A 95,505-nucleotide genomic window follows, 5' to 3' on the forward strand; every position below is an offset into this window, starting at 1 on the left:
GTTGGACCAGATGAATCTAAATCAGAGTTACTACTTTTAGGAAAAAATATGTCAAAATGTATTGACTTGGAGGTTAGTCAATTGCCTAATAATATAAAATTAGTTGGGATTCGATTTAAATTCAAAAGAGGTAACAAATTATTGTGGGGTTACCGAAGTCGCGGCAAACGCTTTAAGGTTATATTATTAGGCTATCATATAGATAAAAGGCACAAAAAACTAACTTCACTACTTGACAAAGATATTGTCATCAAAATTCCGAATAAAGTACCAGAGTGGGTAGAAATTGACCTAAGTGAAAAACAAATTAGCCATGAGGTTTACAATTATTTAGTTTTTGGTATTGAAACCATAGATGGAGGAATTGGAATAAAGACCTATGAGCGCACTAAAGAGGAAATTAAAGAGAATCCTATGACTCATTTTGACATGAGAAATCCTATTGGAAAAAGCTATAACACAAAAAGGGAAAAATTTTATAAGGTTAAATTACCAAACTTTCAGCTAATTTTTGAGGTTTTGGAAGAAGAATAAAAGTACCCAACAATCACTTAAAAAATGGAATAAATTTTAAAACCTAAATATCATCATAATCAACCACAACCTTTTGAGTTAGTGGCTGGGCTTGGCAAGTCAAGACCAAACCTTCTTCGAGCTCCTCGTCGGTTAAGATTTGATTTTTGCGCATTTCTACTTTGCCTTCTTTGATTTTCGCTACGCAAGAACTGCAAATGCCGCCTTGACAAGAATATGGCGCGTCGATATCTTCTGCCAAAACCGCATCCAAAATCACGTCTTTTTGATCCATCACCAAATCGAATTCTTCGTCATCCACTACCACTGTCAAATTGGTTTTACCTTCAGCCGTTGCCTCAATGTTGCCTTCCGAACTTGAGAAAAACAATTCAAATTTGATCTTGCTTTCATCAATGCCATTTTCTGCTAAAGTCGCTTTTATTTGATCTATCATCGGCTCTGGTCCACAAAGATAAAAAGCAGAAAAATCGAATCCACTGAATTTATTTTTGATGGTATAATTCACAGTAGATTTGTCAATTCTACCAAATTTAGCTTCGTCTTCTTGAGTTTCACTATAAATAAATTCAACAAAAAAGCGTTTTGGAAAATCTTTTTGAAGACTCAAAATTTCTTGTAAAAAAATAGTTTGTTTTGGTGATTTGTTGCCGTAAACCAAAACAAATTTTGAAGTTTCTGAATTTTTCAAAATTGTCTTAATCATCGACATGATTGGTGTAATCCCACTACCAGCAGCAAAAGCACAAAAAGATTGATCTGCAATCTGCTCTGGCAAAATAAATTTGCCTTCCGCTGGATGAACTTTCAAAGTATCGCCTACTTTCAGCGAAGTATTGGCGTAATTTGAAAATACACCGCCAGTAATCGCTTTCACCACAACACTCAAATCTTCATCTGCTGATGAGCAAATAGAATAAGAGCGACGCAAATCTTCTCCATCGATTTCAGTTTCTAAAGTCAAATACTGACCAGGTTTATAGGTGAATTCTGAAGCCAAATTCTCTGGAACGTCAAACACAATTTGTACGGCATTTTCGGTTTGTCTGATGATTTTTTTTATCGCTAAAGTATAGAAATCGTTCATGTCTATTTTTTGAGCAAAAATACAATCTCAAATAAATTCTAGTCTTTATTCTGCAATAATTTAATGTCGTTTTAAGTTTTATAAGCAGAATCCACTTTTTAAATTTAAATTTGTGTCTAACAATTAAGAAATGACAATGTATAGAACTGCCTCATATTTAATATTATATTCTATTTTTTTTATATCAACAACAAACGGTCAAACGAAACCAGAACCTTCCAAAAACTGGAATGTTGATAAAGTTGAATTTCATAGAATTATGAATGACTCGATGCAGATCGTTCTTGAGGATTACCAAAGAACAATCATTCTGGATTCGGTATGGCGGCAAGAATTGGCTAACGACGAACTTTCTGAACATTTTGAAGAAATCATTAAGGACAGTTTACCAGAACAAGAAATTATCCGTGAAATTCCTACCGAAGTTTTAAAAGAACGTCTTGCCAAGCTAAACGCCAAGACGCCATTCAATATAGAATATAACGAAAGTTTAGAAAGCGTAATTGGTTATTTCTTGAGACGCGAAAAAGAAAGTACCGAACGCTTAATGGCATTAAGTAAATTTTATTTCCCCATGTTTGAATCTACTTTCGACAGGTATAATGTACCATTAGAAATGAAATATTTAGCCTTGGTAGAATCGGCTCTAAACCCAAGAGCTAAATCTAGAGTTGGTGCAACTGGCCTTTGGCAGTTTATGTATAACACTGGCAAAGCCTATGATTTGGATGTCAATAGTTATGTTGACGAACGAATGGATCCGCTGGCTTCTACAGAGGCAGCAGCGAAATATCTAAAAAGATTGCATGAAATGTTTGACGATTGGGATTTGGCGTTGGCCGCTTATAATTCTGGTATGGGAAATGTTTCAAAAGCCATTAGAAGAAGTGGTGGAAATACTAATTTCTGGGAAATCAGAAAATTTCTTCCACGTGAAACTGCTGGTTATGTACCGTCTTTTCAAGCAATTATGTATATTTTTGAATATGCTGAAGAACACGGTTTTGTGTCTCAAAAACCAAAAATCGCATATATTGGTACTGACACAATTCGAACCAAGAAAAAAATTAAACTCGAACATATTGCTGAAGCCATCAATATAGATTTGGAGTTTTTGGAATTCCTGAATCCGAGTTACAAACTTGGCGTCATTCCTTATGAAACTGAAAAGAAATATTATTTAAGACTGCCTTATATTGAATCTGGCGTTTTTGTAGCTAACGAGGATAAAATTTACAACTTCACAGATGAAAAGTTAGCTAAATCCGAAGAAGAATCTGAAAATGAAAAAGTTGAAAATAAAATTGATTATTATGTGAAATCAGGCGACTATTTAGGCAGAATTGCCACTAAATTTGGCGTTGGAGTTAGTCAAATTAAATCTTGGAACAATTTGTACAGTAACAATTTGAGTGTTGGTCAAAAGCTTGTAATCTTTTCTCAAAAACAATCGGCTGTTGCCAGTTCAAATTCTGAAAATAGCAAAACTGACTCATCAACATCTAGAGAATTTTACAAAGTAAAATCTGGAGATTCTTTATGGACAATTTCCAGAAAATTCCCTAATCTTAGCGTTGAAGATCTTAAAAATTTGAATGATTTGTCCAGCAGTAAATTAAAGCCTGGCATGAAACTAAAAGTAAACAAGGGCTAAAAAATTAACCACATGTTCAAAAACGTGTGTTTTTAAAAATATTTACACGTGTGATTAAACAAATTAGTATCTTTGTTGGACAATCATTACATTTTTAAAAATGAATACAAAACTCACTTTGACGATAGAACAAGATATTATCCAAAAGGCTAAAAAATATGCCAAGGATAAAAACAGAAGTTTATCAGATATAATCGAAAATTATCTAAAGGTTCTTACAAAAGAAGACAAAGCAAAATCCAGTCAAAACAACAATAACACATTAAATCCAGTTGTAAAATCTTTAAAAGGTTCTTTTAAAATGCCGAAGCAAATGGATTATAAAAAAGACCTTAGAAGCCGATTAGAAGAAAAGTATTTATAATGGACAAAGTTCTAATCGACATCGATGTAATACTGGATTTCTTTTTTGATCGTAAACCTTTTTCAGAATTTGCTGCTGAAATTTTGAATCGCTGTGAAGAGAAAACAATTATAGGATTTACCACACCAGTTATAATCTGCAATGTTTATTACTTATTACGAAAAACTGCAAGACATGAATTGGTTATAGAGAAAATCAAACAGCTTTTAAGCATAATTGAAATCACAGAAATAAATAAAATAGTTGTTTTAGATGCACTCAATTCTGAATTTAAAGATTTTGAAGATGCAATACAAAATTTTTCTGCAATTCAAAATGGAGAAATTGATGTTATTCTCACCAGAAATATAAAAGACTTTAAAAAAAGTGGTTTAGCAGTTTTGACACCAGAAACATATTTGAAAGGAAAAAACAACCACTAAAACTATAACTTTCTTTTTAAAAATAAGCTCTTAATTGTACACTTCCTGTATGAATTGTACTGGTTTCTTCACTTTTTCTACCAAAATAAGTCAGATTCAAGTCTAGAAAAGACGTAATTCTTTGTTGCAAAAAAAGCGACCAAGTGAAATTGTCATTCGGTTGCAAACCCTCCAGCATTTGGTAAGCTACCGGAGAAAGCGTGCTGCCTTCAAAATCATTTTTAATATAGTTTGCTTCACCAGAAATACTATATTTTTCGCCATTATTCAATGTAAAAGACAAGCCGAGTTTTTGCTGAGCCAAAGATTCCATATCGCCCAACTGGTTGTCTTGTGTGGACAGATTGTAAAATACATCAAAACGTTTATTATTCATCAAATATGAAATTTTAGGGTTGAAATTGACACCTTCAATCTCAAAATTTCTGTTTTCAAATTGGTCTGAAAAACTTTCTGAAGTGTTGAAGTCTTGCGTCAATGTAACCAACCAACTTTCCTTGAATTTATGTATAAATTTCAGCTCATGAAGTTGCGATTTGCTCTCTTGAATGCCCAAAACCGACAAATTTCGAGCTGAATTGGTAGTAAAATTATAAGAAGTTGTGAATTTCTGTAAACTTCTATTGAAAAAAATCACATTTCTAAAAGTATTATTTTCACCCAAAACTTCATTTTCATTACCACCAAAAGGATTCAAGTTCAATTCGTTACCATCTTTTCTGATTTTACGATCTATAGAAACAGAGGTTTGATTGTAAAACTTAGACATAAATTTCTTTAAACCTTCTTCATTTTGCCAAGATTGAAAGCTAAGCGTCATTTGCTGACTGAATCGAGTTTGATTGGTTCTGACAAAAATTTGATTCGGCAATAAAGTTCTGAGAAAAGTGGCTTCATCTTGAAATTGCGCAACTTCAAACTCATTCAACTCTTGAATTCCATTATCGTTATAATCAATCCAGGTGAATTGACCTTGCCCAGGTTCTACTTCTATATAGGTGAATTCTTGTTGCGCAATGCTACCACTGTTGGTTTCGTAAGTCGTGTTCAAATTGACAATTCTATCAAACAAATTTTGTGTATAAACCACTCTGGAATTCAAGGTAAATTCATCTGAACGATCGTCAGAATCAGGAAATTTTAGATTTCGTAAATTCGCAAAAAGCTTAATTCTGCTTTGTTTCGTATTCAAAATCTGAGAACGCACAAAGTAATTATTCGAGGTATTTACAGACTTCAATTGATTGTTTCTTAAACTGTCATTTTCACGATATCGGAAACCAACTTCAGCATAGACGTCTGTTGAATCGCCTACGCCAGTAAATACTTCATAACTAGAAAAACGCTGTGTTTTTTGAGTGAATTCTTCTGTATCGACTTGAAACTCTTCATTGTCTTCCATATTGTATTTCAAACCAGTCCAAAACGAGCTAAAATCATAGATTCCAGAAATTTGAGCTCTTGCAAATTCTGAGTTGTAAATATTGGATTCACTTTTCAAATAACTAGCATTAGCATCTATTCTGAATTTACTATAAATTTGTCTCAAGCTCACATTATGCTTTTCACCAATAAAATCTTCTGTAAATTCCAATCTTTGGAATCTGTATTCACTATTACTTTCAACATTATTTTGAAAATTAAATCCGCCATCCAAAAGAATTTGATCACCAGTAGGATTGAACAAATTCCAATCTCTGGTGAATTCAACATTGTAGAGGCGTTCTATACTGGTGAAAGAATCTTCAATAAAATCTAAGTTGCCAAATACAGTAAGTTTTCGAAATTCATTGTCAGACTGAAAAATTCTTTGGCTCAAATTCAACCTTGTTGCTAAACCTTGGTCATCACCTTGATCAATGTCCGAGAATAGGTTTTCATCATTGTCACTAGCAGCAATTTCAAACTGAATATCTGTGCTTTGCGAAGGCTGAAATTTTCCATTTAGCATTGCAATTTGGAGTTTTGTTGGCGCAAAAAGTCGAACTACTGGCGCAAAATTTCCTTGTGGTTGCCCGTTGATTGGCGGGATATATTCATAAATATTGGCAATTGCATTTTGGCTGGAAAGCACATAATTACCCTGATTTGCGCCTAAATTGGTAAATCTGACATTGAACAATTCATCTTCAGGATCATTCGAAAAGACGAAAATCTCTTCGCCCTGAAAGTTTTCTTTTTTATAAAGAATTCTATTTTCAGAATAATCTGCGGGAATGGCACTTTGTGCGAACATTTCTGCTTGATTATCACCAGCTTCTTCCAAAACCTGAACCTGTTCTTCCGATAAACTTTGCTGAAGTGGTTGGTTTTTCAAATCGTTTTCATTGTATAAAAATCCATTCAATTGTAGATTTTCAGAAATAAAACGAGAGCCAGCGGTGGCGACAATTCGGGAAAAATTTCGGTCAGAAACTTGATATTCTACAACAATTCGCATTTCTGAAGTAATCGGAAAAGTAGAGTTGAAAATAATTTCGCCCGCATTGTAATCGATGATGTAATCTTCATTTTCGCCTCGACTCAAACGTCTGCCATTGACAAACACAGATTCACTTCCAGAGACGATAAGTACAAATAATTCGCCATTTTGTCCACGCAATTTGTAAGGTCCTTGATTGCCTTCTTGCGCGGTCAATTCGCTTCTGGTAAATACGCCACGAACCAAAGCGCCAGCAGTATAGATTTCTGTTTGTCGCTCTGCGTTGCCAACATTTGCAGACAAAAATAATCCTTGTACGCGTTTGGTATAAGACGCAAAAAACGATTGGTTTTCTACTAAATCGATATCACCGGCACGGATTCGCCATTTTTCAGACTCCAGTTCAATAAAAATTTGATCAAATTCATCCAATTGTTGAGTGTATCCACCAGATTGCGACGGTGCGTTGTCATCTTGAATAGAGGCTTTCAGTGTAACATTTTCTGAAATTTTACCCGAAATCTGCAAATCCAATTCAGACCTGACCACGGCATTTTGATTATTTCCCACGCTGACTGCTCTAGAAATACTTCCGCTAGTATTCAGACCTTCAAACGGTGTGAATGCTTGGATTTGCTCTTTTTGCTGTAATTGATACAAATTGTCAACATTGCTATTGGAATTCATAATCAATTTTTCATCTAAGCCGCGATAAGTTTTAGTTAGAAATTCTGGATATTTCCTATAACTAACCTTCAAACTGTCGTGTTCAGCAATTAATTTTGAGTCTAGAATTAATATACTTTTGGCAAAATCGATTTCATATAAGGTAGAATTAATTGTAGTATTTTGAAGAGTTTCAATTTTGAAATTGAGTGGTACAATGCTCACTGAGTCTAGCTGAATGCTGTCTTGAGTTTTGATTTTTTTGGAAACAAGATTATCTTGTCCAAATATTAAATTTGTACAGAATAAAAATACAATACACAAGAAAAGACTTCTCATGGTTGTAAAACTAATGCATTAAACAAATATTTTAACTGGAAATAAAAAACTTGAATAAAGTTATAATGAAATATTAAGAAGTTTATAAAAACACAAAGCCTCAGATATTGAATCTGAGGCTTTGCTAATTAACCAATCTATTATGAAAAACTTCATCCTGACACAAATATAAAACTTATATCGAGTTTACAAAACACTTTTAATATTAATTTTTTACTAAATTTAAAAGTTTAAATTATTTCACTGATTCACAGCAGGTTCCCAAAGATGATTTTTGAAATTGATAATTTTGTCATCTATTATTTTCAAACCTTCTTCTTCCAAAAGTCTTTGCATGGTATTATTTCCAGGAAAATGATGTTTTCCAGTAAGAATACCATTTCTGTTAACTACGCGATGAGCAGGCAAATCGTTTTCCATTTTTACACACGCATTCATAGCATAACCGACAGTTCTAGCACTCTTTGGTGCACCAATAGATTTAGCAATCGCACCGTAAGTTGTGACTTTTCCTTTTGGAATTTCTTCAACAATTTTATAGACTCGACTAAAAAAATCTTGCTCTTCTGACATTTAATTTATTCTAAACAAAGCTATTATAATAAGTACAAGCATCAGTAATGCCATAAAATAATTGGAATATTTTTTAAAAACCGCAGTTTTGGTTTGTATTCGCATAAAAAATAGAACGTACAAATATAAGGTCATAAATGTGCCAAGTGCAGCAGAAATAGCAAAACAAACATCATGAACTAATGAAAAACTAAGTTGATATTTTGTACTTAATAATGTGCTAATCAATACAAAATAAGGAATTGGAAATACATTGAGTGCTGAAATTAGCATACCACTAAAAAAGCTCTTAGCTGAAGTTTTCTTTTTAATTGTTTTGTGAGTTTGCTTCCGATGAGCAGAAAGAAGAAAATATATCATTAGTAATAGCAAAATCACCACACCAGTCCGCAATAACATTGTCTTGACGTAAGGATGTGAAAAAATATATTTTGCCAACAAAACAGCTAGGAATGCTTGCAAGAAAACGATAATAGTCGCACCAACAGCCATCATTAAACCGTTTTTACGACCTTTTTCAATACAAGCTTTCGCCACGCTCATATTGACTAGACCAGGTGGAATGACACCTGCAAAAGCTGCAGCAAAAGTTAGCAGATATATTTGTGCTTCATCCAAATCTTATATTTTTAGTCTAAATTTTGTATAAGTAATTGACTTTCCTTCTTTCAAATATTGTGATTCATAAAAGGTTTGAATATTTACCACAACTTCTGGCGCTTGGTGATTTACATAAATATCATGATGTGCATAGATGATCTCGTAGCCTAAACCTTCCAAAATCCCGAGGGTGTAACCATGCATAAACTCACTATCAGTTTTGAGATGAATCAAGCCATCTGGTTTTAAGACTTGCTTGTATTTCTTAAGAAATTCGGGATTGGTCATTCTGTGTTTGGTTCGTTTCCATTTTATTTGCGGATCGGGAAAAGTAATCCAAATCTCATCTACTTCTCCTTCACCAAAAATTTGATCTACAAGTTCAATTTGTGTCCTTAGAAATGCTGCGTTAGTAATGTTTTCTTCCAAAGCAGTTTTTGCGCCACGCCAAAATCTAGCACCTTTGATATCTATTCCTAAGAAATTAGAATCAGGATATCTTTTTGCCAAACCAACGGTGTATTCACCTTTCCCACAGCCTAATTCTAAAATTAGCGGTTTTTCATTTTTAAAAAAATCTTGCTTCCAACGATTTTTATATTTAAATGTATCGTCAACGATTTCGGCCCGTTCTGGTTGAACAACATTTGGGAAATCTTCGTTTTCTTTAAATCTTTTGAGTTTATTCTTACTACCCACAGCAATTATAATATTTAAATAAAATTAACTAAAATTTGCGTTCAAGCAAAGACGCAACACTAATCTAAAGCTTGGTAACCATTAAAACATAGTGTAAGATCTATTTTACCTTTTTGAAAATCAAAGTCTGAATTTCGTTAATATCTTCATCCATATATTCTACAGAAAAGTCTCCATTCGGATTGAAATAGGCTGCACCATCAAAGCTTCTTGAATTGAATATAAAAGTGCCTTTGTCAGCATTTTTAAGTTCTGCATAATTGGTTTTTCCTTCGTCGGCTAGAAGTTTAAAACCAGATTTGGTTTTAATTAACCAATACTCTTCTCCTCCAAATTTATAAATTATTTTATTGGGATATAAATTTTCAGATTTTTCTGAAGAATCCGAATTCATCTTTAGTGCTTTATCAAATTTATAATTCAATTTTGAGAATGAATTAAAGGCATCTTTCAAAGCTTCTTGATAGGCTTCTTTAAAAGATTTTTTTCTACTAACTCCTTCTTCAGTTTCAAATACAACTTTACCAAAGCAATCTTTAAGTTTTACAATTACTTTTTTACTGAGAAAGGAATTCATTTCGTTTACCTCAGCAGTCAATGCTTGACAAGGGTTTCTTTGTAGCTGAAGTGGCTTATCTTCAACATCCATAAACACTTCAAAACCTTCATCTTGAAGTAAAACGCGAGTTAACACATTGAGTTGAAATTGATTTTGCTCCGATTGAAAATCATATTTCATCGGTACGATTACATATTTATATTCATTGACTTCTTGAGCCATGATTGACATTGAAGCTAAAATAATAAATATTGATAGTGCTTTTTTCATGTTATAATATTGTTTTTAAATCTTTGAGATTCTGTACTTGCCAACCTTGGTAATTTTCATCTTTTCCAAAGAAAATCGCTTCCATGCCAAAAGATTTTGCACCTTGAACATCAGCTTCTAAATTGTCTCCTATCATTATGCTATTGTTTTTAGAAACTTGTGCTGAATTCAAAGCAAATTCGAAAATAATTTTGTCAGGCTTTTTGACGCCAGCATCTTCAGATGTTGTTATGGTTTTGAAAAATGTATTGATTTTAGAATTACGAAGTTTTTTGTGTTGCACTTCTTGAAATCCGTTGGTAATAATGTGTAATTTATATTTATTTGAAAGATAAGCCAAAGTTAATTCTGCATCTGGAAACAGAAAATTATGATCTGGCAAATGCTTGATGTAAGCTTCAGATAGAGCTTCTACTAAATTTGAATCTGCTGAAAATTTAAGCACTTCAAAAGCTTCATTTAGCCTACTGAATCGCAAATCTTCTTTTAGAATTTTATTTTCACGAAATAGTTTCCAATATTTTGCATTTATAGGTTCGTAAACTCTTAAAAATTCGTCGAGTGGCAGATCTACAGCGTGTTTCTTAAAAATAGTTTCAAAAGTGAGTCCTGAATTTTTATCGAAATCCCACAATGTGTGGTCCAAATCAAAAAAGACATCCGTGATGTGTTTCATTATATCATTTCTTTTATCATGGCAAATATCGCGTTTTTACTGTATTTATCAGCAAAATCTGAATTTTCAAATACAAAATTCATACGACCATCTACAGATTTAACTGTTTTCTTCAAAGACTTCATTTCTTCAATCATCTTGTAGATATCTCTACCTTTCAACGCATTTCCATTGAGCACATAAGGTTGAATAATCAATCCTGAAACTTGTTCTAAGTTAAGATCGTAGAACTGAAATGAGGAACAGGTTCCAGCCCTAAACCCTATATTTTGTTGGTATCCCATGGAAAAATCTTTTGAAATTTCAAGTTTATTGAAATTCAAATAACCTTCAGGAAAATTCAACGGATAGTTTTTCACCAATACTTTCTCTAGATTACGATTGACTATACTTTCCCATCGGATTTTTTCTTTGGTTAAAATATTGAAACTAGACAAAGCTTCAAAACCTGGCAATAAGCCTAAATCACCGTAATCACCCATGGATTTGATGAGTTTATGATAGATTCTTTTATTGTAACTTATGCTTTTGCTATAGCGAGAATAATTACTTAATTGAAAGAAAAAATCAAGTTTCAATTTATTAGATTTTGCAAAATCTATCAGTTCATCATAAATATCGTACGGGTCTTTTTGAATGCGCGTTAAAGTTTTAAACCTGTCATAAATCGATTTCAATTTGAATTGAAAAAAATCACGAAATGAAGCTCCTATAAATCTTACAACACCACGATGTCTGTGAGCAAAACTTTCTGAAACCCCAATCAAAAATTCACTTTTAAAACGTCGTTTAGGAAATTTAATATCAGGGAATTTTTCTTCTAAAATCGCTTTCAATCTATAGGCCCACAAATCGACAACAGGTTGATTCAAAAAATCATTTTCATGTGCTAAACTCTCTTCAACTGGGTAAGAATCGACGTCATTTTTGACATGTGGTTGGTATTCTTCGTAGCGGGTGAGCAAATAAAATGAAGCTGAAAAAATATCGAATGGCAAATCACTTTCAGCCGAAATCCTAAAAAAAGCAGGCAAACCATTCCAATCTCCAACACTAAAATTCAGGTCATTGATCCCTTGTTCATCAAGAAGCCCAAATTTCTGAACGAAAACTTCGTTACCCAATCGCTTTTTTGCATATGAAAATTTAACACCATCGAAAGCGATAAAGTCTTCTACTTTGGTGCAAAATCTAACTTTGAAACCCAAAATTCTACCACAAATCTGTCTGAAAATATAGTTAATTCTTGGGGTTTGTTTTGGGATGTAAACTAAAATCTCCATAAGTTAAATTAAGCCTTCGTCTGCAAAGCTAAAGTAAGTTTTTTCTGTCACAATAATATGATCCAAAACTTTTATGTCTAGCAACTCGCCTCCATTTTTAATTTTCTGAGTGATTTGTAGGTCAGCTTGACTTGGCTTTAGAGTTCCAGATGGATGATTGTGCGCAAGTATGAGAGAAGTCGCTCCATGCTCCAAAGCATTTTTATAAACCAAACGCGCATCAACCATAGTTGCAGTTATTCCCCCTTTACTCAAAGGATATTTATGAATCACTTTATTAGAATTATTGAGCATCAAAACCCAAAACTGCTCGTGATTGAGGTCACCAATCAGGGGTTGCATAATCGTAAAAACATCTTTGCTAGAACTGATTTTTTTTAAGATCAAAACCTCTTCAGCTCCACGCCTGCGACCAATCTCTAAAGCGGCAACAATACTAATAGCTTTAGCTTCTCCAATACCTTTGAATTTTTGAAGTTGAGTAACATTCAGTTTAGCTATTTGGTTTAGACTATTTTTATAAAAATGTAAGATTCGTTTACATAAATCCACTGCACTTTCTTCTCGGTTTCCTGACCCGATCAAAATAGCTAATAATTCTGCATTACTTAAATTTTCTTTGCCCTTTAGCAATAATTTTTCTCTAGGTCGATCTCCTTCAGACCATTTTTTTATGGAGAAGGATTCTGAAGATTTTGTCATAATAGAAATTTGTCTAAATATATAGACAATCAAAATAATAAGCAAAGTGTGAAATTTAACAGACTGTAAATGTGAAAAAAACCTCTGAAAATTGAATATCTTACTGAAAGTGTTTTATTTTTCTGAATTAAGTGTATTTTTTTGCTAAATATTTGTTTTTAATATAAATTCATTTCAATTATTGTATACTGCTAACAGAAAAGTTTGTAAATTTGAAATGAAATATGAGATAATTAAATTTTTTTAAGATGAAACAAGAATGGAAAAAAATTGACACTGAAGGGCTTACCTTAAAAGGATACTACAAAGTATCCAACAAAGGTGGAGTAATCAGAGGTTACAAAGATGATTCTGAAATCAGAATTAATCCAAAATTGGTAAATGGCTACGAATGCATTTCCCTAAGAAAAAAAGAAAAGGACGACAAAGGCCGAAACCGGTCTAAGTTGGTTTACGTTCACAGAGCGGTGGCAGAATTGTTTATTGACAACCCAAATGACAAACCCTATGTGATTCACAAGGATTTCGATGTTCTTAACAATGATATTGAAAACTTGGCATGGGCAACCAATGAAGAGCGGGCGGCCAATAACTCAAAAAACCCTAAGATTCAAGCCTCTATCAAAAATGCTAGAAAACACATCAAGTACAAACTGGATGAGGCAAAGGTTAAAATCATAAAGAAAAAAATCTTAGATCCTAAGCGTAGAACGAGAATGCGAATTATCGCTAAACAGCACGGAATCTCTATGAGTCAGTTGTACCGAATCAAAAATGGTCAAAACTGGGCACATGTCAAAATTGACGAGTAATCGCAAATGACTTATTTGTCTAAAGATTTTATTAATAAGGATTGGCAAACTATTAGAAAGTTTATAAACATCTTTCCTTTAGCTAATTTGATAACGAATCATAATGACAAAATTTTCGTTGCTCACGTTCCTTTAGTTTTTAAGAAGGACGAGTTAATCGGACATATAGATAAAAGAAATCCGCAATTTCAACACCTTAATGATAAATCAGTTGAATTAATATTTAATGGAGGTGAAACTTATGTTTCACCTTCATATTTTAAAACTGAAGAATTACCCACTTATAATTTTGCTAAAGTTCACGTTTCTGGTCATGCGCATTTCATCAGTGAAAAGGCAATGGTTGAGAGTTTGATAGCAATGACATATCAGCTAGATCATAATTTTCATTTAGAAAGTTCCCATCCTAAAATCCCAATTTTGAAAAACTATATTCAGGGTTTCAAAATTCAAATCAATGATTTTCATGGTCGATTCAAAATGAGTCAAGACAAATCTAATGAACATTTTGAAATTGCTAAGTCTTTGATGGAAAAGCAACAAAAAGAGAATATGAATAAGTTTTTGGATTTAATTGTAAAAACCTAAGCTATTCCAACCAATTTTTGATTTCATCGAAATCTAATCCGCCATAATTTCCACTACTCATCAACAACAACACATGATTTTGAAAGTTTTTAGCTTTTAAAAATTCCTGAAAACTTTCAGGTTCGGTGAAAATTTTCAAATCATTTCTTCCGAAAGCCTCGAATATTTGTGTTTCTGTTAAAGATTCAAGTTGTTTTATTTCCAATGCTTTTGGAGAGTAAAAAACCACAGCTTCATCAGCTGCATTGAGTGCAGATTCGTATTCTTTAAGAAATTCAGCAGTCAAACTGCTATATGTGTGAAGTTCCAAACATGCGAGCAAAGTTTTATTTGGAAATTGTGTTTTCACTGCTTCTGTAGTAGCTTTTACCTTAGATGGTGAATGCGCATAATCTTTGTAAACAAAGGCTTTTTCAGTTTCAACGATAGGTTCTAAACGCTTGGAAGCACCCTTGAAAGTTGCAATAGCTTCATAGAAATCATCTTCATCTACGCCCATGTGTTGACAAATCCATTTAGCACCTGCAATATTTTGTAAATTGTGTTCGCCAAAAACTTCAATTGGCATTGGTCCTTCTGGCGTGTTCAAATAGGTTACGCCATCCTCAAGATGGTAATCTGGCGTCTTGTAAGGGTGTTTTCGTGTTGGCTTGTTGGTATTTTTAGCCAAATTTGACAGAATTTCATCTTCTTCGTTATAAACCAAAGTACTTCCGTTGGTCATACTTTCAAGGAAAATTTCAAATTGCTCAACATAATTTTCAAATGTTGGAAATACATTGATGTGATCCCAAGCAATTCCGCTCAATAAAGCAATATTAGGTTGATACAGATGAAATTTTGGCCTGCGGTCTATCGGTGAACTCAAATATTCATCGCCCTCTAGTAAAATAAAATCGTTTTCTTTTGTGAGATGCACCATATTATCGAATCCTTCCAGCTGTGCACCTACCATAAAATCCACTTCTTTATCATGGTAATGCAACACATGCAAAATCATAGAGGTAATAGTCGTTTTACCATGAGAACCACCAATAACTACGCGGGTTTTACGTTTAGCATGTTCAAATAAAAATTCTGGATAAGAGTAAATCTTCAAGCCTAATTCTTGTGCTTTTTTGAGCTCAGGATTATCAGGTTTGGCATGCATACCTAAAATTACAGCATCGATTTTATCATCGATTTTGTCTGGAAACCAACCAAAATTTTCTGGTAATAAACCTTTATTTTCTAACCTTGACTTCGATGGTTCAAAAATTTCATCATCACTTCCAGAGACTGCATCGCCTTTGTCATGAAGTGCTAAAGCCAGGTTATGCATGGCACTACCACCAATTGCTATAAAATGTACACGCATGAATTTGATTTTTTACAAAGATAATTTTTTTAGATAGCAAAAACCCTTATTTTATTTGAGTTTCTGTTGAAATATATTCTGGCTTATAAATCGAAATTCATTTTTTTCAATTGCTCTGCAGATTTTGAATTCGGATTTTCAGGTTGAAAAGAATCTAATAGTCTATTTGCCTTTTCAATATTCTTTCTGTTTTTTTTAGCTAAATCAATATATTTCAATAAAATTTTAGCTGAATTCAAATTTTTGAAACCCGTTTCTAATATTTCAAATTGCTTTTCTATTTGTTCTGTTTCAGCATAAAATTCGGAAAAATTCAGATAGACTTTTTCAGATTTCTGGATATCTAAAGCGGTTTCATAGTAAGCTTCAGCTTTGTTGAAATCTTCAGATTTCTGATAAATATGTGCCCAAGCTAATTTGCCATCAGCAGCATCTATATTTTGGATTTCTCGTGCAAATTGTTTCGCTTTAGATTCGCTACCACCAGCAATTCCGGGTAATTCTAAATACATTTCTAACATTGCTCTTCGTGACTGAATATGATTTTCATCCAATTCTGCAGCTTTATGCAAGTGGGTTTTTACTTCATCGAGTAAACTCATCGCTTTGAATGGGTTGGAATTTTTCGCTACCAAGCCCAAAGCACCACCATACTTAAAGTGATAATCTGCATTTTCAGGAAATTCTTCAACTAAAGTTTTGGCAATGTCTGCAGATTCTTGCCACTTTTCTAATTCGGCATAACTAGCACTTAAATATTCTCTGGCTTCTACAGATTTTGGATTTTGTGTGAGATAATTTTTAAAATAATCAACTGCTTCTTTATAGTATTCATTTTCATAAGCAGTTTTTGCTTTTTCTAAAGTAGGTTGTGCAAATAAAATTGTAGGCAAGCTAAGTATTAGTAAGAAAAAATGCTTCATTATTTCAGTTTTGATTTATAGTAGCTTCTATGGATAAAAATAGAAAAATATGATTGAAGATATTGCAATATTAGAAATAAAAAAGGATAGCTAAAATTTAAAGCTATCCTAAATAAGAAATAGAATTTAAAGTAATAATTATACGTCTAAGTAATAAGCTTTGAAACTGTTCCATTCATATTTACTTAAAACTCCGTTATCATCTACATCCCAATTATTAAAGACATATTCAGCAAGCTCATATTCACTTATATAATTATCGCTATCTAAATCAACATCTGTAAAATATTGGGTATCGTATATCACTTCATAATATTCGTCATAATCTATTAAACCATCTTCATCGGTGTCAATAAAACCAATTTTTTCGTTAACTAGATAATCGTCATAAAAATAATTATAACCGATTAACCATTCTTCATCAGACAGAAAGCCATCATTATCTGTATCCAATCCTGCAAAAGACTCCTTGAAAAAACCTTCTTCAATTATACCATCAGGTTCAGCGCCCTCTGCCCAAACTGGATAATACTCTTTGATAAAATTATCTGTAAATTCTTCTTTTTCTATTAAATAATCGTCGTCCTCATCCCATTCATCAAAATCCTGTTGTGCAAATATCAGAGAAGAACATAAAATGAAAAAACTACTAAGCGTTAATTTGAATAAATTCATAATTTATTTTTTTTGATTAAACATATCTTAAATTTATAAAAACTGTTCAATTATTTAATCAAATTATTACTGTTTAACTGTGTTTTAACCAGTCTTGTTAATCAATTTTAAATTTTTTAATTAAGCATTAGCTCGGTATAAGATTTGATGAAAATTTCATAAAAACACACCTATTGTTAAATCGAAATATAAAAACTTATACACTTGAAATATCAAAAAAATTTCAATACCAAAAATTCTTCAAGATTCGTATTTAAAGTTTAAGCCTAAAAAAACCAAGCCATTCAGACTTGGTTTTATCTAAGTTTTATAATAAATATTCTGTTGAACTTAACTTCAATAAAATATTTTTAAACAGAAATTAATATCTATAGTATTCTGGTTTGAAAGGACCTTCCACCTTAACGCCAATATAGTCGGCTTGGTCAGATTTCAACTCTGTTAATTCTACACCGATACGTTCCAAATGAAGTTTTGCGACTTTTTCATCCAAATGTTTTGGCAGCATATAAACTTCATTTTTATATTCGTCAGTGTTCTTCCAAAGTTCAAGTTGTGCTAAAGTTTGATTGGTGAAGGAGTTACTCATTACAAAACTTGGATGACCTGTAGCACAACCTAGATTGACCAAACGACCTTCAGCTAGGATAAGTATATCTTTTCCGTCTATGGTATATTTGTCAACCTGAGGCTTAATTTCAACTTTAGTGCTGCCGTGGTTTTTCTTTAACCATGCCATGTCTATCTCATTATCGAAATGACCGATATTACAAACAATTGTTTTGTCTTTGAACATTTCGAAATGCTCGCCTCTAATAATGTCTTTATTTCCGGTAGTTGTGATAACGATATCCGCTTTTTCAGCAACGGTTTCAAGTTTTTTCACTTCAAAACCATCCATAGCAGCTTGTAATGCACAAATTGGATCAATTTCTGTAATGGTGACAATGGAGCCTGCACCACGGAAAGAAGCTGCTGTTCCTTTACCAACATCGCCATAACCACAAACCACCACTCTTTTGCCAGCCAACATCACATCGGTGGCACGTCTAATAGCGTCAACGGCGCTTTCTCTACAGCCGTATTTATTGTCAAATTTAGATTTCGTCACACTGTCGTTAACATTGATTGCTGGCATTGGCAAAGTTCCGTTTTTCATTCTTTCATAAAGTCTGTGAACACCAGTAGTGGTTTCTTCAGACAATCCTTTGATGCCTTCGGCTAGTTGAGGATAATCGTCTAAAACCATATTGGTTAGATCTCCTCCATCGTCCAAAATCATGTTTAGCGGTTTGCGATCTTCACCGAAAAATAAAGTTTGCTCGATGCACCAGTTGAATTCTTCTTCGGTCATGCCTTTCCAAGCGTAAACTGGTATGCCTGCTTGAGCGATAGCTGCAGCCGCGTGATCTTGTGTAGAAAAAATATTGCAAGAACTCCAAGTCACTTCAGCACCAAGTTCAACTAAAGTTTCGATAAGCACAGCCGTTTGGATAGTCATGTGCAAACATCCTGCGATTCTAGCACCTTTCAGTGGTTTATCTTTTCCAAATTCTTCTCTCAACGCCATTAATCCTGGCATTTCAGATTGGGCTAGTTCGATTTCTCTTCTACCCCATTCAGCTAGTGAAATATCTTTAACTTTATAAGGTGTATAAGGTACTGCTTCTGTGCTCATAAGTAAAATTATTATATTTTTGAAGGACAAAAATAAACAAACTCAAAATAGTTTTATGCCGATTTACAAAACAATAACAGTAGATGAACAAACAACCGCAGTAATTTGGAAAATTAATGAATCTTTAGAAACCTTGAGTGAAGGCATTCAATTAACAGATTATTGCCAATCACGGTTTGATGTCATGCAATCTGAAGTTCATAGAAAAGGATTTATGAGCATTCGTCATCTACTGAGATTTTTTGGTTATACTGATTTAGATTTGATTTACGACGAAAAAGGCAAACCTCATCTTAATGACGGCAAATACATATCTATCACACATTCTTTTGAATTTACAGCTGTTATTGTTTCTAACAAACGTGTTGGTATTGATATTGAAAAGCAGCGAGAAAAAATTAAAAAAATAGCGCCCAAATTCACACCTATTGAAGAATATAAAGCCTTGGGTAATGGTGAGGATTTGATTCGAAAACTAACGATTGTTTGGGGTGCTAAAGAATCGCTTTACAAATTATACGGCAAACGCGGCTTGCTTTTTCTCCATGATATTTTTGTTTACGATTTTGACATTTCAGCTTCAGAAACAAAAGCTAAAGTAATGCATCAAAACCGAGTGACGTTTTATATTTTACACTTCCTGGAGTTTGAAGGTTTTACTTGCGTGTATGCTATTGCAGATTCCTAATATATTTTTGAACAAATAACATTTAGTCTATTATGAAACTAATCACTGACACTTTTAGGACTATTCCCAATTTTAGGGATGCTTCTCACCTTTATTATCATATTTTATTTTTTAAGAGTTTGTTATTTGCTAATTAAATTTTTAAAGTTGAAAATCAAAAAATTAGAAAATCAACCTTGATTATTATACAATAAAACGGCCCTAAACACTAAGAGATTAAAGCCGTTTTGAAAATTAAATTTGTATTTTAATTAATTCAGATTATCTGGGTTGTAGCCCAAATATTCACGTTCTCGTTCTTCAAATTTTATATTGAAATTTTCTAATTCTTTTAAAATTGGATTGTAAACTTCAGGATGAATTGGTCTTAAAACACCTTTTTTGGTGATTTCGCCATTCAGAATTTTCAGGGTGGCAATACCAACAGGCAAACCAACCGTTTTAGCCATTGCTGTATAGGTTTGATCTTCACCAATGCTAACCATGGTAGAATCGATTTGTTTTTTTTCTCCATTGAGTTCGTAACCAAATTTATGATACATCACAATCATATCTTTGTCATCTGGTTTCAGCGTCCATTTTTCTTCTAAAATTTTCTGTAAAGCTTGCGCCGGTGTGGCATCTTTCAAGCCGATTTTCTTTTTCGGATTGAAAATATCTAGTTCTTCCAATTTATCCCAAATCAAATCATCTTGGTCTATCTTCATGCTTTGTCTCAACTTCAACTCTACAGAATCTGTCGGTGAATACGGCAAAAATGAATTGATAAATTCACGATAACTCATATTTTCTGTGTCTTGCATTGTGTAAGTATCATCTGTAACACCTAACTGAACAAAAACGTTCCAGGCTTTACTGAATCCTACGCGACGTAAAGTTCCACGGTAAATTGTAGGAATGTCTTCCAAACCATAAATGCTACGGTAGGCCAGTGAATTTCTATTGGCTAAACCTTCAAAACGACCATATTTTGGAATTTGTAAAAATTCTGTACGACGGAATAATCTTTGGTAAGGAATATATTTATATTGACCTTCTTGAATAAATTCTGCTGCACCGCCTTGCCCAGCTACAACAACATTTCTAGGATTCCAAGTGAATTTGTAATGCCATAAATTATCATCACTTTCTGGAGCTACCAAACCACCTGTGAAAGATTCAAACATCAACATTTTCCCGCCTTTTTCACGAATGCTATCTAAAACTTGCATGGCGCTCATGTGGTCTATTCCTGGATCCACACCGATTTCATTCATAAAAGTCAATCCATTGGCTTTCACATCTCCATCTAGAGCTTCCATTTCTTTTGAAACATAAGATGCCGTGACCATATTTTTATTGAATTTCACACAATCTTTAGCCACCTGAATATGAAATCTGGCTGGCAACATAGAAATCACAATATCTGCATCCTGAATAGCTTTCTCACGCTGGTCTTCTTCAAAAATATCCAAAGCCATTGCTTCTGCATTTTTATGATTTCTGGCTAGTTTTTTGGCATTGTCTAGAGATAAATCAGCAATTTTCAGTTTTATGTTTTCAGCTTCAGAATGATCCAACAAAAATCGAACTAAAGACGAAGTGGACTTCCCTGCTCCTATAATTAATATTGTACGCATATTTGAATATGAATTTTAATGAGTAAATTTGTGAAATACGAAACTACACAAATTAAAATTGAATTTTAAATCGACATGCGAACAAATCTCATTCTTTTAGGCAGTTTTTTAGGTTTTATTGGGATTATTTTAGGTGCTTTTGGCGCTCACGGACTTGAAAAAGTACTTGAAGTAGAGCAAATCCAAACTTTTGAAACAGGAGTGAGATACCAAATTTATCATGCCTTGTTTTTACTATTTTTAGGAAGTCAAAAATTCACTTCTCATAAAATTAATAATATTCTATTTTGGTTTATTTTAATAGGTGTTATTTTATTTTCAGGTTCTATTTATGGTTTAGCAACAAACTCATTGTCAAGCTTTGATTTTAAAGCCATAGCTTGGCTTACTCCTATTGGCGGTAGTCTTTTGATAATAAGCTGGTTATTGTTATTTATTAATATTTTAAAGAATCGAAACAAATAATAAGAATTATCAGTTTTATTTAAAATAAAGTCTTTAAATTTGCTTGTCATAATAACAACACAATATTATGATGGATAAAAACACCAAAACTACGAAAACGTTTGCGTTAGATAATTATGGTATTACCTCAGACAAAATTCATTACCAACTATCTCCCGAAGAACTTCACAAAATTACAATTGAAAAAGGCCAAGGCAAAGAAGTCGATTCTGGTGCTTTAGCCATCAATACTGGCGAATTCACAGGGCGCTCTCCAAAAGACAGATTTATTGTTAAAGACGAGATAACCAAGGATGAAGTCTGGTGGAGCAATATCAATTTACCATTCGATGCCGATAAGTTTGACAAACTTTACGATAAAGTCGTAAATTACTTAAGCGATAAAGAACTTTTCGTTAGAGACGCTTACGCATGTGCAGATGACAATTATAGATTGAATATCAGACATATTAATGAGTACTCATGGAGCAACATGTTTGCATACAATATGTTTTTGAGACCAACAGAAAGCGAATTAGAAAATTTTGAACCAGAGTGGACAGTTATCAATGCACCAGGTTTTATGGCAAACCCAGAAATCGATGGTACAAGAGCGCATAATTTCGCCATTCTGAATTTCACTAAGAAAATAGCACTTATAGGTGGTACAGGTTATACTGGAGAAATTAAAAAAGGAATTTTCTCTGCACTGAATTTCATCTTACCAGTGATGAAAAACACACTACCAATGCACTGCTCTGCAAATGTTGGCGAAGATGGCGACACTGCTATTTTCTTCGGGCTTTCAGGCACCGGAAAAACAACACTCTCGGCAGATCCAAATAGAAAACTTATTGGAGATGACGAGCACGGCTGGACCAATGAAAATACGGTGTTCAATTTTGAAGGCGGATGTTATGCCAAAGTGATTGATTTGACTAAAGAAAAAGAACCTGATATTTTTAAAGCAATCAAACCTGGTGCTATTTTGGAAAACGTCACTATTGAAGACGGAAAAGTGCTTTTTAAAGATTCTACAATTACACAAAATACACGAGTCAGTTACCCTATTCATCATATCGACAATATTCAGCCAGGTTCGGTTGGAGAAAATCCAAAAAATATCTTTTTCTTAACTGCAGATGCTTTTGGTGTCTTGCCTCCAATTAGTAAACTCACACCAGGACAAGCGGCTTTTCATTTCATTAGCGGTTATACCGCCAAAGTTGCTGGCACAGAAGCTGGAATCGATGAACCTGTTCCGAGTTTCTCTGCGTGTTTTGGCGCTCCATTTATGCCGCTTCATCCAACACGATACGCTACTATGCTTAGTGAAAAAATGAAAGAAGCTGGCGTTAATGTTTGGCTAGTCAATACTGGATGGACTGGCGGACCTTATGGTACAGGACATCGTATGAAATTGAAATATACACGTGCAATGATTACCGCTGCGCTAAAAGGAGAATTGGAAAATGTGAAATATGAAACGCATGAGGTTTTTGGATTATCTATGCCAAAAACTTGTCCAAATGTGCCAAATGATGTTTTGAATCCAAAAGAAACTTGGCAAGACAAATCTGCTTATGACACAAAAGCCAAACAATTAGCAAAATCTTTCCAAGACAACTTTGAAAAATTCGAAAGTTACGCTAACAAAGAAATTGTAGAAGGTGCGCCTTCTGTCAATTAATTAAAAAAAAATTAGCTTCTAAAGCTTGCCAGAATTTTAATTTGGGCAAGTTTTTTTTGTTTGAAGAAATTATAATTCTGAAATCTAATAGTCGGACTTGCTCCTTTAGAAACTTCTTGATTTAATGAAACGAAAACACCCAATTATAAAATTTACAATTGGGTGTTTTTATTAGCAAATAAAAATTTGATTTATTTATTGTCTTTGATATAATTTTCCAAAGCCATTGTCATTGAGGGTGTTTCAGGCGTTGGAGCTTTGATTTGAACATTCAATCCTTTTTCTTCGGCTGCTTTGATTGTTGTATTTCCGAAAGCTGCAATTTTAGTACCTTTTTGTTCAAAATCAGGGAAATTTTCATACAAAGATTTGATTCCGCTAGGACTAAAAAACACAACAATATCATAGGATACTTCACGCAAATGCGATAAGTCACTTACCACAGTTTTATAAAACACACCTCTGGTCCAATCTACACCTAATTTATCCAATTGCTGTGGAATAATCGGCTTCAACATGTCTGAAGATGGCAACAAAAATTTTTCGTCTTTGTGTTTTTTAATACTAGATTCTAGCTCTTGAAAAGTTCGTTTACCAACGTAAATTTTACGCTTTCTATAAACAACATATTTTTGTAAGTAAAAAGCAACAGCCTCACTCAAACAAAAATATTTCAAGGAATCTGGTATTTTGTAACGCATTTCTTCAGCAATTCTAAAGAAATTATCAACTGCATTACGACTGGTAAGGATGATAGCAGAAAATTTGGAAATATCAATTTTTTGCTGACGAACTTCTTTAGTGTCTACTGGCTCAACATGGATAAATGGGATAAAATCAATTTTAACTTTTAGTTTATCCTCAAGCTCAGAATACGGTGAATGTTCGACGTTAGGTTTAGGTTGTGAAATTAGAATATTTTTCACTTTCATATAGCTTAGCTTTTCTAGCACCGACTTTATCAAGTAATATTAACCACTTTAAAAAGAATTATATACGGTGCGATTTCAAAAGCGCAAAGGTACAAAATAAAATAAAACGAATATGCTAAAATGTTACTTTGATAATTAATCAAATAATAGATGACTCTAAACATATAGATTACAGCCGCCAGAATAGCACAAAAACCTATAATATAGGGATCATTGAAATCTTGAAAATAAAAAATGAGCGCCAACGGAAATAGCAAAAATAAGCTAAGCCATGTCAAAATGCTTTGTTTGAAAAATAAGTATTTGCTCGCTTGATTTTCAATTTCAAATAAATCGCCAACAATTTTTTCAATTAAATATTTGCTAATAATAAAAATTGAAGCTAAAAATAAAATCTGAAAATACTTAAAAATATCGAAATCAGTATGCAAATTCACTTCAGGCAAAACCACGTAAACAAAAGCAGACAAGCCGAAAAGTCCAGCAACAAAAAGCAAAACTTCAAAAATCTCTATGCGACGCAATTCTGAAAACTTTTTGCTAATAAATTCAAGATTGAAAATTAAACCGGCAAACGCATGAAACAGAGCCGATTTATTCCACTTTGCAATAACAAGCAACAAGGCTACAAAAACCAAAATGGCTGTAATCCAAAAATGATTTTCTATGTATCTAAAACTAACTTGCACAACTTAATTTTAGCACAAATGTAAATTAAAAAGGATTTTTAATGGTTAATTTTCGGTTTGAAAAATTATATATTTGTCCACCTAACTTCAAATTCCATTGATGTCTCAAAAATTAGTCATCATACCAACTTACAACGAGGTCGAAAATATTGAACGCATTGTCAGAAATATTTTTTCGCAACCTGTAGATTTTCAGATTTTAGTTGTTGACGATAATTCACCAGATCAAACTTGGGCTTTAGTTCAGGAGCTTCAAAAAGATTTTCCAGGACAACTTCACTTAGAAATCAGAAATGCAAAAAGTGGATTAGGCAAAGCTTACATTCACGGTTTCAAATGGGCTTTACAAAGAGATTATCAATTTATTTTTGAAATGGATGCTGACTTTTCTCATAATCCAAATGATCTAATTCGTTTATTCAATGCTAGCAGCAAACAGAATTTTGACCTAGTTATTGGTTCTCGATATATCAAAGGCGTAAATGTTATCAACTGGCCAATGAAGCGAGTTTTGATGTCATGGATTGCCTCAAAATACGTCAAACTTATCACTGGATTGCAGATTGAAGATACCACTGCAGGATTTGTTTGCTACAAAAGAGAAGTTTTGGAAACTTTGGATATGGATAAAATCAAATTCATTGGTTATGCCTTTCAAATAGAAATGAAGTTTAAAGCTTTCAAAAAAGGCTTTAAAGTAAAAGAAATCCCTGTTATCTTTACAGATCGAACCAAAGGAAAATCAAAAATGAGCAGCGGCATAATTGCTGAAGCTATTTTTGGTGTTATCAATTTAAAATTAAAAAGCATCCTCGGAAAACTGTAATATTATGAAAGAATACCTCATCAAAAACGCTAAAATCGTCAATGAAAACAAGATTTTTGAAGGCGATGTTCACCTAAAAGATGGTCTTATTATGGAGGTTTCAAACTCCATAAGTGCCAAAAACAGCGATATTCAAATTATTGATGCTTCTGGGAAATATCTTATTCCTGGTGTTATAGACGATCAAGTTCATTTTCGCGAACCTGGATTAACTCATAAAGAAAGCATTCTGACAGGCTCAAGAGCAGCGATTTCAGGCGGAATAACTTCTTACTTCGAAATGCCAAATACCAATCCACAAACCACAACAATTGATAAATTGGAAGAAAAATTTGCCATAGCCGCAAAAGATTCTTACGCCAACTATTCATTTATGTTTGGTGGTACTAATGATAATTTGGAAGAAATAAAAAAAATAAATCCGAAAACCACAGCTGCTTTAAAATTATTTCTCGGTTCATCTACAGGAAATATGCTGGTTGATGATAAAAAAGTTTTGGAAGAAATTTTTAAGCATTCGCCTTTGATTATTGCCACACATTGTGAAGACGAAACGACCATACAGAATAATCTTGAAGAATATAGAAAAAAGTATGGTGATGATATTCCGATAGAAAGTCACCCTAAAATTCGAAGTGAAGAAGCCTGTTATTTATCCTCTTCCAACGCTGTAGCTTTAGCTAAAAAAACAGGCGCTAGACTACATGTATTTCACTTATCTACTGCCAAAGAATTGAAACTTTTCAGTAATAAAAAACCACTGAAAGACAAAAAAATTACTGCGGAAGTTTGCATTCATCATTTATGGTTCGACGATTCTAAATATGCTGATAAAGGAACCCACATCAAATGGAATCCAGCGGTAAAAACCGCTAAAGACCGCAAAGCTTTATTGAAAGCGTTGAAAAATGATTTATTGGACGTTGTTGCCACAGACCACGCGCCACATACTGCTGAAGAAAAAAATAATAAATATACCGATGCGCCCAGCGGCGGACCTTTGGTACAACATGCTTTGCCTGCAATGCTGGAATTTTTCCACCAAGGTGAACTTAAATTAGAAAAAATAGTAGAAAAAATGTGCCACAACCCTGCGATACTTTTTGAAGTTGAAAAGCGTGGTTTCATCAGAGAAGGTTATAAAGCTGACATAGTTCTTTTAGACCTAAACGCACCGTGGACTGTACAAAAAGACAATATTTTTTATAAATGTGGTTGGTCTCCTTTTGAAAAAACAACTTTCAAATCTAGAGTAACGCATACTTTCGTTAACGGGCATTTGGCGTACGAAAACTTTAAGTTTTCTGAAACTAAGTTTGCTGAACGCATAAAATTTGACAGGTAATGAAAAAACTCTGCCTTTTCTTAGGTATTCTGATTGCTTTTACCGCTTGCCAAGATGTTGAAACTTCACCACCAAAGCCTAAGAAGTTATTGTCTGAAAAGCAGATGCAAGATTTGATGTATGACATGATTTTGCTTGATGCTGCAACTGGTGTAAATAATCCAAAGCTTCAAGAGTTAGATATAGAAATGTACGATTTTTTGACTGAAAAATATAACATTGACAGCACAACACTTAAGCAAAATATAGATTATTACAATTACGAGTTTCAAACCAATTTGGATATTTATGAATCTGTAAAAGACAGTATCGAATTTCTCAAACAACATTACGACTCTATACAAAATCTTAGAGACAGCCTTAGAAAAATTGAACGTCAAAAAATGGATTCCCTAAAACTCAAAGATTCTACAGCTTATAAAAAGCAAATGAAATTACAGAAATTGAAGCCGATGAAATAGTAAAATCTGAGCTTTCAATTCGTTTTCAATCATTTATCTAACTTAAAAGCTTTTCGTTTTTTGACAACATTGATGAAACTTAATGTAAAAATCAGAAACAAAATTGAGTCCTTGATCCAATTAATTGAGCTATCGCTAAACCCGAAGTTGGAGATTTTGTAAACGAAGAATAGGCTTAAAAACAAGACGTAAAATACTGACAAAAAATTGAAAAATTTGCTTTTAGTGTAACCTGATATACTTTTGCCTTTAAATAATCGATATACGACAAAAACCAAATATGGAATAATGACTAGGACAACTGCCCAAAATTGATAAAAAAACTCTAAAAATTGACTTTCTAGCATTATTCAACTTTTTTTGAATGGAGAAATTTACAAAACACTTTTACATTTTATAGCTATTGCTTTATAAAATAAGTCACTCCCGCACCCTTTTCGCAATTTGCTGAATACTTTGCGAAATGGATTGAAATTTAAAGTCAATGGCGTTTTCAATTTTAGAAGCGTCGTAATAAGAATGTTTAAATAAATCTGGAATCGAACGCCAAGTCAGTTGGCGTTTGTGAGCACTAAATTTGGCTCTTACATATTCTACAAACCAAGCAATATAAAGCATCCAAGGTTTCAGCGCTATATTTGGTGGTTTAGCATCAAACGCATTTGCTAAATCTGTCAATAACTTTTTGAAACTGAGATTTTCAGAAACCAAAATAAACCTTTCGTTTTTGATTTCAGAATCCATCAAAGTAAACATCGCGTCAGCGACATCGTAAACACTTACAAAACCTGTCGTTTTCTGAGGATAAAATTTAATTCCTGCTTTAGCTTTTTCAATAATTCTGCCGCTACCATTTGATAAAAATCCGTCGCCTAGAATGACACCAGGATTGACAATCACCACATCCAAGCCTTCTTGAGAAGCGCGCCAAACTTCGGTTTCTGCACCATATTTACTAATGCTATAAGCAGATTTCTTAAGTTCCAAATTAATTGGTGTTTCCTCGGTGGTTTTTTTACCAACTAAAGGATGACCAAGAGTAGCGATAGAACTGACGTGGCAAAATTTCTCAACATCAAAAGCCAAAGCTACATTTACCATATTGGCGGTGCCTTCAATATTGACTTTACGCATTTTTTTGTAGTCAGCCGGACTATTACTGATGAATCCAGCACAATGATACACGCGATTTATGGTTTCAAAAATATGTTCTAAATCTGGAATTTTTAAAACATCGGCTTTCTGCCATTCCACATAATTGGAGATTTCTGACTCGGAAATACCGTATTTTTTAATGACATCTATGGTTTGATTTTTTTTTTCTTCAGAGCGATACATTGCTCTAGAATAAGATTTCTCTACAATCAATTTTGCCAAAAGATGACAACCTACAAGTCCTGTTGCGCCACTAACTAAATTCATTTGGTAAATATAGCAATTTCCAAAGTTGTATAATTTTTCATTATAATATCTTTGTGGCAAATTCTGAATAATAATGAAAAAAGATTTTATAGAAGAAGTCACTTGGCGTGGAATGATTCATGATTTTATGCCTGGAACTCAAGAACACCTCAACGAATCTTCCAGAGCGGCTTATGTCGGCATAGACCCCACTGCAGATTCTTTACATATCGGACATTTGGTTGGCGTCATGTTGTTGCGTCATTTTCAATTGGCAGGACATAAACCTGTAGCTTTAATCGGTGGTGCAACAGGAATGATTGGTGATCCGTCTGGAAAATCTGAAGAGCGAAATCTGTTGGATGAATCCACATTGAGACACAATCAAGATGCCATCAAACTTCAGCTATCTAAATTTTTGGAATTTGACAAAAACCAAGATAATGCTGCCGTTTTGGTTAATAATTACGATTGGATGAAAGATTTTTCGTTCCTAGATTTCATTCGTGATGTTGGCAAACATATTACGGTGAATTATATGATGGCGAAAGATTCCGTAAAAAAACGTTTGTCTAAAGATGCCAAAGAAGGCATGAGTTTTACGGAATTCACCTACCAATTGGTACAAGGCTATGACTTTTTACATTTGTACAGAAGTCAAAATTGCACTTTACAAATGGGCGGCAGCGATCAGTGGGGAAACATTACCACTGGAACAGAAATGATAAGACGAATAGACCAAGGCAAAGGTTTTGCCCTGACTTGTCCACTCATCACCAAAGCTGACGGCACGAAATTCGGCAAAACGGCAACTGGAAATATTTGGTTAGACCCGAAGAAAACTTCGCCTTATAAATTTTTCCAATATTGGATCAATACGAGCGATGAAGATGCAGAGAAATTCATCAAAATCTTTACGTTTCTATCCAAATCTGAAATAGAAGAATTGGTAAAAACCCACCAAGAAGCACCTCATCAAAGATTATTGCAAAATAAATTAGCAGATATCATAACTGAAACAGTACATTCGGCTGATGCTCTAGAGAACGCTAAAAAAGCTAGTAATGTTTTGTTTGGAAAAAGTACAGGAGAAGATTTAGCAGAATTAGATGAAGATACATTTTTAGATGTTTTTGAAGGCGTACCAATGAAAATTTTACCGAATTCTATCTTGGAAAACGGATTGGATATGATTGCCGCTCTTTCTGCTGAAACCGGGTTTTTAGATTCCAACGGTGAAGCGAGAAGAGCTTTGAAACAAAATGCAGTAGCCGTTAATAAGTCAAAAGTTGACGAAAACTTTAAAATTGAATCCAAAAATCTAATCAACAATAAATACGTACTCATCAATAAGGGAAAGAAAAATATGTATTTGATTAAGTTTGAATCATAGAATTCATTACATTCAAAATGAAATCCACTTAACGTCTTGAAATCGATTCAAGACGTTTTTGGTTTTAAAACGATAAAGCCCCGAGTTTGAGACTCGAGGCTTTACCTAACTAACCAATCTATTATGAAAAAACTTCATCCTGATGCAAATATAAGACACATAATAAATCCTGCAAGCTAAAGTAATGTTAAAAAGCAATAAAATTTAATTTAATATATAAGACCCTGATTAATAAATGCTTGAAAATGTTAATATACATTTGTATTGCTTAATGAGTTTAAAAAAAGCTTCGTATTGTTCAATTAAGGAAGGGGGTGAAAATATAAAGAAATCAGACTTAAGACAATTGTAGTGCTAAAAGGTTTAATTGCTGTTCAAAAATTTTCTTGAATTTTTTGAAAAAATTAAAGCCCCGAGTTTTGAACTCGAGGCTTTAACTAACTAACCAATCTATTATGAAAAAACTTCATCCTGATGCAAATATAGAATAGTTTATCTATACTGGAACAATAATAAATGTTAAAAAGCAATAAAATTTAAAGAAAAAATTTAAATATCTGTTTTTCATATATTTAAACATTGTTAAGTTTCATTATTATTGCTTATTTTAAATCATTAGGTTTCTGGTCAAATTTTCTAGTATCTTCTTTAGTTAATACTTTAAAACTATCTGTTCTGGTCATTTGTTCTAAAGATACCAAAAGATGATGAGGCAATTCTGTAAGTTGTCGAGAAGTCAAATCAATCCAGGCTCCCATCATTTCACATCTTGCACAATTTTTTCCATCTTGATTATAGATATTATGTTCAAACTGGAAGAACATTCCGTTTTTACTCAAACCCTTCAATTCCAAACTAACTCTAACTTGATCTTCTGGTTTCAGTTCTTTAAAATAATAAATGTGTTCATAGAATACAATCGGACCTAAATTCTCTTTGACTAATTCTGCTTGCGAAAAGCCACTTTCAGTCAAAAACGCCATTCTCGTATGGCTCATAAAATTTTGATATGAAGAATTTGCCAAGTGTCGATTTGCATCTAAATCGCTCCACCGAATTTCAAAATTTTTTAAATACATAATTAGATTAATTTAGTTACAAGAATCACGACTGCACTCAAAATTGTTGCAATCAAAACACCTCTGGCACGGTAGTCCTGCTTTTTCTTGATGAATACAAAAAAGGGCAAGAAATTCAATATTGCGCCCAATGCTATAATGCTGCCTAAAATATCTTTTTCGGAAGCAGTTATTAAAACCTCTTCAAACTCTCTCCCCATCACCAAAGTGATATACAAGAACATACCAGAAACATTAGCTAGCAGTCCGATTAATAATCCTATAATAATTTCTTTTTTAACCATTGATTTTCCAAGTTTTAATTTCGTCTATAAAATGATGCGCTGTCAAGTCGAATTGAATCGGAACTATAGAAGCATAACCTGCATCGAGTGCTTCAACATCGGTGTCTGGTCCTTCATCTTCATTGATGAATTCCCCAGCTAACCAGTAATAATCTCGACCTTGTGGATTTTTTCTTTTGTCAAACTGCTCTTGCCATCGCGCTTTAGCTTGTCGACAAATTTTCGCGCCTTTTATTTTATCTATTGCAGGAAAGTTAACATTCAAAACAACGCCTTTAGGCAAGCCATTGTTCAAAACTTCTTTTGTAATTTTTTTGACCCATTTTGTGGTTGGTTCAAAATCAGCTTCCATAGAATAATCTGTCAAAGAAAAACCTATCGCTGGAATTCCTTCCACACCAGCTTCTACAGCAGCACTCATAGTTCCGGAATAGATTACATTTATCGATGAATTAGATCCGTGATTAATCCCGCTAACGCATAAATCTGGTTTGCGTTTCAATATTTCTTGAGTTGCAATTTTCACACAATCTGTGGGTGTTCCAGAACAAGAAAATTCTTTTATATCTGAATATTTATCAATCGTTGTTGGGTCGCAATATAAATTATCGTTTATGGTAATTGCATGTCCCATCCCACTCTGAGGTCGGTCGGGCGCAACTACAACAACTTCACCCAAAGTATGCATTATTTTGATAAGATGACGAATTCCAGGCGCTGTGATGCCATCATCATTGGTGACCAAAATTAAAGGTTTTTGATTTTCCATATGTTATTTTTGAAGCGACTAAAATAAACATTTCGGAGGAGTTTAAACTTCTAAAGGACGTTTAACAAATTATTAGCTTCATGTAAGATTTGTGGTATAATATTTACTGTAAATTGTAAAACTATTATTTTGTTATAAATTTGTAGATAATGAAAACAATGAAAATGAGAAAAATAATCATTCGCAGAAACCTAATTGCCCTACTTTTACTCACCATTCTATCGGTGACTTCCTGTAGTTTCACTACCAAAAAATTTGACACTGAAGACTCAGACAAAGATAAAATTCTTTTGGAACTTATCACATATGTCATCAAAGAAGGACATTTTGATATGAGAGAAATTGATGATGATTTTTCAACCGCAGTATATGAAGATTATATACAAGGGTTAGACCCAATTAAAAGACATTTTTTAGCTAGCGACGTTGAAGAATTTGAAGCATATAAAACGCAACTCGACGATCAGCTCGAAAATAAAAATCTTATTTTTTTCAATTTAACAATTGAAAGACTAAAAGAGAGAATGGAAGAATCTAAATCTTTCTATAGAGAATTATTAGACAAGCCTTTCGATTTTTCTGAAGATGAAATGATCAATACTGATTATGAAGAGCGAGAATTTGCGGCCACTAAATCTGAACTCAAAGAAAGATGGCGTAAGCAATTTAAATTTACCACACTCTCCACATATTACGACAAGATAGAGGAACAACAAAATGCTTTGGAAAATGGCGAAGATATTGAAGTCAAATCTAAAGACGAATTGGAAGCTGAAGCAAGAGAAATTACGCTAGAGTCTATTGAAAATTATTTTGACACAATGTCAGATTTAGAACGCAAAGACTGGTTCAGCTTATATATCAATTCTCTAGTGAGTCAATTTGACCCGCACACCAATTATTTTGCTCCAAGAGACAAAGACAGATTCGATATTTCTATGTCTGGAAAATTAGAAGGCATCGGCGCTAGGTTACAAAAGGAAAGAGATAATGTGAAAATTGTTGAAGTTATTTCAGGCGGACCAGCTTGGAGTAACGGTGAACTAGAAGTTGGAGACCTGATTCAAAAAGTGAAGCAAGAAGATGAAGAAGAGGCTGTCGATATTCGTGGAATGCGTCTAGATGATGCTGTTGAACTGATTAAAGGTCCTAAAGGAACTAAAGTTGTATTGACGGTTAAAAAAGTAGATGGTAAAATTGAAACTATTGAAATAATAAGAGATGTTGTAGAAATTGAAGAAACTTACGCAAAATCTTCGACTGTAAAAAAAGACAACTCAACCTATGGAGTAATCAACCTGCCTAAATTTTATTTCGATATGGAAAACTATAACGAAAGAAATGCAGCTTCAGACATTAGAAAAGAACTTGAAAGACTAAAAGACATTAATGCTGAAGGGTTGATTATTGACTTAAGAAACAATGGCGGTGGATCTTTATCTACAGTAGTTGACATTGCTGGGTTCTTTATCGAGAAAGGTCCAATTGTACAAGTTAGAGATGCCAAAAATAATACTGAAATATTACGTGATAAAGACCCTAAAATTGTTTGGGATAAACCTTTGGTTATATTAGTAAATGAATTATCAGCCTCTGCTTCAGAAATTTTGGCCGCAGCCATGCAAGATTACAAAAGAGCCGTTATTATTGGTAGTAACCAAACTTATGGAAAAGGTACAGTTCAAAATGTAATCGATTTGAATCGCTGGATGAGAAATAGTTCTTTGGGTGATATGGGTGCTTTAAAAATTACAACTCAAAAATTTTACAGAATTAATGGCGGATCGACTCAACTTAAAGGAGTCGAAAGTGACGTTCCAGTTCCAGATCGCTATTCTTATATTGATATTGGAGAGAGAGATTATGAAAACCCAATGCCTTGGGATAAGATTTCAGCAGCAAGTTTCGAAAAATGGAATGATTACAAGAATTGGGATAAAATCATTGAAAAAAGTCGTGAAAGATTATCTCAAAATGAACAAATCCAACTTATTGACGAAAACGCACAATGGGTAAAATCACAAAGAGACCGAAATGATTTCAGCTTGAATTACGAAGATTTTAAAGCACAAGTCAATTTGGTAGAAGAAAAATCTGAAAAATTCAAGGATATTTCAGAATACAAAACAGGTCTTTTATTTGAATCACTTCCTTATGAACAACAATTGATTTCTAAAGATTCATCTCTAGCTGAAAAGCGTAAAAGATGGCATGAAACTTTAGCGAAAGACGTTTATGTTCAGGAAGCACTGAATGTTCTGGACGATTTGAAATCTAGCTCAAAAGAAAGCGAGTTGGCAGCAAGAAAAGAGTAATTAATTATGCTTTAAGGTTTGAAAGACAAACAATCATTACAAGCTATTGCGCTCCAAAAATTCAAAAAGAATCTTTGGGGCGTTTTAAGTTTTTGGTATATCCTACTTTGTTTATTCATAGGTATTTTTGCTTATGTTTTAAGCCCTGACGATTCACAAAACGCAAATATGATGGCCTTGTCTATTCATTCCCAACCACCTGGATTTTCTTGCCAAGTTTTAGAAATTCCAAATCAAAATGAGTCCAAATCTTACCTTTCCAATTTCTTTTTTGGCAAAGAATCGCCGAATGAAATTATACCTATCAACGATTTTCGTATAAACAATGACACTCTACATTATTTGGAATATGGTATAAATGATCGGGCTTTGGAGAATAGCATTTCTTTAGAGAAATTTGAAAATCTGAAAAAATCAGAAGTTGCTTCTCAATATATTTATCAGAAAACTTTTCTTTTAGGTACAGATAAATACGGTAGAGATTTGCTAAGTCGAATGCTAATTGGCATTCGGATTTCTTTTTCTGTAGGTTTTATCTCAGTGTTTATTTCCTTGGTTCTAGGAATTTTTCTTGGTGCAGTTTCAGGATATTTCGGAGGAAAAATAGATGCAGCAATTATGTGGCTCATTAATGTCACCTGGTCTATTCCTACTTTACTTTTAGTCATTGCTATTACTTTAGCTTTAGGAAAAGGATTTTGGCAAGTTTTTATTGCCGTAGGACTTACAATGTGGGTTGAAGTCGCCAGAGTTGTTCGCGGTCAAGTAATGAGTGTAAAATCTGCGCAATATGTTACGGCTGCTCGAGCTTTAGGATTTGGTGATTTCAGAATCATCAGCAAACACATTCTACCAAATATTTTAGCGCCAGTAATTGTGATTTCGGCAGCCAATTTCGCTGCTGCTATTCTTATAGAAAGTGGACTGAGTTTTTTAGGAATTGGTGCGCAACCTCCTACTCCGAGCTGGGGCGCAATGATTAAAGATCACTACAGCTACATCATTCTTGGCAAAGCTTATCTTGCCATTATTCCAGGACTAGGAATCATGAGTTTGGTCATGGCTTTTATGCTTATCGGCAATGCTTTGAGAGATGCTTTAGACGTTAAAACCTAATCATTCAATTTTAAGACTGCCATAAAAGCTTCTTGTGGAATTTCAACATTCCCAACCTGACGCATTCGTTTTTTACCCTTCTTTTGCTTTTCTAATAATTTACGCTTTCTAGAAATATCACCACCGTAACATTTTGCTGTTACATCTTTACGCAAAGCTTTTACAGTTTCTCTTGAAATAATTTTAGCACCAATAGCTGCTTGAATTGGAATATCAAATTGTTGGCGAGGAATTAACTCTTTGAGTTTTTCACAGATTTTCTTTCCGATATCGTAAGCGTTATCTGCGTGAATTAAGGCTGAAAGCGCATCTACAGTATTTCCATTGAGAAGAATATCAACTTTTACCAATTTCGACTTGCGCATACCGATTGGCGAATAGTCAAAAGATGCGTAACCGCGAGAAACCGTTTTCAAACGGTCATAAAAATCGAATACAATTTCAGCCAAAGGCATATCAAAACTAAGTTCTACACGGTCTTGCGTCAAATAAGTTTGGTTGGTGATTTCACCTCGCTTTTCTATACACAAAGACATCACTGGACCAACATAATCCGATTTCGTAATAATACTTGCTTTAATGAACGGCTCTTCTACCCGATCTAAATATGATGGTTCAGGCAAATCTGAAGGATTGCTTACAATAAGTGCTTCATCCGGCGATTTCAGTGTAAATGCATGATAAGAAACGTTTGGCACAGTTGTAATAACTGTCATGTCAAATTCTCTTTCTAATCGTTCTTGTATGATTTCTAAATGCAGCATCCCTAAAAAGCCACAACGAAAACCAAAGCCTAAAGCAGCCGAACTTTCGGGAACAAAAACTAAGGAAGCATCGTTGAGTTGCAACTTCTCCATGGCGTTTCTTAGATCTTCATATTCGTCAGTTTCAACTGGATAAATTCCGGCGAAAACCATAGGTTTTACATCTTCAAAACCTGCCACAGCATTTTGAGTTGGATTTTCAAAATCAGTAATGGTATCTCCAACCTTTACTTCTTTGGCATTTTTAATGCCTGTAATCAAATAGCCAACATCGCCAGTTTCAATTTCTTTTTTTGGAAACTGAACAAGCTTTAAAGTTCCAACTTCATCTGCGGAATATTTTTTGCCTGTCGCTACAAATTTAATTTGTTGATTTTTCTTTATACTTCCATCAAATACACGGAAATAAGTTTCAATTCCACGAAATGGATTGTATACAGAATCGAAAACCAAAGCACGTAATGGCGCATCAGGATTACCTTTTGGAGCAGGCACTTTTTCTACAATAGCATTCAATATATCTTCGATACCAATGCCATTTTTGGCACTAGCGCGAATTACATCCTCACGATTACAGCCAATCAAATCGACAATATCATCAGTAACCTCTTCAGGGCTGGCACTCAACAGATCGACTTTATTCAATACCGGGATAATTTCCAGATCATTTTCTAAAGCCAAATATAAATTTGAAATGGTTTGCGCCTGGATACTTTGTGCCGCATCTACCACAAGCAAAGCACCTTCACAAGCTGCAATAGAACGAGAAACTTCATATGAAAAATCCACATGCCCAGGCGTGTCAATAAGGTTAAACACATAATCCTCACCTTTATAATTATAAACCATCTGGATGGCATGACTTTTTATCGTAATGCCACGCTCACGTTCCAAATCCATATTATCTAGAAGCTGTTCCTTGCGTTCGCGTTCTGTTACAGATTTTGTAAAATCCAACAAACGGTCTGCAAGTGTACTTTTACCGTGATCGATGTGCGCTATAATGCAAAAATTTCGAATATTCTTCATAGTCATTTACCTATTGACATCAAATGAATTGACGCTAATTTGAATCCGCAAATATAATGTAATTGTTTGGCTTTAGACTTCAATATTTGATGTGTGTAAAAGCTTTGTGCAAATTGTTTTGAATTCTGTATTTTTGCAATAAAAAATTGTGGCTAAGATAGATAACATAGATTTAGGCGAATTCCCACTGCTATTAGCACCCATGGAAGACGTTAGTGACCCGCCGTTTCGTGCGCTTTGCAAGGAATATGGAGCTGACATGGTTTATACTGAATTCGTATCCTCTGAAGGTTTAATCAGAGATGCAGCCAAAAGCGTGATGAAACTGGATATTTATGAAAAAGAGCGCCCAGTTGGCATTCAGATTTTTGGTGCCAACTTAGATTCTATGTTGAAGTCTGTAGAAATTGTTGAAAAGACAAAACCAGATGTCATCGACATTAATTTTGGTTGTCCTGTTAAGAAAGTAGTTTCCAAAGGCGCTGGCGCTGGAATTCTAAAAGATGTAGATTTGATGGTGAAACTCACCGAAGCCATGGTAAAACATACCAGTTTACCGATTACAGTAAAAACCCGTTTAGGTTGGGATCACGATTCTATCAAAATATATGAAGTTGCAGAACGTTTGCAGGACGTGGGTTGCAAAGCTATTGCAATTCACGGAAGAACGCGAGCGCAAATGTATAAAGGCGAAGCTGATTGGCGGCCAATTGCTGAGGTAAAAAACAATCCTAGAATGCACATTCCTGTGTTTGGTAACGGCGATGTAGATTCGCCTGAAAAAGCCGTAAAAATGCGGGATGAATTTGGTCTAGACGGTGCTATGATTGGTCGTGCAAGTATTGGTTCGCCTTGGTTTTTCAAAGCTGTGAAGCATTATTTTGAAACCGGCGAACATATTGCTCCGCCAGATTTGATAGAACGTGTAAATGTTGCACGCAGGCATTTACAAATGGCGATCGATTGGAAAGGTGAAAAACTTGGCGTGTTTGAAACTCGTCGACATTATACGAATTATTTCAAAGGTATTCCACATTTTAAAGAATACCGTATGAAAATGGTCACTTCTGATGATGCCAAAGATGTTTTTGACACCTTTGATGAAGTTGAAGACAAATTTGCGGATTACGAATTTGCATAAATTACTTTCTGCTTGAAATTAAATTCACTTCACTCAAAAAAAAAGACTAGTCTTTCTCAATATAAAGAGTACAATTTTTCATAAAAAAGACTAGTCGTTTTTATGAAATCTCTATTTAAAACTTATAAGATTTTAAGTGAGTATTATTTAATTCTTCAAGATTTTTAAACTCTTGAAGGGTTAAACAAATCTTATCTAGTTGAAGAATATTTAAATATAAATCTCCAAACCCTACATAACAGAAACAAGATTTGGAGATTATTTTAAGCTATGAATTTTTACTTGTCAACACAACTTCATTACAGTTGACTTCTGTAATGTAACGCTTCTCGCCGTTTTTATCTTCGTAAGAACGTGGTGTCAGTTTACCTTGAACAATAATTTCTCTGCCTTTTTCTACATATTTTTCAATGATTTCTGCAGTTTTGCCCCAAGCGACGATATTGTGCCAGTAAGTATTTGTGACTTTCTCGCCGTCGTTATTGTTGTAGAATTCATTGGTTGCCAACGAAAACTTCACTAATTTCTTTCCGGATTCCAAATTGATTACTTCAGGTGTTTGACCAACGTGTCCCATTAATTGAACTGAATTTTTTAAAGTACTCATAACAATAAAATTTAAGTGTTTATAATTTTAACACAGCCTATCTGCATTAAATCGACATAATTAAATCACATCGACAGTGCAAATATGAAACAGCATCCAAATTTTATCCGTTGAATAAACATTTACTTACTTTTACTTACGTTTGTAAACGTTTTTATCCGTTTGTAATCGTTTATTATAGAAATTGAATTCACAAAAAAACCCTGTTTAAGTCTAGCCTAAACAGGGTTTTTAAAAATTTAAAACTAAATTTATTTGATGATTAATTTTTTAGTGAATAATTTATCATTTGCTTCAATTTTCACAACATAAACACCATTTGATAATGTACTAACATTAACTTGTTGATTTTGATCTGCATTTTTTGTGGAAACCAAACGACCGTTCATGTCATAAATTTCAACTGAAGTATCTTTCAAATTGGTGTTTCCAAATTGAATTTCAAAATAATTATTTGCTGGATTTGGATAAATTTCAAACTTTTCAGTTTCAAAATTAGAGCTTGACAAGTTGCATACCAAAACATCATTAGGCGGCATATCGAAATTTTCTACTTGATCAAAACGATTAGTAGAATCACCTTGATCTGCATTCCAACCTAAACCTCTATTCGCAAAAACATCCCAAATCAAACATTGATTATCTCCGTTATTAGCCAACTGGTCTGCTTGGAGAATAGCGTCACGTCCATCCACAAACCCTGGAGCGCAACTTTGCAACTTCATACCGTCTATCACCAATTGCATTGCAATATTATTACCACCATTACCATTGTATAAATCTGGATCATAACCATATTCATCAATCAGCGCCCAGTTTAAATCCCAAAGCATCGTTGCCCAAACAAAACCAATACCGTGAGGCATGCTTAAATTACCATTGTTCGTTAAACCATAAGTTGCGTTATTTACAGCGAAATCTGTACTGTAGCGAAATGGACGAATTCCAGAACCGGTGACTGATTGACTCACTGCAAAAGTTCCATAACCGCGACCTTGAGTTGCGACATCGCCAGGTTGAATTGTCATCATCAAACCTAGCCAATCACTCCAACCTTCTCCCATTTGTTCTTCATTAAAGAGACAATTGGCATCAAATCTTCCACCGGTTAATCGTGTAGAAATACCGTGTCCATATTCGTGAGCAATAATTCCATTATCGAAGTCACCATCAATAAAATAAGGACCATTATTGGCTAAATCTGCATTAATAATTTCTCCTGAATTAAGCGCTAAAATTAAATCTTCACCAAAATCATTATCAACCATTACAGATGGAATATTAATATTTGCACCATCTCCGCCCATAGCAAAAGCTTCTTCGAAAGCATTATTATTAACCATTATCACAGCCAATGCGCCTTCGTTTTGAACTTTTTCTATTTTGCTCACAAATGTGCAATCTCCACGTCGGATCACTGCAATTTTACCGTTAATATTTGCTGTATTAATTAAGTTATCACAAGCATCCAACAAATCTGTATTACCACCGAGATTCTGATCTTCTATTAAAATCAATTCAGCTGAAATAGATGCATTCGACAATACTGGTCCAAAAGTTGCTTCGACACCGAAGTAGCCTCCTGCCAAACTTGAAGGTGAAGCAATATTTAAATTTGGGTTTGGACCACCAGGTGGCGTCCACAAATACATTTGCATGCTAGGATTGCTCCCATCTTGTCCTGTGGCAAAATTTGCGTTATTCACACCTCCGCCATCTTGAGCCTGAGCAAATACAAAATCCTCACCTAATCCGTTTCCAGAATAGTTCATTTCTTGAAAATTACCAGATGCCTCGTCAAAACCATAATTTGCCCAAACATCATGCATTAAATTATTCCAATAAAATAAATTAGTGATGGCTGCATCTTCGTTTAAAGCTGCTGGTCGATTAAAATCGATTGGGAAATCAAAATTCAAGTTAGCACCACCTTCTGGAGAATAACCAACCTGATTTATTCCTGCTCTATCTTCAAATGCCCAAACATTATTTCCTCTGGTTGTTGTATGTTCTGCACCAGTAACTCCATCGGTATCATGCCATCCAAAAGGTGAAAAGTTGAGGTCTGCGGGATCAATTTCTAAATTTCTAACGCCATGATTTGGTGATTCTACAGGCATTGGATAAACATTGTATTGCGCTGTGTTCGAAGATTGTTGCAAATTCTTATTCTGAGATTCAAAACTAGAGCTAATCGGATTATGATTATGACTCTGAGTAAATTCTGTACCTTCAAATTCACAACTCACGACGCGATCGTTTCGATCTAATATTTCACCATTGTTAGCATCAACTCTTACACTCCACCAATGAGAACCATCTTTGAGACGGATAGACATATCCCAAGCTAAACGCAATTGGTCATTTTCAGTTTGTTGAAAAACCAACTCCGCTTTAATTGGTTCTGAAGCTATATTTGATTCAGAAATCAAAAACTCATTGCTGTTTATTTCTTCTAAAATATTCGGTTGTTGCAAATCAATTAGATTTAATTCTGAAGTTAGATTTTGCAAAGCTTCAATAGCAGAAATCGAATAATTTTTTGTTTGAATCCTATTTTCTAAATCATTTTCAAAATTAAGTGAAGCATAAACAACTTCTGCATCTTTTAAAGCAAAGCTACTTATTGCATTATAAATCGCTTTCCCTTCAAATCTTTGTTGCATATAAACATGCTCAACATTAGTACTTTCTGAAAAATGTTGAGAATCTATTTGTAAATCAGACACATCTTCAAGGCTTAGATTGTAGGTCCTGATATTATTTTCTAAGTAATCATTTACAATTTGGCTTTGATTTTGCGCATTAACAAAAACGCCAAATAAGAACAAAACTAAAGCTAAGGATTTCTGATTTATCATAATATTTCAATTTTCGCTAAAATAACATTAAAAATTTACTATCAAAACTAACGTTTGTTAATATTCCCTTTTAGATCTGTATTTCTATAAGCTTTTATCTAAAAATCATCGCTTATCGCTTTTGCTGAAATATATGCGCTAGTCCACGCATTTTGAAAATTGAACCCGCCAGTAATTGCATCTATATTCAAAACTTCTCCAGCAAAAAATAAATTTGGATGAATTCTACTTTCAAAAGTTTTAAAGTTTATTTCTTTTAAATCTACACCTCCTGCAGTTACAAATTCTTCTTTGAAAGTGCTTTTTCCATTCACGTGAAAAATATCATTAGTCAGGCTTTGTGCTAATTTTCTAATTTGCATCTTATTTAAATCTGCCCAAATTATTTGGTTTTCAATTTCTGAAGAAGACACCAAAGCTTGCCAAAGACGTTTTGGTAAATCGAATTGCGGATGGTTAATCACTTGCTTTTTTGAAAGTTCAAGTTTGAGTTGATTCAATATTGGAATAATAGATTCTTGATTGTGCTCTGGCACCCAATTCACTTTGAGTTGAAATTGGTGATTCAGCTTATAAAAAGTTCGCGCCCCCCAAGCTGAAAGTTTCAAGACACATGGTCCGCTAAACCCCCAATGTGTGATTAATAAAGGTCCAGAAGACTGTAAAGCGTTCAATTCAGATTTAGGAACTCCACGATCTGAATTTGTAAATACTTCGATATTTGCTTCTGTGGAAATCCCTGCTAAATCTTTTATTTTTTCATCTTGAATATTGAAAGTAAATAAAGATGGCACTGGCGATACAAGTGTATGATTTAGTTTTTCTATCGTTTTCCACATTTTCGGGCTACTACCGGTGGCAATGAGTAATTTTTTAGAATGAAAAACCTGTTCTGAAGTTTCTATTTCCCAATTATATTCAGAACTTTGTAAAGGCTGAATATTATTCACGCCGCAGTTCGTTATAACTTTTACGCCAAGCCGATTAACTTCATTTTGAAAGCAATCAATTATGGTTTGGGAATCATCTGAAATTGGGAAAATTCTCTGATCAGATTCGATTTTCAGTTCCACACCACGCTCTTCCAGCCACGCCATCATATCGCCAGTCATAAACTGATGGAACGAACCTCGTAATTCTTTATGACCTCTTGGATAATTTTTGGCCAAGGCTAAAGGTTCAAATTCGGCATGCGCAACATTGCATCTTCCTCCACCAGAAATTTTCACTTTGCTCAACACATTTTTGGATTTTTCTAAAACACAAACAGTAGCATTTGGTTGTTGTTCAGCAAAATTAATTGCGGCAAAAAATCCGGCAGCGCCACCACCTACAATCACAAGATCTTTTTCTATGCTTTTCAAATTGAAAGTTTTGACAAAAATAATGTATTTGAAGGTTTTTCACTTTTAAAATAGACCTTAAAACAACATTTTAAAGTCTTTTGTCACCTGTATAATTTCCTTAAAAGCAAGCTTTATATTCCAATGCTTTTTTATTTTTACAAAAATTTATTAATGAGAGCCTTTTTTGGTAAAATTCTGTCTAAACGCAAAAAGGAAGACCGCACAACTATGAAAAAATTATTGATTGTTGGTTTGGGAAATCCAGGTCCAAAATATCACAATACCAGACACAATATTGGTTTTAAAATACTTGACTTTTTAGCAGATTCTAAAGATTTGAGTTTTGCTCCAGATCGATTGGCTGACAAAACTGAATTCAATTTTAAGGGTCGTAAATTTATCTTGATTAAACCTACAACCTTTATGAATTTGAGTGGCAAAGCAGTTCGGTATTGGATGGATAAAGAAAATATTGCGATAGAAAATTTACTTGTTATTACAGATGATTTGAATTTAGAGTTTGGTACCATCAGACTTAAAGGCAAAGGTAGTGACGGCGGTCACAATGGATTAAAAAATATTCAGGAATTGCTAAACACAACCAAATATCCTAGATTTAGATTTGGGATTGGAAATCAATTTTCTAAAGGTCAGCAAATTGGTTATGTGTTGGATGAGTGGCATGCTGAAGAAAATGAAAAAATGAAAGAACGTCTGGAGAAATCTACGGAACTTATCTTATCTTTTGGAACTGCAGGAATTCATAACACCATGAACGCATTTAATGGAAAATAATTTAACGTGAAAATTTACAACAAAGTTTCAGAGTTCGATAATACAATACCAACAGTGGTTACTATTGGCACTTTCGATGGCGTGCATATTGGACATCGTAAAATCATCCAGCGTCTTGTCGATTCTGCGAAAGCCAAAAATTTAGAAACTGCACTTTTAACTTTCTATCCGCATCCAAGAATGGTGCTCCAGCAAGATTCTGATTTAAAGCTGATTGATAGCATCGAAGAAAAAAAAACAATTCTTAGAGATACTGGCTTAGATCATTTGATTATTCATCCATTTACAATGGAATTTTCAAGACTTACTGCTGAAGAATATGTAGAAGATATTTTGGTTAAAGGTTTGAATGCAAAAAAAATTGTGATTGGCTACGACCATAGATTTGGCAGAAATAGGACTGCTAATATTGAAGATTTGAAAATGTTTGGTAAAAACTATGGTTTTGAGGTCGATGAAATATCTAAGCAAGATGTGGAAGATGTTGCGGTGAGTTCGACTAAAATAAGAAATGCCTTAGAAAGTGGTGATTTAGAAAAAGCCAACGCTTACCTTTCTAGACCTTTCATTTTGTCTGGTAAAATCATAAAAGGCAAAGGCTTGGGCCGAAAAATGGGTTATCCCACTGCAAATTTGAACATCAAAGATGAACATAAATTAATTCCAAAAGAAGGCGTTTATGTGGTTGTCGCTGTCATCAATGGCGATAAATTTTTCGGTATGATGAATATTGGCACCAATCCAACAGTTGGCGGACAAAGTCGAAGTATTGAAACTTTTTTCTTCGATATGAATAAAGATTTGTATGGTGAATATTTAGAAATCCAACTTTTGAAGCGCATCCGTAGTGAAGCTAAATTTGAAGGATTGGACGCTTTGATCAAAGCCATGCAAGCTGATGAAGTTTTCTCAAGAAAATACATCCAAAAATATAAATAGCAGCAATGAATAAATTTCTGTTTCGTCGTATTGACAATTCTGCTTTAGTTGCGTTCAGAATCATTTTTGGATTGTTGATTACGCTAGAAGCTTGGGGTGCTATCGTTACGGGTTGGGTTAGAAAAACACTTGTAGAACCGATATTTACATTCAATTTTATAGGCTTAGATTTTCTGCAGCCTTTACCTGGGAATGGCATGTATTTCTATTTCGCTATTATGGGTTGCTTTGGTGTTTTGATCATGTTGGGTTTCAAGTATCGATTCAGCATTATTGCATATACAGTTATGTGGACGGCTGTTTATCTGATGCAAAAAACTTCTTATAATAATCATTATTACCTACTTATTCTACTTTTGATTTTTATGTCGATTGTTCCAGCACATAGAAATTTTTCCATAGACGCTAAGCAAAATCCAGAGCTTAAATCCAACTCGATGCCACAGTGGGTCAAGTGGTTTCTTATTTTTCAAATTTGGATTGTTTACACTTATGCAGCTTTAGCAAAAATTTATCCAGACTGGCTTGATGGTACTTTTCCTGAAATACTAATGAAAGGCAAAAGTCACTATTATCTTATCGGTGATATTCTTCAGCAAGAATGGGTTCATACAAGTATTACCTATTTTGGTATTTTGTTTGACCTTTTGGTGGTTCCGCTTTTATTGTGGAAACGCACCCGAGTAGCAATGTTTTGGATCAGTGTATTTTTTCATTTATTTAATAGTATCGTTTTTCAGATTGGGATTTTCCCTTATATGTCTTTAGCATTTATTCTATTCTTTTTCCCAACTAAGTTCGTCAATCGAAAATTTTTGAGATTCAAACCGCATTATGAAGGCGATGAAATTAATGTCCCGAAACGACACAATTTGCTTAAAGCCTTTTTTATAATTTGGTTCAGTTTTCAAATTTTTATGCCAATGCGTCATCATTTTATCAAAGGCGATGTATTTTGGACCGAAGAAGGCCACAGAATGAGTTGGCGAATGATGCTTCGTTCCAAAAGTGGTTATTCAAGTTTTAAAATTAAAAACAATACAACAGGAAAGGTGAGTTATATAAATATGAACGACTATCTGACCGCCAAGCAAAGACGAACATTGCTGAAACCTGATGCTATTTGGCAATTCACACAAAGATTGAAAGAAGAATATGAAGGCGAGGATATTGAAATTTATGCGCGAGTAAAAGTGAGCTTAAATGGTAGAAAATCTGAATATATAGTAGATCCTAACATGGATTTGAGCAAAGTTGAATGGCATTATTTTTCTCATAATCCATGGATTTTGTCGGGTCCAAGAACAAATTGATGAAGTGTATAATAAGTATTATTCATTTTCATCTTCGACTTCTTCAGCAGGGCTTTCTTCACGATCTTTTTCTTCTTTAGATTCATCTTCACTACGACTTTCAAGAACTACCAATAAAGGACAATCGATTTTGTCGCTAATCTCAACACGTATTTTATTGATAAAAGACTCTCTTTCTTTAGCATTAGCTTCTACCAATACTACAAGATCTTCAGATTCGCTTTTATCCTTAACAGCTTCAGATATATCATCAACCTCAACAGTGCTAGTCTTAATTTGATTTTTATCTACACCAGCTTGTTTTAATCTCCCAAAAGCTTTTTCTTTCATTGCAGAAATGTTGTTGCCTTCTCCATCAGAATCTTCTGAACTTTTTATAAACATTAATGTTGCAGGTAAGCTACTTGCTTGAGTCAATTCATATATAACTGTAGCAAAGCGTTTACTTAGCTGATTCAAATCGTATACAGGAATGAGCAATCTATTAAGTTCACTTATAGGCTTTACAACAAGTAGAGCTTGACAATCGTTTTCTATTATTACGTTGTCAATAGCTTGGGATACATCGGGGGTAAACACCAATTCAGTTTTGACATCAAAGGCTTCATTTTCAAGTTCTTTTTTCACTTTTTGTAGCTCTTCTTTCGATTCTTCATCTTTTTCCTCTTCATATTGTTCTGGACTGGTTTGCTCCTTGATTTCTTTATATCCAAGTAATAAAACTTCAAGATCTGTAAATCGTCTTAATATTGCCAGTGGAAGTGATTCTTCTTGTGGAAGTGAAACCGGCAAAAGGATTCGTGGTTTTCGTAATTCTGGTTCTATGTGTGGTGGCGATGGGCTTGTAAGTTTCCTACCACGACCATAAATTACATAAAACAAAGCACTTATCAATAAAACTCCACCACCTAGCAAAAGAGATATTGGTTTCATAAAAAATATAAGTCCAAAACCAGCTAGCATTCCGACTGCTGGGAGATATGGATATGCTGGAGTTTTAAAGCCTGGCACATACCAAACTGGTCTGCTTTTACGCAATTTTATTACACAGCCGCAAATAAGTGAATAAATAACTAAATGTAGTAAAGATGCGGTTTCTGCTAGTATTTCTAAATTTCCAACAAATAAAATTGCAGCTATAGGAACTCCAACTAAAAATAGCGCGCGGTGAGGAGTTCCAAAACGTTGGTGAATTTCTGAAACCCAATTAGGCATAAGCCCATCTTTACTTAAAGCATAAATAGTTCTTGAGGAACTCAGTATAGAGGCATTGGCGCTTGAAAGGGTTGCCAGTAAACCAGCAAATAAAACAACCATTGCACCAATGTTACCAATGAGGTTTCTAGCAACCTCAACAATAGCCGTCTCGCCAAGTTTTTGTAGCTCCTCGGTAGAAAGCACGCTATTACTTACAAACAAAGCAAGAAGATAAAGTGCAGTCACAATAAGTACACTACTGACTAAAGCAAGAGGTAGATTTCTTTGCGGATTGATGATCTCACCTCCAACAGTTGCGATTTGTACAAATCCTAAGTAGGAAGTAAAAATTAGCGCAGAAACTCCAACGACTGGACTTAGACCCTTGGGTGCAAAAGGTGTAGGTAGATTAGACGCTCCAATGATTCCAAAAGCCTGGAGCATTCCATATAAGAATAAAAGGCTAAGAATTCCTGTAAGTGTAAGAACAATGCCATTTTGTAACCTGCCAGCACTTTTAGTTCCCAAAATATTGACAATAGTCAGTATAAGTGCAACTGATAAACCTATAAGAATTGTAGGATCGCCTGGTTGATATCCGGTTTCTTTGAGTAAGTCAATTAAATAACTCGCAAATCCATAAAGATAAAATGAACTGGCAAACACGAGACCTATCCACTGACCAACGCCAATTAGCATTCCCCAAAAAGAACCAAATGTTCGAGAAACGAAATAATAACCACCTCCACTTGCTGGCATTGCAGTAGCTAACTCTGCTGTACATAAAGCCACTATAAGTGCTATAAATCCAGCTAATAGAAAGGACAACATAGCTGCTGGACCTGCTTGTCCTGAAGCAATACCGGGAAAAACAAAGATTCCTGCACCAACCATTATCCCTACTCCTATACTTATCGCTGCTTTTAAAGAAATAGTACGTGCTAATGAGGACTGTTTTTTCTTCGTATTACTCAATGATTAAAAAATTTTAATATTTTGACACAATAATCTAATATTTTATTTTAAAAATTACAAATTGTTAAGTAATTAAAATATAAACATTGCAACATTAATTAGCCATTATCTTTTCAAATAACAATTAGCATCAATCTTTTGTTGACATTTTCTTGACACTAATGATGATCAAAACATTAGTAAGTCAGGTTATATATTTTGAACCAATTGCTCGAATTCAATTTTGAGTTTTGTTTGAGTTTGTTTGGCATTAATAACTTTTCCGACAGATTTCGTTGTTGTTGTGTCGAACTGAGGTTCTTCTAAATTATATTTTTTTGCAGCTGAAGAATAAAAAGTGGATTTGTTCACCGGAATATTTTCTACGCCGTGGAAAACAGTACCAAAAGCTTGTTGTTTTAAAATTGCATTAAGCAGTTTAATACAATTTTTCTTATGAATTAAATTGACTGGTGCTAAAGGATTTTTTACATTTTTTCGTCCTGCAAGATATTTCACCGGATGTCGATCTTTTCCAACTAATCCTCCAAACCTAACTATCGATGTTTGAAAGTTGACTTGATTTTGAAATGCCTTTTCTACTTGAATTAATTGGCTATTTTGAATTTCAGAATGCGTAAACTCATAGTTTTCTGTATAAGTTGGAATACTCTTTTTGTCGCTGAAGACACTTGTTGAACTCACATAAATGACTTTCTTGATTTTGGAATTTTTTATAGCTTGAATAAAATTTTTCATTTTGGCTACATAATCCAAATTCGGCTGACTTCTTAAACCCGGTGGTATATTGATTATTAATATTGAGCTTTCATTGAGAAAATTCTCTATATCACCCTCAATTTTATTTTCAAAAAGTTGAATCTTGAACGCTTGAATTCCTTTTTTCTCAAGTTGACTTAGTTTTTTTTCAGTCGTTGTTGACGCTTTGATATAGTAATTTTCAGCTATTAAATATTCAGCGAGTGAAGAACCTAACCAACCGCAGCCGAGCATTGAAATTTGTTTTTTATTCATAAACCAAAAGACTGTTTTACGATTATAGCATCATTGACGACAAAAGGTTTTGGAATCATTTTGCTCGTCCTTGGCGATATGGAAAATTGGTCATGCGACAGTAAGTCGAAACTGATATCGTTGATTATGAAATTCAGTTCGGCTTGCTTTTCAACTTCAAATTCCAAAATTACAGGTTCTTGGTTGACTACATAATAGTCAAGAATGCTTGCATAAGTTCGATTGAAATGCACGTGTGATATATCATTATCATTTTTTTTAGAATCCAAACCATTGACTGAAAACGAATTAAAATTTGTTAAACTAGTTTCAGAAATAATCAATCTATTCAGTTTTCGCTGAGGAATTATTTCAATTTGAAAGTGTTTAAGTTCTTCACTTGATGGAGTGAGCGTATCAATTTTCACTAAAGAAGTTGGTAAGTTTTTAACTTCAGCTTTATTTGACTTCGTGTATGTAACATTGTATTTACTTGCATATTTTGATTCATCTCTTATTTCTGAATCAAATTCAAAATAGGAACGATTCCAATCATCTAAAATATGGTCATATGTATTCCAAGTAGCCTCACTTTTCTCAGTATCTAGCGTATAAACCAAGCTATTTGGCTTTGGGCGGTTTTGACTAAACTCCGAATGAAGGTGAGCTCTTATAAAAAAACCAATGGCGATAATCAAACTTAAAGCAGCTAAACCTCTTTTGATCGGAAAATAACCGAAAACTGGCAACAAATTACCAAACAAAAGAACACTAAAAATGCTACTGATCACAACCATTTTTAGTCCTAAACCAACTGGAAAAAACTGAATAAAAGGTGTGATTATTGCCAAAGCTGGTAAAACTAAAAACAAGAGTAAAATATAAGATGGCGCAAAATACCTAGTCATTATAAAGAATGCAGCTAATGTAAAAAACAAGGGAATAATGAAAAAAGCTGCACCTTTCAGAAATATATTAATCATTAATAAAAGTATGAACCAAGTAAAAATAGGTGCAACTATGGCGTTCTCTGGATTGAGTTTTCGATCGTATTTTTGATAAACGGCAAATGAAATGAAGACTGTTAATGCTACAAAAAAGATAATGTAACTATGTCCGTTATAAGGAAATCCCTGAAGGATTTCATAGTACTCTGGATAGAAATACATAATTACTTGCCATCCAAAATAAGAGATTAGCCCCGACAAAATCAAACTCGCCAACCAAGGCGCAAAGCCCAATAAAATTTCTTTTAAAGAAAGCCTGCGCGTCCTTAAACCGTAATATAAAATAGCTAAAAATAAAAGCAATGCGATAGCAAAAAGCGGCCAAATGAAACCAAAAGAATATTGAAACAATCCTAAGCCTGGAATTGTAAAATAAATATTATCATGTTCTGCCTTGAGTTTTGACAAATCGGCCTTAGAAAAAATTTCTAATGTACCTGTTAGATAATCGCCCTGATGTGCCAAAGAGCGTTTATCTAAGCGATTTGGTTTATCTAGAGCTGTATGATAGTCATAATGGTCATCAATAAAAGCAAAGAAAAAACTTGGAACGTCAGCGACTTCTCTGAAAATTGTAGAATCGGTGTCATTTGGTAAAATCTTGTACACACTATACATCAATGAATTCGCCAAAGGAAATTCAACATTGGTATTTGAAAATTGATCGATGAGGTTGGCGTTGCCATAATTGGTTTCAACAATCATATTGCTTGGACCACCGCTACCTCGAGATTCAAAATTGAGAACTAAACCAACATTTTCAATCCAGGGATGCGATTCTGCAAAAAGCTGAGCGCCCATTAAACCAATTTCTTCGGCATCTGTAAAGACAATAATAATATCGTTCTGAAATATTAAATCTTTATTTTGAAATTCCCGGACAGCTTCTAGAATAGCTCCAATACCAGAAGCAGCATCGCTAGCACCAGGTGAAGAATGAACGGCAGAATCGTAATGAGATAAAAGCAGAAGTGATTTTGCTTCAGGATTTGACTGATCGGTAGCTGGAATTTTGGTGATGATATTTTCTGGAATGCTGAAACTACCGTCATCAGAAAGCACAAAATCTTGCTGTGTTTGAACTTCTAAGCCAAGTTCTTCCAGTTGATTCACAATATAATTTCGCTTTTCACTGTGAGATTTCGAACCGATAAAGTGGGGTTCATCGCCAATATTTTTAACGTGTTGAAAAGCACGTTCTGTAGAAAATTTAGAATCTGGCGTAGAAAGGTCAGTAATTTCTGAGGGATAGAGTTTGAAAAAAGTATACCATATGGTAAATGAAATTATTACTAAAGAGAATATTGCTTTATAACTATATCTTTTCATTCTTGTCGTTTTACAATTGCAAAATAATCACCCTCTAAAGGTAAATAACCTTGGTCGTACACAAAATAGTAGACATGTCCTTTCTTAGTCTTATAGACATTGGTAAAGTATTTGAAGTTGAAGCCTTTTTCATTTAGGACTGAGCGTGTAGTTTTCGTTTTTTGATCTTTATTGATACTCTGTAATATTCTATAATTCTTCTTGAGTTGGTTATTTACATTCCTTACAATCTTTCTCGACGCTCTGTTCAAAGTATTGTTGAAAGTGCTCCGACAATAATCCGAGCAGTATTTTTTATCAATTCTACCTGTGAGGACCTCACCACAAGACTGACAGTAGGATTTATCCATTTTTCAAAAATTTTAAGAATTGGTTAAGTAAATATAAATAAAAATCCCCAAACTAAGAAGCTTGGGGATTTTCTAAAATTTAAAATGTAATTCTTACTCAACAATCATAAACTCAGATCGTCTGTTTTGTCTGTGATCTTCTTCTGTACAATTGCTACCACATTCAATCAATAATTCGGATTCACCTTTACCTTCACCAGTAATTCTAGATTCATCGATACCTTGAGATACGATGTAATCTACAGTATTTTGAGCTCTACGTTCAGATAAATTCATGTTGTATTCTGCTGGACCTCTTCTATCTGTGTGACTTTCTACTTTCACTTCGATTTCAGGGTATTTCTTCATAGTTGCAACAATCTTATCCAATTCTAAAGCAGCTTCAGATCTGATTTCTGCTTTATCGAATTCAAACAAAATACTTTCATCTATAGTAATGCTTCTTTCTCTGATAATTTCAGGTTCAGGATCAAGTACTAAAGTAACCATCATCTCATCTCCAGTTGCTTCCACAACTTGCGAAGCGCTTTCAAAATCAGACAAATTCACTTGGAAATCGTATTCCATGTTACTTAGCAGAATTTCTTTAGCTTTACCCTGGCTATCAGTGATAAGTTTGAAGATTTGATTATCATCTTCGTCATAAATCAATACTTCAGCATTTGCTAAAGGGTCTTTTGATTCTGAACTTATAACAGTAACAATAATATTTGTTTCCTGAATTGGTCGAATCAAATCTGCGTTGTAGATATTATCATTTTTTGGATTATCTCCTCTATTTGAAGACACATAACCAGATTCTACAGCAACATTATAAGTGAAGCCGAAATCATCTGAAGTTGAATTTAAAGGTTTACCTAAATTTTTAGGATATTCAAAGCCATTGCCTTTAGGATTAGCATAAAAAACATCTAAACCACCCATTCCTAAGTGACCATCACTAGAAAAATACATTACACCTTCATTATCAATGAATGGAAAACTTTCTCTAGCTTCTGTATTAATAGTAGCTCCAAGGTTTTCTGGTTCTCCATAAGAACCATCACTATTGATACTTACTCGGTAAATGTCTGAATCTCCAAAACCGCCAGTCATATCACTTGAAAAATAAAGAGTTTTACCGTCAGGACTTAGAGCAGGGTGACTATTTGAATATTCAGTATCATTGAAAGGCAATGACTCGATATCTTGCCATTCACCATTTACTAAATCTGCTTTATAAATTTTCAATCTATTGATTCCTTCTGAATCTTTTTCATAATCGCCGCCTAAATAATCATTTCTAGTAAAATACATAGTTTGACCATCATCTGTTATAGCAATTGTGCCTTCGTGAAATTTAGAATTTACGTCACCAGGTAATTCCTCAACGTTTTTGAAAGTTCCACCAACGTTTTCAGCAACGAAAATGTCTAGAGTTGGTTGTTCATTCCAACCATACTTTCTTCTAGATTTATTTCTGGCAGACACGAAGTAAAGTGTTCCGTCAAATTCATAAGCGCCAAAATCAGAATATTCTGAATTTAATTCCATTTGCTGAACATCAAATTTAGGATCCATCATCATCAAATCTGAAATATAGTTTGGATTTGCCATGAATGCTTTAGCTCTTTGATCGTTTGGCTTTTCACTAGCAAACATCATCATTGCTTTTTTAGCATCTTCAAATTTTGAATTTGCCATCAAACTTTGTGAATATTTGAAATAAACTTCAGCATCGACATTTTCAGTATTATTTAGATACATTTTATAATATCGTTCTGCGTCACGTGTATTGTAAACTTTGTAGTTAGCTTCAGCTAAACGCTTATAAACGTAAGCATTTGCTTTACCTTTTTCTACAAGTTTCTCATAATCGTCAATCGCATCAACAAACTCCAAACGGTCGAAATGTTTATCAGCCTTCTGAGTGTCTTTGTTTTGAGCACTTACAATTGTAACACCCATAACAAATACGAATAATGTAATATATATTTTTTTCATAGTTTACAGTACTTAAATGTTTATGTTTTAGAAATATCTTGGTGAAATAAAAGTTTTCTTCTTGAAGAAAATATCGAAAATAACAAAAGCTTCGTAAGAAGGTTCGTTAAGGTCGCTTGTCGTGCTATCATAAGCAAAACCTATTTGCATCCAATCTGTAGCTCTTACACTAGCCAAACCACTAATGGCATCTTCATATCTGTAAGACGCTCCAATTTCAAATCTGTCGTAAAACAAAAAGTTAGCATTAACATCAAAAGATAAGTCTGATGACAGCTCTGTTTTCACCAATGTTGAAGGTTTGAACTTCAAGTTTTCATTGAGTTGAAATACATAACCAGCTGTTAAAAACACGTGTTGCTCTTCTGTACCAAACTCTCTACCACTAGTATCCAAGTGCGTTGAACTCAAGAAGTTTGGCATAGAAAGTCCTGCATAGAACTTATCTGTGTAGTATAAGAAACCAGCGCCAATGTTAGGGTAAGTTTCGCTTACGTTTTCTTGAAAAGCAGGATCTAATTGATCTTGAAAATCCAAGCCTATAAAACCTACGCTATGAAATGTAGCTCCAGCCTTTACTCCAAAAGCAAGTTTTCTCTCATTTCCAAGATCTAAAGTATAAGATACATCTGCATAAACATTGGTTTCCTCAACTGGACCGATCTGGTCATTAATGGCTGAAAGCCCAAGTCCTAGTCCATTACCTACAGGCGTATGTGCATTGAAGGTGAATGTTTGAGGCGCTCCATCTATTCCAGACCATTGCTCTCTATAAAGCAAGCCTACCGAAAGGCTTTCTTTAGAGCCTGCATAAGCAGGGTTGACCACATTCATATTGTACATATACTGCGTATATTGTGGATCTTGTTGTGCTGTGGCATGATTTGAGATCATGAAGCCTACTGCGCAGATTATAATTACATAAAACTTTCTCATATTAAAAACTTTATAATTGTATTTTGGTTATTGATTTTGTTATTGTTCGGTGTTGATATAAATCCATCCTTTTTCTTGACGGCTAAATCTGTCATCGCTTTCCTCTAAGTCGATAACATAGAAATAAGTTCCTGTGACTAAATCGTCACCGTTGTCATTCTGACCACAGAACTCATTTATATAATCAGTAGATTCAAAAATCAATCTTCCATAACGGTTAAATATTTGAACTTTATTGATTCCCAATTGATCATCTAAGAATGTAAGGTCTAAGCAATCATTAAAGCCGTCATCATTTGGAGAAAGTCCTTGCGTGATTGTACAGTTATCAACCTCGTATCCTTCAACAGTAATTTCACCAAAACTCAAGCAACCATTATCATCTGCTTCTACAGAATAAGTACCAAGTTCAGCACCTGAAACAATTAAAGTAGAATCATTTTCACCTGAAATTTCAACTCCATCTCTAAACCAAGTAAATGATGTAGTATTGGTGTCTGAAAAACCTGTGTCTAATTCCGCTTCATCATTATTACATAACTTTATTGTATCAGGACCTAAATCTATTGATGGTGTTTGAATAAATTCAACATTAATATCCGCTGTTTGGACACAACCTTCATAAGTCGTCGTTAAAGTATATAATCCAGATTCAGAAACTGTAATATTAGGTGTAGTTTCACCATTACTCCACTCATAATCAACTTGATTTTCGTCTCCAGATGGAATTCCCATTATACTTGAAATAATTTCAAAAGGCTCTAGTTGGCCTTCAGGATAACATACAGTAACATCTGATCCTAAGTCAACCATATAGTCAATTAATGTCAATGTAAAGGTTGCTTGTGCTGAACAAACTCCATTTTGAATTTCTAAATCATAAACCCCTTCTTCAGTAGCTTCATAAGTTGAATTTGTTGCGTCAACAATTTCAATACCATCTTGAAACCATTGGTATTGTGGATCTTCTAAATCACTAATATTAGAAGGCGTACCATCTAAAGTGACGCTTTCTTCAAAACAGAAAGTTAAATCTTGATCTTGTACATCAGGAGTTTGAAAAAACTCAATATTGATTTCTGCTGTTTCAACACAACCTTTGAAAGTTGTTGTCACAGTGTAAATTCCAGATTCTGTCACAGTAATATTTGGAGTTGTCTCCATATTACTCCATTCGTAATCTACGTCATCTTCTTCGCCAGCAGGAACGCCAGTAAGATTTGATGAAATTACAAATTCATTAGATTGCCCTAGAGGCGTACAAATTACATCATCTGCACCAAGGTCTACTGAATAATCAACTAAATTCACAACAAATTCACTTTCAACTGTACATTCAGAATCCTGAACTTCAAGCGTATATGTTCCAGCTGCATCAGCTTCTATAGTTGGGTTAGTTGCATTGGCAATCGGATTACCATTTAAGAACCATTGGTATTCTGGTGAATCTAAATCGTTGAGATTTATAGGTGTACCATCAAGATTTGCTGTTTCGCCTACACACAAGGAAACATTAGCATCTGAAGGTAATTCTGGTGCGTCAAAAAATTCAACAAAAATCTCATCAGTTTGAAGACAGTTTAAAGAGTAAGCTACCGCAACAGCATAATTTCCTGTTTCTGTAACTTCATAAAATTGTCCATCTTCACCTGGAATCTCTTCTAAATTTCCAGTATCTGGATTTTCGGCATACCAGATATAATCAGTATCTGTTCCACCCTGTCCAGCATCTAATATCACAGGGTCTCCCTCGCATTGTGCTTGTGGGTCACCTAGGTTGATATCTGGTCCTAAATCTACTTCACCAATATCAAAACTACTTCCCTCAATGAATACAGCAGTATTAAATGAAGTATCACCTCTGTCTGCTACTGACAATCTGATGTTATAGGTTTCCCCTGGGATGACGTCTGCAGAAGCTGTTAATTCCTCTGTTTGGGCATTATATTCATTAGATCCATTTCCAGAATTAATATCATCATAAAGTTGAGGCACAGCAAATTCACCAATTTGACCAGCACCACAACTTGTATTGGTGTGAATATTAGTCACACTTACTGGAATATTGGTGCCTGGAATCAAAGCAATATTCAATCCACCTAGATCTTGAACTAAATCTGGGGTATTTGGATTGGCATCATGATTGTATGAATTGGTGTCTGAAATACCAGGCCCACTTAATATAAATGCGAAGGTATCTGAATAACTACAAACGAAAGTTGGGTATTCATCAGAGGCCATAAAATAATTAAAACTCATTTCACCAACAAAAGGCACAAAATCAAATTCTATGACCGTGGCATTATTGGTATTGCCAGGTTCATCTATAATAATTTCGGTAATTGGATCGCCAGGCCAACTATTGGTTCCATTTTGACCAAAACCAGTAAAACTTGGTGAAGCTGCTTGCGATCCATTGGTAGATAAGATAATCCCATCTGTAAAGGGAAAATTGAGTGTTCCTGTGTTTTCAAAGTAAGCATAACTGTCAAATCCTTCTCCAGAGTCTTGACTATTAATTGGTGAAGTAATGTTGGACACTTCAGCACATGCTCCCGTTACCAAGACACCATCAATAAGTTGATCTAAGGTGTAAGTTGTAACGTCCACGCTTATTTGGGCACTGCCTACGAACGGCAAACACCCAATAAGAAATAAAAGTAATTTTTGTCTCATATTTATTTTATTTAGTTAGCATTAAAAGTAAAAATTATTTCTCTTTATTTATATAAATCCATCCTTTTTTCTCAATACCAAATACTGGGTCATTATCTTCTAACTTAATTACATAGAAATAAGTTCCAGTTGTTAACTCATCACCGCTCTCATTTTGTCCAAAAAATTCATCTCTATAATTGTTTTGTTTGAACACACTTCGACCGTATCTATTGAAAATTTCTAAACTAGCAATACCTGTTCGATCATCTAAATACGCAAGGTCTAAATTATCATTGAAACCATCTCCATTTGGAGAAATACCTTGAGTAATTACACAACCTTGATTGTTCTCGTATCCGTTTAATTCAACAGAAGCTGTTTGAACACAAGCTCCATTGATAGAGGCTTCTACAGCAATTGTCACTGTTTCGCCTTCAAATTCGTAAGCTTCAAAGTTTTGAGCGGTTTCAGCAGATTCAACTGATCCATTAACAAACCAAACAAAATCTACTTCATCGGGACTAGCATTAACTAGGCTTGCAGTAAAATCGATACTTTCACCTTCACAGAATTGTGTTCTATCTGGATTTATTTCTAAGTTGACCGCAATATCATCTCTTTCTGTGATGTTTACAGAACTTGTTGCTGAGCAATCCTGACTATCACTGTAAGCTATAACTTCATAATTTCCAAAACCAAAAGGTTCAGTATTTAAATCTTCAAGATTCTCTCCTGGCAACAACTCACCGTTTAGATACCATTCATAAAGAGTATTATTCGGATCAAAATTGCTTGGTGTTGCATCTAATGTAATTCCATTAAGATCACAACTCACAATATCCTCACCTAAGTCTATAATTGGAGATTCGTTAAAGATGTATTCCACACTTTCAACTGTGCTACATCCGGCTTCAGTGGTGATAGTTACAGTATAAATATTGGTTTCAGATACTGTTATGGATTGTGTATCTTCGCCTGTACTCCATTCGTAAGTTGCATTTGTTGAATCCCCACTAGTGATATTTGCTGTAATTTCAGCATCTTCAGTATCACACAATTCTACATCTCCACCCAAATCTACAACAGGTGATTCGTTGAATGTATATTCTACACTTTCTGTGGTGCTACAGCCATCTATAGTCACAGTCAATTCATAAACTCCTGATTCGGTTACTGTGATAGTTTCTGTGATTTCACTGGTACTCCACTCAAAAGTAGCATCGGCAGGATTTCCAATTGTAAATTGTGGTTGAATAACTGCATCTGTAGCATCACATAAACTTTGATCGCCACCCAAGTCGAACTCAGGGTTTTCGATAAATGTAATATCAACAGATTCTGTGATACTACACCCATTTACAGTTACAGTAACCTGATAAATTCCAGTTTCATCCACTGTAATTGAAGCTGTATCTTCACCTTCACCCCATAAATAAGAAATGTCAGCATCTGGATCAACATCAGTAACTTCAGCTATAATTTCATAATCGCCATTCCCACAAATATCTTGATCTCCACCTAAATCAACAGTGAAATTCCCTTGTTGAGTGTCAATTTCAAAAGTTTGTACGCAAACTTGAGCATCTTCATCTCCAGGTGTTCCAATAGTAGTAGTTACTTCTAGTGTATAAATTCCGGCCTGATCTAAAGTGAAAATAGGATTTGTCTCTCCGATGATTTCGTTACCATCAAAAAGCCATTGGTATTCAATCAAATCAAATTCTTCTGGATTTAGAACAGTAGCATCTACGTCTAAAGTTTCACCTTCGCAAATAGAAGCAGAATCTGGAAGATTCACTTCTGGAGCTGGAATAAATACAACTGTAAATTCTTCAAGAACGACATCCACATTATTTTCAATATACTGAACTTGATACAAACCTTCATCGGTTGCAATATAAGTTGATGTATTAGCTCCCATAATTGGCTCAAATTCCTGAGTAGTTTCGTTAAACACAAACCACTGATGTTGTTGATTTGGATCTGGCGCTTCTGATTCCAATATAGCTTCTTCACCTTCACAAATTTCTATATCTGTATTGGTGACAATATCACAATCTGTGGAACCAGCATCATTATCATCTGAGTTGGTTTGACCCAAACTAATAAATCCAGGAGCACCGTTAAAATTCGTTATTAATACTGCATAAATCTCACCTTCCTGAGCATTTGGTATGGTAAAAGTTTCTGAGCTTTGAGCATCATAACTACAATCAACCACATTTCCGTACGGGTAACCATCATCAAAAGTATTGCTACCACAGTTAGAACAACTATCTAAACTATCACAATACTCAGTATCTGTAAAAGGTCCCCAGGCTATAAAATCTACATCTAAAAATGTGCCGGTTAACTCACCAGTATCTTCATCAAAACCTGTCGCTTGCTCTATTTGAAACACTAATTCACCTGACTCCTCAACCTGCATATAGTACCAAACTGGATTTGGTTGAGTTCCTAGACACCCATAATCACTTAAGTTAGGATCTGCTTCTGTATCACTTTCATCTGATACATTTTGAAAGACTAAAGCTTGACCTGCATCTGGTGCACAAAACGGAACTGGTCCATTGCAACCACAAGACTGTAAAGTATAAGATTGACTTGTCAAAACACAGTTAGTATCTTCGTCGTTATCAATAGTGAACTCTACTGAAGTCCCCAAATCATAAGGTCCAAAAGTTTCTGTTGTGGGAGAAGTCACCGAAACTGGCGCATCTCCTTGATTGGACACAATTTCTATTTCAGATAAAGAACCTAAATCCTGAACTGTAACATCTACAAAGAATCCAGTGTCATCATCAGTACAGTTATCAACAACAACATATTCAACTTGTGGATTTGTACAAGTTGCACAAGAGACTGTTAAATCAATTGGTGTATAACCACTTTGCTGACAACTAATAGAACCATCTGGAGTAACCTGAACTGTTATTTCATCTCCAGAAGATTGAAAATTTAATCCAGAAAGATCCCCAGCGTTACCATATCCGTTATAAAGCTCGGTACCGTCAGAATCTAAAACAATAAATTCATCAAAATTATTTTCAACTTGACCTGAATTCACACTTAAATTTAAATTTGTACCATCATTACTGATATAAGTAAATTCTTCAACTTCACCACTATTATAACAAAATACAGTATTGACTGGCGTTCCTGTACAATCTACTAAATTTTCTGTACACTCCTCTTGTACAAATGTACCTGAAGTCAATTCACAATTTGAGTCTTGATTGTTTTCTACAGTAAATTCAACCTCTGCACCATTAGCATAAGGCCCAAACTGAACAATTCCTGGGGCAGAAACTGTTTCTGCTGGATTGCCTTGATTGTCTGTAATATCTAAATCTGTAGCAGACCCTAAATCTATAACATCAACATCAACAAAAAACTGCGGCGCATTCAAACAGTCACTGATCAATTCATATTCAACTTGTGGATTTGTACAAGTTGCACAAGACACTGTTAAATCTATAGGATCATAACCATTACCACCACAATTTACAGAACCGTCTGAATCAATTAAAATTGTAATCTCATCTCCCGTGGATTGAAAAGATTGTCCAGAAATATCTCCGCCATCATTAAACAATTCTGTACCATCTGTGTCTAAAACTATAAAATCGTCACAACAAGTTTCTAAGAAACCTGAGTTTATATTTAAATTCAGTGATGAGCCATCGGAACTCACGTAAGTGATTTCAAAATCCTCATTATCTTCATAACAATAATTTAAGTTAACTGGTCCATCTGTACAATCAACCTCTTCTATTGTACAAAATTCTTGAGTAAGAATCTGACTAGCGGAAGAACAATTCGCATCAGAAGTATTTTCTACTGTAATCAGCACTTCAGTTCCGTTAGTATAAGGACCAAAAGAATAAGTTCCAGTAGCATCTGCAGTAACAACTGCCGAACCTTGATCATCAGATATTTCTAAATCATCAGTTCCGCCAAGATTAGTGATTTCAACATCTACCAGAAATTGAGGACCATTTAAACAATCCTGGACAACTGCATAATTCACAATTGGGTTTACACAATCTGGCATCTCCAGAAAAGTCACATCATCGATCAAAATATCGTTATAAAATGTAAATCCACCTGAATCATCTCCTGTAACAGTAAATCTTACTTGAGTTGCCGAAGTAATTGTATAGCCAGAAATATCAATCACATACTGAGACCAGTTTTCACCTAAAGTTTGGCTAATATTTAAAACATTCTCCCAACCATTATCTGTATTAATTTCAACATCTATAATATTTACTGCATCGTCATTCGTATTATTTGAAAACAAGTAAAACTCAACTGCAGCTGCAGTTAAGCTTGAAACATCCACTAAAGGCGAAGTCAAAGTACTGACATCATCATTAGAATTATCAGAACCATCCAACCAGGCATAATTTGTCCCGCCTCCAGGCGTATGATCTAAAACATCTGTAGCTGCATAATCAGCACCAGTACTAAAGTCCCAAGCATTGTCACCTCCCTGAGACCAGCAATTCGGAATACTATTACTTGCAAAATCTTCAGACCATGGCAAAGCAAACACAGTACATTCTGTGGTAAAGGTAAAAGGACCAGCCAATTCACTTTCTTCACCCCCAGCACAAACTGCTTTTACATAAAAATGATAATCTGTCGCTGGGTTTAAACTTGTAATATTTTCACCTAAAACTCCATCGTTGTCAGAAATTGTAGTTCCTTCTGAGTCAGGATTAAAACCTGCTTCACCATACACAATCTCCCATTCAGTTTCAGCATCTCCTGGCGTCCATGAAAGATCTGCTTCAGAAGAAGTAACGTTTTCTGCCACAAGAAGTGATGGCATAACGCATGTTACCTCGTAAATTTCAACATTATCAATATACCAACCATCTCTTTGAATAGAAAGATCACTATCAAGTCTAAACCGAACCACTACATCATCGGTCATATAATTCGACAAATCGAAAAATTCGCGTTTCCACCAAGCATTTTGAACAGGCACATCTGTTGTTCCCCATTCTGGATAAGAATCCTCATCAAAAGACGAACTCCCTTCTAAAATTGCATCTCCAATATATTCGGCAGCTTGAAATTCTTGAAAAGTAGCACCTCCATCAGTAGAAATTTCAACGAATGCTTCATCCCAACCACCTTCAGTTTTAGCAATGTGCCAAAAGGAAAGCTGCGGATTAGTTAAACCAGTTAAATCTAAGGAATTAGTTACAAAAAGTATATTATTCTCATCATCAAGATATTGATTATGAGCTGACTGCACGCCTTCTTGAAAAAAAGAAGTATTAATTACCCAATCAGAGCCATTGGCTGCATCATTAGAAAAAGTCCCTAACCCAGACTCGAAGTCTTCTGAAAAAACTTGAGCATTAAGTGAACTTACTCCTAATAGTAATGTCAATAAACAAAGACAAGCTTGTAAATATGTTCTCATTTTTAATTGTGTTATTTTAAGCCGTGAAGATAAAAAAATTGTTACAACGACGTTAAATATACTTGAAATTTTTTAGTTTAAATTTAAGAAGAAAAGATTAATTAAATGATTTCAAAGTATTTAAACAAAAATATTAACTCAATTTCAGGAATTCAGCAGAAAGGTATTAATAATAATACCAAATATTTTTTATACCAAAATTTCTATTTATTTTCCAAAAACTTAAATTCCTAAAGTAAATGAAGTATTTTTTATAATTTCGTCAAATAAAATAAATCATGTTAGACAATACAGATATTACATACGAAAAAGCCGTTCTTATCGGTATCGTTAACCAATTTCAGAATGAGGAGAAATCTAAAGAATATTTAGATGAACTTGAATTTCTGACTTATACTGCAGGAGGCGAAGTGCTGAAACGCTATCAACAAAAACTTGATGTTCCCAATCCAAAAACTTTCATTGGTAAAGGAAAAATGGAAGAAGTTCGTGCTTTTGTTCAGGAGAACGAAGTTGGCACAGCTATATTTGATGATGAACTCTCGCCAGCACAGCAAAAAAATATAGAAAAAATCTTAAAATGCAAAGTTGTAGACAGAACCTATCTTATCCTAGATATTTTTGCTCAACGTGCTAAAACAAGTTATGCCAGAACCCAAGTTGAATTGGCGCAATACGAATATTTACTACCGCGTTTGGCAGGACTTTGGACTCACTTAGAAAGACAACGTGGAGGAATTGGAATGCGTGGTCCAGGTGAAACAGAAATCGAAACAGACCGTAGAATTGTTCGAGATAAAATCACTTTGCTCAAAAAGAAACTTGACACCATAGATAAACAAATGGCGGTTCAGCGTGGTAATCGTGGCAGCTTGGTTCGTGTGGCTTTGGTAGGCTATACGAACGTTGGAAAATCCACTTTGATGAATGTAATCAGTAAAAGTGAAGTTTTTGCAGAAAATAAACTTTTTGCAACTTTGGACACCACAGTCCGTAAAGTAGTGATTAGAAACTTACCGTTTTTAATGACAGACACTGTTGGTTTCATCAGGAAATTGCCAACGCAACTTGTAGAATCATTCAAATCTACATTAGATGAAGTGCGAGAGTCTGATTTGCTGCTTCATATTGTCGATATTTCTCATAAAAATTTTGAAGACCACATCGATTCTGTGAATAGTATTCTGGCAGAAATTGAAGCCAATGACAAACCATGTATTATGGTTTTCAATAAAATTGATGATTATGAGCCAGAAACCATTGATGACGATGATCTTGCTACAGAAAAAACTAAGCAACACTACACTCTAGAGGAATGGAAAAAAACCTGGATGCAAAAAGTTGGGGATAACGTCTTATTCATATCTGCCTTAGAAAAGGAAAATATCGAAGAATTCAGAAAAAAACTATATGAAGCAGTAAGAGAAATTCATATTACTAGATTTCCCTACAATAATTTTTTATATCCAGAATACGATGCTTACGAAGGAGACGACGATGACAATCAATAACTATGATTTATAAAAATCTGCTAAATTAGGATGGGTTTTCAATTCGTGTAGTTTATCTACAGATATTGGTTTTTCAACAAAACCAGCTACTTCATCATAAGTCTCAGATTTTTCTTTATCTGCGGCATCTATAGAAGAAGTTACTATAAATACGTGGCAAGATTCTGAAAGTCCATGCTCCGACAAAAGATCCAAAAAATCCCAACCATCTATACCTGGCATATTAACATCTAAAAAAATTACGAATTGTTTGTCTTTCGTTTTGGCAGACAATAAATAATCTAGCGTTTCTTGACCATCTAAAAAGGATTTTGGCGATTCAAAAAAGCCAGAGTGTTTCATCATACGCTCGTGTATGAAAAGCACCATTTTATCGTCATCTACATTAATTACTTCTAAATTCTTCATTGTTTTTTAGTTGGTTATTGAGTTTAACTTCTTCTGTTTTACCTGAAATATCACGAATTATGTTGTCCAGTTCTTTTACTGAATCTTGAATTTCGTCAATCAAAATTTTATTTTCTTTTTCTGAACAAATTTTGTGTTTTATTAAATCTACCATCCCTAAAATTCGAGATACCGGCGAACGGACTTTATGGGATTGAATCCACGCAATTTCTTTCAATTTTTCATTTTGTTTCTGCAAGGCTTTATAATACAAAGTACGCTCTGTCACATCATTGGCTAAAATAACTTTAGCTTTTCGACCCTGAAATTCTATAGACTTGCTCAATATTTCTACATCTATCAAATCTTCATTTTTCTTTTGATGTGTAAATCTTTCTTTAAATCGATAATTATCCTGATTTTTAATAAAATTCACCGCTTTTTTGAAACGCTTTAAAGTTGATTTTGGACGAATTTCTGTAATATCCATGTTCAAAAATTCTTCTTCAGAATAGCCATAATTTTCAATCATCGCAGAATTAACGTCTAAAAACTTTAATGTCTCGATATCGTAAACATACATCGGTAAAGGGCTTAAATGAAATAAATCACTATAACGGCGTTCCGATTCTTCTATTTTTAGAATATTCCTTTGCTTTTCAATATTATAGGTAATGCTTTTGAAAAGCGAAGCAGAAGTCAGCTCATCTTTTAGTAAATAATCTGAAATTCCAAATGATATAGATTTTATACAAAATTCTAAATTACAATATCCTGTCAAGATAATAACTGGCGTATTTTGGCTTAATTCAACGATTTCAGAAATCAGCTCTTCGCCATCTTTGTCGGGCAAAGTCAAATCTAGCAAAATAACATCAAAATCGGTTTGAGAGTTCAATACTTCTCTTGCCTCTTTGCATGTGTTAGCATGGTAAATTTCGGGAGATTCAATTTGGTCGTTGATGTATTCTTCTACCAATAAAAAATCACCAGAATTATCTTCAACAACTAAAATTTTGTAATGTAACGCATGCTTCATTTTTATATATTTTGTGTTGGTAATTTGGTAAAACTCATCCAAAAATCCTCCACTTTCCTCATTGCCAAGTTGAAATTTACAGTATCCACAGGCTTTGTAATGTAGCAATTTGCAGAATTCAAATAACTTTCGTTAATATCACTTTCTGATGAAGATGTTGTCAAAATTATAACTGGAATAGATTTCAGGTCATCATCGTTTTTGATGATTTTCAAAACTTCCAAGCCACTATATTTTGGCAGATTAATGTCTAACAAAATCAAATCAGGTCTGAATTCGTTGTGATAGGGTGTCAGCTTTTTCAGAAAATCTAAAGCAGATTTACCGTCACGCACAACGCTTTGCCTTACAGGAACTTGACCTTCCTCCAAAGCTTCCGTAGTCAATAATATATCGCCTTCATTATCCTCTACTAGTAAAATTTTGATTGGTTTCATTGTCAATATATTATAATTTTGGAATACTAAAACTAAATTTGCTGCCCTTACCAAATTCTGAGTCGACCCAAATATTACCTCCTAAATTTATAATAATTTTTTTACTTACAGCCAAGCCTAAACCAATTCCGTCCTCAGAATTCTTATTTTGCTTAAAAAATGGGACGAATATTTTATTCAATTGCTCTTTTTTTACGCCCATGCCATTGTCTTTCACATGGAAAATCCATTTTGAGGCTCGCTCCTCCATCGAAATTTCAATATGAAGTGTTCGATCTTTTGACTTGTATTTAATTGCGTTATTGATCAAATTTCGTAAAACAATTGAAAATGGTGTTTTTTGCGTTTTAATTTCTGATAAATTATTGTAAGAAATTTCAATATCTTTCTTATAAATTTCAGGCAAATTCAACTTTATAATATCTCCAATAACTGACTTTGTGTCTATAACTTCTTCAACATTTTTGTTTGAGTCTATTTTGGCGAATGTTAGCATTTCATTTATCAGTTCAGTCATTTGCTCTGAACTTTGAAATGCATATTCAATATATTTTTTGGAATCTTCACTTAAATTTGAAGATTTTTCCATTTTCAACAGTGATAAAAAACCGCTTATGCTAGAGATTGGAGATTTCAAATCGTGTGCAATTGTAAACATCAATTGTTCTGTCTGAGATTGATATGTTGAAATTATTTCTTGAGACTCGGTTAAATCTTCGGTTTTCTTACGTAACTCTAGCAAATTGATAACTAGTTTTGCTAATCTTTTAAGTCCATTGATTTGTTCTACATTCAAAACTTTTGGCTTGGTATCCAAAACGCACAAGGTGCCTAAAGCAAAGCCGTCGTCAGTAACTAAAGGCATACCAGCATAAAAACCAATTTTAGGTTTCTCAAGTACTAGTGGATTGTCTTTAAATCTTTCATCTAAGGATGCGTCGTTAACAATCATCATTTTGTTTGGATTAAGAATAGCATGTGCACAAAACGCTAAATCTCTAGGAGTTTCACTAACTTCCAATCCTTTTTTAGACTTAAAAAACTGTCTATCTGCATCCAAAAGGGAAATCAAAGAAATTTTAGTGCCGCAAATATTTGATGCCAAAGCAGTAATATTATCATAATCTTCTTCTGGTAAAGTATCTAATATATTATAGCGCTCCAGTGCTTCAAGTCTATCCTCTTCATTTTCGGGTTTAGGTGCCATTATCATATTGCTATATTTTTTTTGGTATCGTAAAAAAGAATGTTGTTCCAACATCTAGATCGGATTTTAACCAAATTTTACCGCCCAAGTTATCAATAATTTTTTTAGTAATTGCCAATCCAATACCTGTTCCAGAATATTCATTTTGCTGATGCAATCTTTTAAAAATAGTAAAAATTTTCTTGTAATACGAAGCTTCAATACCTATTCCGTTATCTTCTATTGAAAATTGAAAATGTTTATCTTTCTCCTTACATCTTATATTTATAATAGGTGACTGATTTTTCTTATGGTATTTTAATGCATTATCGATTAAATTATACAACACTTGTCTAATTTCTCCTTCGGTACAAATTATTTCTGGAAGTTTTCCTGTAATTATTTCAGCCTTTGTCTGTTCTACTCTCTCCTTAAGCAAAACCCTTATATCTTGAATTACCTCGTTAACATCTATTTGTTTGATTTTTCCAAAATCTCTGCCTATCCTTGAAAATTCCAACAAATCCAAAATAATCTGTCGCATGCGTTTGGCACCATCCACAGCAAAATAAATATATTGTTGTGCTTTTTCGTCCAATTCTGTTTTATACTTTTCTTCAAGTCTGGACAAAAAGCCAGTTACCATTCTTAAAGGTTCTTGCAAATCGTGTGATGCAACGTAAGCAAATTGCTCTAAGTCTTTGTTTGAAATCTCCAGTGCTTTAGCTCGCTTTTTCAATTCAAGATTTAGTTTTTCTAAAGATTTCTGATAAGATTTTAAATCTGAAATATCTTGAATCGCTCCTACCATTCGGATTGGTTTATTGTCTTCATTCCTAATAATGGATCCTCTATCAATTACATCGGCATAGGTGTCATCTTTTCTTTTGAATCTATAATCCGCACGCCAAAAATCTTCTTTTGAATTATTCAAAGCTGATTCAAAAGAAGACAGCACACGATCATAATCTTCTGGGTGGAGACGTTGTGACCAACTCTCTATTTCATTACCAAATTCTTCTGGTTCATAACCAAACAAACCTTTTAAACCTTGACTCCAAATTATGCGGTCGCTCTCTAAATCGAGATCCCAAATAACATCATTAATCGCTTCTGAAACGCGCCGAAACTTTTCATTTGAGGATTTAATTTTATCAATGTTTTTTTTCTGCTCTGTAATATCTTTAAAATAAACGGAAAGTATGTCTTTTGAAGGATAAGCATTCACTTCAAACCAAGAATTTAAAGGTTCAAAATAGGATTCAAAATGAACTGATTTTTTGGTTTCAAAAGCTATTAAATACTGTTTTTTAAATACGTCTGCGCTATCTTGATCGAAAAATTCCCAAATATTTTTTTTGATAATTTTGTCTTTTTCAACTCTCAAATTAATTTCAGCTTGTGCATTCCAATAAGTGACTTTCCATTTTTTATCCACCGCAAAAAAACCATCTGAAATGCTTTCGAGAATTTCATTTTTTTCTTCAAGAATTCTCAACTGTTTGAGTTGCGCTGTTTTTCGTTCGTTTATATTTTGGACTGAACCAAAAACACGATTACAAACACCACCTACACATTCAACATCACTAATAATTCTAACCCAAATAGGCTCCTGACCTTTTGGTGTAATCTGGGTTTCAAAATTTTGCTGAAGTTCTTCTTCAATCCATTTTTCGCCTTTATTACGCAAGACTTGCAGGTCGTTTTGGAGTTGAAGTAATTCTAAAGTATCTTTAATAGAAGGTTGCTTTTCGTCTGGCAAATTAAAAATAGTTTTGGCAACATCTGACCAAAATGTTTTGCCAGTTTCTAAGTTCACCTCCCAATTACCAATAGCAGCTAATTGATTTGTTCTTGCAAGAAGTTGTTCTAATCTTATCTTTTCAGAAATATCCTTACCAACACAATAAAAATCACTTGACTTGTCAGACTTTGAAATCGTCCACGCAATATACAATTCTTCTCCTGATTTTCTAAGTAGCCGGCTTTCAAAATACACTGTCTCTACACCAGATTGTAGCTGAAGAAAATTGTTTATAATCAATTCATGGTCAGCAATTGGAATGAAATCAAATAAAGGTTTGTCTAATAAATTTTGTTCTTGAAAACCTAAAATTTTAGCAGCTTTAGTGTTTACTTTTTTCAGATAAGCATTTTTCCCAGCGATGCACATAAAATCTGGTGCAAAATCAAAAAACTGATTAAGCTCGTCTTCGCTTTGTTTTCTTCGAATTTCAGCACCGAGATTTATTGGAAAGTTTTCAAATAAATTACGCAAGGTTTGCTCCTGATTATACTGATGAGAAAAACCAAGTAAAAGAACGCCTAAAATCTTGTCGTCTCCAATAATTGGAAATCCAAAAGCATCTTTCAAATCTACAAGTTTCCCTGCAGATTTTCTAATCCAATCTTCGGAATCACTGATGTTTTCCCAAAATTGCATTTTTTTATTTTTCAGAATAATCCCGGGTAAACCTTCACCTTTTTCAAATTTTTTAGTATCTGCTGAATTCTCATAAAATTCAGTCATTTTTGGGTTTTTATAAGATTCTGCAAAAAGTCGCAATTTGTCTTGGCTAGAGTTTGTCGTCCAAATTTCAGCTAAAGAAAAATCAACAATATTGTGAATTTCATCCAAAATCTCGACAAATATTTCATTCAGGTTTTTAGATTGGTGAAATGCTCTATGAGTGAATGCAGCTAATTCTCCTTGGTGCTCACGAGTTTTTTTAGCTGTAATGTCTCTTTGGATAGACACCCAATGCGTGTACCAACCATTTTGATCTGCGATTGGCGTAAAAGATATGCTGTTCCAAAATTCTTTTCCACTTTTAGTGTAATTGATCATTTCAACATTGCAGGCATCCCAAGCACTTAGTTTTTTTTCAAGTTCTTCAATTACTGTTTTACTAGTTCGTTTGCCATAAGTCAACATTACTTTCTTGCCAATAATTTCTTGTACACTATAACCACTTAAATCTGCGAAACTTTGGTTGGCAAAAATCACAGTATTATCCAGCTGTTTACCTTCTTCAACTTTAGTTACCAAAATTGAATCTTTAGTATTTGCTATGACAGATTCTAGCAAATTCAGGTGGTGTTCACGCTTTCTACTGCTAGAAATGTCTTGAATTGCACCAACCAATCTATACACTTTACCACTTTCATCCCGAATAAAAATCACATTTTCTCTTACATAAGAATAACTTTCGTCAGATTTTAGAAACCGATAATCGAAAGTCCACTTATGAAGATCTGGATCTGTAATTGCTTGATTCAGGCTTTCAAAAAAAGATTTATAGTCGTTGGGGTGAATTTTTGATTTCCAGAAAGCTTTAGTGACATAATTATCATCAGTTTTATAACCAAAAAGCCGGTAATAGCCTTCGCTCCAGAAAATTTTATCTTCATTGATATACCAGTCCCAAATTGCATCGGAACTGGCTTTTGTAGCGTAGTAAAGTCGGTTTTTTGTTTTCAATAGTTCTTGCTCGGCACGATATGACTTTGTAATATCAGATACGGTAGAAATCATTAAATTATGATCATAAACTGGAATATTTTTAGCTTCTATAATCTTTTTTTTTCCAGATTTTGTGGTTATCTCCATACCACTCCATTGCATTCGTTCTGGATCTCCGCTTTGGATATCCGCCATCACTCGAGTCATTATTTGATTTCGATATTCAGGGTCGGGATAAACTTTTTCAAAAAAACGATCTACACTGTCCAATTCTTCAGCATTCCAACCATAAATTTCAAAGAATTTTTGATTGATGAATTGGGTTTCATTTGTGTCAATGTTATTTGTTGCTATACCAATTGGTAAATTTTCTAAAATATTTTCAATAAATTGATTGCGCTTATTAACCTTAGATTCAGCTTTCTTTCTGCGTGTAATGTCTTGAAAAGTTCCAATCACATAATTCTCTATTGAATTTTTATGAGATTTCCCGGTAACTCTCACCCATTTTTCATTTTTTTCTGAATCAACAATTATACATTCAATATCAAAATCCTGCCCTTCTTGCTCCGCCAAACGGATAGCATTTTCTGCTTTTTCTCTAGAAACTCCAGGTTTATAAAAATCTAAAGCAAGTTCGAGGTGAGCGCGATAATTTTCTGGCACTCCCAGAATTTCTGTAACCCCTTTTGACCAAGTGCTTTCATTGGTGTTGAAATCATACTTCCAACTACCAATTTTGGCTGTGCTTTGAGAATTTTCTAAAAATTTTCTAGTGATATCAGCTTTTACGCTTGGCATTTCATCCTTTTCTATGGTAAATTTTATCAAGACAAAAAAAACTTTACCATCAATTTGAATTGGCTCAAAATCTAAACTAAATGTATTGACTAAACCTTTAAAATGTACACCAGATAATTGTTCTTTAGATTTTGTTTTTCTAGCTTTTTGAATAACTTCTCGAACCGACTTTAAATCTTGAGGTCTTGATAAAAAAGAGTCAAATGAAATCATTGGATCAGGCTTATTTTCAATTTCTATCAAGCTGGCAAAAGATTTATTTAGCTTAATAATATCGAACTCAGTTGACTTTGCAATGACAACTGGAGTCTCTATATGCTCTGTGATTTGAAAAAGTAAACGTAACTGTTCTTCCATTTAATTGAATAATTGAAACTAATTTAGCAAAAAAGGAAGACTTTTCAATATTTTCTAGCAATTTAAATACTAAAACTCAATTGAAATAACATATTATTTTATGATTTAAATATTGGTGTAGAGAAATGTTTCATTAAAAACTTTTGCATCTTTGACATAAAAATTGAAAAAATAGAATTTAAAAATGAAAGAACATCTAGAAAAAACTGTTGAATATCTTCAGGACAAGGGTTTTGACAAACCAGAAATCGGTATCATATTAGGAACCGGACTTAGCAAAATCGTAGATCACATTCAGATTGAAGCTGAAATCAGCTACAATCATATTCCTCATTTTCCGACAGCAACAGTTGAATTTCATCAAGGAAAATTTATTTTCGGTCGACTTTGTGGAAAAAAAGTAGTGGTTATGCAAGGGCGTTTTCATTATTATGAAGGTTATTCTTTGCAAGACATCACTTACCCGGTCAGAATTATGAAAGATTTAGGCATTCAGAAGCTTTTGGTTTCCAATGCAGCGGGTGCAATAAATAAAGATTTCAAAAAAGGCGAATTGATGCTTATTGACGACCACATCAACCTTCAGGGAAATTCACCATTGGCTTTCAAAGGTGTGTCTCAGTTTGGCGAAAGATTCGTTGATATGTTAGCACCTTACGACCAAAAGATGAATTCAGAATTTTTGAAAATAGCCAAAGAAAAAAATATTAAACTTCACCAAGGTGTTTACGCTTCTGTGGTCGGCCCACAATTAGAAACTAGGGCAGAATACAGATATTTGAAAATTATCGGTGCCGATGCTGTAGGCATGAGTACCGTTCCTGAAATTATTGTCGCCAATCACCTAAAATTGCCAGTAGCAGCCATTTCAGTTTTGACTGACGAATGCGATCCTGACAATCTTAAACCGGTAAACGTTGAAGAAATTATCGCCACTGCTAACAAGGCAGAACCACAATTGGTGACTTTATTCGAAGCTTTAATTGAAAATATTTAAATTGAAATTTTTCAAGTCAGAAGACTTAATTCATGAAATCTATTCAAATTTTTTTGAAATAAAACGCCCCGATTTTAAATTTAAAATCGGGGCGTTTTAAAATATAAATGTTTTAATTAGTCTCTTGAGACTTCTAAAATTTCAAATTCAATTACACCATTTGGGACATCTATTTTAGCAGTATCGCCAGCTTTCTTACCTAGCAAACCTTTACCGATTGGAGAATCGACAGAGATTTTACCAGATTTCAAATCGGCTTCACTTTGTGCCACCAACTTATAGGTCATTTCTTTATCCATCTTCAGGTTCTTCAACCTCACATTACTATGTATCAACACTTTAGAGGTGTCCAACTGAGATTCATCGATAACACGCGCATTAGCGACAACTTCTTCTAGTTTTGCAATCCGCATTTCCAGCATTCCTTGGGCTTCCTTAGCAGCGTCGTATTCCGCGTTTTCACTCAAATCTCCTTTATCTCTAGCATCTGCGATATCCTGCGATGCTTTAGGTCGTTCCACATCTCTAAGTTGGTCGAGCTCAGCTTTCAACTTCTTCAATCCTTCTTCTGTATAATAAGATACTTTACTCATAACTTCTTCGTTTATATATAACAAAAAAGAATCCCGTGCCGACGAGATTCCGAATTACAAATATAGTAAATTTGTACTTTTAAACATAAACGTCACTTAAAAATTAATATGAGAATTCTTTTTGCATTCATTTTCATTGTTTTTCTTAGCGCCTGTGAAACAGACGATAATAGACAAAGAAATCCTAATTTACTGAACATAAATGTTGATTATGAAATCAGTTTAAATTTGCCACAATTCAATAATTTAAATTTTCCGGGCAATGCGATTTATATTCCAAGTCAAGGTAATTTAGGCATTATTGTGGTTAACTCGGGTAGTGGTTTTTATGCTTGGGATGCCGCCGACCCAAACTTACCGCCATCAAATTGTTCTAGACTCGTCATAGACGATTTAGTGGCAACTTCAAGCTGTAATCCACCAAATACTTATAGTTTGATCGATGGTTTGCCAATTGCAGACAATGAAAACGAAGGAGAATTGCGTTACGGTATGTTATCTTATCGCGTTACAGAAAGTGGCAGCGTTCTTCGTATTTTCAACTAAATTCGTTTTGAGATTTTTTGGTATTCGAAATCAAAATTCACTTTTTCATGCTTCTGAATTTTTTCATGATGCCTAAGAAAGAAATCACTTTCTTGTGTAGTTATTTGAATAAGAAAATGTGAACCATAATAATAGACTTTTTCTACATTTCCTGTGAATTCTGAATTTGTTGTAATGAAAATTTCTTCAGGATAAACCAAAACTTCAGCTTTGGCGCTTTTAAAACCAAATTCCGAGACTGATAGTACATTCACATCTCCAAATAATGAAGCGCTGTAATGATTTTTGGGCATTTCAAATACAGCTTTTGTAGGTCTAAAATCTAATATTTTTCCATTTTGCATGACCAAAGTAAAATCCGAAAACGGTAAAACATCATTTTTGTCATGCGTAGCAAAAATACAGGTGATGTTTTTCGATTTCAAATATTGAAACAACCGCCGTCGTAATCTATTTTTTTTGAATTGGTCGATGTGACTAAAGGGTTCATCGAGCAGCAAAACTTCTGGAACTTTAGCTAAAGCTTGGCCAATAGCAACGCGTTGTTTTTGTCCACCGCTTAAATTTTTGACTTTTGTGTGTTTTACTGAAGTCAATTCTAAAACTTCCAAAAGTTCATCAGTCCGGACTTGATTCGCTTCTGGATGCATTCTTGACAAATACTTTTGAACATTATTTTCAACAGACGTAAACGGCATCAAGTCAAATTCTTGAGACAAATATTTAAAACTTTCTTTCCCTGGAATCAAATTGAACGCTGGCCCTAAAATTCTATCTTCATTCCAAAGCACTTCCCCTTCATCCAAATCGAAAAGCCCGTAAATGGCTTTAATCAAAGTGCTTTTGCCACAACCGCTTTCACCGATAATGGCAAGATGCTCGCCGACTTGCAAATCAAAATTGACATCACAAATGCCACGACCGTTGGGATATAAAAAATTAAGATTCTTGACTTTAAGCATGAATGGTAAATGTAGAAAAAAATTGAGTTCCGAATTTAACTTTTCTAAAAACATTTGAAAAGTAGGCAGAGTCAAATTTTACGTACGCTGTGAATTCTGATATTGTATTAAGCAGATGGAATGAAGTTTTATTCTAATAAGAACTATTCGAAAAAAGATAAATTCTAAATTTCTTGTTAAACTATAAATATTTATATAAACTTGCATTTTACAACTTCTTTAATATCAAAACTATGACCAAAAAAATCACAATTTTACTATGTTTTTTTCCGATTTTTTGTTTTTCACAAATCTTAGTTTCTGACGATTATACACCAGACGAACTAATAGAAAATATTTTGGTTTCAGGTGATTGTGCAAGTGCTGCTTTAGTAAGTTCACCAAACAACAGTAACGTAGGTGGTTATGACTATAAAAGTTATGGTGCATTTTCCAATACAAATAATAGTTCACAGTTAACTATTGATGGCGGAATTGTCCTAAGTACGCATAATGTAACGGCAATTCATCCAGATTCTTTGATGCTTAGCGGATATAATAATTGGGATGGTGACGAAGATTTAGAAGCTTTAATTCAAGAACCCGACAACACCTATAATGCCACAAGAATTGAGTTTTCATTTGTGTCGTTAGTAGAGGAAGTTGAATTCAAATATTTATTAGCCTCTAATGAATGGCCTGCCTATTCTTGTGAATATGCAGACACTTTTGCTTTCATCGTCTCAGGTCCTGGCATTTCTAATACGAATTTTTACGACCATGACGCTAATCCAAATACACCAGATGTAGAACTCGATTTAAATGGGCTTAATATTGCTACCTTACCAGGTACCAACATTCCTGTAAATCCTGTCAATATTAATCTCGATACCGAATGTGAACCCGGAACTATGGGAGAGTTTGCCTTGTCTCAATTCTATGATACTCAAAATAGTGATAATGGATCTACCACATTTAACGGTCAAACAATCCCATTAACAGCTTCAGTAGAAGTTATACCTGGACAAGTCTATCAAATGACTCTAGTTATTGCTGATAGAGCTGACAAAATATACAATTCATCTGTATTTCTTGAAGCAAGTAGTTTTGATACCGGAAGCCTGGATTTAGGTGAAGATTTAACTGCCGAGAATGGCTTTATAGAATGTGAAGGCACACAAGTCACCTTAGATATGGGAATTGAAGTGGTGCAAGGCGCAATTGTTGAATGGTCTAAAGATGGCATCATTATTCCTAATGCAGAAGGTAGCAGTCTAGATGTAGACGAATCTGGAGAGTATTCCGTATTTTATGATATCCCAAATTCATGTCAGATGAGTGACGTCGTCATCGTTGATTTTGCGTCCAATCCTGATTTTGACGGCGCAGCAGGTCTAACGAGCGACTTCAATAATATTGTAGCTTGTTCTAACAGTAATATTGATCTTACAGAAAATGATTACACCACTGCCAACCCTGATGATGAGTTCGTAACCTCTTATCATCTAAGTCAATCTGATGCGGAAAATAATATAAACAGCATAACCAATCCAGACTCATATGCGGTTAATTCTGATGTTAGCATCTTTGTCCGAGTTGAAAGTGTCTCGGCAGAACAATTAACCGGGTGCTACGATACCATTAGCTTTCAAATTATAGCTGAAGATATAAGTATTGGTGACGACTTAGAAAATATTACTGAATGCTACAAACCAGGTTTGCCAGCGACTTTTGATTTGAGTATCAATAATAGTTTAGCTTTAGGTAATCAATCAAGTTCTGATTTTTCAGTATATTATTATGATAGTGAAACCGATGCCTTACAAAACAATACAAATAATGCAATACAAAATATTACTGAATATGAACTTGAAGACATCGGAGAAAATACAATTTGGGTCAATGTCAACAATAATTTCACTAATGATTGTTTTGTAACTAGTAATTTCAATATTGAATTACTTGAAAATAACAGTCCACAATGCGAAGACCTTAGTCTTGTTTCTGAAAATGAAATCAATTTTGAAATTTATCCTAATCCTACCTCTGGTCAGTTGAATTTCAAGTCAGAAAATGGAATTTCAGAAATAAATATTTTTGATATCAATGGGAAGCAACTGATTCACAAAAGACTAAAACAACAACTAGATGGACAACTAAATCTAGAATCATTTCAAAAAGGTTTGTATTTCATTCAGTTCAAAAACGACAAAAACACTCAGATTCACAAAATAATTAAAAAATAAACTGTTTTAAAACAAATAAAAAAGTCATTAAAATACTTCGAAAAAAAGCTCAGAGAATTTGTTGCCTAATAAACTTTAATACCTAAAATTATGAAAAACACATTTCTCTTATTCAGTTTCCTTTGTTGTATGGCAGCATTCTCTCAATCGTACCAATTGGAAAATAATATATGGTTTATAGCAAGTTTAACCGTAGACGGGGAAGATATTACAAATCAGATGGCAGGTAACGATTCTTACGAAACTGGTCTTACACTAATTTTTTCAGAAGGAAACTTAGAAACTTTTTTTGGTGAAGGTCCTCTGGAAATAACCACTTGCATCTCAATGACGGCGCAACTAGATTTTGATAATAACGAAAGTTTTTCAATTATAAACCATAATGTTACTGGAGAAAATTGTGAATCTGAAGGATATTCAAATTATGGGAATTACTACTTTAATAATTTCTTTATAGTAAATGAAGACCCGACCGTGCAGTATAATTTCCAATATCTAATAGGTGGTGATGAAGGAACAAATTTAACCATTATCAACCCAAATGGAGATGTCGCATTTTTCTGGAATGAAGTTTTAAGTTCGTCTTCATTTGATTCTGAAAAGCTTGCGATTTATCCCAATCCAAGCGAAAATCATTTCAGTATTGAAGGTGCAGAAAATTTGACAATCAAAAATCTCCAAGTCTTTAATTTACAAGGTAAATTGATAAAAACCTTCAACCACGAATCTAAAAACAGGTATGATATTTCAGCGTTGAATAGCGGTGTTTATATTTTGAAAATCAATGGAGAAAATGGGGATTTTAGTAAAAAGTTGATGGTTAAATAAATTAAATCCAGCATGTAAAATATTAAAGAACTAATAGTTAGGGTTTGCGATTTTTAAGCTAACGTTTTTTTAAATTCCGAAGTTGAAATTTCAGCATTTCAATTTGTTCTTTTAGACTTTGAATGTGTTCGGCTTGCAAATCTATAATGTAGTCCTTATCTTTTAGACGTTCCAATAATTGATTATTTTTTGTTTGCTCCGTTTTGTACTCTGCTTCTTTCTCTTGAACTTGTTTTAATCCAAATTCATACACAATTAACCGTTTTGTAGAATCAGGTATTTTTCTGTTTCCATTGAAATAAGAATCAATAGTCCTTTCCCCTACGCCCAATTTCTCGCTTATTTTTTTCTTAGTTAATCCGCTGTCTTTCAGTATTTGAAGATGATCCATTTGAATTTGACGTATTTTTTAAGAAAAGCTGGTTTGAAACCTATACCAAAGACTTTTAAATTTTGCCTATTTTGAAGTTTTGACATTTTTTTATCGTTATGCTAAAAAAAGTTGACACAAAATTGACACATTTAACACAAAACCCTCGTAAACTTAGCGTTCACAAGGGTTTCAAAGTACCTAGGGCGGGAATCGAACCCGCACTCCCGAAAGAACTGGATTTTGAATCCAGCGCGTCTACCAGTTCCGCCACCTAGGCATTTTCTGCTTTGCAAAAGTATAAAATATTTTCTTCTCCAAAAGAAATTCTTTGAATTATTTAGCAACAACTTCATTTATTTATCTAAATTTGCACTCCATAAAAATAATATCTTTCAAAAGGTCAATAAGTTATGGCAGACGTAGAAAAAGTGGCAAAGATTTTTGCCTGTTCCCAAAGTACAACTTTAGCAAAGTCTATTGCAAAATCCTATGGCATCCCCTTAGGCAGCGTGAATACTTTGCACTTCAGTGATGGTGAATTTCAGCCGTCATTTGAAGAGAGTGTCAGAGGTTCACGCGTATTTCTTATTGGTTCTACATTTCCTAGTTCTGATAATTTGATGGAAATGTTGCTGATGCTAGATGCTGCAAAACGCTCTTCTGCAAGACATATTACTGCCGTCATGCCATATTTTGGCTGGGCGAGACAAGACCGAAAAGATAAACCTAGAGTACCAATTGCAGCCAAAATGGTTGCCAAAATGCTTGAAACAGCTGGCGCTACGCGAATTATTACAATGGATTTGCATGCCGATCAAATTCAAGGTTTTTTCGAAAAACCTGTGGATCATCTTTACGCTTCAACGGTGTTTTTACCGTATTTGAGACAGCTTAAACTGGATGATTTGGTCGTTGCCTCTCCAGATATGGGCGGTTCCAAAAGAGCTTATGCCTATTCTAAATTTTTAGAAAGTGATGTAGTCATTTGTTATAAACAGCGTGCCAAAGCCAACAAGATTTCTCACATGGAATTGATTGGCGAAGTGACTGGAAAAAATGTGGTTTTGGTTGACGACCTTGTCGATACGGCTGGAACACTAACACATGCCGCCAATTTGATGATGGAGCGTGGTGCGAAAAGTGTAAGAGCCATTTGTACACATCCAGTATTATCTGGCAATGCGTATGAAAAGTTAGAGAATTCAGAATTAGAAGAATTGATTGTCACCGATAGTATTCCACTAAAACAAGACAGTCCAAAAATAAAAGTATTAAGCTGCGCTGACTTGTTTGCAGATGTTATGAAAGCTGTTCATTACAACAAGTCAATCAGCGAAAAGTTTTTAATGTAGTTTAATTTAATTTAATATTTATGAAATCGATTACGATCAAAGGATCTAAAAGAGAAAGCGTAGGCAAGAAATCAACAAAAGCCTTACGTAATGCTGGAGAGGTTCCTTGCGTTATATACGGAGGGGAAGAAATCACTCATTTTTCAGCACCAGAAGTGTCTTTCAACAAACTAATTTACACTCCAGACGTACATACTGTGGTCGTAGATCTTGGAGACACAAAATTTACTGCTGTACTTCAAGACATTCAATTTCACCCAGTTACAGATGATATTCTTCATATAGATTTCTATGAATTCCACGAAGGTCAAGAAATCACTATGGAAATTCCTGTTCATTCTGAAGGTATTCCTAAAGGTGTGAAAAATGGTGGTGTTTTAAGATTTAACCTAAGACGTATGGTTGTAAGAGGTCTTGCTAAAAACCTACCTGACTTTATTGTAGCTGACGTTACTCCACTTAAAATTGGTCAGAAACTTTATGTCACTGCAGTGGCTAGTGAAGATTACAAAATACAGCATCCAGATAATACTGTGATTTGCCAAGTAAGAACATCAAGAAACGTATCACTCATCGGTGTTGATGAGGACGAAGAAGATGAAGCTGAAGAAGGTGAAGAAAGCACTGCTGAAGGTGAAACTGCTGAAGAAGAAAGCAAAGAATAATTTTTTCAATACTAATAATAAAAGAGCGGCTAAATTAGCCGCTCTTTTTATTTATAAAAAACTTTAATCATTTAAAAATCCAAAGAAGCAACGATTTGTTTAGCCAAGAATTTCTTACCGAATTCTGAATTAAGGTAAGATAAGTCCTCTTTGTTAGACAAAAATCCGAGTTCAAGCATAACCGCTGGACAATCGATATTTTCTAAAATAAAAAATCCCGCTGCTTTAACTGGTCTAACTTTAAAATCTTTCTGAGCAAAGCTTTCTAATAATTTAGTGGCATAATAGGTTGATTTCATCAAGTGGTCATTTTTGTTTACAAAAACTTCAACACCTCGATCTTCTTCATTATTAGAATAATTTGCATGAAGTGAAATCACTAAATCTGGCTTCAAGGTCTTAATTTTTTCTACACGTTCACTCAAACTTAAATATTCATCGCTTTCTCTCAATAAAATAATTTCGATATTTCTATTAACCGCCAAATCCTTGAGTTGTTTAGAGACATCCATTACAATCTCTTTTTCAGTAACAAGTTCAGCTCCTGAGCCATTATCAGCTCCACCATGACCAGCGTCAATTACAATTCGAAGTTTTTTATCAGGATTACATTCCCCTGCATAAGCAAAACTGAACATCAAGCATAAACTAAAAATAAACGCAATTTTTTTCATGAGGATAATATTTAAAATGATAAGGCTGTAAACTAGTAAAATATTTCAACTCAGCATCATCAAAATTTAAAAATCGAATTGGTTTATTCAATATAGGTTAGATAAATTCAAAACAAACATCTCTGAATAGAAGTGGTTGTTTATATTAAAAATTTATAATCAATTATTTAGAATTTACCATCCATTCGATTCCAAATTGATCGGTAATTCTACCGTAGTATGCTCCCCAATTTGTTTTTTGAAAATTGGTATGGACTTTACCACCTTTAGATAATTCATCAAATAAAGTTTTTGCTTTTTGATCATCGTCCAGGTCAATACTCATTTGAATATTCGTCCCATTTGTAATGGGCGTATCTGGCGAGGCATCGTATCCCATGATGTGAAATCCATCGCCTTTGAGCTCGGCGTGTTGAAGTTTATGTTTGTAATCTTCTGGGATGTCATTTTCTTGACCTTCATAAGTTTGTGTATTGATGATTTCACCACCAAATAATGATTTATAAAAACTGAAAGCCTCTTGACATTGACCTCTAAATGATAAGTATGATTGAATTCTCATGATTAATTTATTTTAAGTTCGATTTTAAAATAAATTTTTTAAATCAATTTTATTTTAAAAAAAAGCTAAAGTTTGGGGGGTGACTCTTTATCAAGAACCTGTTTGAAACCATCTGAAATGATTTCTAAAAATTATGAATAAAAAAAGCCTTTCAATTAAGAAAGGCTTTTTTAAAAGTGCGGGCGGAGAGACTCGAACTCTCACACCTCGCGGCACTAGATCCTAAGTCTAGCGTGTCTACCAATTCCACCACGCCCGCATCTTGATTTAAATTATTTCGAATTCATTTTTTTGATTTCAAAATAAAATCGCAAATCGTTTTTTTGCGAGTGCAAATATAATTAATATTCGTTACTTTCAAATATCTATTCAAAAAAATATGAGAAAATATCAAGATTAAGGAAACAACAATTATTTAAGAGCTAAAAATAATGTTTCTTTGAAATTACGTGTTGAATCTTCTTAGATCAAAAAAATAATTCTAGCTATGAGACTCCTAATTTGGTTTTAAAATCTAAAAATTTAAGCTGAAATTTTAAATCAAATTTTTATCTTGTAAATTCTCAAAAAATCAAAATATGATGTCACCTAAAGATTATATCGACAAAAACAAAAAACGCTTTATAGATGAACTCATCGAATTGTTGAAAATGCCTTCAGTAAGTGCTGACCCGAGTTTTAAAAAAGACGTACTTAACACAGCAGACGCGGTTAAAGACAGTTTAAAAAACGCTGGTTGCGATTTGGTTGAAATTTGCGAAACCCCTGGCTACCCGATTGTTTACGGTGAAAAAATCATCGACAGTAAACTTCCAACCGTCCTTATTTATGGACATTATGATGTCCAACCTCCCGATCCTATTGATTTATGGGACAATCCACCATTTGAACCAGTCATCAAAACAACTGAGGTGCATCCAGACGGTGCTATTTTTGCGCGTGGCGCTTGCGACGACAAAGGCCAAATGTACATGCACGTAAAAGCGATGGAATACATGACGGCTAATAATGACTTGCCTTGTAATGTGAAATTTATGATTGAAGGAGAAGAAGAAGTTGGCAGCGTTAGTTTAGAGTGGTTTTTGGAGCGTAATCAAGAACGACTGGCTAACGATGTAATTTTGATTTCAGACACAGGCATGATCAGTAAAGACACTCCTTCCATCACCACCGGATTACGTGGTCTCAGCTATGTGGAAGTGGAAGTTACTGGGCCAAATAGAGATTTACATTCTGGCTTATACGGTGGCGCAGTCGCCAATCCAATCAATATTTTATCCAAAATGATTGCAGATTTGCACGATGAAAATAATCATATCACCATTCCTGGATTTTACGACAAAGTTGAAGAATTAAGCACGAAGGAACGCGAGAAAATGGGAGAAGCTCCATTCGATTTAGAAGACTACAAATCCCATATCGACATTCCTGAAATTCATGGTGAACATGGATTTACGACTAACGAACGCGGCTCCATTCGTCCGACTTTGGATGTAAATGGCATTTGGGGTGGCTACATTGGAGAAGGTGCTAAAACCGTTATACCTAGTAAAGCTTTTGCTAAAATTTCTATGCGTTTAGTGCCGAACCAAGATTGGCGAGAAATCACTGAACTCTTCAAAAAACATTTTGAAAATATTGCGCCAAGCAGCGTTAGTGTAAAAGTAAAACCTCATCACGGAGGTCAAGCTTACGTCACACCAATAGACAGCACCGCTTATAAAGCTGCCGATTTAGCTTTCAAAGAAACTTTTGGCAAACCTGCTATTCCACAACGTAGTGGCGGGAGCATTCCGATTGTTTCATTATTTGAAAAATATATGAAAAGCAAAACTGTTCTGATGGGCTTTGGGCTAAATTCTGATGCAATTCACTCACCAAATGAACATTTTGGAATTTGGAATTACCTGAAAGGCATAGAAACCATTCCATATTTCTACAAACACTTTACTAAATTGAAAATGAATTCATAATAGAATTTAAAACTGCAATTCATAGCTAAACTTATTCAACTATTTAGATAAATCACAGCACTCAATCAAACAATTGAATCTTTTAAAATCGATGACATGCATTTATCATATTGGGAGCAAAAAAGCTGGTTTTCTAACATTGACTTTTGCATTATTGGCAGTGGCATAGTAGGTTTGAACTGCGCTTTACAATTGCGAAAAAAGCATCCTAAATCAAAAATATTAGTTTTAGAAAAAGGAATATTACCACAGGGAGCCAGTACTAAAAATGCTGGCTTTGCTTGTTTTGGAAGTGTGAGCGAATTAGCGGCAGATTTAAAAGAACATTCTTCTGAAGAAGTCTTTGATTTAGTGCAAAAACGACACAAAGGTTTACTGCTTTTAAGACAAAACTTAGGCGATTCTGCCATCGATTATAAATCCTATGGCGGTTATGAGGTGTTTTTAGAAAACGACAAAGCTTTGTTTGAGCAATGTCAGTCTAGTTATACTGACATCAACCAATTACTTTCTCCAATCTTTAAATCTGACCCGTTTCATTTGCAATCGAATAAGTTCAATTTTAAAAATAGTTTGCCACAAGTAATATTCAATGCTTTTGAAGGTCAAATTGATACCGGAAAAATGATGTTAGCATTGCTGCAAAAAGTTCAGCGTGAAGGTGTTTTAGTCTTAAATTCGGTTCAAGTTCTGGACTTTTCATCAGATGCTAAATCAGTTAAAATTAAATTATCTGATTTTGAATTCACAGCACAGAATCTAATGATTGCAACCAATGCTTTTGCGGGGCAACTTTTGAATGTGGAAGTCACGCCGGCTAGAAACCAAGTGTTAATTACCAAGCCAATCAAAGATTTAGCTCTAAAAGGAACATTTCATCTAAATGAAGGCTATTATTATTTCAGAAATATTCACAACCGCTTGTTGCTTGGTGGTGGTCGTCATTTGAATCCAAAAGGTGAAACCACATCAGATTTTGGTTTAACCTCAGATATTCAAACAGCTTTAGAGAATTTACTACATCGGGTTATTTTACCAAATCAAAACCTCGAAATCGAACAGCGCTGGAGCGGAATTTTAGGTGTCGGTTCTCAAAAAAAGCCTATTGTCAAACCTGTTGATAATCGTGTATTTTGTGCCGTTCGACTTGGTGGTATGGGCGTTGCTATTGGCAGCCAGATAGGAAAAGATTTAGCAGATTTGGTATAGCCTATTTCAATGTTCCATTTTAAAATTGATGTTGAACAAACTAAAGTTCAAACTACATTGATTACTGACTTTAATTCTTGCTTCTTAATACATTTAGTTTTGAAGTAAAAAAAGTGTCTTTACCTGTTTTTGAAAAATGCGTAAAATAAAAATCATCCGGTATTGAAAATGTTTAAATATTTATTTGGTCGTTGAATGTGTTTTTATTCACTTCTAAAACGATTAGTTTCACTAACAATCTCCCTAACAACATTATCCATTTCGACGGTTGACAGTTTTAACTGTTTCAGCAAAAAAGAGATTTCATCTGTGTTTTGTAGTTGCTCCTCTTCTATTAAGTTTATAATTGCCAAAATTCGGGCAATTGGCGCACGCACAACATGAGATTGAGTCCAAGCAATTTCCTTCAATTTTTTATTTTGAATTTCAATTGTACCAATGTGATTCAAAGTTTCTGAAATATCGTTTGATTGCACGATTAGTCTTTTTCCTGAAACAGTTTCTATTTCCTTAAAATAGATATCTACATTAATTTTTTTGCCATCAGCTAAAAAATGTGTGAAGTGATTTTTGGAGGTTTCAACTTCTTTGGAGGATAATTTCAGTTTTACAAGTTGTACTTCTTCGTCTGGATGTAATTGTAGAAATGACATTTTTTGAAAAAGATCTAAATTAAACCCATAATTCATTTGTGCTGAGATATTTGCATTCAATATTTGCAATGATTCAGCTTCTAGTAACCAAGTTGGCTGTGGATTGAAATTGAAAAGGTTTTCATAGTTATTTTTTTCCTCTTCAATTTGGTTGATGAAATCACTTCTATTTAGAGCAAAAATTATGGTTTTGTATAAAATCTCTGGATTAATTTCATCTTTAATTAGATAATCATGAATCCCAGTTTGAAGACTTTTTTTGGCCAAATCTAAGTCAGAATATCCGGTGAGTATAACAATTGGAATCTGAAAATTGTAGGATAAAAACTTATTAATCAAATCCATCCCTTTTAAATCGGGCAAATGTAAATCTAATAAAATTAGTGAAACTTTTTGATCAGGGTTTTGAAGGTAATCATAAGAATTTTCAAAATTAGTGAAATGTACAATATCAATATTCTTAAATTTTTCTAGCAAATGGTCCTCAATCAAGATGAAATCACCTTGATTATCTTCAATTATAAGAATTGATAGGTTTTGTGAATATTGTCTTATACTCTTCATTTACCTAATTTGAAATTGTTGACAATTGTAACCAAAACTCTTCAATTTTCATTATCGCTTCTAGAAAATCATTAATATTAAGTGGTTTTCTAACATAACTATTGCAATGATTCTCATATGCTTTATTTACATCTTTTTTATTGGAAGATGTTGTCAGCATAATCACTGGAATTTTTTTGAGTTTTGAATCAGACTTGATCTGCTCTAAAACTTCATGTCCATTATAGATTGGAATGTTGATATCTAAAAGTATAAGGTCGGGTTTTTTCTCATTTGCAAAAGTTCCCTTTTTGAAAAGGAAATCTAAAGCTTCTTGTCCATTTCTAACAACGCTCATTTTCACTTTTACTTTACACTCTTCAAAAGCCTCTTTTGTAAGCAAAATATCTCCTTCATTATCTTCCACTAAAAGTATGTGTGAAAGTTTTAAATTTTCGTTATTCATGATACTCAGTTTTTAGAAATTGTAAAATAAAAAATTGATCCTTCACCTTTTACGGACTTTAACCAAATCTCACCACCTAAAAATTTAATGTGTCTTTTTGCTATAGAAAGACCTACACCCGTCCCATAATATTGGTCGTTATTATGAAGTCTTTGGAAAATAATAAATATTTTCTCAAAAAATTTTGAATCTATTCCCAAACCATTGTCTTTTATATAAAATTTCCATTCATTTTTATTTTCTACAGCCTTAACCTTTACTATTGGCGGAGTATCCTCTTTTGAATATTTTATTGCATTATCTAATAAGCAATGTAGAATTTGTGTTATAGCTGCTCGATAAGTTTTCAAAGTTGGCAAATCATTAGATTCAATAATTGCAGATTTTTCTGAAATGATTTTTCTTCTTAATTGTTTGAATTCAGACAAAATCTCATTGAGATTAACCACTTCTTTTCCATCTGTAGGTCTTGATGCTCTGGAATATTCCAAAAGATCAAGTATAATTTGTTTCATCCTTTTGGCACCGTCTGTTGTAAAATAAATATATTCATGCGCTTTCTCATCAAGTTGATCTTTGTATTTTCTTTGCAATAGCTCCATAAAGCTTGAAATCATTCGCAAAGGTTCCTGTAAATCGTGAGAGGCAATAAAAGCAAATTGCTCTAATTCTTCGTTAGAACGTTCCAATTCTTCAGTATACTGTTTTAGCAATTCTTTATTTATGATTTCTTGGGTAATGTCTGACGAAATCCCAATGATACCTGACAATACATTATGTTCATCATAAATAGGAGAATTGGTGACAAGAGCCGGGAATAGCGTTCCATCCTTTTTTTGAACTTTAAATTCTCCTGTCCATGACTCTCCTTTTTTCAGCAAGTTCATTATTTGCAGGGCTCCTTCTGCGTCTGTTTCTGGTGTGGTAAGCTGCATAATATTTTTTCCGAGTGCTTCTTCCTGTTTCCAGCCATAAATAGTTTCGGCGGCTTTGTTCCAGTAATTGACCACTCCATCCAGGTCTGTTGCTATAGCTGCCTGCCCTACCATGCTTAATAAATTAGCTTTAAACCTATTTTCTTCTTCTGCAATTTTTTGATCTGTTATATCGGTCATAGCGCCTATCATCCGTATAGCTTCTCCTTTATCATCCCTAATAATTACGCCTCTATCTGCTACATGTACGACTTTCCCCTTATCATTAAAAATCCTATAATTTGATGTCCATCTCATACATGTAGGATCCGAAATTGCCTCATCCAAACTTTTTTGTGTATCCGCTAAATCTTCTGAATGAAATTTATCCTTCCAAAAGTTTTTACGATCCAAATACTTTGAAACGTTCTTTCCAAAAAAGCGTTCAATTGCGGAAGATCGATAAAATGTCTGATTGGCTATATCCCAATCCCAAATTGCGTCATTGGTTGCTTCGGTTACTTTTTCAAAACGTTCATTGGCAAGCAGGATTTTTTGCTCTGCTTTTTTATGTTCAGTAATATCTAATACGATTGCTAAAAAATTTTCATTATTACCTTCTGATACAAGTTGCAAATGGACTTCTACAGGATAGATACTTTTATCTTTTCTTTGATGATTTGTGAAAAATATAATCTTCTCTTTTTCATTCTTTTTTAGCGGACTCACCAGTTGTTCGAAACTATTTAAGTTGAAATCTGGCTTAATTTCTAGAGGTGTTATTTTTTTAATTTCAGTTTCGGTATAGCCGAGATTTTTTAGCGCTCCTTTATTTGCATAGCTAAACCTAAATGTTTCCTTATCGAATGTATAAATTTCGTTTAGACTGTTCTCTAAGGTTACTTGAAAACTATTACGTTCTTGTTGTGTCTTTATCCTTTCAGTTATATCTTGGAAATATACCGAGAGACCTTTTGGAGTTGGATATATATTTTCCTGAAACCAACTATCTAAAGTTTCAAAATAGAACTCAAAGCTTACTGATTCTTTAGTTTCTTTAACGTGCTTTAAATTTTTTTCAAATTCTGTATCTAGTAAATTGGGATATTCTTCAAAGATATTCGCACCTATAATTTCTACAGGGTCTATTTGCAAAAGTTCGGCACAGCTTTTATTCATATAGCTGAAGCAGAGATTGTCATCTAAAGCATAAAAATTATCTGAAATACTTTCCAGAATATTATTTTTCTCAAGCAATGAAAGATAAACAGATTCTTCGGCCTCCTTTCTGGAAGTAATATCAAAACGAATGGCTAAATATTGAACAGGTCTATTTTTTTTGTCTAAAAACGGAACGATTGTGGTGTCTACCCAATAATAAGATCCGTCTTTAGCTTTATTTTTTATCTCTCCACGCCATACACTTCCAGAAGAAATGGTTTGCCATAGATCTCTGAAAAATTCAAAAGAATGGTATTTAGAATTGATAAGCCTATGAGTTTGACCTACAAGTTCCTGCTTCTTGTATTTTGATATTTTACAGAAATTATCGTTTACAGAGGTGATCACTCCTTTTTCATCTGTGAAGGCAATAATAGTAGATTGGTCTAAAGCAAATCTATAGTCTTCTAAAGTTTTTAAGCTTTTTTCTAATTGAAGAGCAGCTATCTTTCGCTCTGTAATATCCTCACAAATAGCCACAGTTCTCACGGGTTTTCCTTTCTCGTCCCTGATAAATGCAAGGTGAACTCTGACCCAAACAATGATCCCGTCTTTTTTTATGTATCGTTTTTCATTCTTATATTCTTTTTCTCCAAGAGCCGCTTTTCTGAATAATTCCCAATCTTTTTTACGATCATCAGGGTGGGTAAGCTCTAAGAAGTTCATTTTGAGCATTTCTTCTTTAGAATAACCTGTTATGGTCTCATAATAAGAATTTACCAAAATCACACGCCCATTGGATGGGTCAACTTGGGCAATTCCTAATGTGGCAATCTCAAAAATTGTTCTGAATCTGGCTTCACTTAGTCGCAGTTCTATTTCAGCTTGTTTACGCTCGCTTATATCTTGAAAACTACCATAAACTCTTGCACATGAACCATCAACGAATTCTGCTTTTGCTGTAGTGCGCACCCATAGCTCCTTATTATCAGAAGTTTTAATTATAGCTTCAATTTCATAGGAACTTCCAGTTGCTATACACTCTTCAAATTTTGATAGCGCTAGTTGGCGATAATCCTCTCTGTAAAAGTTAATAGCAGCATCTACAGTTGGAATAAAAGTATTGGGGTCTGTTCCATACAATCTGTGTACTTCTTCCGACCAAAAGAGATTTTCAGTAACCAAATTGACCTCCCAACTTCCTATTTTTGCCAGTATACTTGTTTCTCTATTAAGCTCCTTAAGGTTTTTTTCTTCTGTTATATTTTTAGCTGTTGCGAATAAGAGTCCTTCTTCTTGAGAAAGGTTGAAGTACCAGCCTAACCAAATGACTTCACCTTTTTTAGTGATAAATCGACTTTCAAATTTAAAGGTATTTGCGTCTTTTTTTAAGCGCTTAATTTTATTATTGAAAACACCTTTTTCATTGGGATGGGTAAATTCGTCAATCAGATGGTAAAGTATGTCATCTTCTTTATAGCCGAGCAAATTGGAGCCAGCTTTATTTATCTTAAGAAATTTACCTTGAAAATCTAAAACACAAATAATATCAGGAATTGCATCAAACAAATGACTTAGGTCGTTTTCTAATTTTTTACGTTTTAATTGAGAGCCGATAAATCCCTCTAAATGTTGAAGAATATCAGTGTGTTTTTTTAAAATATCAGCGTCTTTTTTGACACCAATCTTTAGTACTCCTATAACTTCATTATTAAAAATTAGGGGGATACCAAGAATGGCATTTAAACCTATTTTTTTAGCAGCATTTTTTCTTACAAAGTCTGTTTGTTTTTCAATATTATCCCAAAGTAATTGTCTCTGTTCAGACCAAACTTTACCCACAAGACTTTCAGAAATTTTAAAGGTTTTAACGTCTTTACTAAGTTCATAAAATATTTCATCATTAGGATCTACTAAGTAATGACTGAGTAATTTAATATGACTTTTTTCAATATTGGTGACCCATAATTCAGCCCAATCAAAACTACCAAATTCACAAATCGATTTACACAATTCCTTTGTAGCATCTAAAAAATTATTATTTGAATTTAATTTCAGACTAATTTCAGCTATTAGTTCTTTTTCTAATTCTTTATTTTTTTGTTCAGTTACATCTCTTTCTATAGCGATAAAATGAGTGTATTCTCCTTTATTGTTAGCTACTGGGGTTAAATTGAAGTTGATCCAAATTTCCTCACCGCTTTTTTTATAGTTTATAATTGTTGTTTCGTAAGGTTTCCAACTTCGGATTGCTTGGCTAAGTTTTTCAAGTTCTTCTTTATTTGTGTTTGGACCTTGAAGAATTCGTGGCGTTTCACCAATAACTTCTTGGGCCTCATAGCCCGTCATTTTAGTAAAAGCATCGTTGACATAAATTATTTTAGGGCCAGGCCTGTCTAATGGTTTGGCTTCTGTAATTATAATCGCGTCTTTTGTGTTGGTAATGACACTTTCAAGTAATTTTAATTGATTTTTTTCCTTTACCTCTTCAGTTATGTCTTTAGAATTGAGAACAATACCATTTACAGCAGTATTATCTATCATATTGGTTAAAACGGTTTCAACCCACCGCCATTCTCCTTTGTGGTTTTTAGCACGGTAAGCCTCTAAAAAAACGCTGTCTTGGGTTAATATTTTTTTTAGGCTATTCATTGCTCGCTCAGTATCTTCAGGATGTAAAAATTCAAATGCATTCTCACCAATAAATTCTTCAGGAGGTATTCCTACAATAGAAGTACTAGAAGGACTCATGTACATATAATATCCTTCTTCATCAATGATGGCATAAAGATCAGATCCTTCTTGAACCAGAGCTTTGAAGCGTTGTTCACTCTGAATTAATAATCTTTCTTGCTCAATTTTATCCCTGCCATCTCTTGCTACGGAGTAAAAGCGTTTTGCTTGATCATCCCATCTGGATGACCAAATATTGTAAGCAATACCGCCATCCTTTTTTCTGAATCTATTGGTAAAGGACGTAATATCTTGCCCATTTCTTATGGAAGCATCTACTGAATCTGTAACATCAAAGTCTTCCTCAACAATCAGAGATCTGTATGGCGTCCCAATTAATTCTTCAGGCGTATAACCCCATTGCTTAGTTGCAGCTTTATTGACATAAATAAATTCACCTTGTTTGTTGAAAGTGCAAAAAACATCCAAAGATGCATCCATCATCTGACTTGCTTCGGATTTTTTCCTAACAATTCGAGTAATGTCTCTTGAAAGACAAGCTATTGCAAATATGTTGTTGTGGTCGTCTATTAAAGGTTCTAAAGTAATTTGAACGTGTACAGTTTCATCTGTTTTAGAATTAAAAAAATGTTCTTCTACTTCAAAAGATTCATCAGCAAAAGCTCTGTTATAGTAAGATTTCCATTTTGTGATTTCTACTTTGCTAAGTCCTTCAACAAACACAGACTCATTTAGTTTACTTTCAATTCCTGTCACTTCTAAAATTAAATCCAAATAGGCTTTATTAGCATCAATTAATTGGAAATCACGATTGATGACCCAAAAAAGATTTTTGCTTTGATCTAAGAAGATATTTTTAAGATGAGTTTGTTTCATTCAATCCTGAATTCTAGTCATGTAAACTTAATTAATTACCTATGAATCAACAAGAAAACAATCAAATATATTTGTATTGTATTAAATAATACCTACTAAAATAAGTTAAATTTTTGCATAAAATGAAATTTATTTCATCAGTTATGCTGTTCAATATATATGCAAACCATTGTTCATTTTGATTTAAAATAGAAAAAATGTACTTGCTAATACTGATAAAACTAATTTTTAAGATGTAAAAACCTTAAACATAATCAAAATAAAGGCAAATTAATAAAGAACTTTTGAAGAATTACAAAAGATATCAAACAGGAATTATAAACTAAACAAAAACCTCGTTCTAAAATATGTTGATAACAAATCTACACGTATCCTAAAAAAACAATGTACTTCTCAAGGTTCGACATGATGAGAAACTTCATGCAAATGAACTGAAAATGGAGTTTTTTAAAAATATGAATTTGAGCTAAGTATCATAAAATGATTAAAATACATTTAAAAAAATTAAGCAAAAATCAGAGGTTTACAAATAAATAATCCTCGATGCAGAGTCATCGAGGAATTTATCGGAAGAGAGTTTATTTTTGGTTTGATAAAAACCTTAGGTTTATAAGCTTTCTTCTAAACCACCGACGCACAGCATCGGCGGTAATTCTATCTAATATTATTTAAAATGCATAAAGGAGATTTACAAGGATTCTTTTAGCATCTTTTTCACCTCTAATGGCATTTGATCTTTAATGTGATCCAGTTGGTCTTCAGACATAAAACGCTTAAGTGAATTCATAGTAATTAAAACAAGTTCGTCAGTAGATTTTGACCAAGAGAACTCATCTTCACCATACATATTTTGATGCTTTTTGACCTGATTCTTCATTTCTTCAAGAGTTTGATAATCTAAAGGTGGCTTTTCTGAATATGACAAACCCTCCAAATAAACGCCCTTGAAAATCATAGGAAGAGGATTTGCTATCTGAAGCGATTCTCCAATATGTATACGATCTCTAATAGTATGCATGACCGCTCGCCAAAGTATCATTGTTCGGTCTTTTTCCTCTGGATGCCCCAGATCTTTTGCCAAGTCATTAATGTATGAATTAGCCTCCTTAGCGAATTTTTCGAAATTAATATTTGAATTTGCCATAGTTAAAATATTTATAGATTAAAATTAACAAACCGCTTATTATTAACGATTTACATTAATATACAAAAAATGATTGAATATTTATGTGACTTCAGAAAAATATTAATAAATCAGCAGAATTTTGACTTTTATTTAGAAATCACCTATTAATGAATACCGATTTTTATGAAACTTTTTCATAATCAGACAATAGAATTTCACGCTTTCGAGGAGATCTATTTAACTTAAAAACGAAAGATGCATTGCATAATATACTTTTCAAACATCATAAGCCATAAATAACTAAGTTGGTTCATTTTTCAACCACAACTTCAATAGCGTATTCTTTGTAGTTCATCTCAGGAAATAGATTTTTGATTTATGTATTTAAATTATTTTTGAAAACTTCCTGAATTTTATTGCTCTATGCTTTTCAAACCGCTAAAATCGAAATCATTATTCAATCTTGCCATTTCTTTAACAATCCGATTTATAAAATTCATGTATTTTTAAGCTAAATCAAATAAATTTGGGTAAGTATTTAAATTTTACACATTTATACTTCTTTTACGGGTATTTTCTAAAAACCCAAAATACAGATTAGATAATACCTGATAAAGCCCACTGAAATATTAATAAAAAAAATAAAATTATGAGCAAACTAACACAGAATTTTACTTACGGTTATTACATAGTTACAGCTTTGAAAAAGTCTGATAATCTCAAAACTCGTGAAAATGACTATATAGCAGCAGGAACAGTAAATTGGGTATCTCAAGTCTCTTTTGCGCCCGAGATTATTTCTGTCGCCGTTGGTCAAAAAAGTGATTTGAACGAGACTATTGACTATAGCGAACATTTCACGATCCACTTATTATCGAAAGACCACAAAGAATATGTTAGAAAATTCGGTACAAAATCTAATATTGAAGATGGTAAAATAAATGGTGTGCCTTTTAAAAAGCAAAACGATCAGGCTATTATTGAAGATACTATTGGATATTTGACTTGTAAGGTTGTTAAAAGTTTGAACATGGGCGACCACACTGTCTATTTTGGGGAAGTCGTCAATGAAGAAATCCATAAGGACAAGGAGGCCTTATGCACTATGCAACTGCCTTCAGAATACACAAAAGAGAAAGCAGAGGTTTAATCAATAGTTACAACAAAAGGAAACTGACAATATTTCTAATTATGATGAAATTAGTCAAACAAAACATTCAATGTCTCCGACATTGAATGTTTTGTTTTAAAAGTCATCCAGGATTAAATTCTTTGATCCAGAGTAGATCCACTCCTGCAAATAGAAATCCAAAACGCTAACGCATTTTTTGTCTT

The 95,505-nt window shown here is 33.8% G+C and carries 75 protein-coding genes and 2 tRNA genes (1 of these 77 cut by a window edge); 29 read left to right on the forward strand and 48 right to left on the reverse strand.

Going from position 1 to position 95,505, the window contains the following annotated elements:
* Positions 1-534, forward strand: the 3' portion of a protein-coding gene (locus tag EIG86_RS13415) for a hypothetical protein (protein ID WP_127846692.1). The gene continues 351 nt to the left of window position 1, outside the view; 534 of the gene's 885 nt are visible here — the last part of the coding sequence; the start codon falls outside the window, past its left edge; its stop codon occupies positions 532-534.
* A gap of 43 nt (positions 535-577) precedes the next feature.
* Here EIG86_RS13415 and EIG86_RS13420 read toward each other — a convergent pair whose 3' ends face one another.
* Positions 578-1,621, reverse strand: a complete 1,044-nt coding sequence (locus EIG86_RS13420; RefSeq protein ID WP_127846693.1) for a ferredoxin--NADP reductase — start codon at positions 1,619-1,621, stop codon at positions 578-580.
* Between the two features lie 130 nt (positions 1,622-1,751).
* Between EIG86_RS13420 and EIG86_RS13425 the strand changes: the two genes are divergently transcribed.
* From EIG86_RS13425 to EIG86_RS13435, 3 genes are all read left to right on the forward strand, one after another.
* Positions 1,752-3,275, forward strand: a complete 1,524-nt coding sequence (locus EIG86_RS13425; protein WP_127846694.1) for a lytic transglycosylase domain-containing protein — start codon at positions 1,752-1,754, stop codon at positions 3,273-3,275.
* Between the two features lie 100 nt (positions 3,276-3,375).
* Positions 3,376-3,639: a DUF6364 family protein gene (locus EIG86_RS13430; protein ID WP_127846695.1), complete on the forward strand. Its 264-nt coding sequence runs from the start codon at positions 3,376-3,378 to the stop codon at positions 3,637-3,639.
* Positions 3,639-4,061 (forward strand): type II toxin-antitoxin system VapC family toxin, encoded by a 423-nt coding sequence (locus tag EIG86_RS13435; RefSeq protein ID WP_127846696.1) that lies wholly within the window; start codon positions 3,639-3,641, stop codon positions 4,059-4,061. Before EIG86_RS13430 ends, EIG86_RS13435 begins: the two co-directional genes overlap by 1 nt.
* 16 nt (positions 4,062-4,077) lie before the next feature.
* On the opposite strand, the gene EIG86_RS13440 is transcribed toward EIG86_RS13435, so the two are convergent.
* The 8 genes from EIG86_RS13440 to radC all read right to left on the reverse strand — a co-directional run bounded on the left by EIG86_RS13440 (position 4,078) and on the right by radC (position 12,850).
* A complete protein-coding gene (locus EIG86_RS13440; protein ID WP_127846697.1) occupies positions 4,078-7,488 on the reverse strand; it encodes a hypothetical protein in 3,411 nt (1,136 codons plus the stop codon).
* Positions 7,489-7,728: 240 nt separating this feature from the next.
* Positions 7,729-8,061: an MGMT family protein gene (locus EIG86_RS13445; RefSeq protein WP_127846698.1), complete on the reverse strand. Its 333-nt coding sequence runs from the start codon at positions 8,059-8,061 to the stop codon at positions 7,729-7,731.
* Positions 8,062-8,679 carry a LysE family translocator gene (locus tag EIG86_RS13450; RefSeq protein WP_127846699.1) on the reverse strand — a complete coding sequence of 206 codons (618 nt, stop codon included), beginning with the start codon at positions 8,677-8,679 and terminating at the stop codon, positions 8,062-8,064.
* A gap of 3 nt (positions 8,680-8,682) precedes the next feature.
* The gene (gene trmB / locus EIG86_RS13455; RefSeq protein ID WP_127846700.1) at positions 8,683-9,360 is read right to left on the reverse strand and encodes a tRNA (guanosine(46)-N7)-methyltransferase TrmB; all 678 of its coding nucleotides are present in this window, start codon (positions 9,358-9,360) and stop codon (positions 8,683-8,685) included.
* A 100-nt stretch (positions 9,361-9,460) separates the two neighbouring features.
* Positions 9,461-10,189 carry a hypothetical protein gene (locus EIG86_RS13460; protein WP_127846701.1) on the reverse strand — a complete coding sequence of 243 codons (729 nt, stop codon included), beginning with the start codon at positions 10,187-10,189 and terminating at the stop codon, positions 9,461-9,463.
* Between the two features lies 1 nt (position 10,190).
* Positions 10,191-10,865, reverse strand: coding sequence for a YjjG family noncanonical pyrimidine nucleotidase (locus EIG86_RS13465; RefSeq protein WP_127846702.1), 675 nt, complete (start codon positions 10,863-10,865; stop codon positions 10,191-10,193).
* Positions 10,865-12,148 (reverse strand): polysaccharide deacetylase family protein, encoded by a 1,284-nt coding sequence (locus EIG86_RS13470; protein ID WP_127846703.1) that lies wholly within the window; start codon positions 12,146-12,148, stop codon positions 10,865-10,867. Before EIG86_RS13470 ends, EIG86_RS13465 begins: the two co-directional genes overlap by 1 nt.
* 3 nt (positions 12,149-12,151) lie before the next feature.
* The gene (gene radC, locus EIG86_RS13475; RefSeq protein WP_127846704.1) at positions 12,152-12,850 is read right to left on the reverse strand and encodes a RadC family protein; all 699 of its coding nucleotides are present in this window, start codon (positions 12,848-12,850) and stop codon (positions 12,152-12,154) included.
* Positions 12,851-13,098: 248 nt separating this feature from the next.
* Between radC and EIG86_RS13480 the strand changes: the two genes are divergently transcribed.
* Together EIG86_RS13480 and EIG86_RS13485 are read left to right on the forward strand one after the other, a co-directional pair.
* Positions 13,099-13,662, forward strand: a complete 564-nt coding sequence (locus EIG86_RS13480; protein ID WP_127846705.1) for an HNH endonuclease — start codon at positions 13,099-13,101, stop codon at positions 13,660-13,662.
* A gap of 6 nt (positions 13,663-13,668) precedes the next feature.
* The gene (locus tag EIG86_RS13485) at positions 13,669-14,250 is read left to right on the forward strand and encodes an FMN-binding negative transcriptional regulator (protein ID WP_127846706.1); all 582 of its coding nucleotides are present in this window, start codon (positions 13,669-13,671) and stop codon (positions 14,248-14,250) included.
* Between the two features lies 1 nt (position 14,251).
* Here EIG86_RS13485 and EIG86_RS13490 read toward each other — a convergent pair whose 3' ends face one another.
* The 4 genes from EIG86_RS13490 to ahcY form a co-directional block, all read right to left on the reverse strand.
* The gene (locus tag EIG86_RS13490) at positions 14,252-15,607 is read right to left on the reverse strand and encodes a UDP-N-acetylmuramate--L-alanine ligase (RefSeq protein ID WP_127846707.1); all 1,356 of its coding nucleotides are present in this window, start codon (positions 15,605-15,607) and stop codon (positions 14,252-14,254) included.
* Between the two features lie 83 nt (positions 15,608-15,690).
* A complete protein-coding gene (locus EIG86_RS13495) occupies positions 15,691-16,530 on the reverse strand; it encodes a tetratricopeptide repeat protein (RefSeq protein ID WP_127846708.1) in 840 nt (279 codons plus the stop codon).
* Positions 16,531-16,668: 138 nt separating this feature from the next.
* Positions 16,669-17,205, reverse strand: coding sequence for an EF-hand domain-containing protein (locus tag EIG86_RS13500; RefSeq protein ID WP_127846709.1), 537 nt, complete (start codon positions 17,203-17,205; stop codon positions 16,669-16,671).
* 361 nt (positions 17,206-17,566) lie between these two features.
* Entirely contained in the window at positions 17,567-18,883 is a 1,317-nt protein-coding gene (gene ahcY / locus EIG86_RS13505; protein WP_127846710.1) for an adenosylhomocysteinase, read from the reverse strand.
* 55 nt (positions 18,884-18,938) lie between these two features.
* Here ahcY and EIG86_RS13510 point away from each other — a divergent pair, with 55 nt between their 5' ends.
* Positions 18,939-19,571: a 4'-phosphopantetheinyl transferase family protein gene (locus tag EIG86_RS13510; RefSeq protein ID WP_127846767.1), complete on the forward strand. Its 633-nt coding sequence runs from the start codon at positions 18,939-18,941 to the stop codon at positions 19,569-19,571.
* 251 nt (positions 19,572-19,822) lie between these two features.
* Here EIG86_RS13510 and EIG86_RS13515 read toward each other — a convergent pair whose 3' ends face one another.
* Positions 19,823-21,190, reverse strand: coding sequence for a saccharopine dehydrogenase family protein (locus tag EIG86_RS13515; protein ID WP_127846711.1), 1,368 nt, complete (start codon positions 21,188-21,190; stop codon positions 19,823-19,825).
* Between the two features lie 75 nt (positions 21,191-21,265).
* On the opposite strand from EIG86_RS13515, the gene EIG86_RS13520 reads away from it, so the two are divergent.
* Positions 21,266-21,655 (forward strand): DUF423 domain-containing protein, encoded by a 390-nt coding sequence (locus tag EIG86_RS13520; RefSeq protein ID WP_127846712.1) that lies wholly within the window; start codon positions 21,266-21,268, stop codon positions 21,653-21,655.
* Between the two features lie 70 nt (positions 21,656-21,725).
* On the forward strand, positions 21,726-23,324 hold the full coding sequence (gene pckA / locus EIG86_RS13525) for a phosphoenolpyruvate carboxykinase (ATP) (RefSeq protein WP_127846768.1): 1,599 nt from the start codon (positions 21,726-21,728) through the stop codon (positions 23,322-23,324).
* Positions 23,325-23,515: 191 nt separating this feature from the next.
* Here pckA and EIG86_RS13530 read toward each other — a convergent pair whose 3' ends face one another.
* Positions 23,516-24,256, reverse strand: a complete 741-nt coding sequence (locus EIG86_RS13530) for a uroporphyrinogen-III synthase (protein ID WP_127846713.1) — start codon at positions 24,254-24,256, stop codon at positions 23,516-23,518.
* A 29-nt stretch (positions 24,257-24,285) separates the two neighbouring features.
* Positions 24,286-24,945, reverse strand: coding sequence for a DUF4271 domain-containing protein (locus EIG86_RS13535; RefSeq protein ID WP_127846714.1), 660 nt, complete (start codon positions 24,943-24,945; stop codon positions 24,286-24,288).
* A 100-nt stretch (positions 24,946-25,045) separates the two neighbouring features.
* Between EIG86_RS13535 and EIG86_RS13540 the strand changes: the two genes are divergently transcribed.
* From EIG86_RS13540 to EIG86_RS13550, 3 genes are read left to right on the forward strand one after another with little or no spacing between them, the layout of a single operon-like run.
* Entirely contained in the window at positions 25,046-25,771 is a 726-nt protein-coding gene (locus EIG86_RS13540; protein WP_127846715.1) for a polyprenol monophosphomannose synthase, read from the forward strand.
* Positions 25,772-25,775: 4 nt separating this feature from the next.
* A complete protein-coding gene (locus tag EIG86_RS13545) occupies positions 25,776-27,116 on the forward strand; it encodes a dihydroorotase (protein ID WP_127846716.1) in 1,341 nt (446 codons plus the stop codon).
* On the forward strand, positions 27,116-27,577 hold the full coding sequence (locus EIG86_RS13550) for a DUF4296 domain-containing protein (RefSeq protein ID WP_127846717.1): 462 nt from the start codon (positions 27,116-27,118) through the stop codon (positions 27,575-27,577). Before EIG86_RS13545 ends, EIG86_RS13550 begins: the two co-directional genes overlap by 1 nt.
* A 420-nt stretch (positions 27,578-27,997) precedes the next feature.
* Here EIG86_RS13550 and EIG86_RS13555 read toward each other — a convergent pair whose 3' ends face one another.
* Entirely contained in the window at positions 27,998-28,999 is a 1,002-nt protein-coding gene (locus EIG86_RS13555; RefSeq protein ID WP_127846718.1) for an NAD-dependent epimerase/dehydratase family protein, read from the reverse strand.
* Between the two features lie 73 nt (positions 29,000-29,072).
* Here EIG86_RS13555 and tyrS point away from each other — a divergent pair, with 73 nt between their 5' ends.
* Positions 29,073-30,371: a tyrosine--tRNA ligase gene (tyrS, locus tag EIG86_RS13560; protein WP_127846719.1), complete on the forward strand. Its 1,299-nt coding sequence runs from the start codon at positions 29,073-29,075 to the stop codon at positions 30,369-30,371.
* 602 nt (positions 30,372-30,973) lie between these two features.
* Here tyrS and EIG86_RS13565 read toward each other — a convergent pair.
* From EIG86_RS13565 to surE, 3 genes are read right to left on the reverse strand one after another with little or no spacing between them, the layout of a single operon-like run.
* Positions 30,974-31,450 carry an acyl-CoA thioesterase gene (locus tag EIG86_RS13565; protein ID WP_127846720.1) on the reverse strand — a complete coding sequence of 159 codons (477 nt, stop codon included), beginning with the start codon at positions 31,448-31,450 and terminating at the stop codon, positions 30,974-30,976.
* A 2-nt stretch (positions 31,451-31,452) separates the two neighbouring features.
* Positions 31,453-31,734, reverse strand: a complete 282-nt coding sequence (locus tag EIG86_RS13570) for a hypothetical protein (protein WP_127846721.1) — start codon at positions 31,732-31,734, stop codon at positions 31,453-31,455.
* Positions 31,727-32,503 carry a 5'/3'-nucleotidase SurE gene (gene surE, locus EIG86_RS13575; protein WP_127846722.1) on the reverse strand — a complete coding sequence of 259 codons (777 nt, stop codon included), beginning with the start codon at positions 32,501-32,503 and terminating at the stop codon, positions 31,727-31,729. Before surE ends, EIG86_RS13570 begins: the two co-directional genes overlap by 8 nt.
* Positions 32,504-32,667: 164 nt before the next feature.
* Between surE and EIG86_RS13580 the strand changes: the two genes are divergently transcribed.
* Both EIG86_RS13580 and EIG86_RS13585 read left to right on the forward strand, forming a co-directional pair.
* Positions 32,668-34,818, forward strand: coding sequence for a carboxy terminal-processing peptidase (locus EIG86_RS13580; RefSeq protein ID WP_127846723.1), 2,151 nt, complete (start codon positions 32,668-32,670; stop codon positions 34,816-34,818).
* Between the two features lie 18 nt (positions 34,819-34,836).
* Positions 34,837-35,934: an ABC transporter permease gene (locus tag EIG86_RS13585; RefSeq protein ID WP_127846724.1), complete on the forward strand. Its 1,098-nt coding sequence runs from the start codon at positions 34,837-34,839 to the stop codon at positions 35,932-35,934.
* Here the strand turns inward: EIG86_RS13585 and lepA are convergent.
* Positions 35,931-37,727, reverse strand: coding sequence for a translation elongation factor 4 (gene lepA, locus EIG86_RS13590; protein ID WP_127846725.1), 1,797 nt, complete (start codon positions 37,725-37,727; stop codon positions 35,931-35,933). The two genes, EIG86_RS13585 and lepA, sit on opposite strands and share 4 nt — an antisense overlap.
* Before the next feature lie 148 nt (positions 37,728-37,875).
* Between lepA and dusB the strand changes: the two genes are divergently transcribed.
* Positions 37,876-38,868: a tRNA dihydrouridine synthase DusB gene (dusB, locus tag EIG86_RS13595; RefSeq protein WP_127846726.1), complete on the forward strand. Its 993-nt coding sequence runs from the start codon at positions 37,876-37,878 to the stop codon at positions 38,866-38,868.
* A 268-nt stretch (positions 38,869-39,136) separates the two neighbouring features.
* Here dusB and EIG86_RS13600 read toward each other — a convergent pair whose 3' ends face one another.
* The 3 genes from EIG86_RS13600 to EIG86_RS13610 form a co-directional block, all read right to left on the reverse strand.
* Positions 39,137-39,475 (reverse strand): single-stranded DNA-binding protein, encoded by a 339-nt coding sequence (locus tag EIG86_RS13600; RefSeq protein ID WP_127846727.1) that lies wholly within the window; start codon positions 39,473-39,475, stop codon positions 39,137-39,139.
* Between the two features lie 251 nt (positions 39,476-39,726).
* Entirely contained in the window at positions 39,727-42,336 is a 2,610-nt protein-coding gene (locus EIG86_RS13605) for a T9SS-dependent M36 family metallopeptidase (RefSeq protein ID WP_127846728.1), read from the reverse strand.
* Between the two features lie 98 nt (positions 42,337-42,434).
* Positions 42,435-43,700, reverse strand: coding sequence for a BaiN/RdsA family NAD(P)/FAD-dependent oxidoreductase (locus EIG86_RS13610; protein WP_127846729.1), 1,266 nt, complete (start codon positions 43,698-43,700; stop codon positions 42,435-42,437).
* 153 nt (positions 43,701-43,853) lie between these two features.
* Here EIG86_RS13610 and pth point away from each other — a divergent pair, with 153 nt between their 5' ends.
* Genes pth through EIG86_RS13625 form a run of 3 tightly spaced genes read left to right on the forward strand, consistent with a single transcriptional unit; the run spans position 43,854 to position 46,729 of the window.
* A complete protein-coding gene (gene pth, locus EIG86_RS13615) occupies positions 43,854-44,477 on the forward strand; it encodes an aminoacyl-tRNA hydrolase (protein WP_127846730.1) in 624 nt (207 codons plus the stop codon).
* A 6-nt stretch (positions 44,478-44,483) separates the two neighbouring features.
* Positions 44,484-45,416, forward strand: a complete 933-nt coding sequence (locus tag EIG86_RS13620) for a bifunctional riboflavin kinase/FAD synthetase (protein ID WP_127846731.1) — start codon at positions 44,484-44,486, stop codon at positions 45,414-45,416.
* A 5-nt stretch (positions 45,417-45,421) separates the two neighbouring features.
* Complete coding sequence (locus EIG86_RS13625; RefSeq protein ID WP_127846732.1) at positions 45,422-46,729, forward strand: HTTM domain-containing protein; 1,308 nt, start codon at positions 45,422-45,424, stop codon at positions 46,727-46,729.
* Positions 46,730-46,747: 18 nt separating this feature from the next.
* Here EIG86_RS13625 and EIG86_RS13630 read toward each other — a convergent pair whose 3' ends face one another.
* The 8 genes from EIG86_RS13630 to EIG86_RS13665 all read right to left on the reverse strand — a co-directional run bounded on the left by EIG86_RS13630 (position 46,748) and on the right by EIG86_RS13665 (position 63,597).
* Positions 46,748-48,901, reverse strand: a complete 2,154-nt coding sequence (locus EIG86_RS13630) for an APC family permease (RefSeq protein WP_262707806.1) — start codon at positions 48,899-48,901, stop codon at positions 46,748-46,750.
* 189 nt (positions 48,902-49,090) lie between these two features.
* Entirely contained in the window at positions 49,091-49,915 is an 825-nt protein-coding gene (locus tag EIG86_RS13635; RefSeq protein ID WP_127846734.1) for an NAD(P)H-binding protein, read from the reverse strand.
* Complete coding sequence (locus tag EIG86_RS13640) at positions 49,912-52,230, reverse strand: M20/M25/M40 family metallo-hydrolase (RefSeq protein ID WP_127846735.1); 2,319 nt, start codon at positions 52,228-52,230, stop codon at positions 49,912-49,914. The genes EIG86_RS13635 and EIG86_RS13640 overlap by 4 nt, the downstream gene beginning before the upstream one ends.
* A complete protein-coding gene (locus tag EIG86_RS13645; protein WP_127846736.1) occupies positions 52,227-52,580 on the reverse strand; it encodes a hypothetical protein in 354 nt (117 codons plus the stop codon). The genes EIG86_RS13640 and EIG86_RS13645 overlap by 4 nt, the downstream gene beginning before the upstream one ends.
* 93 nt (positions 52,581-52,673) lie before the next feature.
* On the reverse strand, positions 52,674-54,563 hold the full coding sequence (locus EIG86_RS13650; RefSeq protein WP_127846737.1) for an OmpA family protein: 1,890 nt from the start codon (positions 54,561-54,563) through the stop codon (positions 52,674-52,676).
* Positions 54,564-54,590: 27 nt separating this feature from the next.
* On the reverse strand, positions 54,591-55,499 hold the full coding sequence (locus EIG86_RS13655) for a PorP/SprF family type IX secretion system membrane protein (protein ID WP_127846738.1): 909 nt from the start codon (positions 55,497-55,499) through the stop codon (positions 54,591-54,593).
* 39 nt (positions 55,500-55,538) lie between these two features.
* A complete protein-coding gene (locus EIG86_RS13660) occupies positions 55,539-58,175 on the reverse strand; it encodes a choice-of-anchor L domain-containing protein (RefSeq protein WP_127846739.1) in 2,637 nt (878 codons plus the stop codon).
* 34 nt (positions 58,176-58,209) lie between these two features.
* Positions 58,210-63,597 carry a T9SS type B sorting domain-containing protein gene (locus EIG86_RS13665; RefSeq protein ID WP_127846740.1) on the reverse strand — a complete coding sequence of 1,796 codons (5,388 nt, stop codon included), beginning with the start codon at positions 63,595-63,597 and terminating at the stop codon, positions 58,210-58,212.
* Positions 63,598-63,875: 278 nt separating this feature from the next.
* On the opposite strand from EIG86_RS13665, the gene hflX reads away from it, so the two are divergent.
* Positions 63,876-65,108 carry a GTPase HflX gene (gene hflX, locus EIG86_RS13670; protein ID WP_127846741.1) on the forward strand — a complete coding sequence of 411 codons (1,233 nt, stop codon included), beginning with the start codon at positions 63,876-63,878 and terminating at the stop codon, positions 65,106-65,108.
* Here hflX and EIG86_RS13675 read toward each other — a convergent pair whose 3' ends face one another.
* The 5 genes from EIG86_RS13675 to EIG86_RS13695 are packed head-to-tail and all read right to left on the reverse strand — an operon-like array spanning position 65,109 to position 72,778.
* Positions 65,109-65,516: a response regulator gene (locus EIG86_RS13675; protein WP_127846742.1), complete on the reverse strand. Its 408-nt coding sequence runs from the start codon at positions 65,514-65,516 to the stop codon at positions 65,109-65,111.
* The gene (locus tag EIG86_RS13680) at positions 65,494-66,534 is read right to left on the reverse strand and encodes a response regulator (protein ID WP_127846743.1); all 1,041 of its coding nucleotides are present in this window, start codon (positions 66,532-66,534) and stop codon (positions 65,494-65,496) included. Before EIG86_RS13680 ends, EIG86_RS13675 begins: the two co-directional genes overlap by 23 nt.
* 2 nt (positions 66,535-66,536) lie before the next feature.
* Positions 66,537-66,971, reverse strand: coding sequence for a response regulator (locus EIG86_RS13685; RefSeq protein ID WP_127846744.1), 435 nt, complete (start codon positions 66,969-66,971; stop codon positions 66,537-66,539).
* Between the two features lie 10 nt (positions 66,972-66,981).
* Positions 66,982-68,178: a sensor histidine kinase gene (locus EIG86_RS13690; RefSeq protein ID WP_240032226.1), complete on the reverse strand. Its 1,197-nt coding sequence runs from the start codon at positions 68,176-68,178 to the stop codon at positions 66,982-66,984.
* A 10-nt stretch (positions 68,179-68,188) separates the two neighbouring features.
* A complete protein-coding gene (locus EIG86_RS13695; protein WP_127846746.1) occupies positions 68,189-72,778 on the reverse strand; it encodes a PAS domain S-box protein in 4,590 nt (1,529 codons plus the stop codon).
* Between the two features lie 184 nt (positions 72,779-72,962).
* On the opposite strand from EIG86_RS13695, the gene EIG86_RS13700 reads away from it, so the two are divergent.
* Positions 72,963-73,775, forward strand: a complete 813-nt coding sequence (locus tag EIG86_RS13700; protein ID WP_127846747.1) for a purine-nucleoside phosphorylase — start codon at positions 72,963-72,965, stop codon at positions 73,773-73,775.
* A gap of 116 nt (positions 73,776-73,891) precedes the next feature.
* Here the strand turns inward: EIG86_RS13700 and greA are convergent, their stop codons facing one another.
* The gene (gene greA / locus EIG86_RS13705) at positions 73,892-74,368 is read right to left on the reverse strand and encodes a transcription elongation factor GreA (RefSeq protein WP_127846748.1); all 477 of its coding nucleotides are present in this window, start codon (positions 74,366-74,368) and stop codon (positions 73,892-73,894) included.
* A gap of 108 nt (positions 74,369-74,476) precedes the next feature.
* Between greA and EIG86_RS13710 the strand changes: the two genes are divergently transcribed.
* Positions 74,477-74,914, forward strand: coding sequence for a hypothetical protein (locus EIG86_RS13710; protein WP_127846749.1), 438 nt, complete (start codon positions 74,477-74,479; stop codon positions 74,912-74,914).
* Here EIG86_RS13710 and EIG86_RS13715 read toward each other — a convergent pair.
* A complete protein-coding gene (locus tag EIG86_RS13715; protein ID WP_127846750.1) occupies positions 74,911-75,876 on the reverse strand; it encodes an ABC transporter ATP-binding protein in 966 nt (321 codons plus the stop codon). The genes EIG86_RS13710 and EIG86_RS13715 overlap by 4 nt on opposite strands.
* 233 nt (positions 75,877-76,109) lie before the next feature.
* Here EIG86_RS13715 and EIG86_RS13720 point away from each other — a divergent pair, with 233 nt between their 5' ends.
* Together EIG86_RS13720 and EIG86_RS13725 are read left to right on the forward strand one after the other, a co-directional pair.
* Entirely contained in the window at positions 76,110-78,101 is a 1,992-nt protein-coding gene (locus EIG86_RS13720) for a choice-of-anchor L domain-containing protein (RefSeq protein WP_127846751.1), read from the forward strand.
* A 90-nt stretch (positions 78,102-78,191) separates the two neighbouring features.
* A complete protein-coding gene (locus EIG86_RS13725; protein WP_127846752.1) occupies positions 78,192-78,929 on the forward strand; it encodes a T9SS type A sorting domain-containing protein in 738 nt (245 codons plus the stop codon).
* Positions 78,930-78,987: 58 nt separating this feature from the next.
* On the opposite strand, the gene EIG86_RS13730 is transcribed toward EIG86_RS13725, so the two are convergent.
* A complete protein-coding gene (locus EIG86_RS13730) occupies positions 78,988-79,320 on the reverse strand; it encodes a helix-turn-helix domain-containing protein (RefSeq protein ID WP_127846753.1) in 333 nt (110 codons plus the stop codon).
* Positions 79,321-79,497: 177 nt separating this feature from the next.
* Positions 79,498-79,579 (reverse strand) — tRNA-Leu (locus EIG86_RS13735).
* A gap of 133 nt (positions 79,580-79,712) precedes the next feature.
* Between EIG86_RS13735 and EIG86_RS13740 the strand changes: the two genes are divergently transcribed.
* Positions 79,713-80,654, forward strand: a complete 942-nt coding sequence (locus tag EIG86_RS13740; protein ID WP_127846754.1) for a ribose-phosphate pyrophosphokinase — start codon at positions 79,713-79,715, stop codon at positions 80,652-80,654.
* A gap of 20 nt (positions 80,655-80,674) precedes the next feature.
* The gene (locus EIG86_RS13745; protein WP_127846755.1) at positions 80,675-81,319 is read left to right on the forward strand and encodes a 50S ribosomal protein L25/general stress protein Ctc; all 645 of its coding nucleotides are present in this window, start codon (positions 80,675-80,677) and stop codon (positions 81,317-81,319) included.
* 71 nt (positions 81,320-81,390) lie between these two features.
* Here the strand turns inward: EIG86_RS13745 and EIG86_RS13750 are convergent, their stop codons facing one another.
* The 3 genes from EIG86_RS13750 to EIG86_RS13760 form a co-directional block, all read right to left on the reverse strand.
* Positions 81,391-81,993, reverse strand: coding sequence for an N-acetylmuramoyl-L-alanine amidase family protein (locus tag EIG86_RS13750; RefSeq protein ID WP_127846756.1), 603 nt, complete (start codon positions 81,991-81,993; stop codon positions 81,391-81,393).
* A 163-nt stretch (positions 81,994-82,156) separates the two neighbouring features.
* On the reverse strand, positions 82,157-82,555 hold the full coding sequence (locus tag EIG86_RS13755; protein WP_127846757.1) for a VOC family protein: 399 nt from the start codon (positions 82,553-82,555) through the stop codon (positions 82,157-82,159).
* A 177-nt stretch (positions 82,556-82,732) separates the two neighbouring features.
* Positions 82,733-82,814, reverse strand: a tRNA-Leu gene (locus EIG86_RS13760).
* A 322-nt stretch (positions 82,815-83,136) separates the two neighbouring features.
* Between EIG86_RS13760 and EIG86_RS13765 the strand changes: the two genes are divergently transcribed.
* On the forward strand, positions 83,137-84,528 hold the full coding sequence (locus EIG86_RS13765; protein WP_127846769.1) for a dipeptidase: 1,392 nt from the start codon (positions 83,137-83,139) through the stop codon (positions 84,526-84,528).
* Positions 84,529-84,624: 96 nt separating this feature from the next.
* On the forward strand, positions 84,625-85,737 hold the full coding sequence (locus tag EIG86_RS13770) for an NAD(P)/FAD-dependent oxidoreductase (RefSeq protein ID WP_127846758.1): 1,113 nt from the start codon (positions 84,625-84,627) through the stop codon (positions 85,735-85,737).
* Positions 85,738-85,940: 203 nt separating this feature from the next.
* On the opposite strand, the gene EIG86_RS13775 is transcribed toward EIG86_RS13770, so the two are convergent.
* The 4 genes from EIG86_RS13775 to EIG86_RS13790 all read right to left on the reverse strand — a co-directional run bounded on the left by EIG86_RS13775 (position 85,941) and on the right by EIG86_RS13790 (position 94,188).
* Positions 85,941-86,954 carry a response regulator gene (locus tag EIG86_RS13775; RefSeq protein WP_127846759.1) on the reverse strand — a complete coding sequence of 338 codons (1,014 nt, stop codon included), beginning with the start codon at positions 86,952-86,954 and terminating at the stop codon, positions 85,941-85,943.
* A 4-nt stretch (positions 86,955-86,958) separates the two neighbouring features.
* On the reverse strand, positions 86,959-87,399 hold the full coding sequence (locus tag EIG86_RS13780; RefSeq protein ID WP_127846760.1) for a response regulator: 441 nt from the start codon (positions 87,397-87,399) through the stop codon (positions 86,959-86,961).
* A 5-nt stretch (positions 87,400-87,404) separates the two neighbouring features.
* Entirely contained in the window at positions 87,405-93,044 is a 5,640-nt protein-coding gene (locus EIG86_RS13785; RefSeq protein WP_127846761.1) for a PAS domain S-box protein, read from the reverse strand.
* A gap of 688 nt (positions 93,045-93,732) precedes the next feature.
* Positions 93,733-94,188, reverse strand: coding sequence for a DUF2267 domain-containing protein (locus EIG86_RS13790; protein WP_127846762.1), 456 nt, complete (start codon positions 94,186-94,188; stop codon positions 93,733-93,735).
* A 631-nt stretch (positions 94,189-94,819) separates the two neighbouring features.
* On the opposite strand from EIG86_RS13790, the gene EIG86_RS13795 reads away from it, so the two are divergent.
* Positions 94,820-95,320 carry a flavin reductase family protein gene (locus EIG86_RS13795; RefSeq protein WP_127846763.1) on the forward strand — a complete coding sequence of 167 codons (501 nt, stop codon included), beginning with the start codon at positions 94,820-94,822 and terminating at the stop codon, positions 95,318-95,320.
* Positions 95,321-95,505: the final 185 nt, after the last annotated feature.

Origin of the sequence: Psychroflexus aestuariivivens (genome assembly GCF_004010055.1) — a bacterium.
Lineage (GTDB): Bacteria > Bacteroidota > Bacteroidia > Flavobacteriales > Flavobacteriaceae > Psychroflexus > Psychroflexus aestuariivivens.

Coding starts and splice junctions, on each gene's coding strand:
- EIG86_RS13675 (WP_127846742.1), bottom strand. CDS start 65,516: ATGAAGAATTTAGAAGTAATTAATGTAGATGACGATAAAATGGTGCTT.
- ahcY (WP_127846710.1), bottom strand. CDS start 18,883: ATGAGCACAGAAGCAGTACCTTATACACCTTATAAAGTTAAAGATATT.
- EIG86_RS13720 (WP_127846751.1), top strand. CDS start 76,110: ATGACCAAAAAAATCACAATTTTACTATGTTTTTTTCCGATTTTTTGT.
- EIG86_RS13425 (WP_127846694.1), top strand. CDS start 1,752: ATGACAATGTATAGAACTGCCTCATATTTAATATTATATTCTATTTTT.
- EIG86_RS13725 (WP_127846752.1), top strand. CDS start 78,192: ATGAAAAACACATTTCTCTTATTCAGTTTCCTTTGTTGTATGGCAGCA.
- EIG86_RS13745 (WP_127846755.1), top strand. CDS start 80,675: ATGAAATCGATTACGATCAAAGGATCTAAAAGAGAAAGCGTAGGCAAG.
- hflX (WP_127846741.1), top strand. CDS start 63,876: ATGTTAGACAATACAGATATTACATACGAAAAAGCCGTTCTTATCGGT.
- EIG86_RS13750 (WP_127846756.1), bottom strand. CDS start 81,993: ATGAAAAAAATTGCGTTTATTTTTAGTTTATGCTTGATGTTCAGTTTT.
- EIG86_RS13660 (WP_127846739.1), bottom strand. CDS start 58,175: ATGAGACAAAAATTACTTTTATTTCTTATTGGGTGTTTGCCGTTCGTA.
- EIG86_RS13715 (WP_127846750.1), bottom strand. CDS start 75,876: ATGCTTAAAGTCAAGAATCTTAATTTTTTATATCCCAACGGTCGTGGC.
- EIG86_RS13520 (WP_127846712.1), top strand. CDS start 21,266: ATGCGAACAAATCTCATTCTTTTAGGCAGTTTTTTAGGTTTTATTGGG.
- greA (WP_127846748.1), bottom strand. CDS start 74,368: ATGAGTAAAGTATCTTATTATACAGAAGAAGGATTGAAGAAGTTGAAA.
- EIG86_RS13600 (WP_127846727.1), bottom strand. CDS start 39,475: ATGAGTACTTTAAAAAATTCAGTTCAATTAATGGGACACGTTGGTCAA.
- EIG86_RS13510 (WP_127846767.1), top strand. CDS start 18,939: ATGCCGATTTACAAAACAATAACAGTAGATGAACAAACAACCGCAGTA.
- EIG86_RS13780 (WP_127846760.1), bottom strand. CDS start 87,399: ATGAATAACGAAAATTTAAAACTTTCACACATACTTTTAGTGGAAGAT.
- EIG86_RS13515 (WP_127846711.1), bottom strand. CDS start 21,190: ATGCGTACAATATTAATTATAGGAGCAGGGAAGTCCACTTCGTCTTTA.
- EIG86_RS13555 (WP_127846718.1), bottom strand. CDS start 28,999: ATGAATTTAGTTAGTGGCGCAACAGGACTTGTAGGTTGTCATCTTTTG.
- surE (WP_127846722.1), bottom strand. CDS start 32,503: ATGGAAAATCAAAAACCTTTAATTTTGGTCACCAATGATGATGGCATC.
- EIG86_RS13785 (WP_127846761.1), bottom strand. CDS start 93,044: ATGAAACAAACTCATCTTAAAAATATCTTCTTAGATCAAAGCAAAAAT.
- EIG86_RS13655 (WP_127846738.1), bottom strand. CDS start 55,499: ATGAGAAAGTTTTATGTAATTATAATCTGCGCAGTAGGCTTCATGATC.
- tyrS (WP_127846719.1), top strand. CDS start 29,073: ATGAAAAAAGATTTTATAGAAGAAGTCACTTGGCGTGGAATGATTCAT.
- EIG86_RS13540 (WP_127846715.1), top strand. CDS start 25,046: ATGTCTCAAAAATTAGTCATCATACCAACTTACAACGAGGTCGAAAAT.
- EIG86_RS13680 (WP_127846743.1), bottom strand. CDS start 66,534: ATGAAGCATGCGTTACATTACAAAATTTTAGTTGTTGAAGATAATTCT.
- EIG86_RS13775 (WP_127846759.1), bottom strand. CDS start 86,954: ATGAAGAGTATAAGACAATATTCACAAAACCTATCAATTCTTATAATT.
- EIG86_RS13530 (WP_127846713.1), bottom strand. CDS start 24,256: ATGAAAGTGAAAAATATTCTAATTTCACAACCTAAACCTAACGTCGAA.
- EIG86_RS13650 (WP_127846737.1), bottom strand. CDS start 54,563: ATGAAAAAAATATATATTACATTATTCGTATTTGTTATGGGTGTTACA.
- EIG86_RS13495 (WP_127846708.1), bottom strand. CDS start 16,530: ATGAAGCATTTTTTCTTACTAATACTTAGCTTGCCTACAATTTTATTT.
- EIG86_RS13580 (WP_127846723.1), top strand. CDS start 32,668: ATGAGAAAAATAATCATTCGCAGAAACCTAATTGCCCTACTTTTACTC.
- EIG86_RS13770 (WP_127846758.1), top strand. CDS start 84,625: ATGCATTTATCATATTGGGAGCAAAAAAGCTGGTTTTCTAACATTGAC.
- EIG86_RS13640 (WP_127846735.1), bottom strand. CDS start 52,230: ATGAAAAGATATAGTTATAAAGCAATATTCTCTTTAGTAATAATTTCA.
- EIG86_RS13470 (WP_127846703.1), bottom strand. CDS start 12,148: ATGGAGATTTTAGTTTACATCCCAAAACAAACCCCAAGAATTAACTAT.
- EIG86_RS13565 (WP_127846720.1), bottom strand. CDS start 31,450: ATGTATTTAAAAAATTTTGAAATTCGGTGGAGCGATTTAGATGCAAAT.
- EIG86_RS13500 (WP_127846709.1), bottom strand. CDS start 17,205: ATGAATTTATTCAAATTAACGCTTAGTAGTTTTTTCATTTTATGTTCT.
- EIG86_RS13795 (WP_127846763.1), top strand. CDS start 94,820: ATGAGCAAACTAACACAGAATTTTACTTACGGTTATTACATAGTTACA.
- EIG86_RS13755 (WP_127846757.1), bottom strand. CDS start 82,555: ATGAGAATTCAATCATACTTATCATTTAGAGGTCAATGTCAAGAGGCT.
- lepA (WP_127846725.1), bottom strand. CDS start 37,727: ATGAAGAATATTCGAAATTTTTGCATTATAGCGCACATCGATCACGGT.
- EIG86_RS13460 (WP_127846701.1), bottom strand. CDS start 10,189: ATGAAAAAAGCACTATCAATATTTATTATTTTAGCTTCAATGTCAATC.
- EIG86_RS13730 (WP_127846753.1), bottom strand. CDS start 79,320: ATGGATCATCTTCAAATACTGAAAGACAGCGGATTAACTAAGAAAAAA.
- EIG86_RS13570 (WP_127846721.1), bottom strand. CDS start 31,734: ATGGTTAAAAAAGAAATTATTATAGGATTATTAATCGGACTGCTAGCT.
- EIG86_RS13420 (WP_127846693.1), bottom strand. CDS start 1,621: ATGAACGATTTCTATACTTTAGCGATAAAAAAAATCATCAGACAAACC.
- pckA (WP_127846768.1), top strand. CDS start 21,726: ATGGATAAAAACACCAAAACTACGAAAACGTTTGCGTTAGATAATTAT.
- EIG86_RS13480 (WP_127846705.1), top strand. CDS start 13,099: ATGAAACAAGAATGGAAAAAAATTGACACTGAAGGGCTTACCTTAAAA.
- EIG86_RS13490 (WP_127846707.1), bottom strand. CDS start 15,607: ATGCGTGTACATTTTATAGCAATTGGTGGTAGTGCCATGCATAACCTG.
- EIG86_RS13665 (WP_127846740.1), bottom strand. CDS start 63,597: ATGAGAACATATTTACAAGCTTGTCTTTGTTTATTGACATTACTATTA.
- EIG86_RS13485 (WP_127846706.1), top strand. CDS start 13,669: ATGACTTATTTGTCTAAAGATTTTATTAATAAGGATTGGCAAACTATT.
- radC (WP_127846704.1), bottom strand. CDS start 12,850: ATGACAAAATCTTCAGAATCCTTCTCCATAAAAAAATGGTCTGAAGGA.
- EIG86_RS13635 (WP_127846734.1), bottom strand. CDS start 49,915: ATGAATAAAAAACAAATTTCAATGCTCGGCTGCGGTTGGTTAGGTTCT.
- EIG86_RS13430 (WP_127846695.1), top strand. CDS start 3,376: ATGAATACAAAACTCACTTTGACGATAGAACAAGATATTATCCAAAAG.
- EIG86_RS13550 (WP_127846717.1), top strand. CDS start 27,116: ATGAAAAAACTCTGCCTTTTCTTAGGTATTCTGATTGCTTTTACCGCT.
- EIG86_RS13790 (WP_127846762.1), bottom strand. CDS start 94,188: ATGGCAAATTCAAATATTAATTTCGAAAAATTCGCTAAGGAGGCTAAT.
- EIG86_RS13710 (WP_127846749.1), top strand. CDS start 74,477: ATGAGAATTCTTTTTGCATTCATTTTCATTGTTTTTCTTAGCGCCTGT.
- EIG86_RS13765 (WP_127846769.1), top strand. CDS start 83,137: ATGTCACCTAAAGATTATATCGACAAAAACAAAAAACGCTTTATAGAT.
- EIG86_RS13695 (WP_127846746.1), bottom strand. CDS start 72,778: ATGGAAGAACAGTTACGTTTACTTTTTCAAATCACAGAGCATATAGAG.
- EIG86_RS13545 (WP_127846716.1), top strand. CDS start 25,776: ATGAAAGAATACCTCATCAAAAACGCTAAAATCGTCAATGAAAACAAG.
- EIG86_RS13685 (WP_127846744.1), bottom strand. CDS start 66,971: ATGAAACCAATCAAAATTTTACTAGTAGAGGATAATGAAGGCGATATA.
- EIG86_RS13625 (WP_127846732.1), top strand. CDS start 45,422: ATGAATAAATTTCTGTTTCGTCGTATTGACAATTCTGCTTTAGTTGCG.
- EIG86_RS13645 (WP_127846736.1), bottom strand. CDS start 52,580: ATGGATAAATCCTACTGTCAGTCTTGTGGTGAGGTCCTCACAGGTAGA.
- EIG86_RS13740 (WP_127846754.1), top strand. CDS start 79,713: ATGGCAGACGTAGAAAAAGTGGCAAAGATTTTTGCCTGTTCCCAAAGT.
- EIG86_RS13690 (WP_240032226.1), bottom strand. CDS start 68,178: ATGGCACCTAAACCCGAAAATGAAGAGGATAGACTTGAAGCACTGGAG.
- pth (WP_127846730.1), top strand. CDS start 43,854: ATGAGAGCCTTTTTTGGTAAAATTCTGTCTAAACGCAAAAAGGAAGAC.
- EIG86_RS13445 (WP_127846698.1), bottom strand. CDS start 8,061: ATGTCAGAAGAGCAAGATTTTTTTAGTCGAGTCTATAAAATTGTTGAA.
- EIG86_RS13465 (WP_127846702.1), bottom strand. CDS start 10,865: ATGAAACACATCACGGATGTCTTTTTTGATTTGGACCACACATTGTGG.
- EIG86_RS13605 (WP_127846728.1), bottom strand. CDS start 42,336: ATGATAAATCAGAAATCCTTAGCTTTAGTTTTGTTCTTATTTGGCGTT.
- EIG86_RS13700 (WP_127846747.1), top strand. CDS start 72,963: ATGAAAGAACATCTAGAAAAAACTGTTGAATATCTTCAGGACAAGGGT.
- EIG86_RS13435 (WP_127846696.1), top strand. CDS start 3,639: ATGGACAAAGTTCTAATCGACATCGATGTAATACTGGATTTCTTTTTT.
- EIG86_RS13440 (WP_127846697.1), bottom strand. CDS start 7,488: ATGAGAAGTCTTTTCTTGTGTATTGTATTTTTATTCTGTACAAATTTA.